Source organism: Leptospiraceae bacterium (assembly GCA_016708435.1).
In the GTDB taxonomy this organism is placed as follows: Bacteria; Spirochaetota; Leptospiria; order Leptospirales; family Leptospiraceae; genus UBA2033.
Genome location: JADJFV010000004.1, coordinates 57,672 through 173,014, shown reverse-complemented (window position 1 = coordinate 173,014; position 115,343 = coordinate 57,672). Strand labels below are relative to the sequence as shown.

At 36.2% G+C, this 115,343-nt stretch carries 112 protein-coding genes, 1 tRNA gene and 2 pseudogenes (2 of these 115 cut by a window edge); 73 read left to right on the top strand and 42 right to left on the bottom strand.

Translation table 11 applies throughout. From position 1 onward, the window contains the following. Positions 1-329: the 5' portion of a hypothetical protein gene (locus tag IPH52_09045; GenBank protein MBK7055185.1), read on the bottom strand. It extends 1,219 nt beyond the left edge of the window; only the first 329 of its 1,548 coding nucleotides appear in the window; it begins with the start codon at positions 327-329; its stop codon lies off the left edge, out of view. Between the two features lie 141 nt (positions 330-470). Then, a complete protein-coding gene (gene guaB / locus IPH52_09040; protein MBK7055184.1) occupies positions 471-1,997 on the bottom strand; it encodes an IMP dehydrogenase in 1,527 nt (508 codons plus the stop codon). A gap of 73 nt (positions 1,998-2,070) precedes the next feature. On the opposite strand from guaB, the gene IPH52_09035 reads away from it, so the two are divergent. After that, on the top strand, positions 2,071-3,225 hold the full coding sequence (locus tag IPH52_09035) for a DUF1577 domain-containing protein (GenBank protein MBK7055183.1): 1,155 nt from the start codon (positions 2,071-2,073) through the stop codon (positions 3,223-3,225). A gap of 11 nt (positions 3,226-3,236) precedes the next feature. Here the strand turns inward: IPH52_09035 and IPH52_09030 are convergent, their stop codons facing one another. Further along, complete coding sequence (locus tag IPH52_09030) at positions 3,237-3,833, bottom strand: Uma2 family endonuclease (GenBank protein MBK7055182.1); 597 nt, start codon at positions 3,831-3,833, stop codon at positions 3,237-3,239. A 97-nt stretch (positions 3,834-3,930) separates the two neighbouring features. Between IPH52_09030 and IPH52_09025 the strand changes: the two genes are divergently transcribed. Then, positions 3,931-5,439, top strand: coding sequence for an adenosine deaminase (locus IPH52_09025; protein ID MBK7055181.1), 1,509 nt, complete (start codon positions 3,931-3,933; stop codon positions 5,437-5,439). Here IPH52_09025 and IPH52_09020 read toward each other — a convergent pair. The 3 genes from IPH52_09020 to IPH52_09010 are packed head-to-tail and all read right to left on the bottom strand — an operon-like array spanning position 5,430 to position 6,509. Continuing rightward, positions 5,430-5,801, bottom strand: a complete 372-nt coding sequence (locus tag IPH52_09020; GenBank protein ID MBK7055180.1) for a hypothetical protein — start codon at positions 5,799-5,801, stop codon at positions 5,430-5,432. The two genes, IPH52_09025 and IPH52_09020, sit on opposite strands and share 10 nt — an antisense overlap. Next, positions 5,798-6,202, bottom strand: a complete 405-nt coding sequence (locus IPH52_09015) for a hypothetical protein (GenBank protein MBK7055179.1) — start codon at positions 6,200-6,202, stop codon at positions 5,798-5,800. Before IPH52_09015 ends, IPH52_09020 begins: the two co-directional genes overlap by 4 nt. Further along, entirely contained in the window at positions 6,183-6,509 is a 327-nt protein-coding gene (locus tag IPH52_09010) for a hypothetical protein (GenBank protein ID MBK7055178.1), read from the bottom strand. The genes IPH52_09015 and IPH52_09010 overlap by 20 nt, the downstream gene beginning before the upstream one ends. A 342-nt stretch (positions 6,510-6,851) precedes the next feature. Between IPH52_09010 and IPH52_09005 the strand changes: the two genes are divergently transcribed. Continuing rightward, positions 6,852-7,862: a hypothetical protein gene (locus IPH52_09005; protein MBK7055177.1), complete on the top strand. Its 1,011-nt coding sequence runs from the start codon at positions 6,852-6,854 to the stop codon at positions 7,860-7,862. A gap of 90 nt (positions 7,863-7,952) precedes the next feature. Here IPH52_09005 and IPH52_09000 read toward each other — a convergent pair. The 10 genes from IPH52_09000 to IPH52_08955 form a co-directional block, all read right to left on the bottom strand. Beyond that, positions 7,953-8,026: transfer RNA gene (locus tag IPH52_09000), tRNA-Val, on the bottom strand. Between the two features lie 57 nt (positions 8,027-8,083). Next, positions 8,084-8,818, bottom strand: coding sequence for a hypothetical protein (locus IPH52_08995; GenBank protein MBK7055176.1), 735 nt, complete (start codon positions 8,816-8,818; stop codon positions 8,084-8,086). A 78-nt stretch (positions 8,819-8,896) separates the two neighbouring features. Next, positions 8,897-9,091: a hypothetical protein gene (locus IPH52_08990; GenBank protein MBK7055175.1), complete on the bottom strand. Its 195-nt coding sequence runs from the start codon at positions 9,089-9,091 to the stop codon at positions 8,897-8,899. 172 nt (positions 9,092-9,263) lie between these two features. Continuing rightward, positions 9,264-9,674 (bottom strand): peptidoglycan DD-metalloendopeptidase family protein, encoded by a 411-nt coding sequence (locus IPH52_08985; GenBank protein ID MBK7055174.1) that lies wholly within the window; start codon positions 9,672-9,674, stop codon positions 9,264-9,266. Beyond that, complete coding sequence (locus IPH52_08980) at positions 9,671-10,504, bottom strand: hypothetical protein (protein ID MBK7055173.1); 834 nt, start codon at positions 10,502-10,504, stop codon at positions 9,671-9,673. The genes IPH52_08985 and IPH52_08980 overlap by 4 nt, the downstream gene beginning before the upstream one ends. Next, entirely contained in the window at positions 10,501-11,064 is a 564-nt protein-coding gene (locus IPH52_08975; GenBank protein MBK7055172.1) for a hypothetical protein, read from the bottom strand. Before IPH52_08975 ends, IPH52_08980 begins: the two co-directional genes overlap by 4 nt. A 155-nt stretch (positions 11,065-11,219) precedes the next feature. Continuing rightward, complete coding sequence (locus IPH52_08970) at positions 11,220-11,834, bottom strand: hypothetical protein (GenBank protein ID MBK7055171.1); 615 nt, start codon at positions 11,832-11,834, stop codon at positions 11,220-11,222. 215 nt (positions 11,835-12,049) lie between these two features. Beyond that, positions 12,050-12,487, bottom strand: coding sequence for a thermonuclease family protein (locus IPH52_08965; GenBank protein ID MBK7055170.1), 438 nt, complete (start codon positions 12,485-12,487; stop codon positions 12,050-12,052). 709 nt (positions 12,488-13,196) lie between these two features. Next, positions 13,197-13,631: a hypothetical protein gene (locus tag IPH52_08960; protein MBK7055169.1), complete on the bottom strand. Its 435-nt coding sequence runs from the start codon at positions 13,629-13,631 to the stop codon at positions 13,197-13,199. After that, a complete protein-coding gene (locus tag IPH52_08955; protein ID MBK7055168.1) occupies positions 13,628-14,263 on the bottom strand; it encodes a hypothetical protein in 636 nt (211 codons plus the stop codon). Before IPH52_08955 ends, IPH52_08960 begins: the two co-directional genes overlap by 4 nt. 149 nt (positions 14,264-14,412) lie before the next feature. Here IPH52_08955 and IPH52_08950 point away from each other — a divergent pair, with 149 nt between their 5' ends. From IPH52_08950 to IPH52_08875, 16 genes and pseudogenes are all read left to right on the top strand, one after another. After that, complete coding sequence (locus IPH52_08950; GenBank protein MBK7055167.1) at positions 14,413-14,601, top strand: hypothetical protein; 189 nt, start codon at positions 14,413-14,415, stop codon at positions 14,599-14,601. A gap of 173 nt (positions 14,602-14,774) precedes the next feature. Then, positions 14,775-16,544, top strand: a complete 1,770-nt coding sequence (locus tag IPH52_08945) for an AAA family ATPase (GenBank protein ID MBK7055166.1) — start codon at positions 14,775-14,777, stop codon at positions 16,542-16,544. A 54-nt stretch (positions 16,545-16,598) separates the two neighbouring features. After that, the gene (locus IPH52_08940; GenBank protein MBK7055165.1) at positions 16,599-18,161 is read left to right on the top strand and encodes an SAM-dependent DNA methyltransferase; all 1,563 of its coding nucleotides are present in this window, start codon (positions 16,599-16,601) and stop codon (positions 18,159-18,161) included. A gap of 59 nt (positions 18,162-18,220) precedes the next feature. Then, positions 18,221-18,505 carry a hypothetical protein gene (locus tag IPH52_08935; GenBank protein ID MBK7055164.1) on the top strand — a complete coding sequence of 95 codons (285 nt, stop codon included), beginning with the start codon at positions 18,221-18,223 and terminating at the stop codon, positions 18,503-18,505. Between the two features lie 127 nt (positions 18,506-18,632). After that, complete coding sequence (locus tag IPH52_08930; GenBank protein ID MBK7055163.1) at positions 18,633-18,905, top strand: hypothetical protein; 273 nt, start codon at positions 18,633-18,635, stop codon at positions 18,903-18,905. Then, positions 18,902-19,150, top strand: a complete 249-nt coding sequence (locus IPH52_08925) for a hypothetical protein (protein MBK7055162.1) — start codon at positions 18,902-18,904, stop codon at positions 19,148-19,150. Before IPH52_08930 ends, IPH52_08925 begins: the two co-directional genes overlap by 4 nt. Continuing rightward, positions 19,147-19,932: a DUF1828 domain-containing protein gene (locus IPH52_08920; protein MBK7055161.1), complete on the top strand. Its 786-nt coding sequence runs from the start codon at positions 19,147-19,149 to the stop codon at positions 19,930-19,932. The genes IPH52_08925 and IPH52_08920 overlap by 4 nt, the downstream gene beginning before the upstream one ends. Positions 19,933-19,942: 10 nt before the next feature. Continuing rightward, on the top strand, positions 19,943-20,200 hold the full coding sequence (locus IPH52_08915) for a hypothetical protein (GenBank protein MBK7055160.1): 258 nt from the start codon (positions 19,943-19,945) through the stop codon (positions 20,198-20,200). 35 nt (positions 20,201-20,235) lie between these two features. Next, complete coding sequence (locus tag IPH52_08910; protein ID MBK7055159.1) at positions 20,236-20,607, top strand: restriction endonuclease subunit S; 372 nt, start codon at positions 20,236-20,238, stop codon at positions 20,605-20,607. 71 nt (positions 20,608-20,678) lie between these two features. Further along, positions 20,679-21,395, top strand: a complete 717-nt coding sequence (locus tag IPH52_08905; GenBank protein ID MBK7055158.1) for a restriction endonuclease subunit S — start codon at positions 20,679-20,681, stop codon at positions 21,393-21,395. A 103-nt stretch (positions 21,396-21,498) separates the two neighbouring features. Further along, complete coding sequence (locus IPH52_08900) at positions 21,499-22,206, top strand: transposase (GenBank protein ID MBK7055157.1); 708 nt, start codon at positions 21,499-21,501, stop codon at positions 22,204-22,206. Continuing rightward, the gene (locus IPH52_08895; protein MBK7055156.1) at positions 22,196-23,212 is read left to right on the top strand and encodes a virulence RhuM family protein; all 1,017 of its coding nucleotides are present in this window, start codon (positions 22,196-22,198) and stop codon (positions 23,210-23,212) included. Before IPH52_08900 ends, IPH52_08895 begins: the two co-directional genes overlap by 11 nt. After that, a complete protein-coding gene (locus IPH52_08890) occupies positions 23,209-23,829 on the top strand; it encodes a hypothetical protein (GenBank protein ID MBK7055155.1) in 621 nt (206 codons plus the stop codon). Before IPH52_08895 ends, IPH52_08890 begins: the two co-directional genes overlap by 4 nt. A gap of 37 nt (positions 23,830-23,866) precedes the next feature. Beyond that, positions 23,867-24,952 carry a DUF4263 domain-containing protein gene (locus tag IPH52_08885; protein MBK7055154.1) on the top strand — a complete coding sequence of 362 codons (1,086 nt, stop codon included), beginning with the start codon at positions 23,867-23,869 and terminating at the stop codon, positions 24,950-24,952. A 15-nt stretch (positions 24,953-24,967) separates the two neighbouring features. After that, positions 24,968-25,617, top strand: a pseudogene (locus tag IPH52_08880) (abortive infection family protein). Further along, on the top strand, positions 25,618-28,938 hold the full coding sequence (locus IPH52_08875; GenBank protein MBK7055153.1) for a type I restriction endonuclease subunit R: 3,321 nt from the start codon (positions 25,618-25,620) through the stop codon (positions 28,936-28,938). A gap of 3 nt (positions 28,939-28,941) precedes the next feature. Here IPH52_08875 and IPH52_08870 read toward each other — a convergent pair whose 3' ends face one another. Beyond that, a complete protein-coding gene (locus IPH52_08870) occupies positions 28,942-29,106 on the bottom strand; it encodes a hypothetical protein (protein MBK7055152.1) in 165 nt (54 codons plus the stop codon). A gap of 218 nt (positions 29,107-29,324) precedes the next feature. Here IPH52_08870 and IPH52_08865 point away from each other — a divergent pair, with 218 nt between their 5' ends. From IPH52_08865 to IPH52_08820, 10 genes are all read left to right on the top strand, one after another. Further along, the gene (locus IPH52_08865; GenBank protein ID MBK7055151.1) at positions 29,325-29,774 is read left to right on the top strand and encodes a hypothetical protein; all 450 of its coding nucleotides are present in this window, start codon (positions 29,325-29,327) and stop codon (positions 29,772-29,774) included. After that, positions 29,758-30,531 carry a hypothetical protein gene (locus tag IPH52_08860; protein MBK7055150.1) on the top strand — a complete coding sequence of 258 codons (774 nt, stop codon included), beginning with the start codon at positions 29,758-29,760 and terminating at the stop codon, positions 30,529-30,531. The genes IPH52_08865 and IPH52_08860 overlap by 17 nt, the downstream gene beginning before the upstream one ends. A 232-nt stretch (positions 30,532-30,763) precedes the next feature. Further along, entirely contained in the window at positions 30,764-31,189 is a 426-nt protein-coding gene (locus tag IPH52_08855) for a hypothetical protein (protein MBK7055149.1), read from the top strand. 555 nt (positions 31,190-31,744) lie between these two features. Beyond that, a complete protein-coding gene (locus tag IPH52_08850; GenBank protein ID MBK7055148.1) occupies positions 31,745-32,548 on the top strand; it encodes an aldolase in 804 nt (267 codons plus the stop codon). A gap of 88 nt (positions 32,549-32,636) precedes the next feature. Then, complete coding sequence (locus IPH52_08845) at positions 32,637-34,199, top strand: TIGR04452 family lipoprotein (protein ID MBK7055147.1); 1,563 nt, start codon at positions 32,637-32,639, stop codon at positions 34,197-34,199. Positions 34,200-34,443: 244 nt separating this feature from the next. Beyond that, on the top strand, positions 34,444-35,886 hold the full coding sequence (locus IPH52_08840; GenBank protein MBK7055146.1) for a nucleoside:proton symporter: 1,443 nt from the start codon (positions 34,444-34,446) through the stop codon (positions 35,884-35,886). A 57-nt stretch (positions 35,887-35,943) separates the two neighbouring features. Then, positions 35,944-37,203 (top strand): hypothetical protein, encoded by a 1,260-nt coding sequence (locus tag IPH52_08835; GenBank protein MBK7055145.1) that lies wholly within the window; start codon positions 35,944-35,946, stop codon positions 37,201-37,203. A gap of 8 nt (positions 37,204-37,211) precedes the next feature. Continuing rightward, the gene (locus IPH52_08830; GenBank protein MBK7055144.1) at positions 37,212-37,703 is read left to right on the top strand and encodes a hypothetical protein; all 492 of its coding nucleotides are present in this window, start codon (positions 37,212-37,214) and stop codon (positions 37,701-37,703) included. Between the two features lie 266 nt (positions 37,704-37,969). Beyond that, a complete protein-coding gene (locus IPH52_08825; GenBank protein MBK7055143.1) occupies positions 37,970-40,201 on the top strand; it encodes a hypothetical protein in 2,232 nt (743 codons plus the stop codon). A gap of 151 nt (positions 40,202-40,352) precedes the next feature. Continuing rightward, positions 40,353-42,146 carry a methyl-accepting chemotaxis protein gene (locus IPH52_08820; protein MBK7055142.1) on the top strand — a complete coding sequence of 598 codons (1,794 nt, stop codon included), beginning with the start codon at positions 40,353-40,355 and terminating at the stop codon, positions 42,144-42,146. A 103-nt stretch (positions 42,147-42,249) separates the two neighbouring features. On the opposite strand, the gene IPH52_08815 is transcribed toward IPH52_08820, so the two are convergent. The 4 genes from IPH52_08815 to IPH52_08800 all read right to left on the bottom strand — a co-directional run bounded on the left by IPH52_08815 (position 42,250) and on the right by IPH52_08800 (position 51,868). Then, complete coding sequence (locus tag IPH52_08815) at positions 42,250-43,959, bottom strand: lipoxygenase (protein ID MBK7055141.1); 1,710 nt, start codon at positions 43,957-43,959, stop codon at positions 42,250-42,252. 28 nt (positions 43,960-43,987) lie between these two features. Then, positions 43,988-45,397, bottom strand: coding sequence for a cytochrome P450 (locus tag IPH52_08810; GenBank protein MBK7055140.1), 1,410 nt, complete (start codon positions 45,395-45,397; stop codon positions 43,988-43,990). Between the two features lie 263 nt (positions 45,398-45,660). Continuing rightward, entirely contained in the window at positions 45,661-51,279 is a 5,619-nt protein-coding gene (locus tag IPH52_08805; GenBank protein ID MBK7055139.1) for an alpha-2-macroglobulin, read from the bottom strand. A gap of 25 nt (positions 51,280-51,304) precedes the next feature. Beyond that, positions 51,305-51,868, bottom strand: coding sequence for a DUF1566 domain-containing protein (locus IPH52_08800; protein MBK7055138.1), 564 nt, complete (start codon positions 51,866-51,868; stop codon positions 51,305-51,307). A 115-nt stretch (positions 51,869-51,983) separates the two neighbouring features. On the opposite strand from IPH52_08800, the gene IPH52_08795 reads away from it, so the two are divergent. The 3 genes from IPH52_08795 (at position 51,984) to IPH52_08785 (ending at position 53,974) form a co-directional block, all read left to right on the top strand. Further along, positions 51,984-52,760 carry an IPT/TIG domain-containing protein gene (locus IPH52_08795; GenBank protein MBK7055137.1) on the top strand — a complete coding sequence of 259 codons (777 nt, stop codon included), beginning with the start codon at positions 51,984-51,986 and terminating at the stop codon, positions 52,758-52,760. Next, positions 52,760-53,350, top strand: a complete 591-nt coding sequence (locus tag IPH52_08790) for a DUF1295 domain-containing protein (GenBank protein MBK7055136.1) — start codon at positions 52,760-52,762, stop codon at positions 53,348-53,350. Before IPH52_08795 ends, IPH52_08790 begins: the two co-directional genes overlap by 1 nt. Positions 53,351-53,461: 111 nt before the next feature. After that, positions 53,462-53,974, top strand: coding sequence for a DUF1566 domain-containing protein (locus tag IPH52_08785; protein ID MBK7055135.1), 513 nt, complete (start codon positions 53,462-53,464; stop codon positions 53,972-53,974). Between the two features lie 109 nt (positions 53,975-54,083). Here IPH52_08785 and dinD read toward each other — a convergent pair. The 5 genes and pseudogenes from dinD to IPH52_08760 all read right to left on the bottom strand — a co-directional run bounded on the left by dinD (position 54,084) and on the right by IPH52_08760 (position 58,056). After that, positions 54,084-54,932: pseudogene (gene dinD / locus IPH52_08780) on the bottom strand (DNA damage-inducible protein D). Between the two features lie 106 nt (positions 54,933-55,038). After that, positions 55,039-55,191, bottom strand: a complete 153-nt coding sequence (locus IPH52_08775) for a hypothetical protein (GenBank protein MBK7055134.1) — start codon at positions 55,189-55,191, stop codon at positions 55,039-55,041. Between the two features lie 250 nt (positions 55,192-55,441). Next, positions 55,442-56,377 carry a hypothetical protein gene (locus tag IPH52_08770; protein ID MBK7055133.1) on the bottom strand — a complete coding sequence of 312 codons (936 nt, stop codon included), beginning with the start codon at positions 56,375-56,377 and terminating at the stop codon, positions 55,442-55,444. Between the two features lie 70 nt (positions 56,378-56,447). Then, positions 56,448-56,891: a PaaI family thioesterase gene (locus tag IPH52_08765; GenBank protein MBK7055132.1), complete on the bottom strand. Its 444-nt coding sequence runs from the start codon at positions 56,889-56,891 to the stop codon at positions 56,448-56,450. Further along, the gene (locus IPH52_08760; protein ID MBK7055131.1) at positions 56,884-58,056 is read right to left on the bottom strand and encodes a glycosyltransferase family 4 protein; all 1,173 of its coding nucleotides are present in this window, start codon (positions 58,054-58,056) and stop codon (positions 56,884-56,886) included. The genes IPH52_08765 and IPH52_08760 overlap by 8 nt, the downstream gene beginning before the upstream one ends. 59 nt (positions 58,057-58,115) lie before the next feature. Between IPH52_08760 and IPH52_08755 the strand changes: the two genes are divergently transcribed. From IPH52_08755 to IPH52_08745, 3 genes are all read left to right on the top strand, one after another. Beyond that, positions 58,116-59,963 carry a hypothetical protein gene (locus IPH52_08755; GenBank protein ID MBK7055130.1) on the top strand — a complete coding sequence of 616 codons (1,848 nt, stop codon included), beginning with the start codon at positions 58,116-58,118 and terminating at the stop codon, positions 59,961-59,963. A 536-nt stretch (positions 59,964-60,499) separates the two neighbouring features. After that, the gene (locus tag IPH52_08750; GenBank protein ID MBK7055129.1) at positions 60,500-61,507 is read left to right on the top strand and encodes a hypothetical protein; all 1,008 of its coding nucleotides are present in this window, start codon (positions 60,500-60,502) and stop codon (positions 61,505-61,507) included. Next, positions 61,504-62,292 carry a carbon-nitrogen family hydrolase gene (locus tag IPH52_08745; GenBank protein ID MBK7055128.1) on the top strand — a complete coding sequence of 263 codons (789 nt, stop codon included), beginning with the start codon at positions 61,504-61,506 and terminating at the stop codon, positions 62,290-62,292. Before IPH52_08750 ends, IPH52_08745 begins: the two co-directional genes overlap by 4 nt. On the opposite strand, the gene IPH52_08740 is transcribed toward IPH52_08745, so the two are convergent. Continuing rightward, positions 62,289-62,723, bottom strand: coding sequence for a tetratricopeptide repeat protein (locus IPH52_08740; GenBank protein ID MBK7055127.1), 435 nt, complete (start codon positions 62,721-62,723; stop codon positions 62,289-62,291). The genes IPH52_08745 and IPH52_08740 overlap by 4 nt on opposite strands. A 152-nt stretch (positions 62,724-62,875) precedes the next feature. On the opposite strand from IPH52_08740, the gene IPH52_08735 reads away from it, so the two are divergent. Next, positions 62,876-63,502 (top strand): hypothetical protein, encoded by a 627-nt coding sequence (locus tag IPH52_08735; GenBank protein ID MBK7055126.1) that lies wholly within the window; start codon positions 62,876-62,878, stop codon positions 63,500-63,502. 45 nt (positions 63,503-63,547) lie between these two features. Here IPH52_08735 and IPH52_08730 read toward each other — a convergent pair whose 3' ends face one another. Further along, the gene (locus IPH52_08730) at positions 63,548-64,057 is read right to left on the bottom strand and encodes a hypothetical protein (protein MBK7055125.1); all 510 of its coding nucleotides are present in this window, start codon (positions 64,055-64,057) and stop codon (positions 63,548-63,550) included. 145 nt (positions 64,058-64,202) lie between these two features. Between IPH52_08730 and IPH52_08725 the strand changes: the two genes are divergently transcribed. From IPH52_08725 to pheS, 9 genes are all read left to right on the top strand, one after another. Then, the gene (locus tag IPH52_08725; protein MBK7055124.1) at positions 64,203-64,541 is read left to right on the top strand and encodes a hypothetical protein; all 339 of its coding nucleotides are present in this window, start codon (positions 64,203-64,205) and stop codon (positions 64,539-64,541) included. A gap of 152 nt (positions 64,542-64,693) precedes the next feature. Continuing rightward, the gene (locus IPH52_08720) at positions 64,694-66,013 is read left to right on the top strand and encodes a TolC family protein (GenBank protein MBK7055123.1); all 1,320 of its coding nucleotides are present in this window, start codon (positions 64,694-64,696) and stop codon (positions 66,011-66,013) included. 12 nt (positions 66,014-66,025) lie between these two features. Then, on the top strand, positions 66,026-67,192 hold the full coding sequence (locus tag IPH52_08715; GenBank protein MBK7055122.1) for an efflux RND transporter periplasmic adaptor subunit: 1,167 nt from the start codon (positions 66,026-66,028) through the stop codon (positions 67,190-67,192). Between the two features lies 1 nt (position 67,193). Next, positions 67,194-68,036, top strand: a complete 843-nt coding sequence (locus IPH52_08710) for a hypothetical protein (GenBank protein MBK7055121.1) — start codon at positions 67,194-67,196, stop codon at positions 68,034-68,036. A 3-nt stretch (positions 68,037-68,039) separates the two neighbouring features. Then, positions 68,040-71,195 (top strand): efflux RND transporter permease subunit, encoded by a 3,156-nt coding sequence (locus IPH52_08705; protein ID MBK7055120.1) that lies wholly within the window; start codon positions 68,040-68,042, stop codon positions 71,193-71,195. 72 nt (positions 71,196-71,267) lie between these two features. Then, positions 71,268-71,717, top strand: a complete 450-nt coding sequence (locus tag IPH52_08700) for a hypothetical protein (protein MBK7055119.1) — start codon at positions 71,268-71,270, stop codon at positions 71,715-71,717. A gap of 211 nt (positions 71,718-71,928) precedes the next feature. Further along, entirely contained in the window at positions 71,929-72,528 is a 600-nt protein-coding gene (locus IPH52_08695; GenBank protein MBK7055118.1) for a hypothetical protein, read from the top strand. Position 72,529: 1 nt separating this feature from the next. Beyond that, positions 72,530-73,951, top strand: a complete 1,422-nt coding sequence (locus tag IPH52_08690; protein ID MBK7055117.1) for a UDP-N-acetylmuramate--alanine ligase — start codon at positions 72,530-72,532, stop codon at positions 73,949-73,951. 156 nt (positions 73,952-74,107) lie between these two features. Continuing rightward, the gene (gene pheS, locus IPH52_08685) at positions 74,108-75,136 is read left to right on the top strand and encodes a phenylalanine--tRNA ligase subunit alpha (GenBank protein ID MBK7055116.1); all 1,029 of its coding nucleotides are present in this window, start codon (positions 74,108-74,110) and stop codon (positions 75,134-75,136) included. A 5-nt stretch (positions 75,137-75,141) separates the two neighbouring features. On the opposite strand, the gene IPH52_08680 is transcribed toward pheS, so the two are convergent. From IPH52_08680 to IPH52_08665, 4 genes are all read right to left on the bottom strand, one after another. Then, the gene (locus IPH52_08680; protein MBK7055115.1) at positions 75,142-75,708 is read right to left on the bottom strand and encodes a hypothetical protein; all 567 of its coding nucleotides are present in this window, start codon (positions 75,706-75,708) and stop codon (positions 75,142-75,144) included. Then, positions 75,687-75,938, bottom strand: a complete 252-nt coding sequence (locus IPH52_08675; protein ID MBK7055114.1) for a hypothetical protein — start codon at positions 75,936-75,938, stop codon at positions 75,687-75,689. The genes IPH52_08680 and IPH52_08675 overlap by 22 nt, the downstream gene beginning before the upstream one ends. Positions 75,939-75,947: 9 nt before the next feature. Beyond that, entirely contained in the window at positions 75,948-76,403 is a 456-nt protein-coding gene (locus IPH52_08670; protein MBK7055113.1) for a DUF1801 domain-containing protein, read from the bottom strand. A 100-nt stretch (positions 76,404-76,503) separates the two neighbouring features. Continuing rightward, positions 76,504-76,848, bottom strand: a complete 345-nt coding sequence (locus IPH52_08665; protein MBK7055112.1) for a pathogenicity locus — start codon at positions 76,846-76,848, stop codon at positions 76,504-76,506. A gap of 195 nt (positions 76,849-77,043) precedes the next feature. Between IPH52_08665 and IPH52_08660 the strand changes: the two genes are divergently transcribed. The 4 genes from IPH52_08660 to IPH52_08645 all read left to right on the top strand — a co-directional run bounded on the left by IPH52_08660 (position 77,044) and on the right by IPH52_08645 (position 81,271). After that, positions 77,044-77,727 carry a cytidylate kinase-like family protein gene (locus IPH52_08660; GenBank protein MBK7055111.1) on the top strand — a complete coding sequence of 228 codons (684 nt, stop codon included), beginning with the start codon at positions 77,044-77,046 and terminating at the stop codon, positions 77,725-77,727. Positions 77,728-77,854: 127 nt separating this feature from the next. Further along, positions 77,855-78,298 (top strand): N-acetylmuramoyl-L-alanine amidase, encoded by a 444-nt coding sequence (locus IPH52_08655; GenBank protein ID MBK7055110.1) that lies wholly within the window; start codon positions 77,855-77,857, stop codon positions 78,296-78,298. Positions 78,299-78,318: 20 nt separating this feature from the next. After that, positions 78,319-79,080, top strand: coding sequence for an N-acetylmuramoyl-L-alanine amidase (locus IPH52_08650; protein ID MBK7055109.1), 762 nt, complete (start codon positions 78,319-78,321; stop codon positions 79,078-79,080). 16 nt (positions 79,081-79,096) lie between these two features. Next, positions 79,097-81,271, top strand: coding sequence for a PAS domain-containing protein (locus tag IPH52_08645; protein MBK7055108.1), 2,175 nt, complete (start codon positions 79,097-79,099; stop codon positions 81,269-81,271). Between the two features lie 4 nt (positions 81,272-81,275). Here IPH52_08645 and IPH52_08640 read toward each other — a convergent pair whose 3' ends face one another. From IPH52_08640 to IPH52_08625, 4 genes are read right to left on the bottom strand one after another with little or no spacing between them, the layout of a single operon-like run. Then, on the bottom strand, positions 81,276-81,683 hold the full coding sequence (locus IPH52_08640) for a hypothetical protein (GenBank protein ID MBK7055107.1): 408 nt from the start codon (positions 81,681-81,683) through the stop codon (positions 81,276-81,278). Between the two features lie 33 nt (positions 81,684-81,716). Continuing rightward, positions 81,717-82,124, bottom strand: a complete 408-nt coding sequence (locus IPH52_08635; protein MBK7055106.1) for a response regulator — start codon at positions 82,122-82,124, stop codon at positions 81,717-81,719. Further along, positions 82,121-83,491 carry a serine hydrolase gene (locus IPH52_08630; protein MBK7055105.1) on the bottom strand — a complete coding sequence of 457 codons (1,371 nt, stop codon included), beginning with the start codon at positions 83,489-83,491 and terminating at the stop codon, positions 82,121-82,123. The genes IPH52_08635 and IPH52_08630 overlap by 4 nt, the downstream gene beginning before the upstream one ends. Beyond that, positions 83,481-84,551: a beta-lactamase family protein gene (locus IPH52_08625; protein ID MBK7055104.1), complete on the bottom strand. Its 1,071-nt coding sequence runs from the start codon at positions 84,549-84,551 to the stop codon at positions 83,481-83,483. The genes IPH52_08630 and IPH52_08625 overlap by 11 nt, the downstream gene beginning before the upstream one ends. A gap of 489 nt (positions 84,552-85,040) precedes the next feature. Here IPH52_08625 and IPH52_08620 point away from each other — a divergent pair, with 489 nt between their 5' ends. Continuing rightward, positions 85,041-87,065: a DUF2723 domain-containing protein gene (locus IPH52_08620; GenBank protein MBK7055103.1), complete on the top strand. Its 2,025-nt coding sequence runs from the start codon at positions 85,041-85,043 to the stop codon at positions 87,063-87,065. A gap of 10 nt (positions 87,066-87,075) precedes the next feature. Here the strand turns inward: IPH52_08620 and aroC are convergent, their stop codons facing one another. Continuing rightward, complete coding sequence (gene aroC, locus IPH52_08615) at positions 87,076-88,200, bottom strand: chorismate synthase (protein ID MBK7055102.1); 1,125 nt, start codon at positions 88,198-88,200, stop codon at positions 87,076-87,078. Between the two features lie 187 nt (positions 88,201-88,387). Between aroC and IPH52_08610 the strand changes: the two genes are divergently transcribed. The 4 genes from IPH52_08610 to IPH52_08595 all read left to right on the top strand — a co-directional run bounded on the left by IPH52_08610 (position 88,388) and on the right by IPH52_08595 (position 94,564). Continuing rightward, on the top strand, positions 88,388-89,065 hold the full coding sequence (locus IPH52_08610; protein MBK7055101.1) for a transglutaminase family protein: 678 nt from the start codon (positions 88,388-88,390) through the stop codon (positions 89,063-89,065). A 101-nt stretch (positions 89,066-89,166) separates the two neighbouring features. Continuing rightward, positions 89,167-90,447: a TolC family protein gene (locus IPH52_08605; protein MBK7055100.1), complete on the top strand. Its 1,281-nt coding sequence runs from the start codon at positions 89,167-89,169 to the stop codon at positions 90,445-90,447. A gap of 9 nt (positions 90,448-90,456) precedes the next feature. Then, the gene (locus IPH52_08600) at positions 90,457-91,443 is read left to right on the top strand and encodes an efflux RND transporter periplasmic adaptor subunit (GenBank protein MBK7055099.1); all 987 of its coding nucleotides are present in this window, start codon (positions 90,457-90,459) and stop codon (positions 91,441-91,443) included. Next, complete coding sequence (locus tag IPH52_08595) at positions 91,433-94,564, top strand: efflux RND transporter permease subunit (protein ID MBK7055098.1); 3,132 nt, start codon at positions 91,433-91,435, stop codon at positions 94,562-94,564. The genes IPH52_08600 and IPH52_08595 overlap by 11 nt, the downstream gene beginning before the upstream one ends. Here IPH52_08595 and IPH52_08590 read toward each other — a convergent pair. Next, positions 94,501-94,794, bottom strand: a complete 294-nt coding sequence (locus IPH52_08590; GenBank protein ID MBK7055097.1) for a hypothetical protein — start codon at positions 94,792-94,794, stop codon at positions 94,501-94,503. The genes IPH52_08595 and IPH52_08590 overlap by 64 nt on opposite strands. 147 nt (positions 94,795-94,941) lie before the next feature. Here IPH52_08590 and IPH52_08585 point away from each other — a divergent pair, with 147 nt between their 5' ends. Together IPH52_08585 and rfbB are read left to right on the top strand one after the other, a co-directional pair. Then, positions 94,942-95,538, top strand: a complete 597-nt coding sequence (locus tag IPH52_08585; GenBank protein MBK7055096.1) for a hypothetical protein — start codon at positions 94,942-94,944, stop codon at positions 95,536-95,538. Between the two features lie 45 nt (positions 95,539-95,583). Then, entirely contained in the window at positions 95,584-96,585 is a 1,002-nt protein-coding gene (gene rfbB, locus IPH52_08580) for a dTDP-glucose 4,6-dehydratase (GenBank protein ID MBK7055095.1), read from the top strand. A gap of 5 nt (positions 96,586-96,590) precedes the next feature. Here the strand turns inward: rfbB and IPH52_08575 are convergent, their stop codons facing one another. From IPH52_08575 to IPH52_08560, 4 genes are all read right to left on the bottom strand, one after another. Beyond that, positions 96,591-97,901 (bottom strand): ATP-binding protein, encoded by a 1,311-nt coding sequence (locus tag IPH52_08575; GenBank protein ID MBK7055094.1) that lies wholly within the window; start codon positions 97,899-97,901, stop codon positions 96,591-96,593. A 149-nt stretch (positions 97,902-98,050) separates the two neighbouring features. Beyond that, complete coding sequence (locus IPH52_08570; protein MBK7055093.1) at positions 98,051-99,067, bottom strand: zinc-binding dehydrogenase; 1,017 nt, start codon at positions 99,065-99,067, stop codon at positions 98,051-98,053. After that, the gene (locus IPH52_08565) at positions 99,064-102,378 is read right to left on the bottom strand and encodes an MMPL family transporter (protein MBK7055092.1); all 3,315 of its coding nucleotides are present in this window, start codon (positions 102,376-102,378) and stop codon (positions 99,064-99,066) included. The genes IPH52_08570 and IPH52_08565 overlap by 4 nt, the downstream gene beginning before the upstream one ends. Before the next feature lie 2 nt (positions 102,379-102,380). Next, positions 102,381-102,929, bottom strand: coding sequence for an ABC transporter substrate-binding protein (locus tag IPH52_08560; protein MBK7055091.1), 549 nt, complete (start codon positions 102,927-102,929; stop codon positions 102,381-102,383). A gap of 195 nt (positions 102,930-103,124) precedes the next feature. Here IPH52_08560 and IPH52_08555 point away from each other — a divergent pair, with 195 nt between their 5' ends. From IPH52_08555 to IPH52_08475, 17 genes are all read left to right on the top strand, one after another. After that, complete coding sequence (locus IPH52_08555; GenBank protein ID MBK7055090.1) at positions 103,125-103,340, top strand: hypothetical protein; 216 nt, start codon at positions 103,125-103,127, stop codon at positions 103,338-103,340. A gap of 171 nt (positions 103,341-103,511) precedes the next feature. Further along, positions 103,512-103,757, top strand: coding sequence for a hypothetical protein (locus IPH52_08550; GenBank protein MBK7055089.1), 246 nt, complete (start codon positions 103,512-103,514; stop codon positions 103,755-103,757). Positions 103,758-103,927: 170 nt separating this feature from the next. Beyond that, on the top strand, positions 103,928-104,209 hold the full coding sequence (locus IPH52_08545; protein MBK7055088.1) for a type II toxin-antitoxin system RelE/ParE family toxin: 282 nt from the start codon (positions 103,928-103,930) through the stop codon (positions 104,207-104,209). Positions 104,210-104,218: 9 nt separating this feature from the next. After that, a complete protein-coding gene (locus tag IPH52_08540; protein MBK7055087.1) occupies positions 104,219-104,578 on the top strand; it encodes a HigA family addiction module antidote protein in 360 nt (119 codons plus the stop codon). 48 nt (positions 104,579-104,626) lie between these two features. Further along, entirely contained in the window at positions 104,627-104,848 is a 222-nt protein-coding gene (locus IPH52_08535; GenBank protein ID MBK7055086.1) for a hypothetical protein, read from the top strand. Then, complete coding sequence (locus IPH52_08530; protein MBK7055085.1) at positions 104,835-105,239, top strand: PIN domain-containing protein; 405 nt, start codon at positions 104,835-104,837, stop codon at positions 105,237-105,239. The genes IPH52_08535 and IPH52_08530 overlap by 14 nt, the downstream gene beginning before the upstream one ends. Positions 105,240-105,285: 46 nt before the next feature. Next, on the top strand, positions 105,286-105,897 hold the full coding sequence (locus IPH52_08525; GenBank protein ID MBK7055084.1) for a hypothetical protein: 612 nt from the start codon (positions 105,286-105,288) through the stop codon (positions 105,895-105,897). Between the two features lie 30 nt (positions 105,898-105,927). After that, the gene (locus IPH52_08520) at positions 105,928-106,467 is read left to right on the top strand and encodes a 7TM-DISM domain-containing protein (GenBank protein MBK7055083.1); all 540 of its coding nucleotides are present in this window, start codon (positions 105,928-105,930) and stop codon (positions 106,465-106,467) included. After that, positions 106,418-107,578, top strand: a complete 1,161-nt coding sequence (locus tag IPH52_08515; GenBank protein ID MBK7055082.1) for an adenylate/guanylate cyclase domain-containing protein — start codon at positions 106,418-106,420, stop codon at positions 107,576-107,578. Before IPH52_08520 ends, IPH52_08515 begins: the two co-directional genes overlap by 50 nt. A 196-nt stretch (positions 107,579-107,774) precedes the next feature. Continuing rightward, positions 107,775-108,815, top strand: a complete 1,041-nt coding sequence (locus IPH52_08510; GenBank protein ID MBK7055081.1) for a hypothetical protein — start codon at positions 107,775-107,777, stop codon at positions 108,813-108,815. Next, positions 108,787-110,181, top strand: a complete 1,395-nt coding sequence (locus IPH52_08505; GenBank protein MBK7055080.1) for a hypothetical protein — start codon at positions 108,787-108,789, stop codon at positions 110,179-110,181. Before IPH52_08510 ends, IPH52_08505 begins: the two co-directional genes overlap by 29 nt. A gap of 83 nt (positions 110,182-110,264) precedes the next feature. Further along, a complete protein-coding gene (locus tag IPH52_08500) occupies positions 110,265-111,269 on the top strand; it encodes a hypothetical protein (protein MBK7055079.1) in 1,005 nt (334 codons plus the stop codon). A gap of 38 nt (positions 111,270-111,307) precedes the next feature. Further along, the gene (locus IPH52_08495; GenBank protein MBK7055078.1) at positions 111,308-112,786 is read left to right on the top strand and encodes a serine/threonine-protein phosphatase; all 1,479 of its coding nucleotides are present in this window, start codon (positions 111,308-111,310) and stop codon (positions 112,784-112,786) included. A gap of 68 nt (positions 112,787-112,854) precedes the next feature. After that, entirely contained in the window at positions 112,855-113,958 is a 1,104-nt protein-coding gene (locus IPH52_08490; GenBank protein ID MBK7055077.1) for a quinone-dependent dihydroorotate dehydrogenase, read from the top strand. After that, on the top strand, positions 113,955-114,389 hold the full coding sequence (locus IPH52_08485; GenBank protein MBK7055076.1) for a GNAT family N-acetyltransferase: 435 nt from the start codon (positions 113,955-113,957) through the stop codon (positions 114,387-114,389). Before IPH52_08490 ends, IPH52_08485 begins: the two co-directional genes overlap by 4 nt. 81 nt (positions 114,390-114,470) lie before the next feature. Then, a complete protein-coding gene (locus IPH52_08480; protein ID MBK7055075.1) occupies positions 114,471-115,052 on the top strand; it encodes an ATP-binding protein in 582 nt (193 codons plus the stop codon). Between the two features lie 38 nt (positions 115,053-115,090). After that, on the top strand, positions 115,091-115,343 hold the beginning of the coding sequence (locus tag IPH52_08475; GenBank protein MBK7055074.1) for a type III polyketide synthase. 800 nt of this gene lie beyond the right edge of the window; the window shows 253 of its 1,053 coding nt (coding positions 1-253); it begins with the start codon at positions 115,091-115,093; its stop codon lies beyond the right edge, outside the window.

Here is a 115,343-nt window from a genome sequence, read left to right as displayed (position 1 = left end):
GACTCAAAATTGATTTCTGTTTTAACAATGAAGTCAGAACTAAACTCTTCGCAGACTCCATTTAATAGCACACTACTAGGCTTTCTATCCATCTCTTCGCCTAACTCATTGACAAACGTTTTTACTTTATCAGGATCTGAAACTTCTACAATAAAGTTTTCATTCGCATAATAGGCAATTAACTCTGAGACACCGGTAGAAAGATTGTCTTTCTTTTTTAACGCAGGTGGCTCTTCCCCTACAACGTATGCAGGCAGAAATGTAACCTCTCTTGCGAATAACGTTGTGTTTAATAATGTAATTAGAATGAATAAGATTATTTTTTTCATGTAAGGTTTTATTATATAATCACAAAGAATACTTAAAATCCGGTCACTGAGTGATTTGCGCAAGTGGTTCAAAAGAAAAACCTAAAACAGTTTAGGTTTTTCTCTCTCCAAACGACTGCGCAAATTGTATCGAAGTGACCTCTATTCCACTCTCATTGTCGGGCTTGTATAGGAATACAATCCATGAACAGAACCTTGTGCTTGTGCTGATTCAGAGCGTCTTTCAAAACGAAGATTTCCATTCTGCAATGCTGCATGTAGTTCTGGAATAGTTTTATATCCCATATCCTGAAAGGATTGACGAAGCCCTTGCACTAGATAAGGAACAAAGTTAATCACTGAGCCTTTATCAACTACTGCACCACTTACACCTTGCGCTACTTTAATTTTTTGGCTTTCGCTAAAGTATCTCTTATCCCCACCGGCTTTCATTGCTTCTAGACTTGCCATACCACGATATTTTTTTAAACGAATTCCATTTTCATAAAAATATTCACCGGGTGCTTCATTCGTTCCTGCAAACATTGATCCCATCATACAAGTAGATGCACCAATCGCAAGTGCGTTCGCAATATCACCGATGTTACTAATTCCTCCATCTGCAATTACAGGAATTCCAAATTGTGCAGCATAACTTGCAGTCATATGAACTGCAGTTGCTTGAGCGCGACCAACAGCCATTGTCTCCTGTGTAATACAAATTGAACCGGGACCCATTCCTACGCGTAATCCATCCGCACCTGCTTCAATCAGAGAGCGACTTTGTTCTTTAGTAACAACGTTACCCGCAATCACATCCAGATTTTTAAAATTTGCTTTGATGAATTTAATCATCTCAATTTGATAACTTGAATTTCCCTGCGCAGAATCAATAATAATTGCATCCACTCCAGCATCGTAAAGTGCTGCAACTCTATCTCTAGATTCAGGCAATGTAGAAACCGCTGCACCGACTAACAGGCGTTTGCTGTGATCTTTGGATGAATCTGGAAATTCTTTATTCTTTTTAAGATCGGAGCGGCTAACAAGGGCAACCAGTTTTCCTTCATTGTCAATAATAGGAAGTTTTCCAACTTTTTTGACTCTTAAAATATTGTTCGCTTCTTTTAAACTAATTCCTACTGGAGCTGTAACTAGATTTGTAGTCATCACAGTTCCAAGTTTTACAGTGCGATTTGGTTCAAAGTCAACGTCTCGGTTCGTTACGATACCAATTAACTTCCCATTGAACGATCCATCTTCTGTGATTGGAATCCCGGAGAATCCAAACTTATCTTTTATATCGTCTAAATCTTCAATTGTATTCTCAGGACCCAAAATAATTGGATCGGTGATGAAACCATTTTCGTATCTTTTAACTTTTCTTACAAAATTTACTTGCTCTGTAATAGAGTTATTATAATGTATTATGCCTAATCCACCTTGTAGGGCTAGCGCGATTGCCATTGCTGATTCTGTAACGGTATCCATCGGTGAACTGATAAGGGGACGTTTGATTGTGATATTACGGCTGACTTTTGATTCTAGATTTACATCGGAAGGATTAAAGTCTATATAGCCAGGGAGAACTAAAAAATCCCTGTATGTGAGTCCGATTTGAGCAGAGAACAATTGCTCTCCGGATAGTCCGTCTTGAACTGGTTGATTTTTAATTATTGAACTGGTCATATCCACAAATAAATCGCCTTGGATTGAATTGCAAGAGAAATTTAATATCGAATTCGATAGGAGCCAAAAGATTTTGGAGATCATTGACAGAAAAATTCGTGAAACTGTAGATATCAAAGAACCTCATAAGCGCGTTGTGATTCTGGCAAAGCATTTAAGTAAGACAGAAATGCAGATCAAGGATACAGAAACCCATGTAAGGCTTCTGGAGCACAATGCCGATGGACTCAAGATTATCATCGAAAAACTAGATCCAGGATTTATTCTAAGAAAAGGGCAGAATCTTGTTTTAACAAAGCTTCTTGGTCGCTATATTCAATTTGATTGCACAGTTCTCGGTGAAAAACCAGGCAATTTATATCTATTGCAAATCAATAAATTTCTAGTCTCGAGTAAAGAAAGAAAGAACGACCGTTTGCATCCTTCTCCCGAGCAAGTCTGGGTCACTAATATTCGAACCAGTGGCGTTACCATCGAAAATACAATGCACACAATTCCAACGTATATGAAGATTAGTTTTACTGATTATGAAAATAGATTAAAAAAAGACTTTGACTATATCAAGATAGATATTTTTAAACCTGATTTAGATGAAAGGTTTCAAGTTGTTAAAGAATCAGGCAAAACACTATTTGTCGCAAATACACAGGACAGAAAAAGTTACACCACATTAGCCGAAGATGATTTTATTAATCTAGAAGATGAGTATCACACAGAAATTCACCAGCTTGTTAATATGTATAAAACTAAAAAGATTGTATCTGAAATCATCATGCCGGTAATTTACGTCAATACACAAAACATTGCAATCCCTTTTGGTTATGTGCATATTCAAAGTCGCACAAAGCCAATCGACCATGACCAAGTAATGGAAATTAAAATTCTAACATTCGAAATGATAGATCGAATTCGGGAATCTAATTTTATTCTAAATACTGGAAAATATAAAATATTGGATTTGTCGAGAGATGGACTAAAGGTAAAAATCACAGACAGAGAGTTAAAGCAACATTTGCCCCATGTATCAGGATTCAATTGTGATATATTTTTTAAAATGCAATCAGCGATAAACGTATTATGTGAAATTCGGTATATCGGGAAAAATCAAGAGGATGATATGATATTGGGTTTGTTGATTACAGGTTTTAGAGAAGGCGATAAAGAAAAATTCTATCGAAGCTTTGCAATTTTAAAGAATACTCCTGCTAAGCCTTACCACTTGCCATAGATTAGGGTTCGTTATTTAAAAAAATCTTTTTGATTAATCTTAAAACCTTTTAGTAGGGAACTTTTTAAAACAGGAGAAGAAAGTTTATTCCATTCTTTTTTATTTTTGTTGATCCAGAGTTCTATTTTTTTTTCTTTAGGGTATACTATCCAATATTCGCTCACCCCATTTTTTAAATATCTTTGCGCTTTGACCCCTAAGTCTCTTTTCATTGATCCTGGAGAAAGAACTTCGCACACTAAATCCGGAACTCCATGAATATGAGTCTTTACGATGTGTAGATTTTCAGAAAGAATAAAACTCACATCAGGTCTAACAACGTCTTCTCCATCCGGTAAAAATACATCTATCTCGGTAACGGCTTTTCCAATTGAATACTTCTTTAAGAAAATGTTAATTTCTGTAATTAAATTTCCTTGTAACTTTCCATGATCAAACTCTCCGCTCGGTGCCAAATGTAGAACTCCTTCTATCATATCGTATTTAAACCCGTCTTCTTCTAAATCAAGATACTCCTCTCGGCTTAAGGTTAAGCCTTCATAGCGTGGCTTGTCAAAAGGTAAATCTATAGATTTTATTTTAGGACGTTTTTGAAGTAATGCAGGCATAGTATAAGAATTAACGCTGTAAGAACATTCTGTCAATAAAAAATTTTGCTATCTTAAAAGCCTAGTTTCAGACGAACTGGAACAAAGGTGATATTTGATGTTTATATTTACAAAGAGATTTCTATTTTTAATTACCATTCCATTTTTTATTTTTCAAATTTCCATTCATGCAAATGATACGGAAAAGACAAATGCTTACTTTCAAAAAATTCGTGATAACCAAGCGATGCTTACAGCATTTTTTAATGGAATGCCTAAGGGTGGAGACTTACATCATCATTTTAGTGGCTCTGTGTATGCAGAGAAATATTTTGAATTAGCAGTAAAAAAGAACTTTTATATAAATTTAGAAACAGGCGATTCATTTCAAAATATTCCTCTCAATTTAGCAAATGACCCAAATGTTCAACCGATTAATTCTTTAATTGAGGCTAAAGGTTATTTGCCAGTAAAACTCAAACTAATTTCTTTGTGGTCAATCAAAGACTTTAAAGAAACACAACAAACGCCGGATAAGCATTTTTTTGAAGCATTCAGAAAGTTTGGTCCACTTATAAAAGGGAACGAAGATGTTTTTCTAAAAGAAATCAAAGAAAGAGCAATCATAGAAAATGTTCAATACATTGAGACAATGTTCTTACGTCCTGACTATGACAAAAAGGATACTAAGCTTGCTGCATTTAGTAGCAAATACATTCCCAATTTATTAAAAATTCAAGAAGAAAGACTGGAATTGGATGGAAAAGAAAAAGCAGAGGTTAAGCTTTCCCTTCTGTTTGATGAAATGGTAAAGACATTAACCGTTGAAATGCAGTATGAAGAAGTCGCTAAACGATTCGCGGAGGCAATCAATATTATCCACCAAAAGTCAAAGCTCCCGGTTGAAGATGAACAGCGAATACTTATAAGATATCAAAATTACATTACTCGAACAGATAATCCTGCAGAAGTATTTGTTCAAATTTTTCTTTCCTTTCAATCAGATAATGTATCGAATTTAATCGTAGGAACAAATATTGTGGGACCAGAAGACAATCCAAATGCAATGAGAGATTACTGGCTGCATATGGAGATGTTTAAATATTTTCATAAAAAATTTCCTATACTAAAATATTCTCTGCACGCAGGAGAATTATCAGTTGGTATCGTTCCACCAGAAGATTTATCCTGGCATATAAACTCTGCACTCTTTGATGCCGAGGCAAATAGAATTGGTCACGGCGTTGACATTCCGTATGAAACAGATTGCTATGCTCTTTTGGAATATATGAAAGAAAAAAAGGTTCCAGTAGAAATCAATATGCTTAGCAATGAATTCATACTTGGAATAAAGAATGATTTTCATCCCCTACTACTCTATCATAATTCTGGAGTTCCAATCGTTATCACAAGTGATGATATGGGAGTTCTTAGAACTAGTTTTACGGAACAATTTGCTATATTAGCAAAACGTTATAAAGAAATTTCTTACTATGATATAAAAGGTTTTATTTATAATAGCATTCAATATAGCTTCCTAAGTAAAAAAGATAAAAAGAAATTGAAGAAGAAAGTAGATAAAGAGTTTGTGAAATTTGAAGAAAGAATTTCCCGAATTCAACGTTGATGATTATTCTTAAATACAATTTCCAAATCTTTGCATTCATAATTGTTAATACTTTTATTGAATGTGCAGATTTCAATTCCGGCTTCTTGATAAAAATAAAACTTAAAAAATGCTTCGCCGGTATTTGAGTCATTTCCCTGATAAACTCTTTCTATACCGAAGATATTATTTTTTATATGAGTCTTTTCTTCTATATCAACATAGAACCGATAGATTACGCCGGGAGTGTTGCTTGGCGTTTGAGTTAAAACTCTTCGAGTGGGATATTTAATTTCTCCGCTAGCACAATTTATCAAGAAAAGTAAAGCGGATAACGAAAGTAATACTCTACAATGATTACTAAGCTTCAAAGTAAAATTCATTGGCAATTCAATTTTTCTTCTTTGTCTACAATGCATAGCATCTTGGTAACCATAACATATTTATCGGGCGCTGGCTTGAATAATACTACTTTATGATTGTCTTCTGATTCAGGGTCTTCTAAAAAAACAATTCCTGATTCACCGGTAGAAATCGCAAAACGAACTAGCTTTAAAATGGGAGGGAATGTATAGTAATAAATATTCTTCTTCCGAGATGTGTTGATTGTTTCTGGAGTTCGAATCGTTGTGACTCTTGTGATTTCATATGTATCGACCGGCTGATTGGGATAAGCCCCTATCTTCTTAAAGTCAGTATACACATGCTTCACATAAATACTATTATCACAATTCAAAAGGAATAAAATAGAAAAAAAGTAAACACTATTTAGAATTAACTTCATCGGACATATCCTTGATTAATAATTCTTCTGTGCATTCCAACGTTGTAGAATTTTTCAAATTGCACTTCCAATAAGCTCGTTTAATTTTATTATCTGAATGCAGCTCTTGGAATTTTTCAAATGCTTCTTTGGTTTTATCTTTTGGAATATAGGCAGAACGAGCTGATAAATAAATAGTATTATCTTTTCCTAAAGTAATATCCCTAAGCGCAAAATAATTGTGATCCCTAGCCTCTTTCACTTGGTTTTTTGTATTACAAAACAAGAAGAGTATCGGAATAATAAAAAGAATCCTCTTTACAATCACTTAATTTGTTTCCTCTGAATGGACAATGATCTAAGATTAGTTTCAATTAATCAAGACTTAATTTGAGATTGTCGCGCATTCAACCTGCTCGAAAATGTAAAGTAAAGGATTTTTTAACCACGAAGGGAAGGGGTAGGATGCGCAAAGTCACCGACCTTCTATCAATTTCTGCATTTTCGAAAAATGGCTAGAAATTTAAGAGAGAAGTTTTTTTATATACCATACCAATCAATAGCATAGATATTTTGCGTATTACCAATTACCCAAAATAAACCTGCCAATTAGTAAATGAGAATTTACTTTTAGCGATTGGTATACGATAAATAGAGATAGGAGTAAATTATGTTCAAATACACAATTCTAACTGTTGCACTAGTAGTATCCCATTCAGCCCTTTTTGCCGTTGAATCATTCAATTACCGAGAAGGTAGTAGTGATAAATTTTTTGTAGAGCAAATCCGAAATGTCAACAATGGAACCTTACAAGAGAAAATTGCAGCCATCGATATTCTTAAGAAGGCAAAAACCAAAAGAGCACTTCGTCCCTTGATTTTAGCCCTCAAAGGTGTTACAACCAATGCTGAGCCAACCAAGAAACAAACCCAAGAAATTAGTCAAAAAGACAATTATACACCGATTAATTTTGATATTCCTGACAATAACAAGCCTATTGTAAAATTCTTAGCTGCACAAGCTTTAGCTGAAATCGGACACGAATTAGCTATTAAACCATTAGCAGAAGCTTATAAAATATTAGGCGAGCAAGTCACAAAAGATAAAGAACAAAGAGTCTATTATGCTGAACTAGAAAAAATGCCTGCTGTCGTAGCTGCGGGAGAGGTTTTAAAGTCTCTAGGCTATCTTCTAGAAGCAACTGATGACAAAGAATCTTTCGATATAGTTGTAAAAGCATTAGACCATGAACATTACTATATCCGCGCTGCTGCAGCAGAAGCTCTTCGTAACACAAACAAAGATGCAGGGATTGCAGCGATTGATACAGCTCTTGGAAAAGAAAAGGATGATTATGCTAAAACCGTAATGCTAGGCTCAGTAGTGGGAATCAAAAAAACCAATTCTGCACATCTTTTCAAGCTTCTAGATATGTTAAAAAACGCTTCGCCTGAAGTTAGAATTAAGACTTCTAGCATACTAGGAGAATTGGGAATAGCAAGCTCTGAAACTTATTTAAGACAAGCAATGATGATTGAAGATAATCTTCATGTGAGAGATCAACTTAGAAAAGACATCGGAATCATTACAGGATATCAAATTCCAAATGCTCCGTCTGCTAGCTATAACACCTCTGGTGATGAGAGAGATAGAAACAAGAAAAGCGACGACGTAAAATAAAAGGATTGAGTCATTCCCTTACTATTCTTGTAGGGAATCTCAACATCAACAAATCCCCGATAAAAGAATTCGGGGATGACATCTAAGTGATGGGAAATACTGGATTTGAACCAGTGGCCTCTTCCATGTCAAGGAAGCGCTCTAGCCAACTGAGCTAATTCCCCATCAATGATTTTTTTATGATTTTAAAAGCGGCGTTTTTTACAATCAAAAATAATTTTCTAGATTCCCATTACCGTATCCACCAAAATAGAATCCCCAAAGTCTTTCTTAAACTCTTCCTTAAGCTGTTCTACTCGCCTCTTCTTTCCTGTATTTCGATAGGCCTGCACCATATGAACAAATATAAAATCCGCATAGGTTGAGTCGTAATTGTTTTTAAGGAAATTCTTTGATTCTATGATGATTTGAAAGTCATTTTTTAACTGAGCAATTCTTAGAAGCTTCAATTTATTGGCGATTTTCTTGCTAGGCTTGTCTTTGAGGGCATTGTCAATAACAGATAGAGATATTGTAGAGCGATTGGCTTTATAAAGCAAGCAGGAGTAGAGATAGAGACCTTTGATATACTTAGGCTTCTTTGATTTTGCCTCTCTGCGATAGATATCACCCCATTTCACGCCAATCTCATATTGATCTGCTAGAAGGGATTTTTCCATAAGCATATAATTTAGTGTATGAAACTTAGAAGAAAGCTCATCTGTGTTTTTATAGATTTTATCTAATACAATATCTAGCTTCTGGAGATCACTTTCTGTGTGAAAGTAAAACTTAATCACCTTATCATCCTGCGAAATCTCTTCCTTGGATTGAATGTAATCGTTTGCTAGCTTTGTAATCTCTTTGTAGTCTTTACGTTTATAAAGTTCTAGAATCTTCTTTAGGGTAGGATTCTCATCAGCCGAAGCAAATAAGGAAAGGGAAAAAAAATAGATTAGAACAAAGATTAATTTCATTTTACCTCAAAGGCTCCTTGCGACAGGACGTGGCAAAACGCAACACGCCCTATTTGACTAAGCTTAACTATAATTAATTTAGATTTCAGCTACATTGGAAGATCCACACATAGGACAGATTAAGTCCTCTTCGTATGCATCCTCTTCGTCTTCTACCTCTAAAGAAATTTTCCAACGATAATCACAATCATCACATGCCATCGTAACAGTTGTGTCATCATACTCTTCTTCTTCCGCATCGTATTCATCGTCAAATTCGTCTTCGTATAACATATAACTCTTCCATTAAAACTAAGTTTTTAAACTGATTTTTAAAACATCTTTCTTAGTCAAGATTTATTTTGTTAGACTTTCCGTAAATGCATTCAGCAGGTCAACCTGCAAAAACATATAAAAAAATGGGGATGTTCTCACACCCCCGAATAAAAGTTTTCTTTCTAAAATATTATAACATAAGCACCGTTGGGTCTAGGCACTCGATTTGGAGATGGATATGAGGAATCATCTTTCGATCCTTGCTGTTATACCTTTTGGAAATATCCTGAGCGATTCCGAGTCTGTCTCCTTGCTTGACCCGTGAACCCAAAACTTTCTTATCTGGAACAAAGTAGAACATCTTTAAACTAAGAGAATCGTTTGCTAAGAGAACGCCTGTATAATCCTTATCAGTGTAGGGAAATGCCTGTCGAATTACAATTCCATCAACAGGACTAACAATGACTTGCCCAGGCTCACAGATAAAATCGATTCCATTGTGTTTTTCTTTTCCTCTCGGAGCGTTGAATAAACCAGACCCAAAATGATCCATGAGTCGAACCGATTTACCGGTAGGAGAAATAATACTAACCTGTTTCATGCTTTCCTCCCTGTCTTGGGTGTAAAAAGTTTGGTATATAAAAACAGAAATCCTTCTAAGAGTCCAGAATTGGCAAGAGCCGCAAAAAACAAAAGCAAGACAAGCGGAATCTCTGTGGGTAATCCATAAATCGGGAGGGTAACGAACGTATACCCCTCGCGGGAAAGCTCAAACTGAATGATACGAATATTTAGAGCCATTAAAGCAATTCGTAAAATATTTTTAATTGTGATGAGTTCTACAAGTCTTGTAAGAAAAGAAATGAGAACAGCGAGAAGTTTTTTTGAATCTTCTTTTTGCATATATAAAATGTCCTTTAATTTTAATTTGTATTGTTTGAGAAGAGCCAAGTGAGATGTCCCTTCTGATTGGAAAACAAAGTGCAACATTAAGATTGCCTTTGGTCTTCCTTCTTGGTTCTTGATGAGTGAATATTGAATCGACTTACAGGTATTAAGCGAAGATACAGGCAAATCATTGTAAATCTCTGCCCCTCCTTCTTCGAGTGCCTGATACCAATTAAAGAATCCACTTGCTTTGGGAATTCTCTCAGAATGTTGAAAACTAATTCCATCCCGTAAACTAAAGGCGGTAGGAATAAAATAATCTCCAATTAGCTCATAAAGAACTACTCTATCCGAACCAGATAGAACTAATAACTGAGCAAGCTTTTCAATCTTTAAAATCTTAAAGCGAATAGACTGAAAGAATCCTTGATAACTAAAATAATCATGCATGAGCTTGTTTTTAAAATAGAATAGTGCAATAAATAAAATAGCAGATACTAGCTCGTATACATTCTTTTTGATATTTACCAATAGATCAGTCATGCTGTCCGCCTGTGTGCGATTGTGTAAGTTATAATCTCCCCCGCACCATCGGGTAGATTTATTGTAGCAGAGAGTTCCTTTCTTTTGACATCGGAAACATAAACTTGCTGTATTCCTTTCGCATAGACAACACAGAGAACATAATAACTATTATCCTGTAGATTGTCTGGTTCCCATTGAAAGGTAACTTTCTTGGGAGAGGAAATAACCTGTAGCCCTATGAGTTCCTTGAATACAGTATTGGATAATACCAATTTGTCGTATTCTATAGAAACATTGTCTAGAGTTGCGGTTACAAAGGAAGAATTCAAAGAATAGAAAAGGCAGCTTTTATTGTAGGCTCCAGGTGGTAAATGATACCTGATTGCTGGTCTGAATATTTGAAAAAGCTTTCCGACTTGCGAAAATCGTTTTCGGTTGATGATTTGCTTTTCACTTTCTTTGTCTTTGTATTTAGAAGGCAAACTTCTAACGAAGGTATTACCGTTTCTCTGATAATAGACAACGTTTCCAAGTTTACCTGAAATATGGTTGTGTAATTCTTTTGATATTTTTGCCATGGTGGTTACTCAGTAGTAGGCGTTAGAATCCCCCTTGATCCCCCTTTGCGAAAGGGGGTTTTGTTCTAAGAAGTGTCTTTCTGTAAAAAGTCACTCTTCATCGAAACCCCCTTTTTTAAAGGGGGACAAAGGGGGATTAAAAAAAAGCCTCCTTGTTAAACTGTTACAACTCCTACGTATTGGGTTGCACTGGAAATCTCTGCGTTGCCTGTGAAGGCATAGACAAAGACTTGTTTGGTAGCCCAAATGCTAGGAACGGATAATGCTGCGTTACCGGTAGAACGAATGGAGGCAGTGTTGGCATAGGATTGTTTAAAAGCCGGACAATATGCAACTATAGTCACTTTATCCGTGCCATTTCCATAATTGTCATAATTCCAATTGACTGTGATGATCCTCCCAGCTATGGAGACGCCTAGAGTATCTAATACTTCTAACCTTCCTCGACTGAGCACAATCATTGAATTATCCACAACTAAAGCCCCGGCAGTGCCAGAGAGATTTGAATAATTCAACTTTCTAAAAAGATTGTAGTCAGTGACACCTTCTGCCTTTCCATCCAAACCGATTGGGATGACGTGTGCAAATGCACTGGCAAGGTTTGACATTGCCTTAAACTTTTCTCTTACAAAGAGCTGTGCAGTGGTTGGTGCTGCTTTGCTACCTTCTGACTTTGCCTTGATAACAGTCTGTCCGTTCCAACCTGAAAATGTAATGTCGCCAACTGCTCCGCCAACGTTACCTAATATTTTTTTTGTTAATTTTCCCATATAAATAAGTTCCTTTTTCTCGCCCCGATCTTTGCGGGGCTGAGTTATTTGATTTTAATTGTCGTCCTTTTTCGCATCGTGTGGCTAATGATGATTATGCCACTATACAGTCATTTCGAACCGAGCCAAAGCGAGCGTGAGAAATCTATCTGACAAAAAACGATAGTGTTAAGCAAGATAGACCTCTCACGGTGAGGCTGTTCGAGGTGACCGTTCTAAGCCACAACCATCTCTTTTGTTTTACTAAATCCTTCTTGAATCATGAGATTAGTATAATCACGATTACCCGGAAGAATAACCTCTACAAGAGCACGTCCATATTTTTCTGTGCCATGTAGTTTAACTTCTACTTCCTTATCCAGAAGAAGTTCTGAGGCTCTGTCTTTTGCCAGGATTCCTCTTACTCTTTCTGAATCTGTTTTCGGTTTGAAGATTTCCGGTGTGTCGATTCCGAACACGCGAAAATGTCTTGTTATTGTTACGTCAAATCCAAGATCTACTTCTCCTTTGAATGTATCGCCATCGATTACCTCGATGACTTTTGCTTTAAATACCAGTTTTGAAAAATAAAGTGTAACTTTTTTCGGAAAAGTGGTATTCCCAATTGCCAAAATGAGATTATCAAATATGGGATTTGAAGTTGCCTTTGGCAATTGGTATAAATTGAAAGTAATTTCATAAAAATAATTTCCTTAACTTACTACCTCTCCCCATCTTTTTATTATTTGTGGTATATGCTTGTTTTCCCCTCTTCTAAAATCCCCTATCCCCTTTGCGAAAGGGGAAAAGGAGGGAAGTGGATTATCGCTGTTATGCTCTTATAGCAAGCCTTGCTGTAGTTCAGTTAAAATAATCTTCGTGATAGGGTCTTGAAAACTAAAAAGAATAAAATAAGTAAAAAATATTTTTTTCTAATAATTACGCAGTTCGACCAATAAGTGGTTCAACTGCGTAATTAGGAGCTAGTTACACGGTCATCGCATTCGTTCTGGTAAGATTTTTTAACACAAGGAACACAAGGGTTTCACAAAGAGCACAAGGTATGAGAGGTATATTGAAATTAACCCCGTGTATACAATGCGTATAAGAAGACGTTTACTATTGTGCAATTATGATGGGGCATCAAACTCGGTTATGATACCATCTAAACTCCTGAGCCAGATGGACTTTGCACCGAGTTTAATGCGGGTTATCCACTGTCTTTGAGTTATAGTCTTCTTATCGGAAGGTAAAAGGAAGGGTAATGCTTTGTCATTCCCGCGCAGGCGGGAATCTAGAATTAGACAAAGATTTGTGTGTTAAGTATTATATGATTCAAAGTCTGGATTCCCGCCTTCGCGGGAATGACAGGGGTAATTATGATTATCCGTTTTCATGAAATGTAAACTTACTCAAATCCTTCAAGACACAACAAAGCAAAGTATGCGTTCCTTTCAAAGAAAGAAAATACCGATTATCCTCAACTTTCTTGCCATAGACCAGATTAAGACCTAACCTACATTCTTGCATGAGTTTACCAAAATCAGAGGAAGGTATATAGTGATTATTCGCTACTGGTAAAGCTTTCGAAAGTTCGAGAAGTTCTATGAAGCATGTTTTAGAAGTAGTATCTCCAACATAATTATCATGAAGCAAAACACGAAGCTCGGAGGTTTCGACTTTGAATAAAATATCATTGTCCAATTCAGAATGATGAAGAGTAAATTCGAGGACTTGGTTTTCATACTTATAAGAGAGAAAAGTAGAATCGCCACTGGTAGAAATGATTTGATTTAATGTAAGTTCTGAAATATTCATAGATTAAAATGTCGAGCGAATTCTGCCCATTGTCCCCTGTTTACAATTTTGTCTTTTAAAAATAAATGTCCATTACAATTTCTAATGGAATAGTTTAAATGAGGAAACTTAGAAGAGCCGGGTCCCTTGCCCCAGTCTCCATGATTCCAATAGACCTTATCCCCTTTCGGATTCTTCCATTCTAAAAGAATTCCTCTTTTTTTATCGTAGATATTTTCCGTATCATGCCCCAAACGATCCCGCGCCCAAATCAAGGCTTTGTTTTTATCCTTAAACAGAAAATCCGTTTTTTCACAATCCTTTCTCTTAGAAGACTGATAGATAATCCGACCACCAGAAAAAACAGTTTTAAAATCTAAATTCTCACAGTTGTCTAAATAAATTCCTCTAACAGTCTGCAAGAGTCTACAGTAGATTACCCGCTCTTCTTTGGTCAGTGCAATCTCAGAATCTATCTTGTATTCTAAATTCACCAGGGTGAATAAATCATTGCTTGGTTTCGGTGTCTCAGATAAGAAAATAGTCAAGACGAAAAATCCCACCACGAAGATAATTAAGAGTAACCCCATCGGTGGATTGGCGTTTTCTGTTGGTCGGTGTTTTGTTTTTGGCGGTGTGTTCGTGAGTTGCATCGGTGGTCTCCTTTTGTTTGGTGGTTGAGTGGTATATTATTTATAGTGAATAATTAACAATTACTAATAATAATTGTTAATAGTAAACAACAAAAATAGTTAAAAGTTAATAATTTTAGTGATTGAAAGTTAAAAATTAAGGATTTTTGATGAAAAAAGAGGCAATCATGGTAGACAAAGAAAAAACAATCTTTTCCATTCAAGTTCCTAATGAGATGAGCGAGGAGTTAGAAGAAGAAACCAAAAGAAAGTCTAGGTCTAGGAATTTTATTGTCAATCTTGCTTTGAAGACTTTTCTTGAGAAACCGGAGAAGGATAGAGATAAATTGTATCCGTGATTTAAAATAATCATTCCATATGTCTATTACTACTTTAAATTTCCAGAGCCATAAATTTAGTTTTCCAATTTTTTGAGATAGACAGAAAAATGCTAAATTCATAAAATGCTAGAGATGTCAGCATTTCGAAGGTGTTTTTTTATTTAATACATTTTGTAAAAAAGGGGCTAATAGTGGAATTAACAGAGTTTAGAATAAGCAATTACAGATCAATTAATAATAGTGAATGGATCAAAACTACAAGGATAACACCCCTAGTTGGTCGCAATGAAAGCGGCAAGACTAACATATTAAACGCACTATATAATCTCAATCCTGCTGACGGAAAAATGACGAATTTTAATAAGGTAAAAGATTTTCCAAGAGATCGGCATCTTTCTACATATCAAGATAACTTATTGGTAGTAGAAACAAAATGGAATCTTATAAAATCTGAGATGGATGAGTTTAAAAGTAAATTTTCTATTCAAAAACCCATTGGTCAAGTTTATATTGGTAGGACATACAAAGCAGCGTACATTATTAATATTGATAGGTTGGAAGAAAAAGATTTTATTCAAACTGCGGAAGATAGTTCGCAAAAAAATATTAAAACGGACATCGATAACTGGGTTCTATCCATTTTGCCAAAATTTATTTATTTAGCCGACTACCCCGATTTGAACGGTCACGCAAATATTGAACAATATATAGCAAGGAAAGCAAATGGACAGAATAATGAATTAGATAAGTATTTTGACAAACTCATGAAAGTATCAGGATTAAATCCGCAAGAATTACAAGCTTTACAGTCGCAAAGTTATGAACTTCGACAGCAACTAACTAATCGAGCTGGAGCAGTAGTAACAAAAAAAATAAAAGAACTTTGGAAAGATAGAGCTCTTAAAATTCGATTCAACCTTGATGGTGGACATTTTGATACTCTCATTTCTGATCCGAATGCAAGTTATGATGTAGAGGTAAATTTTAATGAAAGAAGCCGCGGTTTTAAATGGTTTTTCTCTTTCTACATAACTTTCGCCGCTGATACTATGGATGGTATAGCTAAAAATGCCATTTTGCTATTAGACGAACCAGGATTATATCTTCATGCTGTGGCACAAAAAGATTTACTCAACCATTTTGCAAAAGATTTTACAAATCAAATACTATTTACAACACATTCGCCGTTTATGATTCCTATAAACTCTATTGAGTCTATTCGAACGGTAAACATTGAAACAGAGAGGGGGACATATGTAAATAACGATCCACAAGGAGACGATAAGACTCTGTTTCCTTTGCAAGCAGCTACAGGCTATGATATTACACAGACTTTATTTATAGGTGACATGACCTTAATAGTAGAAGGAATAACAGATTATTGGTATATATCTACTATATCACAACTATTACAAGAGAAGGGAAAGAAATGCTTGGAACGAAAAATTGTGATAACTCCAGCAGGTGGAGCAACAAAAATTACCTATTTAGTTTCCCTATTAGTTTCACAGAATTTAAAAATAGTAACCTTATTAGATGCAGAAAAAACAGCAACAAATGCTGCAAACGAAATGCTTAAATCAAAGCTATTAAAGGAAGACAATATAATTTTCGTAAATGAAATTGATTTGAAGATATCTGAAATGGATATTGAGGATTTAATTGATAATGATGTATTTGATAAGCTTGTAAAAGAAGCATATCAAAAAGAGTTAATAGGAAAAACTTTGGCTTTAAACAATTCCATTCCAAGAATAATACATCGGTATGAGAAGGCATTTGAAAATATTGGTATAGATTTTTTTAAAACTAGAATAGCGAAACTGTTCATTCAAAAAATACCAAGTAATTATTCAAATTTGTTACCTCAGGTTTCTGAAGAAAAATTTGAGAGGCTATTTGATTCAATAAATAAGAAATTTAATAAGGTTATCGCAAAACAAAAAACTCCATTTAATTAAATAAATGCGAAATCACATCATTTGCAATACTCATAAAAATATACCGGAGCACTAATGGCAAAGCCAAAAGAGAATAAAACAGAAGAACCAATTGAAAAACAACTTTGGAAAGCGGCAGATAAGCTTAGAAAAAATATTGATGCAGCGGAATACAAGCATATTGTGCTTGGGCTCATTTTTCTAAAATATATTTCAGATGCATTTGAAGAACTTCATACAAAACTAAAGAGCGGCAAAGGGGATTATGCCGGAGCAGACCCGGAGGATAAAGACGAATACAAAGCAGAGAATGTTTTCTTTGTTCCCGAAAAAGCGCGCTGGTCATATTTACAATCTAAAGCAAAACTTCCTGTGATTGGAAAGGAAGTAGACAATGCAATGGATGCAATTGAAAAAGATAATCCTTCTTTGAAAGATGTTCTCCCAAAAGTATTTGCTCGTGGGAATTTAGATCCTACTAGTTTAGGTGGACTCATTGACCTTGTGGGTAATATCGCATTAGGCGATGCAAAGGCAAGAAGTGCTGATGTTCTTGGTCATGTGTTTGAATATTTTCTAGGAGAATTTGCATTAGCAGAGGGAAAGAAAGGCGGACAGTTCTATACTCCTAGAAGTGGAGTGGAATTACTCATTGAAATGCTTAGACCATTTAAAGGAAGAGTCTTTGATCCTTGTTGTGGCTCTGGCGGTTTATTTGTGCAATCGGAAAAGTTTGTATTAGAGCACCAAGGAAAGTTAAATGATATTTCCATTTATGGACAAGAAAGTAATTTAACAACCTGGCGATTGGCAAAGATGAATCTTGCAATTCGTGGCATTGATAGCTCTCAAGTAAAATGGAACAATGAAGGTTCTTTTTTAAATGATGCACATAAAGATTTAAAAGCAGATTATTTAGTGGCCAATCCTCCGTTCAACGATAGCGATTGGAGCGGAGACAAGCTTCGCACTGATGGACGTTGGAAATATGGTAAACCTCCAGAGGGTAATGCCAATTATGCTTGGATACAACATTTCTTGTATCATCTAAGCCCAAACGGACAAGCAGGCTTTGTTCTCGCCAAAGGATCATTAACCTCTAAGACCTCAGGCGAAGGAGATATTCGAAAAGCATTAATAGAAGCTAGACTCATTGACTGCATTGTAAATCTTCCCGCAAAACTATTTTTGAATACCCAAATTCCAGCTTGCCTTTGGTTTCTAAATCGTAATAAACCTGCTGCAAGAAGAGACGAGGTTTTATTTATAGATGCGCGTAATCTTGGTCATTTAATTAATCGAAGAACCAAAGAATTATCCAAAGAAGACATACAACAAATAGCCGCTACCTATCACAATTGGAAATTGGGAAATACAAAACCAGTAAGGGCGACTCGCGAGTCGCCCCAACATTACGAAGACATCAAAGGATTTTGTAATTCTGCTTCTGTAGATAGAATTAAAGAATTAGATTTTGTATTAACCCCCGGACGTTATGTGGGACTACCTGATGAGGAAGATGACTTTGATTTCAAAGAACGATTTACAGGATTACAAAAAGAATTTGAAGAACAATTAAAAGAAGAATCTAAACTCAATAAATTGATTCTAGAGAATTTGAAAAAGGTCAAAGTGTAGTGGATAATCTATGTAGGGAACGGTTTGAAACCGTTCCGTTCATCGATAAAGGAATATTTATGGATATAAAATCATTAGCCCAAGAGATAACAAAAATAAAAAAACAAGCGGATGAATTAGGATTATTTACTCATGATAGGGATTTGTTGGAATGCAAGTTTTGTGGTTTAATGGAAGATGTAACATTCGAAGGAATTTTGATTACCTACTTTAATAAGGAAGATATTGAATATCATAAAATGAAAGATACTGGTAAACGTTTTATTGAAACGAATGATCCAAATATTTTTATATGTCCAGAATGTGGGAATAATGCTGAGTTGCCGGAAGTGGGATTTGAGTAAGAGAATTTATAACCCGGATTTTAATCCAGTCGAATTCGACGGGTTTAGAAAACAGGCGGGAATGAACTATTATTTTAATAACCTCGAATTCGATGGAATTAAAAATTAAAGAGAGGTTTTATTGGAAATGCTATTAAAAAGCCAAGCTGATTATTTGATTCAAATCCCTAAGGTAATTATTGAGGACAATCAAAAAATGGATTATAAAAAAATAATTCCTAAAGAGCCTTTCAAAGAAAAAATTTACATGGTATCAGAAGATTATAATTCATTTATGTGGGAAATTGATGAGAGTGATAAAAAAGCTTTTAAATTTACTTTGCATTTTCAAGAAGATGATGAACACATACCTTGCTTCGGATTGATTATAATAGCAGGCATAAGAATCCTGAAAAAGTGACAGACAAAGTTCCAGAAAAGTTTCGACCGTTTACTGGACAATGGCTAGATAATTACCCCGGTCATATTCATCATTATATTGAAGGGTTTGCTTTGAAATGGGCAATTCCTTTAGAATTAGATGATTTTCCTGTGAAGGAAATTAAAACCTATGATGATATATTTTTATCTGTCGAATCTTTTAGTAGACTGATAAACGTAACGACTAAACTTAATTTAGAATTTCAAAGGAGGATGAACCTATGAATTGGATGAAAGATTTAATGGATGAATACTATACTTTTTTAAAAGAGAAAACTATTATTACACAATCAACTACGGGTTGGGTAACGATTAGCACTCCATTTCTAAATATGTTTAATGATTCTATAGAAATTTATGCAAAAAAAGACAATGGGAAAATCCTTTTATCAGATGATGGAAATACTTTAAAAAATTTAGATTATTACGGAGTATCGTTTTCTCGTTCTCCGAAAAGAAAAGAATTTTTAGAAAATATATTATTGAATTATGGTATTTCTATAAAAAATCAAGAATTGCTTGTTGAAACGAATGAATTAAATTTTCCACAGAAAAAATTGAATTTATTATCTGCCATATCAGAAGCGAATGATTTATTTTCTCTTAGCAAGCAAACTGTAAATTCTGTTTTTAAAGATGATGTAAAATCATTTTTGGATGAACAAGACTTAATCTATACATCCCATTTTATATCTAAGGGAAGTGTTGGTCTTGAATTTACTTTTGATTTCCAAATTGCATATCGTAAAACTGAAATTGTAATTAAAGCGTTTAATTCAGTGAATAAGATGAATTTGCCGCAATTTTTATTTACATGGGAAGATATTCAAAAAGTCAGAGAACGTTTAACGGGTAAAAAAGTGATTGGTCTTGCGATGATTAATGATATAGATAAAGAAGTAAGCCAAGAATACATAGAAGCTTTAGATAAAAAAAATACGTTAAGTATTCTTTGGAGTGATCGCCATAAACCACAAAGTATTCAGAAGTTAAAAGAAGCTGCTTAGGTTAAAGACAATGGATAACAAAAAAGATATCTTCCGATATACCGTTCGCGATCTAATAGAAATATTAAAAGACTTTCCGCCAGATTTACCTATTCTAACGGATGGATACGAATCAGGTTATGAAAATTTGGAACCCCCTAAAATCATCAAAGTAAAATATGAACCAGATAAAAATTATTATGATGGAGAATTCCAAGAACCATATAAAGAAGAACAGGAAGTATTTGAAGTAGTTCTGATCCAGAGAAAGATTCGTAAGATATTGTGACGGATAATGGTAAATAATCAATTGGAAATAAATAGATGAAAGATTGGAAAGAATGTAAATTAGGGGATGTGGCGGAAATCCAAACCGGACCATTTGGTAGTCAATTACATATGAGTGACTATAAATTAAAAGGAACTCCTATAATTACCGTTGAGCATTTGGGGGATAATAGAATTATCCACAATAATCTTCCTTTAGTTAGCGATGAAGATAAGGATAGATTAAAAAAATATATTTTGAAAGAAGGTGATATAGTTTTTAGTCGTGTTGGTTCTGTAGACCGTTCCGCGTATGTCCATAAAAAAGAAAACGGTTGGATGTTTTCAGGACGTTTATTAAGAGTTCGGTCAATGGATAATTTAGTGTATTCCCGTTTTTTATCTTTTTATTTTTGTCAGAATCTCTAAGAGATACAATGCATGATTGCTGTTGGGGCATTCTACAATGCCATCAATCAATTTGGTTGTAAAACCTAGAAATCCTCCTCCCCCCTCTCCCCGAACAACGCGCGATAGCCGCTATCCTATCAAGTCTTGATGATAAAATAGATTTACTCCATCGCCAAAACAAAACACTAGAAGCAATGGCGGAGACTTTGTTTAATGAACAATTTGTAATGAATAATGAACAATGGAAGATAGGAAAGTTGGGAGATGAATTTGATTTTACGATGGGTCAATCTCCTCCGGGTGAAAGTTATAATGAAGAAGGTAATGGTGTTCCAATGTTTCAAGGCAACGCAGATTTTGAATTTCGTTTTCCTTCAAATAGAATCTATACAACGAATCCTACACGATATGCAGAAAAATATGATACATTGATTAGTGTTCGTGCTCCTGTTGGCGCGCAGAATATGGCATTAGAAAAATGTTGCATTGGAAGAGGAGTTGCTGCGTTTAGATACGGAAAGGATAATACATATTATACTTATACTTATTTTAAATTAAAATCGTTAATGAAAGAAATTAAACAATTTAATGATACCGGAACTGTCTTTGGTTCTATAAGTAAGAACGATTTTGAAGAACTTAACGTTGTAATTCCTCCGCAAGACGAAATCGAGAATTTTCAAAAAGAAGTAAAACCTATTGATGATAAAGTAATTACTAATTGTATACAAATCCGCACACTAGAAAAACTCCGCGATAATCTATTACCAAAGCTAATGAGCGGCGAAGTGAGAGTAGCCGTATGAATGCTCTCCGTAGTAAGGGCACGAGGCATCGTGCCCCGACACTCGAAAAACTCCGCGACAATCTATTGCCAAAGCTAATGAGCGGTGAAGTGAGAGTAGCTGTATGACTTATAATCCTGCCATTCATCACCGACGATCTATTCGATTGAAAGGATATGATTATACGCAGGCAGGATTTTATTTTATCACAATGTGCACACAAGACCGAGAATGTTTATTTGGAAAAATTATAGATCGAAAAATGATTTTAAGTGATGCGGGGCTAATGGTGGAAACCGTATGGAATGAAATTCCCCAATATTATATTGATTTCGATATTCATGCATTCATCGTAATGCCCGATCATATCCATGGCATCATTGAAAAAAAATCCATGCAATATCCCGATGTAGGGGCAATCCCCCGTGATTGCCCAAATTCTGATCCCCGTGATTGCCCAAATGATTCGCCAAATGATTTGGATAATAATGATAATCCGCAAATTATTTTTAATAAAAATGATTACCCAAATAATATTGATAGGGCAGGCACGGGGACCTGCCCCGACGGTGTATTGATGAGCATTCCCGATATTGTGCAACGTTTTAAATCATTAACAACCAAACGATATACCGATGGCGTTAAACAAAAAAATTGGAAACCATACAATGGAAAATTATGGCAACGAAATTATTATGAACATATAATTCGAAATGATGAATCGTATATTAGAATATCTGAATATATAAAAAATAATCCGCAAAACTGGAAAGGGGATAAAATCGAAAATCGTCATTCGCAAATAGAAGGTGTTAAACAAAATGAACGATGAATTAAAACAGCAAAATTTTATCCTATACACAGACGAAAACGGAAACGTTAAGGTTGATGTGTTTATTCAGGATGAGACTGTTTGGCTGACGCAAAAAACGATGGGACAACTATTTGGAGTTGAAAGCCATACGATTACTTATCATTTAAAAGAGATATATAAAACAGGCGAATTGAATGAAGAGGCAACTACTCGAAAAGTTCGAGCAGTTCAACAGGAAGGAAAGAGAAAGGTTTCTAGAGATTTGGATTTCTACAACCTAGATGCCATCATCGCCGTTGGTTATCGAGTCAATTCCTATCAGGCTACTCAATTTAGAATCTGGGCAACAAAGACACTCAAAGAATTTATCATCAAGGGTTTTGTATTAGATGATGAACGATTAAAGCAGGGAAAGCATTTTGGGAAAGATTACTTCGATGAGCTATTGGAGCGTATCCGCGAGATTCGTGCAAGTGAGCGAAGGTTTTATCAGAAGATCACAGACATCTATGTTCTCTCTGCGGATTACGATAAGAATTCTCCTGTTACGAAAGATTTTTTCTCAATGGTTCAAAACAAATTACATTGGGCGATTACCGGAAAGACTGCTGCTGAAATTATTTATGATTCTGCTGATGCTACAAAAATTTACATGGGACTTACGAACTGGAAGCAAGCTCCCGATGGAAAGATTCTCAAGTCTGATGTTACCGTTGCAAAGAATTATTTGAACAAAGCACATATTGAAGAATTGAATAGAATTATTTCTGCCTATCTTGACTTAGCAGAGAATAGAGCCAAAAGGCAAATAGCCACAACAATGGAAGAATGGGTAAAATTTTTACATAGTTTCCTAGAACTTTCCAACTACAAAATCCTTTCAGACAAAGGAAAAGTTTCTATGTTGGAAGCAAAACTAAAAGCTGAAAAAGAATTTGAAACTTATAGAATCACACAAGATGAAAATTATATATCAGACTTCGACAAAGAAATTAAGCGGATAATGGGGGAAGACAAAGAATGAATAAAAAGAAAGATTTATTTAGATACAATTTTCCTAAAGAAGGTGTCGATGGGTTCGATGGATACACATATACAAAAATATTTGGAGGCGATTCATTAGATGAAGCATATGATAAATTAAAAGAATTTTTAGAGAATAATGGCTATGCTGACATCCCAGTTCCGAACGATACGGATGAATTGTATTTGTTGTTTGGATCAGATGAAGAAGAAAGTTATAAGCATAATCCAATTTCTATTAGTTTCTCACCCTACAATAAAACCGAAATATGGTTAACACTGCATAATGAAGAGTTTCCGAATCATCTGCTGATGTTTCATGAACAATACGATCCAGACAAAATGAACGATTTAAAAAATGTTCGGGCAACTCGTGCAATTGAATTTATAGAAGAAAAAAGTAAAGGAAAAACAATAAACGTTAAATGTATTTCTATTTCGGAACTATATGCTATTAAAGATAGTTTGTTGAAATTGAACCTAGATAAAACTACTATCGTCGCTTCTTTATTACAAGATGCTTTTTCTTCTAACCTAGTAACTGAGGATGAAATCAAAAAAGAATTTGGGAAAGATGTTTTAATGAAAGTAATTCAATATAGTAAATCTATTTTTTGAAAAGTGCTATGAATAACTTACCATATAGAGAAAAGCAATGAGCGAGATTATATCAACTAAAAGTATTGGTCGTGGTTTTGTAGATATAAAAGAAGATTTTATTCTTATTGAAGAACCGATGTCTCGTATTGTATTCCAAGCGCAAATTCATTCAAAGGGAATACGTGGGCATGTAATACGTCAACGAAGAGAATCAAATGATGATATTTGGATTTCGGATAAAGCTATCGACATTCGAACATTAGGAAAAAATGAATCCATTCATCTGGAGCTACGAACAGAAGCCACCAAAAATCTATATATTGCTCTTACTCAATTAATAAGCATTCTAACTGAGCGAGGAATTGAATACGGGTCAAATACATACGCTGTTGTAGATCCCAATAAGGTCATTATAACTGATGATAATAAAATTGAATATATAAAAAAGATTTTAGATGCAGGCTATAATGAAGAATTATTGAATTCGTTAGTTGAGGCTAATCCCCCGTTACTTACAAAAATGTCTTATGCTAAAATAATCTCAGATAGAAAAATAGTATTAGAACAATTTGAAACGTATTTAAATGAAACAAGAACAGAACAGGAATGGCAAAAATTCTTTAAGGATAATCAATGGATATTTGGATATGGACTTAATTATCAGTTTCTTAATTTAATTACAGACCAACCTACATATGCAGGAGCAGATTATACTGGAAGTGGAGAACAGCGTGGTGATTATCTAATGAATACAGAAGCTAACAATAAATTTACTGTTTTAGTAGAAATTAAAAAACCTCAATCTCTATTAGTGCTAAACGAAGAATACCGAAATGGAGCTTGGAAGTTAAATAATGAATTAATGTGGGCAGTTTCCCAAGTGCAAATAAATTGTAGCTCTTGGTTTAGAGATGGTTCAAGAAGAGATGCAGCTAGAGATGATTTGGAAGGAGAGGATATTTATACTTATGATCCAAAAGGTATCTTGGTTATGGGATTGACTAGGCAATTGGATAATAGAAAGAAAATACAAACATTTGAGGCATACAGACGAAACCTCCATAATCCTGAGATCATTACTTTCGATGAATTATATGAGCGAGCAAAATTTATTGTAGAGCATAACGAGAATGCTCCCTAACCTAACGCATAATCTATGGATAAACTAAAAAATCTCATAAGCCAATATAGACGATGGGCTCCTTTGGAATTATATACAGAAAGAATCGAAACGTATATAAATTCTGATTTTAGTCAAGCACTTGAGAATGTAAAAGCATTATTAGAATCGATAGGTAAAGAAATATGTTCATCCAAAGGAATTGAACTCGACAGTGCATCTAGCATAAATGGAGTTTTAAAGAAGGCATTTTCATCTATTGGTTACAATGGTGATAGCATGGTTACTCAAATTTCAGGCTCGTTAGCAAATATAGGTCAACAAATTGGAGACCTTCGTAATGAAATCGGAGCTACTGCACATGGTCGTTCCTTGAAAGACTTACAGGAAAGAAATGATAGAGTAGATGAATTCACGAGAGAATTTTTAATTGATTCGACTACAATAGTTGCGTGCTTTTGATACGAGCATTTGAAAATGAAAACCCAGGTATTAGTGAAACGGAAGAAATAAAGCTAGTTTATCTAGAGAATGAAGAGTTTAATAATAATTGGGATGACCTGTATGGAGAGTTTGAGATGGGAGAATACTCATATACCGCCAGTGAAATTCTGTATAATGTGGATTATCCTGCGTATGCTACTGAGCAAAAAGCTTTCTTGGAAGCTGATAAGGAAACAAATTAAATGAATAAAATCACCGAATCTGCAATTGAAAAATTCACTATCGAACTCTTAGAGAAACAAGGTTATGAGTATATCTATGGACCGACCATTGCGCCTGATAGTGATTTGCCGGAGAGACAATCCTTCGAAGATGTATTACTCTTAGAACGAGTGAAGAAGGCAATGGATAGAATCAATCCAACGATTCCAAGTGATGCATTGGAAGATGCTTTAAAACAAATTCAACGACTTAGTTCCTCTGAACTCATTTCTAATAATGAAGCGTTTCATCGAATGTTGACAGAAGGAATAAAAGTTAACTATCAGAAGGACGGAAATAGTCGAGGAGATTTAGTTTGGTTAATTGATTTTAATGAGCCTGAAAATAATGATTTTGTTGTATTGAATCAGTATACGGTGATTGATAGTCGCCATCTATCACATTCATCTAATTCTAATAAACGCCCCGATGTTATTTTATTTATAAATGGATTGCCGTTAGTCGTAATTGAATTAAAAAATCCAGTAGATCAAAACGCCACGATTAGTTCTGCGTTTAAACAATTAGAAACATATAAAGCAATGATTCCATCTTTATTTACTTATAATGCATTGCTTATTATTTCAGACGGTTTAGAAGCAAAGACTGGTTCAATTTCTTCTGCCTTTAGTAGATTCATGGCTTGGAAAACTATGGATGGTAAACAAGAAGCTTCTCATTTGATTGGACAATTAGAAATTTTAATCAAAGGAATGCTTGGTAAAGAAACCCTGTTAGACCTTATCCGCCATTTTATAGTATTCGAAACTTCGAGGAAGGAAGATAAAGCTGGCATTACAGTAATTGAGACAGTAAAAAAAATTGCAGCGTATCATCAGTATTATGCGGTCAATCGAGCTGTAGAGTCTACACTTCGAGCTTCTGGGTTTATAACTAAATCGCAAAAATTAAATGATAGTCTTACTGTGCATTCTCCAGAAATGCATGGATTAAAAAGTTCACAGACGCAAAAGATCGGAGATAAAAAAGGCGGAGTGATTTGGCACACACAAGGAAGTGGGAAATCTCTTTCCATGGTTTTTTATACTGGTAAGATTGTCTTAGCAATGGACAATCCAACTGTTCTAATCATTACAGATAGAAATGATTTAGACGATCAACTCTTCGATACCTTTGCTTCTGCAAAACAACTATTAAGACAAGAGCCAAAACAAGTTGATAATAGAGAACAGCTAAAAGAATTATTAAGAGTAGCCTCCGGTGGCGTAATTTTTACTACGATTCAAAAATTCCAACCAGAAGAAGGTAACGTTTACGAAACATTATCCGAGCGTAAAAATATTATCGTCATAGCAGACGAAGCACATAGAACTCAATACGGCTTTAAAGCAAAGACAATAGACGATAAAGATGAGAAAGGAAATATCATTGGTAAAAAAATCGTTTATGGATTTGCCAAGTATATGCGAGATGCACTACCGAATGCAACCTATCTTGGATTTACTGGCACACCTATAGAAAATACAGATGTGAATACTCCCGCAGTTTTTGGAAATTATGTGGATATTTACGATATTGCGCAATCCATCCATGATGGAGCAACTGTTAAAATATTCTATGAAAGTCGTTTAGCCAAAATTAGCCTCACAGAAGAAGGCAAGCGATTGGTTCAGGAACTGGAAGAAGAACTTGTTGAAGATAATGGGGCTGATGACTCTACCGATGTAAGGAACGGTTTGAAACCGTTCCCTACAACAGATGAACCGTCCCGGCATAATGTATTATCCCAACAGGCTAAGACTAAATGGACTCAACTAGAAGCTTTGATTGGAAGTCCTAATCGAATTAAACAAGTTGCAAAAGACTTGATTACTCATTTTGAACAAAGACAAGGAGTAATCGAAGGAAAGGCAATGATTGTCACCATGTCTCGCCGCATTGCAGCAGAGCTTTATAAAGAAATCATTTCCTTGAAACCAGAATGGCACAATGATGATTTGTCTAAAGGAAAGATTAAAGTGGTTATGACTTCCGCCTCTTCCGACGGACCAACGATTGCAAAACATCATACTACGAAAGAAGAACGAAGAAAATTAGCTGAAAGAATGAAAAATTCAGATGATGAATTAAAATTAGTCATCGTTCGTGATATGTGGTTAACTGGATTTGATGTTCCTTCTTTGCATACGCTATATATTGATAAGCCTATGAAAGGTCACAATCTTATGCAAGCTATCGCCCGTGTAAATCGGGTTTATAAAGATAAAACAGGCGGACTCATTGTAGACTACTTAGGAATAGCCTCTGATTTAAAAAAGGCACTTTCTTTTTATGCAGACTCAGGAGGTAAAGGCGATCCACTAGTCCAGCAAGAACAAGCAGTAGTATTGATGCAAGAAAAATTAGAAGTAGTTTCTCAAATGTTTACTGGCTTTTCTTACGAAGAGTATTTCACAGCAGAAACGGGAAGAAAACTCTATTTGATATTAGCCGCAGAGGAACATATTCTTGGTATCGAAAATGGAAAGAAACGTTTTATAGATGAAGTAACTGCATTATCAAAAGCTTTCTCCATTGCAATTCCACATGACAAAGCAATGGACGCAAAAGATGAAGTAGCCTTCTTTCAAGCAATCAAAGCAAGGTTAGTAAAATTTGAAAGCACAGTATCAGGACGAACCAGTGAAGAAATGGAAAGTGCAATTCGCCAAGTCATCGACAAAGCGTTAGTAACTGACAAAGTAATCGATGTGTTTGATGCAGCAGGTATTAAGAAGCCTGATATATCGATTCTATCAGATGAATTTCTCATGGAAGTAAAAAATATGGAGCATAAGAATCTTGCTCTTGAAGTATTAAAAAAATTACTCAATGACGAAATCAATTCCCGCACAAAAAAGAATTTAATTCAAAGTCGCACGTTAATAGAAATGCTTGAGGCTTCCATTAAAAAATATCATAATAAAATACTCACTGCCGCAGAGGTTATCGAAGAACTCATTAAATTATCGAAAGAAATTCAAAACATGGATAAAGAGCCAAAAGAAATGGGCTTATCCGATTATGAATATGCATTCTATACTGCTATAGCAAATAATGACAGCGCGAGAGAAGTCATGGAAAAAGATAAACTACGTGAACTTGCTGTCATCCTATTTCAAAAGGTAAAAGAGAATGCATCTATCGACTGGACAATAAAAGAAAGTGTAAAAGCAAAACTTAAAGTAATTGTTAAAAGAGTCTTACGTCAATTTGGTTATCCGCCCGATATGCAGATGCTTGCAACGGAAACCGTTTTGAAACAAGCGGAATTGATAGCAGAAGAGTTATTGAATGGATGACGCCTAATCCCTCTTACCCTCTCCCCTCAACTCTCTATACAAATCCCCGGACTTGATAGAGTCAGCAAAGTCTTTAGCACTTTTTTCAATGAATGCTTTATCGACGAGTGGGGATATAGCTTCTTGCTCTTCGTTCTTTCCAACACAAAGGAGATGAATAGTATACATGAAATGGGATACGGATGTGAAGTATATTTTAAAAAATTCGAACCAATACTAAAGCTTATCCCTATCTCTACATATGCGTATCATTTATACGGTTACCCTCATAAAATTTTCCGCTTCCCATTCTTTTACTCTTGACTTTATAAGCTAAATACGGATAATATTAGTTAGGTGCCATTTTTACACACCGTTTTGTATTTAAATTTAAAAGGAGATTATTAATGATAAACAATTTTGAAAAAATTAAAGAACAACTGAAAGAGCTATCTGAAGTGGTTAATTTGTTTAAATCTGAAGCCGTCCAGTTGCGAATTGTAGAACTTGTGTTTGATAGTGAACAAGCAAAAGAAGAGGCAGTTGGAAACGTTCAATCTAATCCTAGAAAAAAGGGGAAAGGTAAAGAAAAAAAATCAACTCAGTCCAATCTGAAAGAAAAGAAGACAAAGCCGGTGTCTGTAGGAAACGGACCAGTGGCGACACTATCAGAGTTAGCGAATTCAGATTTCTTTAAAAAGCCTAGAACCATTAATGATATTATAGAGCATTGCGACCGGAATTTAGCGCGTCGTTTCAAAACAAATGAAATTTCAAGCAAACTTGCTAGAATGGTTAGAAATAAAGAATTAGAGCGAACAAAAAATTCAGATAATCAGTATGAATACAAAAAATAATAAAACTTTAGAGGAAGCACTGAAAAATTTACCTCAGGGCTTTAAATCTAAATTAATAAAAGAATATACAGATTTCAAAAGAAATTGTTCAGAAGCAAGATTTGAATCTGCTGGATTATCAGCAGGAAAATTCTGTGAAATAATTTTAAGATTATTACAAGAAAAAGTCTTTGGTAAATTTACACCGTTCGGAGAGCAGATTGGAACATTTGCTGATGAATGTCGTAAAATAATAACAGCCCCAGCTTCAAAGGCGGTAGAATCAGAAAAAACTGTTATTCCACGAGCAATAGTTTTACTTTATACTATTCGTAACAAACGCGGCATAGGACATGTTGGCGGTGATGTAGACGCAAATTCTATAGATATATATTTAATGAAATCCATAGCGGATTGGATAGTCTGTGAGTTAATAAGGATTTACCACAATTTATCATTAGAAGAAGCCCAAAGCATTATTGAAAGCATTGCGATTAAGGAACTTCCATCTATCTGGGAAGTAGGAGGAAAAAAAAGAGTTTTAAAAGAAGGTCTTTCTAAAACAGATGAAACTCTTTTGCTCCTTTATTCTTCTATGGAAACAGGCATTCTAATTGAAGATATTTTTAGTTGGACTGAATACTCAAATATGAATGTCTTTAAAGAAAAAGTAATAAAAAAACTTCACTCTAATCGGTTAATAGAGTATGATAAAGATACAGAATCAGTCTATCTTTCGCCGAAGGGAGCAAGATATGTGGAAGAAAAAATATTATAGAATGTAAAAACGGCACCTAACTGCGAGTATCCACTGCGGTAACGGACTATATCGGAAGCTGTCCGTCACCTCGCTCCAAGCCAGCTTAGTTGTATTAGCCTCACTTTGTATTTTATTTGTCAAACGCAAGCAACTCCATTCATTCAGTTACTAAAAAATCCGGCGATGTAAGTTTTTATTCTCTATAAAAAAAGAATTTTACAAAATTTTCCAGACGTATTATTCTGAATAAATGAAACAAATTTTTATTTCTCTCTTAATGTTTATTTTCTTTTCTTTGGCAGGAACAAATTTATCTGCGCAAACAATTGAGAACTCGTCTCATAGCACAGTAGGATATATTAAAATGGATGGGACAATCGAAAATGCCTTTCATTCGACATCTGGATATATCAAAAATGATGGAACAATAGAAAACTCATCTCATTCAACAATCGGTTATATTCGTAATGACGGTACGATTGAAAACTCTTCCCATTCAACGGTAGGTTATGTGAAAGCTGATGGAACAATCGAAAATTCTTCTCACTCGACGATTGGATATGTGAAAGCGAATGGCACAGTTGAAAATTCTTCTCATTCAACAATTGGGTATGCCCCCCCAGGCGTAAGACGTGAATGGGTAGCAGTGGTATTTTTCTTTTTTAAATTTAATTAAAAATAAGAAAAGATTGGAAGTGATAGAAAAAGAATAAATCCTATTTTTTCGTCATCGTCCTAGATATTAAATAAAGAAGGTAACAAAGAGTAGCCAGAAAGCAAAAAAACATAAAACAAATGCCGTATAACGCAATCTCTTTTTCCTTCTCAAATTATATATTGAGAATAACGCCTCTTTGCCTTACTTTTTCCTGAATAGAATTAGAGTATAGACTCAGTTACTTTTGTAAAGCAAAAACAAAGAACCCCACAAGAGTCTTAATGGAGCATTGGCGAAGTGTTAAAAAGAAAAAGCCTGAGCTGCGGGTTTTTTCTTTTTTTTGCTTACTTTTTTTCTTTTTTCCCATAAAAAAGAAAAAAAAGTAAGAATTAGTCACCCACGCTGGGAAGCGGTATAAAAAAGAATCCCCCCGCTGGGAAAGCGGTATAGAGAGAGAATCCCACTCTGGAAAGAGAAAGAAAAGAGAATCTCAAAAGTGTAACTTTTGAAAAAAAGAAAGTCTCAAGAGCGTAGCTATTGAAGGAAAACTCGAATTATGTCGATAAAATATTTATGAATAAATCTGTTGAAACCTCCCTTTTTAATCTCAAAAAAGATCTCGGCGTGTATGTAAAAGATTATTGCTTCACTGGTTTGAAAGGTGGAACAGAAACAGAGGATATGGACTATGATGAGTTAAAGCTTTTATCTCTTCTAGGGAGAGATTTATTGCCTGTTGTCGTAAAGATTGGGGGACCGGAGGCAAGAACAGATATTCGCTTTTGCAAATCAAACGGAATAGACGGAATTTCTGCTCCTATGATTGAATCTCAATACGCACTCAAGAATTTCATTTCCACTTTGAAAAATCTAATCCCACCAGTTCAATATGAAAGCCTTTATAAATCAATGAACCTTGAAACGATCACAGGTTATCGAAATATTCTAGAAATTGCAGACTCTAAAGCGTTTGAGGAACTAAACAATGTAACTGCTGCACGCTCTGACTTGTCTGCGTCTATGGATTTAAGTCCAGATGATCCAGAAGTAATGCGAGTAACGACTCAGATTATTAAAATTTCTAGAGAGCGTGGAAAGCAAACCTGTGTTGGTGGCACAATTACTAAATCAAATTTCTTCATGATTGCAGAAACAGCAAAGCCAGACCAAATCAATTCCCGTCACGTTATGGTTAGCGTCAAAGATGTATTAGATAAAAAAATAGACGACGTTGCTGAAGGAATGCTTTCTTTCGAAATGGATTTATTTGATGTTCTAGGTCAACTAAAGCCAGAAAAAGCATATTACTATAACAACCGAATCGAGTTAAACCGCGAACGAATCGGTAAACGCAAAGTGCTTTATTCTATTCGATAAAGTTCACAGATAAAAAAAACAAAAACATGAGTGCAATTTACTGTAAATTTATTTGACATTCTTTATTGCACTCTCTAGTTTTGGTAGGATGAAAACAATCACTCTTTCCTTACTCATCCTATTTTCCCTTTCGTTTTGTAGTTTAATTCCCGGTATTGATACAATGGATGGATATACTGCAAAAAAGAAACTCCTAAATGCGGCGAATAGCATAGATCGAATTTCTGTTGGAATCGTTACTGGTTCGGCAGCTTCCTCTACTATCGTGAATATGATAAACACCATAGTTCTTCCCGCAATTATCAGTATTAATGCTAATAAATACTATGATAAAGCATCTGTGCAAGATTGCGTATCTAAGATCAATTCCATTACAGGACTTATCTTAGGCGGAGCCACTACATTGCCGCTTTGCGATATCAAGGAAGCCAGCTTTATTGATATAGGTCCTATTAATTTAATCAACGGAAAAGAAGCCGAAGTAAATAACACTCTTGCCTTTCTTTTACTCTTTGGAGGTGGCTCCGATGCAGGAACGGCAACAGGCACTGGCACTGGAACCTCAACTGGGACAGGAACTGGAACGTCTACTGGAACGGGAACCGGCACATCGACAGGAACAGGAACGGGAACATCTTCTACACCTGCGGCTTGCACGACTTCCGGAGCGACTGATGGAACAATTCAACAACTTTCTTTTTCTGTCGTTGATGCAGAGTATGATTTGGTTAATAATAGAATTGTATTGGTAGACTCTGCTAACAAATTCCATTATTACAATCCATCTACGAATGCAGACTCTACTTTAACCTTAAATTTTGCTCCCTTAAATGTAACAGTTAGTCCTGATGGGACAAAAGCAGCAGTCGGTCATGACGCAAACGCCACACTCATCAATCTACCTGGAACTACTTTAGCAAGAGAGGTTGCCACTGCAATCAAAGCAAATGATATTGCGATGAACAATGTCTATATTTATATTAGTAATAGCCTTAGCACTTGGGGACCTATTAAGAGCGTTACCTTCGCGGATGGGGCAGTCACCAATCATTCAGGAACTACTGTATACCCTACACACTTAACCCTTAACTCTGCTGGAAACTCATTGTATTTGATTGATACAGCATCGTCACCTGTTGATATTCGAAGAATGAGCACAGCGGTAAATCCTCCCACTTACTCCTATGACTCGATTTATCATGGGGATCATAGTATGTGCGGACCTATATGGCTTGCGAAAGATAACAGCAAAACATTCAACTCCTGTCTCACTGCATTTACCGTTTCTGCTACACAAGGAAGTGATATACAATACGCAGGAAAATTAGATTCAACAACCTTTCTAAGAATCCAGCATTTGAATACGGACTCTTCGCAAATTTTTTTCATTCCAACCAACTTGTATTTTTCTAACTCTACGTTCTCCGATGGAACCAAAGTATCCAATGAATACGTTTATCGCCATGGCTTATCGAATTTAGGCTTTCTCTCCAAGAAGACTCTACCCTGTTTTACATCCGCTGGAAGATCTTACAAAACAGAAGGCAAATTCGTATTCGTCAACAGTTCTAGCACAGAATACTATGTAATCGTTAAACCAGACGCTAACTCAGGAAATGTAAACGACCAAATTATAAAATTTCCTTATTAATCGTTAATAAGAACCGCAGAAACGATAATACTTTGTTTAGATTATGATAAAAAAAAGCATTTTCTTATCATAATCTAGTAAATTTATTATTGACAAGATAAAAAAAGTCAAAACTGAATCAAATGTCTCTCCTATAATGCAAAAAAATGCGAATATTGTCATTAAATTCATTCCAAGGATTTCTCTTGACGATAATTAAGAATGTAAAATTGCTAACAATGAAAAAGCAAAATCGGGAAATTGTATGCTAGATATTAAACTGAATATTATCTCTTTAGTGGGGATGTATATGCTTTGCATTGTTGCATGGCTATCATCGGAAAATAGAAAATTAATTCCTTGGAATACAATCAAGTGGGGCATTGGGATTCAATTTGTAATGGGATTCCTTATTTTTGTGTTCCCGATTACACGTATGGGCGTTGAAGTATTTGGAAATGCAATCAATTTCCTTTTAGAAGCTTCCGAGGCAGGAGCAAGATTCTTATTCAGTGGATTAATCGTTCCACCAGTGGATAAGGTAATGGTAAAACCAACTGATTTAATCAACCCACAAACCGGGATTGTAGACTACTCTTACATTGTAAATCCAAAGACTGGATTTTTTGAAAGAAGTAGATTAGAATTAGGATTCATTTTTGCCTTTCGCTCTCTACCACAGGTAATCTTCTTCTCTGCTATCATAACTCTTCTTTATAGAATGAATGCAATTCAACCAGTCGTAAACTTTTTCGCAAAGATATTTCAAAAAACACTCGGAACAAGTGGAGCCGAATCTCTTTCGGGAGCAGCCAATATCTTCGTAGGCATTGAGTCTGTTGTAGCTGTAAAGCCATTTCTACTCAATATGACTCGAAGTGAACTCTGTGCGATTCTAGCGAGTTGCTTTGGATCTATTTCCTCAACAGTGCTTGGTATGTATGCAGGATTCTTACGACCGACCTTTCCGACGATTACAGGTCACTTAATGGCAGCGTCCTTTTTGACAATTCCTGCTTGCTTCGTTATCTCTAAAATCATGATCCCTGAGACAGGAATGCCAGAAACAATGGGCGGAGTTCCAGCAGACGTAGAGGATCCAAATGAAAAGAAACCTAGTTACATGGACGCCTTGATTTTAGGTGCGCTAGACGGTGTAAAGATGGCTGTCGGTATTGCTGCCGTGATCATTGCGATTCTAGGTTGCGTTGCCTTGGTCAATATGCTTTTTGCAGGACTTGCCTCTTTGCAAAATCATGAAAATTTCATACTTCAATTTATTGGAAGAATCTTTAAAGTAGTTTCTCTTGATAATATCTTTGGACTTTTGTTTCTCCCTCTTACTTTTTTTACCGGTGTTTCGTTAGATATGAATGAAATCTGGCAGTCTTCTGTTCTAATTGGTCAGAGACTTTTACAAACATCCATTCCTCCCTATGTCAAGCTCGGAGAGCTTTCTCGTGCAGGAGAAATTTCTGACAGAGCAATGCTTATAGTCAGCTATGTTCTATGCGGTTTTGCTCATATACCTTCGATAGGAATCTTCGTTGGTGGACTTTCTAATCTTGTTCCTTCTAGAAGCAGTGAGATTAGTTCCATTGCCTGGAAAGCTATGTGGGCTGCAACGCTTGCTACTCTTATGACTGGTTGTGTTGCTGGTATATTTGATTTTGGAAGTCCTGATGTAATTGGTATCAAACCAAAATAAAAAAAGCTTGCTAAAGATGAATCATAAATGTTCTTCATACAGAATACCAATTCTTGTATGAAAAACATTCTCTTAATTCTATACCTATTTTTATCCGTCTCCTATTGTAAAAAGGAGCCAGATAAAGTCGTGATCGAAAAACAATATCTGTATACCGATTCTTTAAGTGGAACAAGTATATACGAGACCCCTGAAACAACTAGCTCAATCCTTGAATCTATCCCTCATGCTACTAAGGTAGAAATCATTCCTGAAAACCCTGCCTATACGATACAGCCGGATACAACAATCAAATGGAGAAAGATTTCCTTCAACGGTAAGACTGGTTGGGTCATTGATTCGTTTCTAAGTGCAAAAGTAGAAAAACATTATTTCAGCGTTGTAACGACTGCTGGAATTCTTCTTCGAGAAAAACCAGACGCAAAATCGACAGTAATCTCAACGATTCCATTTGGCTACATCGGGGAGTTTTACAATCAATCGAAAGGCAATGTCATTTTAGAAAAACAACCTGGCTATTGGATAGAGACGACTTACAATGGAAAAAAAGGTTGGATATTTTCTGGCTCTGTGGATATTTCTAAAAACTTCCAAACCTTAGAAGAACGAAATGGAGAATTCGGCAATGAAGGATGGTTCTATCGTTTCTACAGCAACTTGGAAGAATCTAAATTAGAAGAAATTGATTTTGATTTAAGCACTGTTGAAAAGACAGCTAAGATTATAAAATACGAAAATCATCCCTATACGATTTACCAAATCCAAAGACAAATTGCAGAAGATGATTGCACAGGCAAAGAAAGTCAGGTTATTTTTAAAAACAATATCACAGGAAAAAGCTTTGGAAATAGAGAAATCTTCTCAGAGACAGTGGTAGAGCAAAATTATCCTCTCGTAAGATCAGTTTATACAACTTCTGTTCCTCAGAAATGTGGATGCTTGATCCAAGACTCTACGATTTATTTTCTACTTGATGATAGAGTCCTCGCGACAACTTTTAATAATAAAAACACAAAAGCCTATTGTGAATATGGAACAGTTTCGAATGTAGAGGTAGAAAGAGAAAACCGATATGATCTAGCGCATAATACCGTTTACATGTATCTAAAACTACCGGAGTGTCAACCAGATGAAAAGATAATTCTATTCGGTGGAAGGATTACGGACATTAAAAAATTTAGGACAGATATGTTTGTTTCTCTCAAGCTAACCAACAAAGAAGTCATAGTAGAAAAGTTTTATCAAAAAGCCATACCTGAACAATTTCTATCTGCTTGGGAAAATGCAAGTAAAGAGCCAACACCCGCGAAGGAATAATCAACATTATGCGAATAGGGATTGATATTGGAGGAGTCATCATTGCACAAGATACGGATGAGCCTGATTTATTTTTCACAGATAATTTTTTAAGAGCAAAGTCTTTCCCTAATTGCTTTGAGACAATCAAACAACTCGTTACAGCATACGGAAAAGAAAATGTATTCATTATTTCTAAATGCGGAATTGTAGTCCAAAAGAAATCCATGGAGTGGTTAGAAAGCCAATCCTTCTTTTCAGTCACTGGCTTTGATAAAGAAAATATTCACTTCTGCTTTGCCCGTCACGAAAAAGCAAGCATCGCAAATCATCTAGATTTGAATGTCTTTATTGATGACCGTTATACAGTTTTAAAATACATGCTCACCTCAGAACAACCGGAAAGGCTAATTCTATTTTGCCCCACAAAACCAGAACAGGAATTAAACACAGCCCATCCCAATAACAAAATCCTACAAGTCGAGTCCTGGGATGAAATTGAAAAGCTATTGAAAGTATGAATAGAACAAGTCATTACTCAAAAGGCTGCACAATAGTCGATATATGATAGACCTATTTTTAAAAAAATAACCGAGCAATGGGTGCGTTATGCGCCATTGAAATCAGTTGATGTGGGATTAAGATTTTTCCTATGGAGAAGGATTTAGGGGAATTGTATTTTTGAGGTTACTTCCTATCGCCTGTCGGCTAGTTGTGGGGTGTAATATAAATTACTCCTTGACATCCATTATTTTTAAAATTTTAATAAAAGTCAGGCATAAGCAAAATGAAACTTCTCATCGTATTCTTTATTTCTCTTCTTGTTTCTTGCGGGAAATTTTCAAATGTAAGCGGGGACGACAATTCTATCTTCCAAAATTTTACCCTGACGCTTTTTCGAAACAACAAGCTCACTATCGGTGGCACTGCACTCAAGGGAATTGTAAAGAATGCAACCGTTACTATTAGTCCCTTAAATGCGGACGGAACGTGTAATAATACAAACGTCTTAGCTTCAGGAAATACTGACAATAATGGGGATTATTCTCTGACTTACAATCGAACAGGATCAGCAGTTTGTCTCACAGTTTCGGGCGATCCAAGTGGAAACACAAAGATGTTTGATGAGAAAGAAAGTGCAGACTTAGCTCTTACTTCTAATTCTAATTTTAAGCAGACAAGCATTATCGTCGAGAGTAAACTTACAGGCAATACCTCCAAAAGACAATTGATCTCTCCTTTTTCAAACCTGCTTGCGAAAAGGCTACAGTATTTGACTAAACAATCTGGATCAAACACAAATCTTGCTACTCTACATACAAAAGCGAGCAAGGAAGTTGTAATTCGATTTGGGCTCTCTACTCTTTCTTCTGCATCGGGAAGAGCTACTACATCTTCCATCAATGAAAATGATTATCCAGAGCTAGATGATATTACCTTAAATTTGAAAAATCCGACTGATCTTCTCTCTTCCAAAAGTCTCTCTGTGTTAGCCGGCATTTCTTATCTTGCCAATAAGATAAAGACTGGATCGAAGACAACTCCAAACGATATCAACACTGTCATCGAAGCCCTGGCTACAGATTTTGAAGATGGGCTATTTGATGGAAAAGGAAGTGATGGAAAGCCAATCACCATCGGAGCAGGTGCAAATATTATTTCATTCTCAAGTGCTCCGTTGACTACAATTCTTTTTCCTGCCATTGTAAGCTATGTGCAGGAAGGAGGAATACTCACTGCGGGAATATCGGGAACCTCTCCCATTACAATTTCTACGGCACAGATTACTAGTCAGACTCAATTTGTAGACAATGCCATTATTCTATCAGGAGCAGTAACACCAACAGCGACAGGAACAGGAACACCAACAGGAACTAGCACGGGGACAGGCACGGGAACAGGTTCGGGCGCAAGTCCAATTAGTCTCAGTTACACAGGAAGTCCTTATTTCTTTCCTATGAACATTCCGATAACACCGATAACTCCAAATGGAGGAGGAACTTTTACAAGCTGCACTGTAAGTCCTAGTTTACTTGCCGGGTTGAGTCTAAACAATACAACCTGTGCTGTTAGTGGAACTCCAACTTCCTTACAGAGTGCTGTCAATTACACGATTACGGCAACCAGTTCCTCTGGAAGTGCATCAGCAACGATTAGCATATCCGTTACCTCGGATGGTTCGGCATGGACAGCTAGAACCCTGCCTCTTTCACAACAATGGTATTCAGTCGCATATGGAAGCGGTGTCTTTGTCGCAGTGGCATGGTTAAGTGCAACTGCAGCAAGCTCACCAGACGGAATCACATGGACATCTAGAACAATGCCTAGTTCTTCTGCTTGGAAGTCCGTTACGTATGGAAATGGCACTTTTGTTGCGATCGCACAAAGTAGCACCATTGCCGCAACTTCGCCCGATGGGATTAATTGGACATCTCGAACTCTACCCAACAATGTTCAATGGATATCAGTAACTTATGGAAACGGAGTGTTTGTTGTAGTATCACAGGGAAGCTCAACTGCTGCAACTTCACCCGATGGGATTAATTGGACATCCCAAACACTGCCTAGTCCTGCTCAATGGATGTCAGTCGCCTACGGAAATGGTGTTTTTGTTGCAGTGGCAGGCGCTCCAAGCACAACTGCTGCGAGTTCCCCAGATGGAGTCACTTGGACGGCAAGAACTCTACCAAGTTTCTCTCAATGGATGTCGATCACGTATGGAAATGGAGTTTTTGTTGCAGTGACAGTTGGACCAAGCACGGCTGCCGCAACTTCACCCGATGGAATCAATTGGACAGCTAGGACCCTACCCAGTTCTGCTAGCTGGTATTCCGTTTCCTATGGAAGCGGTATTTTTTCAGCAGTAACAAATAGCACGGTGGCGGCAACTTCACCCGATGGAATTAATTGGACAAACAGAACTTTACCAATTTCTGCTAACTGGTATTCTGTTACCTATGGAAATGGTATATTCGTAGGAGTTGCTCATACCAGCACCTCCGCTATAACTTCTCCGTAACGAACTTTATCGCAAAGTCAAATTGCTCCCCACGCAATTAAATTCGGTGGTGTGGAATATATAGTTTTTACATTTGCGATTTACAACCTTATTTTATATAAATTACTTGCATTAATACCTTATAATTTCCATAATTTCCAAAGGGTATCTAATGGAAAATCTTATAAAAAAAGAAATACGAGATTTGAATCTTCGAATGGAATTTGTAAACTACATAGGTGGTGTTCCACTTGCTGTTTTCTTTTTGGTTTTATCCCAAAAAATGTATTATGAAAAATTCTACCAGGTTCTTTTGGGTTTCCTCGCTGCAGTCACAATCACCCTTGTTATTTTTCCCTATTTACGAACCAAAATGTTTTACGCAATGTTTCGACCCGTTTTAGAAGGAAGTAACCCTAGGGATTTGAGCTTATCAAAAGAGCAATTACTCAAATTTCCAGCCTATTGCGGTATACTTGTCCAACTACAATGGATTTTAGGGGATATCACAACATTATCCGTTTACTACTCTTTCGTTCCTGTCAGCTTATATGGATTAACCACATTCTTTCTATTAGTTGTATTTCTTGCCCCTATCAACTATATGATTCACTCAACACAGGCGGATTTATTTTTATCTAAAATTTTAACGTTACCGGCTATTCGAAATATACCTGTGAACAAAGAACATATTCGCGCTGTGACAATATTTCAGAGAGTGAGTATCGCAAGTTTTTCCATTTTGTTTTTACCAGTAGGCGTATTAATCGCATTGTATTTCTTTGGTAGCTTGACCGATCCAGATGATCCTTTTCGCAACTATTTGGTAGGACTCATCGGACTACAATCCCTTGCGATAAGTTATATCTGCTCCAATTTACTCGCAAAGATTCTTAGCAAAAACACAGAAAATGTAAAGGAAGCATTGTCGGAATTAAAGAACGGAAACTTGGCTTATACTTTGCCATTAGTTGATAGCGAAGAATTAGGTTTTGTTTTAGCACTTAACTTTAATGAACTGCGAGATAAGATTCTAGAAGTTGTCTCTCACCTAAAATCTACATCAAATAAATTGAACGAACTATCTCACACACTAGAAAGTAATGCGACGCAAGTTGCAGGAGAAGCTGAAAATCAATCCACCTTTGCAGAAGAGCTTTCAGCTAGTATGGAAGAATTTCAAACCGCAATCATTCAAACAGAAAAAAATACCGAAGTTCAAAAAGAACTTACAGAAGTTTGCGTAAACGCACTTTTTGATTTGGACAAGGAAATGCAAAGTAGTCTTACGCAAGCAGGCGAATCCGCTAACCTTTCTAAAAAGGCAAATCAATTTGCTGAAGTCGGATCGGGATTAGGCTTAAGCACAGAAAATGCAATTTCTGAAATCCAAGAAGAATCTAAGGCTATTATTGATTATGCGCAATTGATTTCAGAAATTTCTGATCAAGTAGGGTTACTCTCATTAAATGCCTCTATCGAATCGGCTCGTGCAGGAGAATCAGGTAAGGGATTTCAAGTAGTTGCAAGAGAAATTTCCAAACTCGGAGAAAATACAAATGAAAACTCTGCAATGATTTCTAAAAAATTAAAACACCTCAGTTTAAAAATAAAACATGGATACGAACAAATAAAGGAAGTGTCTGAGAGATTTCGAGAAATTCAAGATGCGTCTTTAAAATCAGACCAATCTATAAAACTAATTTCCGAAAATCTAGGAAGACAATTTAAGCTCCACGCTACAGTCAAAACATTCATCTTGCAACTAAAAGACCAAGCAATAGCAATTCGTGAATCCACAAAAGAACAAAAATCCACAATCGAAGAATCAAATGATGAACTCGAAAAACTCTCCAGTGGTTCAGAACAACTCGCACAGTCTGCAAAGAATCTCCAGAATGTATCTCTAGAGTTGAAAGACGATGCAGCATTGCTAATGAAACAAATTGAATTTTTCAAAGTATGAGGCTGTGCCCTGTTAGTCCAATTGCTTCATACGTTAATTGATTGCGTTAGACGAGATGGAAGCATAAACATATACGGATAACGAGTCTTATTCTTTGAGTTTATTATTTGTTCCACTTTTTCAAATCTTCTTGGTATACGTCTAGCATTTTCTCTTCTACCGAGCCTTTAAACCAAAACATTGGATATTCTCCTAATTTTGTAAAGTGGATTGCTCCGAGCACATAACCAATATTTAACTGTAAAGATGCAATATCTAAAGAAGGTAACATCTTAATCCAATCTTCTTCCGTATACTTTTTATTCGAAGAGGGTGCTTCATCATAAAGTGCAAGCGGAACTTGTGGGGCATACAGCATTAATTCTTTTTGTGGAAAATTTACAGAGGAATGCCCAGCACTCGCAGTAAAAATAATTTGTGTAGCAGTTAATACTAAATACTCAAAGGTTTCTAGTTTGCCATTCCCATCCTCCCCAAAGTCTTTCACTCTTCCACCTGTAACGGAAGAAATTTCTTTCGCCCAGAGTTGTAATTCAAAATCTTCCAAAATCTCTTCTTTCGTCTTGTAGAATTTTTTTAAATAAGATCGAACCCAGTTTTCAATCGCGTTCCAAACAAGCAATCCATCATCTCTGTATGGATAGTATTCTAAGGAGCTAATATCCATTACATTCCTTTTTTTCAAGGAGGCAGGAAAAAAGGATTCATTAAATTTCAGATCTAATACAGATTGAATTGCTACACCTGCATCTGACTCAATGGTCCCAGAAAGCAAATAATCCACTCCACCACCGGGAGCTATTAGTTTTGCTTTGGCTAGATAGTTTATAAAAATCGTTCCTTTAAAATGAGGGACTAAAAGACGATACAAAGGATGTAGAGCGGATAACTGTCTGTATGTTGCTACAACAAACGGTTCTAAGTAAAGATGAGTCCTCGACAAATGAGTAACTAGTTCATGGTGATTTCCGTCAGCAGAATTTACAACGGTCTTTGCCATTTTCCAAGACCATTCAGATGATTTAGGGGTAAAGATTGGATATTCCCTCGGATCCTGACCACACTGAATCGCAATAGGCATTAATTTTTTTTCCTTTTTATCCACTGCGAAAAGTGCGATTGGCGCATAACAATACTTTTCCCCGTTTGGCTGGTATCCATTTTCAAGACTTGCCAGTGCTTTATAGTCAGCAATATACAGTCTCTTTTCTTTAATAGCGAGCGCTAAGGAATCATCCTTAAATCCCGGTATAGCTTTAAAGAGTTTATCTGTGAAAGGAATATTTTTAGGTAATTCTCCTACTCCTTCAATAACGGCTGGATTCCAACCGGCAACTCGCATGATGGCAAAATTTTCATCTGTTTGAAAATCCAAGTCTTGTTTTGGAATCGGAATACTTGCGAACAAATCATTGTATTCTTGGAGGTCAATTCCTTCGCCTGGTTTTAAAAATTTGACAACATAAGTTCCGCCGGCGACAAAGAAATTTGTTGGATCTCCTGAGAAAAGTAAGCCGAGTAAACGAATGAGCATTTTAATTCTAAACACTTCAGGCAAAAAATACTTTTTAAAATTCCAAGCAGTCCTCTCGCGAGCGGCTAATGCATTTTTAACCAAAGCCACAGCAACTTGTAAAAGTTTAAACACCCAAACAAGAGAAGGAATTTCTTTATTGGGTAGACCATCCACAATACCTAAAGGTGCAATGATGTTATGATTAAATCTGTATTGATTTCTTTTGTTTTCTAATTTCTCATTTCTACACTGTAAATTTTTATCATATTGAGGAAGACAAATTTTTGTTAGCCACATATTTTTTCCCTTTATTAAAAATTTCCTTTTAGTTTGGGTCTAAGACCACTTTGCCCTTCAAACCTTTGGGCATCATCACACCGAAGAAAAATGCTTGTTCGTATTTACCTTCATTCGATGGTTCAAATCTCGCCTTTGCGTAAAAGGAAGCGATCGCGGTTCGTAAAAAGATAAGAGCGTAAGGCATACCCATACAACTTCGCGGTCCTCTCCCAAAAGGGAAAAAGTAATCACTGCCATAAGGATTATTTTTTATTACTTCGGCAGTCCATCTCTCAGGATTAAAGTCTAAAGCATCTTTCCAGTGCTCTTCAGTTCTATGTAAAAAATAATTGGAGAGGATAATCGGGGTATTCGTCGGAATTTTGTATTCCTTATTTTTAACCTTATCCTTTAAGAATACAACCTGAGTCTCAGAGCTATTTCTACTATAAAAAGGAACCGGCGGCAAGAGTCGCATTGCCTCTCGAATTACCTTATCTAAAAATTCCATCTTTTCTAAATCAGCATTGGAAAAAACTTGCTTGTTTTTTAAAACAGACTTCACTTCTCTCTTTAATTTTTCTTCATATTTTTTGTTTTCCGGCTGACTCAAAAACCAAACCACGGTCGCAAAATTACTAGTAACCGAGTATACGCCACCGTAAAAAACATTCGCCGTATTAGCGATCAGGGAAACATCTGAAATCGTTGCCCCTTTTTGAGAAGTCCACTGAATTAAGTCCGTTGCAAGCGCATTAGGTGCATTTTCCGCAGTAGTGATTAATTTTTCAAAGTATCCAAGCCAGAATTTTCGTTTCAAATAGAAAAAAGGATTTAAAACGAACGACAATATAAACGGATTGACAAGTCTTTTAGATCCAGTCTTTCCAAGAGAAACAAAAAGTTTATAAGCATAATCCGGTAAATACTTTCCTGCAACTGATAAAGAAAAAGAATCAAATGAAACTCTTTGTAAATCTTTCGTTAAATCAATATTTTGCGCTAATGATTTAGTAGCCAATTCTGATACTGTTATTTGCATTCCTGCACTTATAATTTCAGGTTGTTTCTTAAGCCAATCTTCAAACCAAGGAGCGCTAAATGGATTGTTTGTGCGCATATTTTTCCATTGTGGTTGATTCGCTAGGAAGGGTGTATATTTAGTTATGACTGGAGTTAATTGTTTCAAAGGAGAATCCTTATGATAATCCTGCCATTTAGTATCTAAGATTTCTCGAAAAAAATCAGGCGAATTTACAACCAACTGCGGAGTGGATCCAAACCACAAAACATAGATATTGCCATAATTGTGCGCTAATCCAGAAGTAGCCTCCCAAGGATTTTGTCCAAGAAGTAAGTCTAAATTACCAAGCGGAAATTTTGGAGTCGGTCCAGGGTAGGAAGCGAACTTACTAATTTTATTTCTATTAAAAAATGCGAACAATTTCTTTAACAAACTCATTTCACCTCATTTATAAAAAAATACTATTTAGAGAATCTATATTATAGTCAATTAATAAAGAAAGACAATAGACTCTTTGTTTCGAAAGAGGATTGTTACTGCATGACTAGGTTTTAAAAATTTAGAAAAAGGAACTCCTACTAGTATCAAGCCTTACTACATTCTATCCCACAAATTAAAGCGAGATTTCGGCGGTGACAGGGGTAATGTTCTAATCCATATCCCCTATCACCCATCCGTGCCTCGGTGGCAAATCCTTACTTCTCAATCTCCACGACCGCGTTCGGAAACTCGCCATACATATCAGGAGAATACATAGCTTCTACGCGTGTTGCGGGTAAGCTGAATTTGCCGTCTTGGTTTAAGCGAATGGTGTATTCGATTGTCATCTCTCCTTCCGGCAAATACTCGTAATACGCTCGGTAGGATTCAAAGGATCTCTCTTCGAAAGTAGGATAAGACCAGCCCGATTTCTTTTCGCCCATAGTAGCACTGGCAGAATCCCGTAAGCCGCCACCACCTAAGATTGAAGCACCTGTAGGTATTGGATCATTGACAACTACCCAGGTCATGTCTGCGTCTGCTTTTATTTTTAACGTTACGCGCACTAAGTCACCGCGTTTAATTCCACCGCCAAATCCTAATATGCCTCTCTTTTCTAAAGGAGTGATTGTTTTTTCGATTGTATAACCATTGGAAACAGGAGACTTAAGAGCAACAGCAGCAGTGCTTTGGATAGTTGCCCAGGGCTTACCTGTTCCTTTGTGGCTGAGTTTTAATTCTTTTGCTGTATCACTCCACGCAAAACCAAGAGTAGCCCCTTTTGGATTTGTCTTCCAGTCAGTAGACTTTGTTTCTTCGTTTAGCACTCCAAAGCTTTCTCCTGCTACAGGCTCTTTCTCGTATTCCTTAGAGAATTTATCAAATGCAATAAATCCCCAGGCGTTTGCAGTGGTTATATCCCAGGTTCCTTTTCTCTGTCTAGAGATTGCTCCTCTTACAATTCGAGGAACATCTTCTTTCCATTTTTTTAAGTTGACGAGGTTCAGTAAAAGTCTTACTGCATTTTGATCGGAAGATACCATTAGCCACCAGAGAGAATCATTATCCTCTGTTGTGAATTTCATGGTAGTTCCCTGCAAGTTGAGTCTACTCCTGAGTATCTGCTCTACCTGTGTAATATGCTCATTTCGTTTTGGAATGCTTTGTAGTTTATACAAAATACCCCACCAATCAAGCACAGCCGATGTAGGAAGTAAGTTTGGCTGAATGGAAAGAGTTGTTAGATGTTCGGGCTTTGCTTTTCCGTAACGGGCAAGTGCTTCGATTGCATTTAACTTTCGAATCGTTAAATCAGGAGTAGGCAGAGAACTTTCTCGATAGAGTGTTCCTTCTACAAAACTGTTGAGTCCGGTAAGCATAAAGTCTTTACTCTCAGCGGGAATTTCTAGTCCTGCTTCATTGGAGATAGCAAGTAGATAAGCGGTTAATGTTGGATTGCCGTATAAACTACTTGGAAAGAATTTTGCAAGTCCATCACTATCCAAGTAAGATGGCAATGCATTCATTAAATTTTGCCAGCCCTGCTTGTCTCTAGATACAATCAATTTTGAAGTTTGTTGTTCGAGGCAGGTGTAAGGATATTTTTTCATATAGTCTTGGATTCCTGTTAGACTTTCCAAGAGACTCTTCGAATACACTACATTAACCCCACCTCTACCGGGAAGTGCCTCGGATGGTTTCTCTACTGTCATTGCATATTCATTTTCTAGTTGTAGTAGAGTTCCCTGTTGCACTCGAACAGGAATTGCTTGCACAATCTTCTGCGTGAATTTCACTTTGTCCATTGTGCCGCTTTCTGATTTAGCAGAAAATTCATAGACAAGCTTCTCTACCCCAAATGGAATTTTAATCGACCAGGAAACTTCTTTTGCTTCGCCTGCTTCTAATGAAATGGACTTTGCTTCTATTTTTTCAGGTAACCCAATTACAGTTCCGGCAACTTCTACTTTCATTGCTTTCTCAGTAGCATTGCGCACTGTAAAGGAAGGATTAAACAAATCTCCTTCACGGGCTAATTGCGGTAAGCCGGGGAGTAACATCAAGTCCTGTGTTGTTCGAATCGATGTGCTTCCTGTTCCAAAGTATTTTTCTCCACCTGTTGCAATGGCTATAATCTTAAATCTTGTAAGGGAATCATTTAAAGGAACTTGCACTTCTGCTTGTCCGGAGGCATTTAATTTTACACTCCCTTTCCAAAGAAGAAGTGTGTCGAATAATTCTCTGCTAGAATCTTTTCCTCCACCGCCTCCGGGGGGTAATGCTTTTAAGCCGTAATGTCGTCTACCCACGACTTGCATTTGCGCAGTAGAGGTATTTACTTCAAGACCGCGCTCATTCATCATAGCACGTAAAAGCTCCCATGTATTGTTTGGCATTAGCTCTAAGAGTCCTTCATCTACAGCCACTAGCGCAACATCACTGTTAACCGGTAATGGACTTCCATCCGCAGGTTTAACGTTAATCGTAACGGTTGCCTTTTCTCTGATTTTAAACATAGGTCTATCTGTCTTCACACTTACTTTTAGTTCATGAGACTTCCAACCTACTTTAATAGCAGCAATTCCAAAACGGTAAGATGGTCTACCCAAATCTACCATCGCAGTTGGTTTAATTTCCCCAACTCTTCCGCGCACAGCGAGGACTGAGACAAATACATTTGGCGCATAATTTGCCTTAACCGGAACTTCGATAGTAGGATTAGAAGAGCTGATTTGTTTGATATAATAATCAATCACGCCTTCTCTATCTACACTGACGAGTGCCGTCGCATTTTTAAATGGCATACGAATTTGAAACTTTGCAGTCTCACCGGATTCATAGACTTTCTTTTCAGGAATAATATCCATTCTATCGTGATCGGAAACATTAAACCAGGAATCTTTCCCTGTTACATATACTTCCCTGTAAGCAAACACATCATTACCCGCACTGTCTTCAATGGAGGCTTGAAAGATTACTTCTCCTGTAATGGGAGATTCTTTTTTACAGACCAATAGACCTTTTGCGTCAGTCTTACCTTTACAGAAAGTTGTATGTTTTGTAACTTCTTCTACTGAATCGTAGGAATAAAATCCACCTACGAGTCTTTTTCTATGAGTGATTGTTTTACGTCCTAGTAAATCAATCGATACATCTACACCAGCTTTTGGCTTACCAGTATTATCCACAACAGCGGCAAATATCTTTACTCCGTCTTTTGTTGCAGCCCAGCCTTCCGATTTTAAACCAACTAAATATCTTCCCGGGTAGATTGGAATTGTGGTTGAAACAGTTTGAATTTCACCGACTGGATCTCTGTATTCTAATTCTGTCACTACTTCCTGTGGGCTATCCTTTTGCGGTATATCTTTAATATCCGCTTTAGCTGCCCCTAATTTATCTAAAGACAAATCCTGTGACTTAATGCTTGGATTTCCTGCATTCGCATTTCCTTCCTGGTCTTCGTATTCATCGTCTGAATAATTGCGAGTAGACGCTAATTTGCGAGTTCCCTCTTTGAGTCTTCCATTGGCAAATACATAATCTTCAAATCCTTCGAACTCACGAATGCTTGTATCCCTAAACCAGGATTTTACTTTTACAGCCATTCCTCCAGCAGGACCGCCGGATAGATAATTTACAATTAAATCTACAGAAAAAGACTTTGGTCTGACCAATACTTCAGAAGGACCTTTTACAATTGCTTTCATTAGAGGAACACGGAATTCTTCTACTTTAAATTCTCCGGTGTAATATGCCTTATCCCCTTTGAAGAGGGTAATGGTATACGTTCCGAGTTTAGCTTGCTTTGGAATCTTCCATTCTGACTCAGAGAATCCTCCGTTCCATTTTAGATTCAGACTGTATTCTTGATTTGTTCCAACATGAGTGATTTTCATTTTACTTGGTAGTATTGGTGCGACAGGATAAGACAATCCCTTCATGCTGTGGCTACGCAGAATATGCTTCATATGAACTGTCTCACCTGCACGAAGAAGTGTGCGGTCTAACACAGTATGCGCAATTGTATTTCCTTCATAAGAAGAGCCGGAGAGATTGAATCTCCAATTTTCAATTCCATTGTCCCAGCCAGAATGCACAAAGGATAAATCTTTATCTTTTTCCGCAATCACAAGAAGTCCATTGTCGTAGGAATTATAAGAACAATTCGGAACTTTACTCTGAGCGATTCCGCCTAATTTCCATATACCACTCGCGTCTGTTTGTCCTTCTGCTAAGACTGCATTTTTACAATCTCGAATGGAAATTTTCGCACCGTTTACTGGCTCTCCTTTATCTAAAGAAGTTACCCAGACAACTGAACTCTCTGCACCCCATTTAAAATGCACAGCCATATTTGTTACAAGTGCAGAAGTTGGAACATACATCTTTCCTTTTTTTTCTAAAAGAGAATTACCAAGCTTTTCACTTTCAATCTCTACCACAAAAAATCCAGGCTCTTTTAAAGGAATACCAACAACTTCGAATGCCTTTTCTCCATTTGGTTTCGGAATGGTAAAGTTATTAGTATTGACTTCACCGGCAAATATAGATTTTTCCCTCTCTGCCTTGTGAACTTTTCGTAGCCATATTAGAATATTCTCGGGGGTAATCTTGATTTTCTTCCCGAATAGATTGCTAAAGAATCCTCCGCCTTCACCAGTCATTTTAATTACTTTTGCTTTTACTTCTTTATCTAGATTTCGAAGGGTAACGGGTAACAGTGGTTCTGCCTCTAATTCAATGATTCCAAAGCTTCCTGAGAATTTGGCTAGTGGAGGATATTTATCTGATTTGATTTCGAGTGGATATTTATTTGCATTTGTCAGTTTTCTTCCTGCATCGTCTTTTAAAGAATCAGGAATATTAATTTTAAACTTTGTCTCTTCAGGAAAAGGTCCTTCAAAATAAATTCCGTAGGTGGTTCCCTCTTCCGAATCTTCTTCTGTGCTACCGCTAATTTTAGCTTTCCATTTTTTACCGCCTGACTCTAAAGTTATTTTTTTAGAATCAGATTTTTGAATAGGACTAGTGAAGTTTATATAAAAATTAGAAATAGGAATACAACCAGCATTTTTGTTTTCTCTATCGCAAGAAAAATCAGCAGTAAATGCAGTGCGTGTAGAATAAGAAAGAATTCTATCTTCGTCTGTTTTAACGCCTGACTTCGACTCAATTCCTTTTGCCCAAATTAAACTTACCTTTGCTTTATTTGGAAGACGGAGCTTGGATTTAACAAGGAGTAACTTCTCAGTCTTATATTTTTCACCAAACTCTGCTTTTAAAATATCCTGTGCATCAGAGGGCTTAACAACAATAGCGGCTACTCGCTCTTTAATCCCTTCTATTTCAAATGCCAATTTATTTTCAAGACTGCTTTCTTTGATTTCTGTATCTAATTTTAAAATAAAGATCTGGTCTTCGTCAACAGATCCACCTTCATATGGATTAGTAAATAATACAGCAGGTCCACCTGTAGAAAAGCTAAATGCTTTTTTCCCAGTAATCTCTTTGCCGGCTAACGTCTTTATATCTGCTTTTAATTGAAACTTACATACAATACCCGCTTCCAGATTATTTGGAAACTCATAAACATAAGTCTTTTCATCTATCCATCTTGCTTTTCCTTCTACAGGACAATTGATTTCAAATTGATCTGTCTTCACTCTTGGATTTCCAAAAGGAACCATCTGAGCGGAAAAGTTTACCTTTACCTGCTTGATAACTTTAACAGTTCCTTCCGGCGAAAAACTAGAAATTGTAATTTTCTCTTGAGCGAATAATGAGAAATTACCCACTAGAACGAATAGCAATATAGATAGAAATTTTTTCATTGGAGTCCTTTTTAATTCTTAAAGATTATTTTTTTGGTTCTACTGTCGATGGTGGTGTATCCATTTTGGCTGGTGCTTGTTTTGCCTCTGTCTTTACACAACGCACATTAAACTCTCTAGTGAGAGAACCATGATTGTGATGTCCGTTATCAAAACTCACAAACCATATATTAGACCGATCGCTCGCAACTCTATTGCCAGATAAATAATAACCACCGGGAGTTCTAAATTCTGGATACTTAGAATGATACGCATCAATCAATTCATCACGAGTAGGAAGACGAAGTCCATCTTTTTCGCAATCTGCTTTGGCAACTATGTATGCTTTTTTAGTAATATTATCCGCTTGCCACTTGACATTGTTTAACACGAAGAAGCCTCCATCTTTTTGTAAAGGGGGAAGCTCTTTCTTTGCAGGAGCCTTAGCTTCCGCGGGTTTTGCTTCTGTAGATTTTGCCTCTGTAGTTTTTGATTCAGGAGATTTGGCTGGCGTCTTTGCTTCTGTTTTTGCAGGAGTAACTGGTGCCGAAGTCTGCGCTGAAAGACTAAAATATGTAATTAGAAAAAATAAAACTAGTAGTTGTTTCATATATACCCTCTATCCTTAATGCATACGTGACTTGAGATTAAGTCAAGTCAGAAAAAGTTTAACAAATGCAAGGAAAATGTCTTGCAATTTAGGATTTCCAATTAGAATAAAGGGAATGTTAGCTCGAATTTTATTTTTACTCTTACTCAGCTCGTTTTTAACCTGCAAAAATGACACGACAAAAACAAATCCCTATGCAGCATTCCTAGTTGGTGGAAGAACACCTTATAGCCCAACCATTTACAGCATAGATCCCAAACGAGGAAATCCAGCCTTCGCAACGCCTAGTGCGCCAGGCTTTATCGGAAATAATTATCTTCCTACTGTCGTAACAATCAAAGGTAAAAATTTCATTCCATCCACCACAGGCAATACCGTTTTATTCAATGGCACACAAGCAACTGTAGATTATGCGACAGACCAAGAAATAAGAATGAAAGTGCCAGACGGAGCCATCAGTGGAGTCTTATCTGTTTCCAATAATGGCGGTGTATGCAATAGTTCCGATAAAAAATCAGGAACGAATTGTGAAGGACAGGACTTCTTTGTTGATTGTTATGGCGCATTCAATAATTTATATGGTGCAGAAACGGCAATTGCATCAGGAACAAGTCAAACTATACCCTATGAAGGAATTACTACCAAAGCATTCCGTTCTGATTTACTCTATACGAATCCTTATACAAATGATATAGCTGGCAATAAAATCAGCATCCGATGTGTAACCATTACTCGTGTATTATTATTTTCGCAATCCTGTGTTCCGACTGAATACACAGTAAATGGAAGCAACTTAGTTTTAAATCCAGTCATTTCAGTGAACTCAAAATTCTATACAATCCAATACTTATTGACTGCAACAAAAGGCGATTGCACAATTCGTGTAAATTAATGGAAGATATAAAACTAAGCCAAATTCTTTTTTTTTCGGTGTGGATAATAACGATTGTGTTTCGTCTCTTTGAATTGAAACTCGCAAATAAAAATCTAGCCAAACGAAAATCACAACCGAATTTACAAATCGCGAAAGAACCTTTTTTCTTTTTATTTGTATTGCTCCATAGTTCTTTTTTAGTAATTGTTCCGCTTGAAATTTTCATCCTTAAAAGAAGCTTTGATTTATCTTTAGGATTAGTTTGCCTTATAGTCTATGCAGTGTGTATTGCAATGAGAGTAAGTGTTCTGACAACTCTCAAAGAAAATTGGAACGTAAAAGTAGTCTTTGATCCCAATTCAAAAGATAGCATTGCAAAAACGGGACTCTACCAATATATACGCCACCCAAACTATTTGATTGTAATCTTAGAAATTGCGGCAATTTCTCTTTTGCATAGTGCATTCTTTTCCTTCTTATTCTTTAGTTTTTGCAACTTTTGCATTCTCTATTTTAGAATAAAACAAGAGGAGACTGCCCTTATGCAAAATCCATATTATGCGCAGCATTTTTTAAATAAGAAGCGATTTATACCATACGTCTTTTAGCCCTAGACGAGACTAGATTTTCCTTGTTGAGAAATTCTAATTTTCTTCAAGGTATTTACCAGAAAATAGAAAAAACATTTACAAAACTTTGCCTTTAAGCAATTTAAAGATATGAATACTAAATTAATAATATTTAAGGTAATGATCGTGGCTGTTTTCGTTCTTGCTTCACTCGAATCAGCTGCTCAATCGAAAGACTTTGACAACACTGTCATTCTAAAGAATGGAACAGAAATAAATGATGTTAAAGTAGAGGAAAACTATATAGTCACCAGTTCCGACGGAAAATCAACTGTCTACAAAAAAGACGAAGTAGCTTCCGTTAAGAAAAATGAAGGTCCTTCGGTCGGTTCCGAAAATTGGAGCGCCAATCTAGGATATATGAACTGGGAAGACGCAAAAGCTAAATGTGCTAGCCAAAAGATGCGTTTACCAACACTGGAAGAATTAAAAGCTGCTCAAACAGGTAAAGTAACAGATTCCTGGAAAAAGCAAGGCTATTTATATTGGTCAACTACACAAACTCCAAACTTACTAGCTGATCCATATCTTCTATACGCCTTCAACGGCGAAGTATACAGTCTTAGCAAATTTGCTAATTCTTACGTTCGCTGCATCAAATAATTTTTTCACTAAATGCTTCCTAGTTTCTCTGGGAAGCACTGCTTACTGGTTAATTGCGATTTACCACTACACTGACTCCACACTCTTCCCATTCAATTTTAATTTCATATTACTTTTTCTTTTTCTTTATTTTTTTAACTTCTTTCAGAACGCTTTTTTCATCGCTATCTAGTTTGCGTTGGATTTTTTTGATATCCTCTGCTCGTGGTAGGTTTTCAGGCTTTATCCCGCGCTCCAAAAGCATTTTTCTCACAGCAGTGTTGTTTTCTACATGTTCTTTTTCAATTGGATTATGACCTTTTAAATCCTTCGTCTACACATTGAGTCCAGTCATCTCTGCTGCGAGATCTTTTGCTTTGATGCTGATAGTAGGAAGGAAATCGGCAACCGGTCTTTTTTCAGGAACGCCTAATTTTGTTTTCAATTGATTTGTGGCTAATCGAAATAAGGCTTTGTCTCCTTTAGAACGAATGATCGCAAAACCTTGGTTATCCACTCCGCGCTCAAACAAAATTCCTGAAAGTTGTTTTTCTGTCTGACTGAGTTTTTCGCGTGCGTTGACTCTTTCATATTCCAGTAATCTTTGTTCTATGATTTCAGCTCTACGTGTCTGAACAGCAAAATAGTTTTGTGCAAATGCAATTTCTAATTTTCGACTATCTCCATTTTGTGCTACAAGATAACAAGCATAACGTGTAAGAGCAATATCATCAATTTCATGAATTGCACCCTTTCCAGCTTCGATCACCTTCCTGACGTCAGGAAAGTGATGGATAACTTTTTCTCCTGCATTTTCACAAGCATCCTTTGCCTTTTGAATTACCTTTTCAAAGTTCTCCCATTTGCTGTATCCCAAAAGAAATTGTAATTCTCTTGCGCTCCAACATTCTACTCCTTCAATTTCAGAAGCAGCGGATTCAAAGTCTTTAAATAATTGTTTAATTTCTTCTGTTTTCATTTATTTAATCTATCCTATCTGAACTTATATATTGTTTCCCTTCCCTTGGTTCTAATTTCAACTGGTGACAATTTGTCATCACTTCACTTCCCTCTTCTCTAAGACATTAGGAAAGCTTATTCCAAAACTTTCTAGCAGTTAGATCGTCCTTAGATTCCGTCAATACTCCCACAACATCCACAACAGAAAAATACAATTCTTCGTCATACCAAATCCGGCGAATGCTTTTACTTTCAAAGACTAGGATTTTATTTTGCATACTATCCTCCATTCTCAGTCGTCCGCTTTTTTCGGACAACTTCATTTTTGAATTTTATTCTAACGATAGGACAAATTGGGAATTGTTAAAAAAAAGGATTCTTTGTATTAATCCTGAAAAAGTAAGAAAACTATTAGTAAAATTAGCGGAAATTTCAACAGATATAGATATTGGATGTATAATAATGAAATATTAAGTGATCTAAGAAACAGGAAGGACGAATAATCGAAGTAAATTTTTGTGAATATTTTTACTTCCTCTTCACCACCGGCAAATATCGAATATCCTGTCCACACAAAGTATCAAGGCATTTACAAAGATCAGAAGTGTGAAGACTGAGAACAGAATTATAATCATCACTACGATAGCCGCCAAAAAGGCTCAAGGCTAATGGAATAGGCTTGCCCATTTTTTTTGATACACGCTTAATCATATGATAAACCAATTCAGAGCATTTCAACCACTCATCAGTAGTGCATTGAAAACCTAGATCGTCCCATTCATGCGAATCGGCACCATGACAGAATACCACATAATCAATCTTACCCGCTAGTAGGTCATTAGCAAGACGCGTCAAATCTCGAACTAGATTTTCCAAATAAACATCGTGAGCACCATAAGGATTTATATTGTAGGGAATAATTTCCTTCAATCCTTTGATGAATCCTTTTGAATCTTCGATGGAGTTTCCGAAATGTCCGTCTAGGTCGATATAAGCTCCTTTTAGCCTGTATTGATTCCATATTTTTACAGAAGCAATGACTTGACCCGAGAAAGAACAAAATGCAGACCCACTATTTGGATTTGCATGATGAAATCCAGAAGTAGGAGAAAACTGAATCACTTCTGGATACAAAATGCTTTGCTCTATCGCTTGATATAGAGATGCATTAGTATAACGAACCGAGTCAGCGAATTGGGGATTCCAGTTTAATCCATTTGATGAGGCTAATGGTTCTTTACCGGCAAAGAAAGAATCCACATACTTCTTCGTATGAGCAAGGTAAAAGTCTTCTGCGGTAAACGCTTCCCATTCTTCAAATAGATTAAAATGAATATTTAACTTATTTCGGGTAAGAAAATCCAATAGATATTCAGGCTTATTCGGACTTTTAGAAGAGCCTACTTTTAATTCAGAAACCATTTCCTTTCTATAAATTAGATTGATTTTGTTGTTATACATCATCACACCTCGATAAATAAGTATGAATTCAGTATAACAAACTACTCGGACAAATTAGAATGAATTGATTTTTTTATTTCGTAAACAGCACCCCATTTGCTGTAGAACAGATATCGCCTTTTTCGTTTTCTACCCAGGAGTCAGAATAGACAAGATTCCTTTTTACTTCTTTGACTCTTGCGTAGGCAAATACTGAGTTTGCGAAGAGAGGTTTTTTTAGATGAATATTGATTCGAGAAGTAGCGGAAAAGGAGTATTGATTGCCTTTTACTAAGTAGGCAGTCATTCCCAAAGCCAAATCAAACAGATAAGAGATTACTCCTCCGTTCACCGCAGCAGCACCAACTCCTCCGTGATGAACGGGAGTAACATTTGGTATCTTGACGAGTAAATGGTCTTCTGACTTAAATTCTATTTCACAGCCATAGTATTTTAGTTGAATGCTGGTATTGTAAAACTCTTCTACATCTTTGTGCGGGCTATTGAATTTTACTTTTAGACTGGATAAATCATGCATTTTTGTTTCCTACTAATTCAACTAAATTGAATAATTTCTTTTTCACAATCTCTCGTGTATAATTCTTTTCGACATAATGCTTACCATTGACTCCCATTTTAACTCGTTTCTCAGGATGGGCGAGGAGATAATCCATAGTAGCCGAAAAGCTATCCTGGTCTGAATAATAAAGACCTGCATTGCTTCGATTGCAATGAGCACGTAGAATCTCAGATTCACTGTTTACCAATACAGGAACTTCTAAGAGCCAGGATTCCATAACTACAATAGAAAAACTTTCTAGATGAGATGGATTTACTAAAAAAAGTGCATGTTTTAAATAATTTATCTTTTCTTCTTCGGAAATGTATCCAGTAAATAAAACATCTTCTTTCGGTGCGTCTTCATGCTCACCTCCACCGACTAATATTAATTTAACGCTAGAATTGGTTTTATTTTTCCATGCTGTAAATTGTTCGATAAGGGTAAATACGCCTTTGCCTGCATCAATTCTACCAATATAGACTATATAATCAAATTCCGGCTTCGGCAAAGATGGAATTACCGGTGGATCAATATGTAAACCAATGACAGAATAATTCGTAGGCTCATAGGAATAGATTTTTTTAAATAGGTCTCTTTCTTCGGGAGTATTAAACGAATAGGTGATTTCATCTGTTAGTGTTTTTTTAAACGCAGGAAAATAAGCAGGCGGCTCGTCATGCAAAGTAGTTACACAAATAGATTTGTGTTTAATCTTTTCGATTCCGTAAATCGTTGGATAATAGAGATAAGTCATAAAAATAAATACCTCGTAGGATTTTTCATTTTTATTTATAAACTCGACTAGGGCAGGACAATAAGGTCCTTGCATTTTTAACCAGGAGGACATTTCGTTATCACTGATATTGGGAAGCTTGTTGATTAGCTTGGCATGAAATCGGTTGAATGATTTTATATTACGAGTTTGTTTAACAGGAAATCTTCGAACTAGACATCTACCATATTTTTCTTGTGATTCTGGAATTACATTTTTCCATGTAATATAATCTAGGGCTTGTGTCGTTACTATCTCTAACTCATATTCATCAGATAAAAGCTCTGCAAAGTTCAAGGCGTGCTTCTCTGCTCCACCTGATATGGCAGGCGAAAATATGGGAGACACAAGTGCGATCTTTTTCTTCATGCTAAATCAAGATTGACTACAATCATTTTAAAATAAAGATAAATATCAAAGGGGAAATCTTGTATTCCAAAAAATATTCAGTCAGTTTAAATTCCAAAATTACTTCTCTCTATCTAAGTATAGGGATTGGAATCTTTGCTATTTACAAAGCATTTATACAACATTGGGTATGCGATGATGCATTCATATCGTTTCGGTATGCAAAGAATCTAAACGATGGACTCGGACTTGTATATAATGCAGGAGAATATGTAGAAGGATTCACGAACTTTCTCTGGACAATTCTACTCTCCATTGGAATGCTATTTAAACTCGATCCAATTCATATTTCCTCTGCACTCGGAATTCTTTTTTATTTCCTCACTCTTGTCGTCCTTTACAAAACAGGCACAACGATTTACCAGATCAAAGCGGGTAATCAATATAAGTCTTTCTATTTTCCGATTGCATTTGCGGGCTTTGCACTTCATTCACATGGTCAAATCTTTGCAACCGGTGGACTCGAGACTTCCCTTTTTACTTTTTTAATTTTAACAGGAAATGTATTTTTACTTTTAAGCGATAGAGGCTTACATTTATTAACCGGTTTTTTTCTATTGGTTCTTTCTATTATGACTAGACCGGATGGGGCACTTTTTTATTCGTTTGCCGTTCTCTATGTTGTATTATTCAAATACAGACACACTGATTACAAAACCTATTTCACAAATCAATTTGCATTGCAATTACCTTTTATCTTTGTATTTTTGCCTTATTGGTTTTGGAGATATAGTTATTATGGTTGGTTTTTTCCAAATACATTCTATGCAAAATCAGGAATGGATACCTATTTGGAGCAAGGATTTAGATATACGCTTCTTTATTTTAATTCTTACTTTGTTTTATACATTCCCTTTCTTTTGATTCTTCTCTGGTTCTTGCGGCTATTTAAGATTAGCTCGAAAGCGCGATATGTATTTCTTTTTTTATTTTCCTCTCGTTATAAAGCGAGAAGAAGAAAACTCCGTTTAAAGCATCGTAGTCTATATCGACTAGAGCCATCTTTTTCTCTTAAGAAAATCATTTCAGGACAAAGTAAAGTAGACAATTTCTATGTGAGAATCTTTTTACTTTTCTTTCTACCTTCTTTTTTATACATACTTTATCTCACTAAGATTGGCGGTGATTTTATGTTTGCCCGTCTACTCATTCCAATTACTCCAATGCTTTATTTGACTACAGAGCTTTTTTTATTTAGAATGAAATTTAAGCAGGTAAGAAATGTTCTAAGTCTACTCGTGATTATCTGCACAGTCTTCTATAACAATCCTTACAAAGGAACAAAGCATCCTATCGTGGACAATATCACAAATGAAAGTGATGTCTATAAACTAAAAAGCGTGTATCAACTAAAGCTCGCTCTTCTTCCGTTTGCGAAGTATTTTCAAGACGAAGAAATTAATATCGCCTACGGTGGCTCACAGGCAATGCTTGCTTATTACTTAAATCCGAAAGTAGCCATCGAATCCGTAACTGGTCTAACAGATGAATTCATCGCGCACCAAAAGATAAGCATACGAAGCAAAGTAGGACATGAGAAACCTGCACCAATTTCTTATCTATTTAAACGAAATGTTCATATTCATTTTTTTCCTACAAACGATACTCCTAAAACAAAATACAATTCCATTCGACTAAAAGGCATTCCGGGGGAATTTAGGATTATCCGCTATGACTCGATTGCTTTTGCTGAATTAAAGAAAACAGGGTTATTCGAATTTCAAATCTTTGAAGACTATTTGGATCAATACATTGCAGACATTAATAATAAAAGCACAAAGCAAATAAGCAAAGACTATGAAGAATTTAGAAAGTATTATTTTGAATTAAATGGAGACGATAGGCGAGAGAGAGTTTTCTTGGAATAGTCGAGTAGCATTGCACTACGCGACTATTCAAGTGAAACTATTTAGTAGAAAAATCTGTCAAACTTCTGTCTTCTACTAACTTGCCTTTTCCATCGCAGGCAGATAGACTAACACTTGCTAGAGAAAGGGCAATGATGCAAACTGTGAAAAAATTCTTAATCAAATAACACTCCTTCCATTATAAATTATCTAGTTAATTTTCACTGTTGACCATATCTTTGCTCGGTTGTTGTCTTATGACAGGCCTGAAATCTCGTTCCCTTGGAACTCTTGCTTCAGATTCAACCTCTTTGATTTCGTCTTCAGTATCTACATGTATACATCAGTTTTAAAAAAATAGCAATACTTTTTTTTATTAAAAGAAACTTTTTTAAAAAAAAGTGAAAGAACGATTTCTCACAGAGTTCACTAAGAGGTTTATTTTTACTTACGCTTCTCTGTGTTCTCCTTGCACTCTGTGAGAAACTCATGGTCTCGCAGAGTCAGTGATTCTTTATTTTCTTTTACAAAAATTCTATCTTTTAAACTATGATTTTATGCTAAGACTAAAAATATTTTTCGTATTCTTTGTTGCTCTCTTTTCCCAATTGGGATCAGAAGAATTAAATCTAAAAATTTCTTTAAAGAACGGAACGAGTGGTGGAATCGGAAGAGCGGATACTATCAAGTTAATCGCTCTAGAAGGTGGAATGACTCCCATTGGTGAATTCAAAGACAAGCAAGGAGACTTTGTATTAGAAAAAGTGAATGCTCCAGACGGAGCTCCTGTATTGATTCAAGTGAATTACAAAGGGGCTAATTACAATAAGATGGTTCCCCCTGCTCCGATGTTTAGAACTAAAGTGCAAGAAATTACTGTCTACGAAGTTACTCCTGAGTTTAAGAATATGGACGTAAAGAGTTTAATGCAAATTCTGAGAGAAGAGAACACAGTTCGAGTGTATAAAATCTTTCTAATCGAAAATCAAACAAACCCACCGATGTCATTTTACAATAAACAAGCCCTCCTCGAAGTCTATGTTCCCAAAGAGGCAACAGAGATTTTCGGTCAATTAAAACAAGGGGATTCCAAGATGGCAATTCCATTGACTCTAACAGATGGGGTAAAAGGCAAACTAATTGACAGACCAATACTACCCGGAGCATCTGAATTACAAATTTCGTATGCGTTACCCGCAAAGTCTTTAGCTGACGTTTCCTTTAAAGACGAAAATAGCTTTGAAGATAAAAAGTCTCCTCGCGTTATATTCTTTAAACCGAAAGACATGAAGTTAGATTTTAAAGGAGCCATTTCAAAAGAAGAGATTAAGGACAATATACCACAAGGACTCGGAGCGGTGCGCGTAAAGTATCCAGACACTACATCAATAGATATTTCTGTTGTAGGTGGTAGCTTTGAACCAGAGGAAGATACTCACGCAGCAGAGACGCGAAAAGTAAGAAATGGAACTCTATTTACTACTTGGGACAAATCGTTATTAGGCGTGATTGGATTTTTGGGATTATTGTTTACTCTCTCGTTTGTGTTTATCTATAGAAAATGAATCGATTCTTAAATATCATTGGTGTCCAATTAGACATTGTCTGGGAAGATAAAGAAGCAAATTTTCAAAAGATAAGAGATACTCTATCAAAGCTTGACTCTAAGCCAGACCTAATCGTTCTACCCGAAACATTCGCAACAGGATTTACAATGAAGAGTCAGGAATTTTCTGAGCCTTTAATGGGTATAACAGAAAAGTTTCTAATCGAGATGTCACGAAAGACTGGCTCAGCAATAGGCGGTAGCTGGATAGAAGCGAATCCAGAAGGAATGCCCTTTAACACATTTTCAATTGCAAGACCTTCGGGGATAATCACGAATAGATACCACAAGATTCACCCTTTCTCTTTTGCAGAAGAAGATAAATTTTTTACTGCTGGCGATAGAACAGAAACATTTGAACTAAATGGATTTCATATTAGTTTACTCATCTGCTATGACCTTCGTTTCCCGGAAGTATTTCGTAAAACGGCAGGAACCACTGACCTCTATCTCGTAGTTGGGAACTGGCCTGAGGCTAGGATTGATCATTGGGTAACTCTCCTAAAAGCGCGCGCGATAGAAAACCAAGCCTATGTATTTGGAGTCAACCGAGTTGGATATGCAGGCAGAAAGAATCAGCTGTATCATACTGGGCATTCTGCTTTTTTTGATGCGACAGGAAAGGGAGAAGTGCTTGAAACTAAAAAGGAGGACATCCTGAGAGCCAGAATATCCTCCAAAGAGGTAAAGGATTTAAGAGATAGATTCCCTTTTTTAAAGGATCGGAGAAATATACTGGGTTAGTTTTGAGAAACTAGATTTGCACAAGCAGATTTGAATTCTTTTAAGCCTTCTGCTTCGGCTACACTTGCATCATCCACCATTCCTAAGTAATTGTAAATGCTGATTACTTTTTTAACATTCTCAGCAGCTTTACAAGAATCACCAAGCTTGTGCTCAACAATCGAAGTTAAGAATAAAATAGTTGCATAACCTTGTGTTTTGTCTAAGCCAATTGCTTTACGGATTTGAAGAGATTTTTTGTAGTTAATGAGTGCATTTGCATAATCACCTTTGATTTGGTGAGTGCTTCCAAGAGCACTGTAATTTGCAGCGATGTTTGGGAGATCAGCAGGTCTACTGTTTTTAACGATATGGTCAACTGTTGCAAGTTCACTATCTGCTAAAAGAACTGTTGTTAGGCTAAAAAGGATAAGGGTTAGAATTTTTTTCATTGTGATTGATCTCCTGCTGCTGATACTACCAATGCAAAATCGGTGCCATATTTTCTAAGAGTTCCCGATACTGTAATTATATCGCAAAAAATGCTTAGTTTTTACTCGAATCATTGAATTTCGCTTAGAATAAACTAAAAATAGGGACAGAAATGGCAAACAAATGCATTAAAAAAGCGTTCAAAGGAATTATAACTCATGCAGGACTGTTTTTCGTTATTCTGCATATTGCTACATTTTTAAGCATATCGTCAGATACGCATTCAAAAAGAGCAAGATATAAAAGAAATTTGACTCGCGTTGAAGAATTTAAACGCAATATGTCTCAACAGGAGATTGAATACTATTTACCAAGGAAGCGTTTTATAGACAAGCAGTCAGTAAAGCCTTCCGATGAGCAGTTCTATCAAATTGACATCATCTTGCGAGGAACAGCCTTCCGAGAAAAGAGCAAGCGAAACCTAGCCGAAATTCGTAAGCTAGAACAATTTCTAATGAAGGCAGACGACTTTCAATTGCATAGATACTTTGGGCTCAATGAAGAATTATATCTAGGAATGAATGCCAAAAAAGCCATTGCAAGTATCAAAAGAGAAGCTAAACAAGACGAAAACTGGCGAAAGAAAAATGATCCCGTCTTCATCGATTACCTAAAACACCAGGCAACAAAAGAAGAAAAGCGATTCTATAAACGCAACAAAGCTCTCTTCTTTAAAACAGAAACCGGCGCCGCCCTTATCAAATTCCTACAAACGGAAGCTAAGGCAGCTAGACAATGAATGCGTTATAGGTAAGCATATCGAAAGCATATACGAAACCAATCCTCACTTCTTCCCTTTGGGTTTATCACCTAAGAAAGGGAAACTACTTTTGGGAGTGGAGTCTGGTGGAGTGTGAAGAACTCGGATTACGAATTCTCTTCGAAAAACTACAACGATTTCTTTATCGGGATCATGCTCTGCGCTGTAGCGGGTCAATGGCTTACGGTAGAAGAAAAATTCTTGTCCACTTCCATCTTGTGTTCTTTCATCTGGTTCACCTAAGGAAGTTATGACGCCTAATTTTGATTTGCCCATCATTCTATCTTTGAAGTTATCTCTAATTTCAAGACCTGCCATTTGCTCTTCTGTGAGTTTATTTTTCTTGGCTTCGTTCTCTTTTTCTCTGTCTTCGCTTTTTTTCACCAGGGCTTCGCATTTTTCTTTTTCCTTGATTGTCTCCATGCAATCTTTAAAAAAATTTTCATCCACCTGGACTTTCTTTTGGTCTGTAGAACAATATCCAATTTGGGACAAAGAAATTGCCACGAGTAGAATTATAAAATTTACTTTCATAGAAAAAACTCCCTCATCCTTGCTAGAAGGATTGAATCTAAACAAACTATAGAGAAACCCTCGTCTGTCATCCCCGAAAAATTTAATTTTGAAAGAGTTTGACAATACAATGAATTCTTAAACTTTGTTCAAAGGTCAGTCGAGTATGAAAATCAAACTTCTTAAAAGCGTTTTTTCTTTTAACTTTTTGATTACTGCTTTTTTAACTATCAGCCTGATTCCTCTTAATCTAACTACACCTGAAGACTATTTTTCACAAGACACTACCGAATACCAAGATGTGATTTCTGATTACAGTCTTTATTCTACCATGCGCGCTCATAGTAGAGCGGGTGACATAAACGATCAATACTTCTCAAAGAATTTTGCCCTTGAATGCTTTCAGCAATTCAATTTTGATTCTATTGTTTTATTTTCTGTAAAATTTGTAACTTCAAAACTTTTATCCTATCGCTTAATCAGTCTCCCTCCCCCTACTTGTTAGGGATTTTGTAGAAAGAGATTTGATTGGGGATGATTCCCTGAAAATGCTTTTCTCTGTGCCTCCGTGACTCTGCGGCTAATTCTGCTAATCCCATATCATTTCATTTCCATGCAATTCATTTGCAACAAGCGCTAAAGGAGATATATGTATTCATGTGGATATTAAATACAATTCAAAATAAGAAACAGTTTCTATTTCTTTGCCTATTCATTTATGCAATGGCAACTACACTAGTCGGGCAAGAGACTACTAAATATTATTCTCTTACTTTGAAAGAAGCAGAAGAAACTTTTTTAAAGAATAACCTTCGTTTGCTAGCTGCTAAATTCGAAATTGATGTAAAGAAAGCCGGAATTATCCAAGCAAAACTTTACGCCAATCCAAATATCTCTTTCGACCAAGGTATATTCAACGATCGAACAGAGCGCTATTTTGATACGACTAGAAACGGACAAACAGCTATTCAAATCCAACAATTGTTTTTACTCGGCGGAAAAATTGAAAAAAGAACAAAGGTTGCAGAGCTAAACAAAGCTATTAGCGAGCAACAATTCTACGATTTACTCCGTGGATTAAAATTTGAACTCAGAAGTAGTTTCTTTGCAATTCATTTCTTACGTCAGTCGATTCAGTTTTACGACGGTAGTATTGCCGCTCTTAGAAAAACAGTAACCTCTCTCGAAAAAGCCTACGAAAAAAGAGCTGTTTTACAGGCGGAAATGCTTCGTCTAAAAGCTCTTTTGTTTTTTCTAGAAAATGAAAGAACAGAAGCAGTCGTTCAGATTAGACAAAGAGAAGCCTCGCTGCGGATACTCTTAAATAACCCATCAATGGCTGATGCGAGTTTTGTTCCTAAGATTGACGCAAAAGTTTTAGATGATGTGAAACTCACTGATTTAAAATTAAACAAAGTCCTAGACGATGCATTTGAAAATAGACCTGATTTAAAAATTGCCATCCAAGCTCTTAAATTGGAAGAAGCAAACCTTGCTCTCCAACAAGCAAATGCAATTCCCGATCTTTCCTTCGGTCCTTATTACAATAGAAATGGAACGGCGTATCCAAACTATTGGGGGATAACAGCGCAACTCTCCGTTCCTATCTTTGATAGAAATCAGGGTAATATTGAAGCAGCGGAAAAAAACATTCTGACAAGAAGATCCGAATTGCAAAATCAAAAATTGCAAGCAGAGAATGAGGTGAATATTGTATTTAACCGCGTCCTCGAAAAAGATAGACTCTATCAAAGCTTTAAAAACAAATTCACTGAGGATTATACGAATTTGGCGCAGTTAATGATTTCGAATTACGAAAAACGTTATCTTACCATTATAGAGTTTGCCGACTTTTTTGAGACTTATCGAAGCAGTATTCAACAAATGCTCAAACTTCAAATCGACCGAGTAGAATCCATTGAAAATCTAAATTACTCCGTCGGTAAAAATATTTTAAACATTCAACCACTTGAATAAAGGAAAACTAAAATGAATAATATTAAAAATATAAAAGCTTTATACCGGTCACCTCGAACCTCTATAGTAGGAAGTAGCGAAGCAACGTTAACATCCAGAGTGAGAGGTCTATCCTCCTTAATGCAAATAGTTCTAAGACAAATAGATTTCTCACAAACACAAAAGAGTAAATTTACACATTCGTTTTCACAATTCCTTTTCTTTCGTAAGTTCGAAATGACAGGAGTTGCCTTACCCATTTTACTGATACTATCCAATTCTTTTTTTGTATCCTGCAAAAAAGCCCACGTAGAGCCGCCCAAGAATTATCGCCCTGTGATTACAGAAGAAGGAGTCCGAATTAAGTTTGATCCGGAAAGTCCTGGACTCACTCAAATCAAAGTATCCAAATTTGGAGAAGGCGAAGGCTTTATATCCATAGCCGCTCCATCACGGGTAATAGCAAGTATCTCCACTTCGGTATCGGGGGGACGAATCGTTCTATTTGAATCTCCAGACATCAACGGAATCTATGCATCTTACCAAGTGAGCAAAACCTCTCTTATCCGCTCAACTAAGAACTTAAATCGTGTGCAGGATATGTTTAAAAATCAAGTAGCAACCCAAAAAGATATTATAGAAGCAGAGGCGGCAGTCAACAGTGCTCAGGCAGAAACTTCTGAGTTTGAAGGAAAGCTTCGCGCACTTGGTTTTAATCCGAGCGAATTACAGTTCGTAAACTCGAACCTAGTCTGGCTTATTTGTGATATTCCTGAAACCAATATGAGCGTTGTTAAAAAAGGAAAAGATGTTAAAGTTCACTTTGCGTCTTTTCCTGAACTTACTCTCAAAGGAAAAGCAGATGCAATCGGGGATAACGTAGATCCACTCACAAGAACTGTAAAGGTGAGAGTCTCTATTCCTAATAAAGAAGGCAAATTTAAGCCCGGTATGTTCGCCAAAGTAGAGTTTGGTGATGAAGTGAAGGATATCGCTGTTATCCCCTTTACCTCAGTCATTACAGTAGAAGGTCATGCTTATGTATTTGTTCAAACCACTCCCGGAGAATTTGTCCGTCGTCCTGTTGTTCTTGGAAACTCCGGCTCAGACAATGTAAGTATCGTGCAAGGACTCATTCCCGGCGAAGAAGTAGTAACCGGTGGCGCGATGCTTCTAAAAGGACTCAGCTTCGGGTATTAATATGAATAAAAAACTTTTCAAGAATACCACCGATAAATCCCCCCTACCCCCCTTTCCGAAAGGGGGGCAAGGGGGGATTGGTTTAATATTATTTTTCTTAACGATATCTATCTTCTCGCAAGCTACTGAGCCTGCGAAAGAAGAGAAAAAAGAAAAATCGAATATTGAAATCATGCAAGAGAATGAAGCGAAGATTGAAAAAGATAGAGCCGCTAGAGAAAAAGAGCCATTAACCGGTTACGATGCGGAGACTAACAGTAAAAAATCCATAAAAGACAACAACGACAAGTATAGTAATTTCTGGGTATTGGGTGGGACTGTTGGTTCACCGGCAAGCGGCAACGTCACTGTAGGTTATTACTTTACTAATTTTGTTTTGCGTGCATCTGGAATGCGTTATTCGTCACACTGGAATGGAATTCAAGGAGATATTGGTTATTCTTTTTGGAAGACTTCTGTTGTTGCACATAGCTTTTCTCTCGTATTCGGGCAATACAATGTTCGTCCCTTTAACCCTCCAGTCAATGGAGGAGATGCAGGTCAAAATAAGTATGATCGAGATGGAATACCAGGTTACAACCATTATCCACAAACATTCACAGATACCTTAATTCGTGCGTATATTGCAAACCAGGATCCAACTCTTGCAACGCTTCTTGAATACCAATACAGACCAAGGCAATATGCGAACTTTCATCAGCAATATGTTGGGCTTACTTATGACTTGCTCCTCGGTGGTTTTTTCATTCAACTTGGCGCGGGATATGGACAGGGCAGTTACCGTAATCCGCAATTGATTTTTCAAATTGGATATTTATTTGATTTTGGAAGGAAGGAATACTAAATTATGATAATCAGATTAATTGGTATCGCAATTCAACATCGCATTCCTACTATACTCCTCGGAGTAATGACAGTAATCATGGGAATTTGGGCATGGACGGATCTTCGTAAAGAGGCTTATTCCGATATTGCGGACACGCAAGTGAGATTAGTAGCCAAGTTTCCCGGACGTGCTGCGGGTGAAGTAGAAGAGCGCGTAACGCTTCCTATAGAACGTATTTTAAATGCAATCCCAAGAGTAATTGTTCGACGTTCTCGCACAATCAACGGACTCGTAGTATTTCAATTCGTATTTGAAGATGGAACCGATGATTACTTTGCAAGAACAAGGCTACTCGAAAAAGTAAAAGAAGCAGATCTTCCGCCTGACGTAGTTCCACAACTTGCTCCAATGAGTTCTCCGGTAGGGGAAATTTACCGTTATGTGCTAGAGTCAACAGAGAATCACACTCCAATGGAGCTTAGAACGATTCAAGATTGGATTGTAATGCCTAAGCTTTTACAGATTCCGGGTATTGCGGATGTCGTTACATTTGGTGGACTTTTAAAACAATACCATGTCGTAACAAATCCAGATAAATTAATTCGCTATAAGTTAGAAGTCGCCGATGTAATTAAATCTATTGAGGATAATAACCTAAACACCGGTGGGAATATTCTTAGACAGGGGGGACAAGGTTTTGCGATTCGTTCCCTTGGTGCAATTCGAGAAATCAAAGACATAGAAAGCATTGTAGTCAAAGAAATAAACGGTGTTCCTGTGTTCGTGCGAGATATTGCATCAGTCGAAGTATTTCCTTCCCTTCCAAGCGGTGTATTGGGTTATGTATTTCAAAACCAAGACGATGGGTCGCCTCGCATTGAAGTAGAGTCCAGTGTTCAGGGGCTAATAGCAATGAGACGCTGGGGTGATTCAAATGAAATGGGAGTAAAGATTCGCGACAAAGTGAAAGAGATTAACGAGAATTATCTGCCTAAGGGAGTTCGAATTCGAAATACCTACGATAGAAGTGATCTGGTTAAGTATACAATTAGCACGATTACAAAAACTTTGATCGAAGGGGTAAGTATTGTTACCCTCGTCTTGATTTTCTTTATTGGTAGTATTAGAGCTTCTCTTGTTGTGGTAACTACGATTCCTGTGTCTATGCTATTTGCATTCATCATGATGGACTTAACAGGAATTCCTGCCAGCTTACTTTCTCTCGGTGCGATTGACTTTGGGATTATTGTAGATGGTGCAGTGGTGATGGTGGAAAATATCATGCGGCGCTATCGAGATGCAGAGAAAGAAGAAAAGGTAATTGGTATAAATGTATTTACCACAAGTGCCGCTGCCGAAGTGGGCTCAGAGATTTTCTTTTCTATTATGATTATCGTATTGGCTTATTTACCAATCTTTTCTTTTGAGAGGATTGAAGGACGTTTATTTAAACCAATGGCGTTTACTATCGCTTATGCGATCTTGGGATCCATGATATTCTCCCTCACAGTAATTCCTGTTATGATGACTATGATGTATAAAAAATACTTTGAGTCAGCAAACCCGGGACCGATTGAGTGGCATAACCCTATTTACAACTGGTTAGAAAAGAAGTATTCAGTTTTGATCGTAGAGTTGATTAGACGCTCCAAGCAAACTGTTGCTGCTGCATCAGTAATCGTAGTCTTAGTTATGGCTCTCGGAGTTTGGAAGATAGGGAGTGAATTCTTGCCAGAGTTAGATGAAGGCGGATTCAATATTCGCGCTTATTTCCCTGTCGGTATCCATTTGCAAGAAGCAAGAAAAGTAATTCCTAGAATGCGAGAAGTGATTTCTAAGAATGAACAGGTTAATGTCATTTTGACGCAAATGGGTAGAAATGATGATGGAACGGATCCACTTCCTTCCAATCGTCTAGAGATATTAATTGGATTAAAGGATTATTCTTCGTGGAATGAAAAGATAAGTAAGCAGGAACTCTTAATTCGAATGAAGAATGATTTGGAAATTAATTGCCCTGGAGTGCGATTTAGTTTCTCGCAGCCAATTATGGATAACCTCTCCGAGGCTATTACAGGAACGATTGCCGATTTAGCGATCTTCGTTTCCGGCGCTGATTTAGACGTCATGCGAAAGACTGCAGTTGAGATTCTCGATATTGTAAAAGAAATGCAGGGTGCCAGTGAGTATGGTATTGAGCAAGAAGGAAATTCTACTCAGTTGTCAGTGAAGATAAACAGAGAAGTCGCAGCGCGATATGGAATTAATGTAAGCAAAATCCAGCAAGTCATTGAAGCAGCCATTGGCGCACAACGCATCAGCACATTATACGAAGGACCCTGGCGATTTGGAATTGTAGTTCGTTATTCCTCTGAATATAGGTCTACAGTAAAAGCTGTCGAAAACGTTCCCATCATTTCTCCCTCGGGAGAGAGGATTCCACTTTCTCAATTAGCGGAAGTAAAATTAATTGATGGACCAACCATGATTTTCCGCCAAGAAGGTCGCAGAAACGTTTCTGTGAGAACTAACGTTCGTGGACGTGACCAAGGTGGATTTGTAATTGAATTACAAAAGAAAGTAAAAGAGAAAATAAAAGTTCCAGATGGATATAAAATTTCTTATGGGGGACAATACGAAAACTTAAATCGTGTAGGTGCAAAGCTTGCAAAAGTAATTCCGATTACAGTTGCTATTATTTTCGGAGTTCTATTTATCATGTATAGAAATTTACGATATGTATCCGTTGCACTCGCTTGTATTCCTCTCTCTGTTATCGGAGGTGTGATTGCAATGCTTCTACGCGGATATTATTTTAACGTATCAGCGGGTGTGGGTTTCATTTCTCTCTTTGGGATTGCTACTATGGCAGGAGTGTTATTCGTTTCGCGGACAAATCATATTATGCGCGATAACTCTAACATAACAATCGAAGAAGCTGTTGGAAGGGCAGCAGTCATTCAGCTAAGACCAATGCTAATGACAATGCTACTTGCGTTACTCGGACTTATCCCTGCCACTCTAGCATCGGGTGTAGGGTCTGACGTCCAAAGACCACTCGCAACTGTAATCGTCGGCGGATTAACATCTGCTATGATTTTAATTTTAACAGTTCTTCCGTCTTTGTATTTAATCTTAGTAAAAAAAGATGAAGCGGATATTGTTGATTTGACGTAAGGATTCATAAACTATGTGTTTTTTTGACTTGTCAGATTTTAAAGGAAGAATTAAAATGCAACAGGATTTGATATGAGTATATTTAGAGTAAACCTATACAATACGTTTGAAAATATTATTAAACGCAAAGCATTCTCTGCACCGAGTTCAACTCATAGCGTTTATGGTGAACTCAGTGAACTATCTAAATGGGAAAATATTGAAAAGATAAAGAAAGGAAATTTGATTCTACTTTGCCGAGGAATTCGATTTGTGTGGGCAGTCGCCTATGCAAGCGATGATTGTAGGATAGTAGACATCGATTCCTTTCGTCCTGCTATGAGGTTCGAAGAAAATGGATTTCGGTTTGTATCGCTTGATATTTACAAGGAATACACAAGTCCACTCGATGGTAAGAAATTCTTTAACAATCTAGTTTACGAAAACCCATTCGAAGACCCCCATTTCTGTGTCGAGATTAAGCCCGCTCCCGAATTAGAGACTGATTTCAAAAAGGCTATCAACAAATTATTAGAAGACTAAACTATATTCGATTGAAAAATTGGGATAGAAGAAAATTCTGGAATTAAAATAACAGTTTGTTGTAGAATAGTATAATAATTATACCTGTGATTCCAGTTGTCATTCCCGAGTTTCCACCCGCTGACGCCACGACCGCCAAGCGATATCGGGAATCTCAAATTCTACAGATCCCCGACAGAAAATTTCGGGGATGACATATAAAATTTACCCAATGACCTTAGAAGCTACAGATAAACAAGAGATTAAATTACTCGCAAATGTATTTGCTTCGCCGAAGGATGCATTCGAGGACTATATAAAGAGTCAGAGTTTCTCTCGTGGAAATCTACTTCGAATTCACTTTTTCTTATTTCTATTTGCACCCATATTTAAAATACTGCACAATCTTTTTTTTACTTTTGTTGGCTCTGTTTACTTTGGGTTCGAAGCTCCCCCCAAATTAACAGAAGGATTAACAACGTCTACTGCCATTTATCCTCTAGTGTTGTTCTTAGTTTATCATTTCGATATATTGCTACTGAGATTGAGAGGTGGGGAAGCTTCGGAGAATGCAATCGAAGAAAGAGATTTACTACTAATAGCATTTTTACCTTTTAGTGCCTCTAGTCTATTTTGGATTTTTCCTAAACCGTTTAATTTCTTTTTAATACTAGCATCGCTCGCCTATAGCTTTCATCTCAGCCATCTAGCTCTTCGCGCATTATGTGGATTTACCACTAAACAATTTATAGTCTTCGTTTCCTATGCTTTGATTCTTTGCATGACGTTATCCGCTTTAGGTCTTACAATTTTTAATTTGGTAAGGAGATAGTATGAACATTTACATGATTGGAATTGGCGGAATCGCCATGGGAAATCTTGCCTTTATGTTAAAACAAGCCGGGCATAATGTAAGTGGTTCCGATCACAAACTCTATCCGCCCATGTCAGACAAATTAAAAGAATGGGGACTTCACACTTACGAAGGCTTTGATGGGGCTAATCTTGGTAATCCCGATTTGGTAATTATTGGCAATGCTATTTCTCGTGGGAATCCAGAAGTAGAAGAAGTTCTCAATCGTGGGCTGGATTATATGAGTATGCCGCAAGCAATCGGAAATTTCTTTTTAAAACACAAAAAAGTAATCGTGATTGCAGGAACCCACGGAAAGACTACGACTACTTTTCTTACCCATCATATTCTAAAAGAAGCAGGATGGAAGCCCGGATTATTTGCAGGTGGAATTCGAAAAGATGGAAGTCCTGGATTTGAACTCGGTGAAGGGGAATACTTTGTGATCGAAGGCGACGAATACGATTCTGCTTTCTTTGATAAGTCTTCTAAGTTTTTACATTACCGTCCTCATTTTCTTGCATTGACTTCTCTTGACTTTGACCATGCAGATATTTTTGAAAACCTAGATGCCATCAAGGTAATGTTTAAGCGGCTACTCAGCCTAGTCCCCTCAAAAGGAAAAGTATTTTACTGGGCAGGCTCTAAGAACCTAAGAGAGTTATGTGAGAACTTTAAACATGCTCCTGTTGCTCCCTATGAAATTGGCGAAGAATATTCGATGCTTCGGCTTAGCTCTGAAAGCGGTATACGAAAAGCATATTCAGTAGAGACAGGCAAAGAATTAAACAGTCCTTTGATTGGGATGCATAATTTTAGAAATACAGAAGTAGCAGTAAATGTATGTAAGGCGGCAGGTCTTTCAGAAGAAGCCATATTCAAAGGTATCGAAAGTTTCCCCGGCGTAAAGAGAAGACAGGATATTCTTTTTCAATCGGTGAATGCAGTTGTGATGGAAGACTTTGCTCATCACCCTGTTGCAATTGAAGAAACTGTTAAAGCGGTTAAGAAGGCTTATCCGGAATACAAAATCATCAGCCTATTTGAACCAAGAAGTGCAACGTCACATCGAAATGTTTTTCAAAAGGAATTTGCAGAGAGCTTTCGTAAATCTGATCTCGCCATCATAACAGAAGTATTTAACCTAGATAAAGTAGACAAAAAGAATCGACTCGATGTAAAGAAATTAGTCAAAGAAATTCCTAAACGGTCAAAGATCGAAAGGGCACTCTATGCAAAGAATACTCAGGATTTGCTCCTAAAACTTTCCGAAGAGCTAAAAGCATTCTCAAAAGAAAAAATAGTAGTGCTCGCCATGTCCAACGGCGCCTTCGGTGGAATCTATCCTGAATTAATAGAAATGGTGAAAATTTTAAAGATTACCACGGATGAACACGGATGAACACGGATTGGAATTCGGTCATTTCGATGAACCTTCAGATTCATTGGTTATTACAATTTTAATTGAGAGTTGCGAAATTATTTTAAGCAAATACAATGATTACTCAGTAGACCTCTGTGCCTCTGTGGCAAAACGCCTGAGTAATAAGGAAGAGTTATGAATTTATTGAACGAACTAAACGCAATATTAAACGAAGCAAAAGAGGTATTACCCACTTCTAAGTCCGAAGCTGATTTGGATACAAATAAGAATTTATTTGTAGGAAAGAAAGGAAAGCTCACTGGTGTAATGAAAGGTCTTGGAGCACTCAGTCCAGAAGAAAAAAAGACGATAGGCGCACGAGCAAATGAGGTCTCCAAAGAAATAGAAGAAATCGTTACTTCCTTAAAGCAAAAAATCAAATTAGACTTCTATGACAATGAACTCAAGAACGAAGAGTTTGACCTGCTTCGCCCTTTGCATGACAAAGACACCGGCAGCCTACACCCGCTTAGCCGCATTCAGTATGAAGTGGAAGATATTTTTACTTCGATGGGTTTTCAAATTATGGACGGACCAGAAGTAGAGACCGACTATAACAACTTTGAAGCTTTAAATTTTACTGCCGATCATCCAGCCCGCGATATGCAAGATACATTTTATACTAAGGATGGAAATCTTCTTCGCACTCATACTTCGGCGATTCAAGTGCGTGCTCTGCGTAATCTCAAGCCTCCCTTTCGCATCATAGCACCCGGTCGTGTGTTTCGTTATGAAGAAGTAGATGCTTCCCACGAAAATACATTTTACCAAATCGAAGGAATGGTAATTGATAAAGATGTATCAACGGCTAATCTCATTTATACGATGAATGTCCTCTTAACCGAAATTTTCAAACGAGAAGTAAAAGTCAGGCTTCGTCCCGGTTACTTCCCATTTGTCGAGCCCGGTTTTGAATTAGATATTTCCTGCATGGTTTGTGGTGGAAGCGGTTGCTCTGTATGTAAACATTCCGGCTGGGTTGAACTTCTACCTTGTGGTCTTGTGCATCCTAACGTAATTCAATTTGCGGGTCTTGATCCGAAGGTATGGAAGGGATTTGCGTTTGGTCTAGGACTTGACAGACTTGTGATGATGCGTTATGCGATCAACGATATACGATATATCCATTCTGGGAATTTGAGATTTTTGAAACAGTTTGTGTGAGAGGATTACAACTCCTCTCTTTCTTCTTGAAGGCGCTTGTATAAATCTGATAGATTTAATTTTCTAATCCACTCTTCTATATAAGAAAAGTCTAATATTTCATATTGAACTTCGAATACATTGAGTGCGTCTTTGAATTGCTTCTCACTTCCGTTGCTTAGTTTGCACCACCTTAGTTTAGAAATAATAGTATCTTCAACAGATGTAATCCAAACTTTCAATCCATTTATATCCTCAGGAATTTTTCTACTAAATCTCACTGATTCATATTCATTATCAGGCAATGGGTAGAAGTCAATTTTATCACCCGTTTCAGTATTTAAAAGTTTAAACATTTTCTTAGACTTGATTCCGTCTAAAACCATATCTTTATCAATGTAGTAAGTTGGAGATGGAAACGCGAGCAATAATAAATCAATTTTTTCTTTGTCTAACTGAATCATCATGTCAATATCATGTGTAGATCTAGGTTCTCCTTGAAAGCTTGATACTATTGATCCTGTAAGCATATATGAAGTATCCGCTTGATTCAAAAACGTAATGACTTCTTTTAGTAGTTTGAATTGTGACATCTTTCCAATCTTTTTAAGAATAATACATGAAGTTCTTGTTCTGATTTATTCGGGAATCTTTTCTTGAGTCCTTGTTTAAACAAGGAGCGGGTAAGTTCATTTAGCTCCATTACTTTATTGAACTTTTCTGATGGTGACATTTTACGAAGAGTTTGCAAGTATATATTATGCTCTTTTTTAGATTCTCTTGGGATAGAATCATAAAGGGAACTATCTTCTTCTATGTTCATAATAACACTTTATCTCTTCACTTCTTTTTCGTAAATTGTAATCCAGTCTTTGACTGTCATTTTTTTGACTAGCTCTTCTATGAGCTTGTAGGGTATCTGATCAATTTTCTTGAAACGAATACAGCTTTTGCCCATATCGAGTTTTGCTTTAGTGTGTTTGGGATACTCGGTAGTAAACCACTGCAACAACTTTTTGTCTGCATACATTCCCATATGATATAAGGCAATGAAGTTCTTTTGAGAGGCGAGGCTTATAAATGGCAAAGGCAGTTCCGGATTACAATGATAACCCGCAGGATATAATTTATGCGGAACAACATAGCCTAGCATTCCGTAACTCATTGCTTCCTGGAATCCCTTTGGAGCATTCTTTAAAATAATTTTTCGTAATTGGGTGATTGCTTCTTTTCTATCTTCTGGAAGTGAGTTTACATATTGATCGGGAGAAATTTCTTTTGCTTGCATAGTATTTCCTTTTAAATTAACGTTAGCTCGATGTCATAGGATTATATCATTTAACATTGTATTAAGGTATCATTCCCTTATGTCGAACTCACGTGAGTTATTACTTTGTCTTTTTCCCTTTTCGCAACCATTGTTTTATTTGAAAATCTTTTTCTTCACTGGATATCTTTTCTTTATCCATCCAATTCCACCATTTCAGTTTTTCTAACTCTTGTTTAGTTTGTGGGGTTTCAGCAAAATACACAGCACACCTAAATGTATATAGCATACAGATATCTTGGACGGAACCTTTGATTTCATTGTGATGGATATACATTTCCTCTGGATTTTGACCTTTTAAATCAGAGATCGATTGAAAGCCAAGATTCAAAAGATCTTGGGCAATAACTTTTCCAACTCCGGGAATTTTACGCAGTTCTTTTATTGATGTTTCTTTGCTTTTCATTGCTTACCTTCCTTTGGTTCTTTTCTAGTGTTTTGACACAATATATAGAATGCCAATGCTCTCAATGCTAGCTCAAAACAGAAAGGAACCACTGTATATGAGAATTGTCACTTCAAGACATCTTAAAAATAATTGCAAATAAAACAAGTTTTCCTTTTACTGATAGATGAAAGGTTTTTTGAGGAAAGGTTTAACATGGCTAGAAATTCAATACTAGATTATATCAAAGAGAAAATAAATTCTGACAATGCACTCAATGCGTTAAGTGTGCCCCGCGTGATTACCATATCACGTGAATACGGATGTCCCGGCATCCCGATTGCAAATGCGGTTTCTAATGCGTTAACCGCTACTAATAAAACAGAATGGTCTGTAATTGATAAACAGATTATCAATCAAGCTGCTGAAGAGTTTGATATTCCTGCTAGACTCATAGATCAAATTGCAAAATCAAATCCTAAAGGTATCTTTGAAGAATTATTCTTAGCGTTTTCAGACATTCACTTACCAAGTGATATTAAAATTAAAAAAACAATCGCTCGTATAATTAGAACAGTTGCCCTGCATGGAAACGTTGTTATCCTCGGACGCGGTGGTGCAGTCATTGCACGTGATTTAGAAAAATCTTTACACGTCCATTTACATGCCTCCGTCAAATGGAGAATGCCAAGAGTAAAGAACTTAGAAAAAATAACATCGGACGCTGAAGCAGTAGGAAGAATTAATCTTGTGGATAATGAGCGTATATTCCTAAAAAATTACTTTGCGGGAGAAAATCTTGGAGCCAATGTTTTTGATGTTAGCTTCAATTGTGAGTATTTAACAGAAGATCAAATTGTTCAATCTATTTTAAAACTTGCACAATTAAAGGGAATTTAACAGTATCCGATTGACTCACGAGCGCAAGATGTCACAGAGTAGAGTTTTTTTTGCATTTTTGCTTTTGTTGACCTGCGTTTGTGAGACTAGACTTACTAAAACAAATTCTTACCAACTTGATTTGCCTGTGACCTCCTTTCGGGAATTAATTTCGGAAGAAGAGGTTGTTAATAAAATCAAAAGCACTCCGCGGACTAATCCCATTAGTTCGCTCCTACTTCATCATACAGATTCCAAATCAAAAGAGGAATACTTGCGAGACTCAATTGCTTCTGGATACGCCGTGCATTTTATTGTCGGAAAAGATGCAAAATACTACGGTTGGAGTAGCAGTCTCAATTTAACAGTAAAAGCCGTTCCTAAGATGGATGATTTTAGTTTACATATTTCAATCGAAGGCAAAGAAGATTCTATTTTACAAAATAAAAAACAACTTGAGGCTACAGGCAAACTTTTAAAAAAACTTTCTACTGACCTAGATATTCCTTTCTCTAATCAAAATATCAATTCGAATTCCGGCATCTTCACTCATATCCAAGCAAAAAGAAATACGGAAATTTTGTTGATCTAAGTGAATGCGGAAGCGAGAAAATACTAAAAGAAATTCTTCGTAGTTTTGAAGGAAAGTATTTTTCAGAAGAAAACTGGGAAGGTAGATTTGAGCGAGACTGGATTCTAAGAAGAGAAAAGAAGAACAAAGAAATTCCGGAGCCAGATTTTGATCGAGGCAGAGGACTCACAACGCAAACTAAAATTGAATTAAAAGAACTGGAGAGAGATGAACAAGGATTTACCCCTGAGAATTTTAGATTAAAATATGTATTCAAACAAAAGATTAAACCTGAATGCATTGTTTTACACTTTACTGCAATTTCAAGTTTCTTAGTTTCGCAGGATACTTTGGAAAGACGAAAATTAGCCGCATCTATCATGGTTGACAAAGACGCTAAAGCTTATCAGTTGCTAGACTCTCTAGATGACATGGCGCAAGCAGCTACAGGCACAAATCAAAATTGTATCCAGATAGAAATTGTAGGAAAGAATATGGACGAGTTACTTTCCAATGACAAGCAAACACAAAAAGTTTCAAGGCTTGTTTTAGAACTTGCGGATAAGTATAATGTTCCGCTGAACAACGAAAAGATTGAAGAACTCAAAGGAATCTATTCTCATACACAAGCAAAAAAGAAATATGGTGGATCTATTGCACTTTACGGAAAGGATTTCGATCCGGGTGAACCTTATATGAAAAAGATTATAGAATCCATCGGCGGTAAGTATTATTCTGAAAAAGAATGGTTTAATCGTTTCAGTGATGATTGGATTATGCTAGACGCTGAATTTCAACCTTAGAAAATACGGGAATACAATGATTAACCACAATAGTTCAGAAAAAAAAACAATTCTTCTTGTAGATGATGAAATCATCTTTGCAAATGCAACCTCTAGAAAATTACAATTGCTTGGGTATGATACAATCTTAGTCAACTCAGGCAAAGAAGCAATTGAGGTTATTAGACAAAGAAATAACATCCACCTCATCCTTATGGAGCTTGACCTAGTTTCTGGAATAAATGGAATTGAGGCAGCAAAGCAAATTCTTTTGATTAGAAATATTCCAATTGTTTTTCATACATCTCACTTAGATAAAGAGAATATTGAAAAGATAAAAAGCGTTAGTCGCTATGGATTTGTAATAAAGAACTCTGATGATTATGTTTTACAATCTTCCCTCGAAATAGCATTTGAATTATTTTATGCAAATCAAGATTTGCTGGAATGGAAGATTCAAAATGATTCTCTAAGACAATCCCAACATCAAATCAGTAGTTTACTGGATAGCATTTCTGATAGTGTTGTATCCTTCGACAAGGACTGGCGTTATACATATGCAAATGAGTCCGCCTTAGCCAATTTTCAGATGACTACCGATCAGTTAATTGGAAAGGTTTTTTGGGAGGTATTTCCTGAGGTCATTGGAACAATATTTTTGGAGAAGCCGAAAGAGGCGATGCAAAAAGAAACTCCAATTGAGTTTGAAGGCTATTATGAAAAATATAACGTTTGGATAGCTATTCATTGTTATCCATTTAAGAATGGATTAACAATGATTTATCAGAATGTTACCAAGAAAAAGGAAACTGAAAAGAAGGCGAGAGATGCATTTAATTTTTTGAATTCAATCATTGAAAACATTCCTAATATGATATTCATGAAACATGCAAAAGATCTACGATTTGCCTTATTCAATCGGGCTGGTGAAAACTTACTAGGCTTTAACCGAAAAGATTTAATTGGAAAGAATGATTATGATTTTTTCCCAAAAGAGCAAGCAGATTTTTTTACTAAAAAAGATAGAAATGTTTTAGGACAAACAGAGTTATTCGATATTCCCGAAGAAACTATAAACACACCGAAAGGTTCTCGGATTCTCCACACGATGAAATTAACTCTCTTTGATGAAAAAGGGGAACCTGAATATCTATTAGGAATTTCGGAAGATATTACAGAAAAGAAAGAAGCCGAGAAAAAAATTCGTGAAAATATCGAGAGATATGATCGGCTAACAATGACTGTCCCCGGAGTGCTCTATGATTATATTATGCACAAAGATGGTTCTAGCCAGATGATTTTCATGAGTTCAAAATGCTTAGAAGTCTTTGAAGTTCCTGCAGAGGAAGTCATGAAAGATATGAGTGTAATTTGGAAAATGGTTCACCCTGATGATCTAGAAAGATTTCTAAGAGAAAATGAAGAGACTGTCCGATCAGGAAATCGCTTCAACACAGAAATCAGAATCATTCCCTCTTCCGGACAAGAAAAATGGCTTCAAATTACTTCCAGACCAAATCCAACAAATAACCCTGATGAACCCGTCGTATGGAGTGGCTTTGTTATCGATATTACCTATCGCAAAATAGTCGAAGAAAAAATAAAAACCTTACTGCACGAAAAAGAATTACTTCTAAGAGAAGTTCATCATCGTATCAAGAATAACATGCTAACGATTACGAGCCTTCTCTTTTTACAAACAGAGAGTCTAAAAGATCCAGCGGCTATATCAGCATTAAACGACGCTATTAGTAGAATTCAAAGTATGGTTTTATTATATGACAAACTATACAGATCATCCAATTTTAATGAGTTGTCAGTTTTGGATTATCTTTCGCCACTTGTAGATGAAATTATAAATAACTTTCCAAATTATCATATCGTAACAATTGAGAAGGCAATAGAGAATTTTTTATTACCTACATCAATGCTCTTTCCAATTGGTATAATGATTAATGAATTATTAACCAATGCAATGAAATATGCTTTCGTTGGCAGACAGAACGGATTATTAATAGTATCCGCTACAAAGGTAGAAAACCGAATTTCTTTTTCTATAAAAGACGATGGAGTCGGAATTACGGATACAGAAGAAACATCGAACGGATTTGGTTTACAATTAGTCAATATGCTAGCAAAGCAAATCCGAGGGAAAGTGAGTATCAAAAACGAAAACGGCACAACCTTTACCCTTGAGTTTGAGATGAAATAAAATTTCACTCAATTATCGTTCTTGAAAATAAAACTGAAAATGGTAAGAGGCACATAGCTGTTAGCCAGTAGTAAAATCCAATCCCCAAACCAATGACAGGAGTTCCGCTTCCTTCATTGAAATACCATTGCGTTACTCGAAATCCATCTAGCGCAAATAGAATAGCAAGAACAGAAAGAGCAAGTGCTACATTTTTATTTCCAAGCAAAGAAAAAGTAATACTAACTCCATACAACCAATTCGCTATCCAGCCGGGGTTACCGGTTATAAACCCCCACCAACCCCAACCTAATACATGAAGTCCCTTTATAGGTTTTGCGGACTGAAAAAAGAATACAGGACTCCCCAAAGAGAAAAGGAAAAATCCCAAACTAGCAACTGTGAGGATAATATGAGTTATTTTTATAATCATGAATTTAATCTTTCTTCCATTTCCAATTCCTAATTAGGCATTCAACATTACTTCAAACTCCACTCCCTTCTTTAAGTTCGTGGGGATAAATACGACTTCGCCTCTCTTGAGAGGGACTTTGGGAACCATCCAACCCACTCCACCAAATGCGGGTAATAGATATTTACTTACAAACATTACTCCGGGTGCATCAAATCCTGTTGTGGCTATTATGATATTACCCTTAAATCCTGACTTGTAAATTTTGCGAATTAAAAAAAGACCAGAGGTTTGTGTCTCCATTGTAATATCACTTATAACAGTATGAAAATTTTCTTTTTGAAATATTTCCCAGCCCTCTCTAGCGTCTAACGCTCTTACTGTTTCGATATTCTTTTTGTCAAAAAAAGCTTTCAGATTATTCGCATAGCGATCATTATCATCAACAATTAAAATCTTCATTCATAAATCCTTTCGTAAAATCCAGCGTAATTTGATACGCCTAAAATTGCTTGTGTTAAGGGATGCCATGTAAACTCATAAGAGCCAGGACCACCGGGACCACCAAATACACTTATCGTGCTTGGAGGCAAATAGATTTGTCCTCCACCTTCCGGTTGAAAGTAAAGCTTTGCGTCTTTATAAAACACAGTCGCTTTTTTTTGTGTGAGCGGATTTTTATAATTACCCTCATACTTCTTATATACTTCTTCGGAGGGATTTGTCTCGCCCGTTTTATGAACTGGCTTTTCAGCACCTACAATGGCGGAAGCTAAATCGCCTAACTTCCATTGCATGATTACAAGTTGAGTCATTAGATTGTCATCGTATTCAGGGGGATTGGATAAATAAAAAACAGCTACATCATACTTGGGAAACATTTGAACCCAGGCAGCAACATAGTTTGCACCACCAATATGAAAGAATGTGGTTACTCCCTCTTCATCGCTCTCTGTTCTCCAGGCAAGCCCACAATATTTTTTGGTTCTAGCAAAACTAGGAACAGGAGTCTGTAAACGAATCATTTTATTAACTGTTTCAGGCTTTAAAACTTGCACACCATTTACCGACTTACCTTCATTTAACCACATAGACGCATAAGGTCCCATATCAATAAGGTTGGTTTGAATTCCACCGGCTCCTTGCACCATAGGACTTGCAAAAGAATTATCCATGCCAATCTTTGCAAAGATTTCTTCTTCTATGATTTGCTTGAGAGGTTTATTATAAACTTTCTCTAACACTACACCTAAAGTCATAAATCCATAATTAGAATAACGATAATGATAACCGGCAGGGTAAATCTGACCCGTAATATTAAAAGGCAAACCGGTAGTAGCCGTTGGAATCACTTCTGGATTTTGATAATAACGAAGATCCGGCATACCGGAAGTATGAGACAATAGATGACGAATTGTGACAGGCTTTGATTTGAGTTCTGCTTTTTCTAATTTTAATCCAGGAATGTATTTGCTAACAGGAGCGTCTAATTCGATTAAGCCTTTCTCTACTGCCTGCATTACCATTGTGCCGGTAAATGTTTTTGTAATAGAGCCTAATCCGTAGTTTGTCCTGTCTGTAGTTCCTAGTTTATAACTGTATACAAGCTCATTTCCTTTTACAACACCTACAGCAATAGATGGAAATACTTTACTTGAATAATTATAATTCAGCCATCCTTCTAGACTGTGTTTGATTTGAGCAACTTTAACTTCATCTACAGTCCCCTTCTTTTTTAAAAAAGAGGACTGGTATTTTTCGATAGCTGTATCGGTCTTACATAAATTGATTATGAGGAATAGTAAGAGTAGCCTAAACCTAATCGGCATCGGGGAATAAGTCTTCTTGCTCTTCAAAAAAACTAACACTAGCCAATTCTGTTTCTGGTTGCGTTGGTAATTTTTCTAATAATTCTAGATAACGAATTGCTAATGATTGCATTTGTCCATGATAAGATGTAAACCCAGCCGATTTATAAGAAGGGGGATTGCACAACTGGATAATGAAGGATTGATTCTGTGGCATGATTCTAAGATCAGCAAAAATTCCATTCCATAGACCAGTATGATAAAACATCTTCACTAAATTGTTTTCTCTTGTTACTCTCCAGCCAAGACCGTAATATTCCATGTTAGAACTTTTCGGAATATAATCCGGCGCTTTGAAAATCTTTTTTATTTTGGAAGAATGAATAATAGATTGATCTCTATACTTTCCTTCTTTTAAAAAAACATTCGCAAAGTTTGCAAGGTTACGTGCGGATACCGCAATTCCAGAAGCTCCATCAGCATTTGAGCTAACCATAGAGTCATCCATATCCAAAGGAAAGAAAATATTTTCTTTTACATACGTAGCATAACTCTGTCCGGAAACTTTTTCAATGATACTTGCAAGCAATCTGTAATTGTAATTAGAATACATAAACTTCGTGCCAGCCGCATAAATCTGACGAGTCCCAATGTAGGGTATGCCAGAAGAATGGCTTAGTAAATGTCGAATCGTAATTTCTTTTCCTTCGATAGGAGGAAATTGCTTTGCGTACTCAGGAATATATTTCCCAATCGGATCATTTAGTTTTAAAAGTCCTGAATCAGCGAGTTGCATAATTGCCATGCTTGTAAAAGGCTTTGTGACAGATGCCAAAGACACAGGAGTAGAGTTCTTAAAAACTTCATTTACTTCAAAAACTAAGTTTTGCTTATAATAAATGGCAACGGAAGAACCAAGGATATAGTTATGGCTGATAGCATTTTGTGCAATCGCAGTCATGGATTTCTCTATTCTAGCGAGTTCTTTTCTGATTTCTCGCTCAGATGCGTCTATCTCAGCTTTCTTTTCTGCATTCTTTTTTGCTACGAGTTCAGAAGGCGTCCTTTCATCTTCTGGCATTATGTGTACCAGATTGGGAGATAGTATGATTATATAAATTAGTAGTAATTGTATGATTTTGCGTTTATTCAAGGTAGAATCTGCCTATTTCAGTAGATTATAGATATTTGCGGGCTTTAAGTCTGATTTCTATTCGATATATCATACGATTAATATCGGCTACGGAAATTAGTCAATATATTTTCAATTGCAAATTGCATAAAAAAAACCTCTTAAGCCTAAGAGCTATGGCGACATAATACTAGAAACGTCTAATTCATCCCGTTCACAATGAAAATGGCTTCCGATAAGTTCTCTTTTACTCTTGTGCGGTTCAGCTACGCTTTCTTGTCCGGTGGTTGTGCGGTTTAAATTGCCCAAGGAAGCCCATTTTGAACCGAAGAAGAAGCCGGTGCTGAACCGCAGGAGAGTAAACGGAATCTAAAAGAAACTGTATCCCACGTTGAATTCTGCTGTTTATTTTTAAGGAGTATTTTTATGTAAAAGTAAATGTCAAAATTAAAATCCAGACTTAACGAATTCTTCTTAGCGAATTACATATCTTATCCACTCATCTTTGGTATTAGTTTTTTATTCTATTTGTATTGCGTTTGTCCGGGAATCGGCTTTGGTGATACGGCAATCTTGATAGACAATATTAAACGAGGTATCCTAAACACCGAAGTCAATACGCATCCACTTACAATTCTTATTGGGAAATTATTTCTGAGTTTGCCAGGAGATAATATCGCCTATCAAGCAAATTTATTATCTGCCTTTTCCGGGGCGTTAGCACTTGGTATTTTTTTAAATGCAGTGCAAGAATATCATGAAAATCTTTTCGTATCCTTTCTTTCAACTATCGCTCTTGCTGTATCCTATTCTTTTTTCTGGCACAGCACTATTGTCGAAAATTACAATATTAGTTCAATCATCACAGCATTATCGCTATTATTCTACGTGAGAATAGAAAAGAGAAAAGAGGAAAAATGGTTTTATCCTCTCTTTGCTCTTTTCGGTATAGGAATCTTTAATCATATGCAGATGGGATTTCTTGGAATGGGAATCGGGGTTCAATTTCTTTTGCATTTTTTTAAAGTTAAAAACAGACTTTCCTTTTTCTTGAAATGCTCTGCTGGATTTATCATTGGACTTATTCCTTGGACGACCCTACTGATCAACGACATTTCGCATAACGGTGACTTTACTTTAGTTATTAAAAATGCATTCATGGGTTCGTTCGGTGGCGTTTTCTTCAATCAAACTTGGATTGTTGCGCTTCAAGAATTTATAATTATCTATTTATTTCAATTCCCGAATTTATTTTTTATTTTCCCCCTCATTGGCTTGGTATTCGTTGTAAAAAACAAAAGTTCCCTACTCGCATTCTCCGGAAGTCTAATTCATTTCTTTACAAATACTTATTTCTTTGCCTTTTATGGGACATGGGATAAATTTGCTTTTCTACTTCAATCGTTCATCCTATTTGTATTCTATGGAAGTTTTTTCTTACAATCCTTTCAGAGCCGAAAAAGGATAATCGTTATTATCCTAAATGTCTCCATCTTGGTCTCAGTATTCTGGGGAACTCAATTTTATGAGGCAGTTGAATTGTCTGCTCAAAATCCTTCCGGTTTCTGGTATCCAAGGTATAATAACAATTATTCGCTAAACCTATATAACCAGGCAAGGTATGTTATCGTTCCAAACAAGAGAGATTACAAAGAAGTTGAGAATTACTGTGAGTTGCTCTTTGCGAAATTACCAGAAGGCTCTACGATGTTAGAAGATGATTCCAGAACCTATTATCCATTAGCCGATTATTTTCAAAAATACTACAACCGAAGAAAAGACATTCATTTCTTGCTTATGAATTCATGGGGAATTGCAGGTTGGGGTTTAAGCTCGGAGCAAGTAGCAAAGGAAATTAAAATGTCCGTAGAAAAAGGAATTCCTTTCTTTCTACCTAGTCTTTCTGTTCCCTACGGTCCAATCATAGACTCTATTTCAAAGGATAATACAATGTTTATTGAAAAATATCCTCTGTCAGATACGCAATGGATTTATCAGGTTAAAACTCGCAGCGTAGTTATAAATGAAACTAAAAATGAGAAAAATCTCTGGGATTTAAAAATAGAAAACATTACGGCTAAGAGCACTAACGTTCTATTAGAAAGACAACTAATGTATAATTTTATTCCTGATACATGGGACTCTTCGGATCAAATCTTTGCATCAGGAGAAGTAGGTTCCTATGTAGAGTTTAATTTGAAGTATCCTCAGATAGAAACAAAGCTTCTTCAATTTAATTTTACAACCGCTCCTGATTTTGGCTTAATCAATGTTCGATGGAATAATAAGAGCATCTTCGAAGGACTTGATTTATATTCACCAAGCGTTCGTAGATTGAGCAAAACTATTTCGGATGTAAATATTCAAAAAGAAAATATTCTACGAATTGAAATTGCCGGAAAGAATAAAAACTCTTCCGGCTTTAAGTTTGGAATTGATTCTCTAAAAGCAAACGACAAATAGCCGGTTACGATTATTTATTATTTCCTTTCTTCCATTTTACTAGCCATTCCGGTTGCAAAGCTCTCTGATAAAAATAAGCATCGACTAACACTAGATTAATCGCTGCCTCAACGATTGGAACAGCTCTTGGAAGAACACATGGATCGTGTCTACCACCTGCTTTCATCACAACATCTTCGGGAGTATCATTGACTGTGTTCTGAAATTTTGCGATAGTCGCCGTAGGCTTAAATGCAGCACGAATTAAGATTTCTTCTCCATTGGAAATTCCACCTTGCATTCCACCGGAACGATTTGTGCGAGTCCGAACTCTGCCCGTTTCTGGCTCAACATAAAACTCATCATTATGCGTAGAGCCTGTGTATTTAGTTCCCTCGAATCCAGAACCAATTTCAAATCCTTTGCAAGCGGGTATTGATAATATGGCGCGACCTAGATCACCGTCCAATTTATCGTAAACAGGATTTCCCAATCCCGGTGGAACGTTACGCACCACAGCACGAATAGTTCCACCAACGGAATCGCCGATTTTACGAACTTCTTTTATCTTTTCGATCATCTTTTCTGCAAATTCAGGATGAGGACATCGCACATCATTCCCATCAACTTCTGCTTGCGACTTAGGGAGATTATCCGTTATATTGGCAAATACATCTCCGATGGAATCTACCCATGCGATGGTTTGAATTCCTAATTCGTCTTCTAATATGCATCGAGCAAAAGCGCCTGCGGCTACTCGTCCGATAGTCTCACGCACAGAGGAACGCGCACCTCCTACATGAGAACGATGCCCATACTTCGCATGATAGGTGTAATCCGCATGAGAAGGTCTGTAGATATGACGAAGATTTTCATAGTCCTTCGAAAGATGATTCTTATTGTCTACGATCAGTGTAATGGGGCTACCGATTGTTTTCCCCTCAAAGACTCCCGACACTACACGCACTTCATCGTCTTCTTTGCGCGGTGTAGTCAAAAGGTTTTGTCCCGGTCTACGCCTGGTTAAATCTTTTTGGATTTCTTCTAGGTTAAAGTTTAACCCTCCTGGAACTCCGTCGATTACAACTCCCACTGAATCTCCATGAGATTCTCCAAATGTGCTTACTCTAAATATTTTTCCCCAAGATGATGGCATGTCTCCACATTCTAAAAAGTCTGTTATTTTTAAATCTAATTTGTGATAGAAACAAAGGGTTTTTTACAGAAAGTATTTGAGTATTTTGCAACAGAGTCACAGAGCTTTCTTAGATTCCTGTAAGTTTATTCCAATAACCTAACTAAGAATCACTTGCCAAAATCCTCTTTCCAAATAAAATCTAATTATGCAAAACAATGTTAATCTTAATTCCACGTTTTTCTTAGATTCAGATTCAGAGGCAGTAAAAGAATTTGTTAAAAAATTAAATTTAGAAAATCTATCTGAAATTGACAGGGCAATAAAAGTCTATCTAGCTGTTCGCGATGAGATTCGATATGATCCGTATAATATTATTTTGACTCCCGAGGAAGTAAGAGCAAGTTCTGTAATTAAGCGAGGTTATGGATTTTGTGTAGAAAAAGCTGTCGCCTTGGCAGCCTGTGCGAGAGCGGCAGGAATACCGGCTAAGATTGGTTTTGCGAATGTTAAGAATCATCTAAACTCAAAACGACTTCAAAATCTAATGCAATCAGATGTATTTGTATTTCATGGATATACGGAACTTTTACTAGAAGGAAAATGGGTAAAAGCAACTCCAGCGTTTAACACATCATTATGCGAACGAGCCAAAATTTTACCGCTTGAGTTCAATGGAAAAGAAGATTCAATTTTCCATGCATTCGATGTTTCAGGAAAAAAACATATGGAGTATTTAGTCGACCACGGTAGTTTTTCTGAGTTGCCTTTTGATAGAATGATGGACGAATACGATAAATTTTATTCGCATTTGCATGTAAAAGAGAGCAAAAGCTTTGGTGCAAGAATAAAAGCCAAGTTTGAAGAAGAAGTAAGTTCAATGTAATAAATTAGAATGAATAGACAGAAATTTTCGTGGGTGAGAAACTCTAATTCTGCTTGTAAATTTATTGCCAATGATGAGAATATGTAAATGCATTCCATTCTATGAAACGTTTCTTACTCCTCTCATTATTTTTTCTATTGTCTAATGTGCTAGCCGACGAAACTGTCAGAGGGATTACTCTCAAAGAATCTCTTGCATTGGCGAAAAAGAATAACCCGTTTTATTTAGCAGAGCAATACAATTTGGCTGTGGCAAAGGGTGACGTAACTACTGCCAAGCTTTTACCGAACCCAATCTTTAACAATCAGATGATTGCAAAGCAAAATGGTTTTAATGATTTTAATATATTAAATCCATTACAAAAAAATCCAGGTGGCAGTGCTTGGAATGCAGGAAATCGTCAAGATTGGTTGCAGCTAACAATGAAAATCCCCGTAGCAGGACAAAGAAAATATTCCATCGAACTTGCGATAAAGAACTTACAACTTTCCGAAAAAAATCTTGCTGAGTATGAACGAAATCTGCTTTATCTAGTTGCCAATAAATGGATTGATGTGTGGTTTATAAAAGAGAGGCTAAATATAATTACGCGCTCAAAGCAATATTCAGATGAGCTTTTGAAAATAAATGAAATTCGTTTACGCAATCAAGTAATTACGCAAGCTGAGTTTTTTAGAACCCAAAATATTGGAGAGCAATATGAAGCAAACCTTGCTGCCGTCGAACAGATTTATAAAAATGAAACTCGCAATTTAGAATTTCTAATAGGCTCAGAAAATCCAATCCAGATTGCAATTGAAGATACAAGCATTTCATACAATTCTAAACAAGAATCTTTCGATACCTTGTATAAATATGCTGAGTCAAATCGATCTGATATTATTGCAAACAAAGTTTCACAAGAAGCAGCACTTACCAATGCAAAATTGCAAGAAGCCTATGCTTACCCGCAACCAGAATTAGGTGTTATTTATAATCCGCAGAATACACAACCCTATATGGGAACGTTTGTGACGATTCCAATTCCTATCAATAATCGAAATCAAGGTGAGATTCAAAAATCACAAGCGCAGGTAAAGCAAATCAAGAGCATTCAAGATGCTCTCGAAAAAAAGCTAAAAGCAGAGATTCAAAATGCGTTAGGTGAATACGATGTTGCAAAAATTAATTTTGAAAAATACAAAAAGATTTTTCATACCACTGAAAAAGTTTTGGAAACAGTAAAGTATAGTTATCTAAAAGGTGGAACGACAATTATCGATTATCTGGATGCACAAAGAAGTTGGTTTGACGCCCAAAATTTATACTATGAATCTATTTTTAATTTGAGAAAAACATTTATTCAACTTGAATTTGTAACTGGTAAAATTCAAACTTACTAAAGGAAATACATGTTAGCCTTAAAAATAATATTCATTTTCACAGCATTCCTCTTTTTTTTAGAAGGATGTAAATGCGGAAAGCAAAATAAAGAAGTTCGAAAAGATGTTCCAGTCCAAGGATCCGGAGCATTGGTAAAAGAAGGCGGGAAAATTATTGAATTCCCCTTCAACGCTCCTCAAATCAATCTATTTCAAACTCAAAAAGTAGTCTTTCTCTCTTATGATTTGAATATCCATGCGCCTGCCACTGTAATCGGGAGAATTAAAAAATCAGATGTTCCGGGGTTACCATCCATTATTCTCTTCGCTTCTCCAGATTTGACAAGCTCTTATGCAGCCTACTTACAAAATCTTTCTTTGATTCATATTGCACAAACTAATTTTAATCGAATGAAGGATTTGACTGACCATGGAGCGGCTACAGGCAAAGAGTTGAGTGATGCCACCGCTGAGCTTTATAATAAACAGGCATCTCTTGCGGAAAATGAATCAAAACTCAGAAGGGAAGGCTTTAATCCAAAATCTTTGGGCAAAGCACCGCGTGGAACAGTTTGGCTTATTTCGGATGTCCCTGAATCTGAACTAAATATTTTAATTGAAGGAATTAAATGCGATTTAGTTTTTCCAAGTTTTCCTTCCGAGACATTCGAGGGAAAAATTGACGCTATAGCAGAAGTATTAAACTCAGAAACAAGAAAAGCAAGGATACGCATTGTTATGCGCGACCCGCAAGATAAAATTCGACCTGGGATGTATGGAAAAGTCCAATTTAAAATGCCTGAGAGTGGTCTTATCATTCCCAAGAAAGCTCTCATTAGTGCGAATGCTCGTTATTATGTTTTCGTCAAGACGGGAGTAAACTTATTCGAAAGGAAGGAAGTAACCCTTTCGACTGAAACAGAAGAATTTATAGAAATTGCAAGTGGGTTAGTAGCCGGGGAAGAGGTTGTTGTAGTAAATGTATTTTTATTAAAGGGGCTTTCTTTTGGGATTTGAAAGACTAATAGAATACACTGTAACTAGGAGAATATTCACATTATCCGCTTTTGCTTTTTTTTGTATCCTAGGAGTATTTGCCTGGAATAGGTTAGAAATTGAAGCCTACCCTGATATTAGTGATATTGAGGTGAGCGTAATTACTCAAGTCAATGGACTCCCAGCAGAAGAAGTAGAACTACAAGTTACACTTCCAATGGAAAGAGCCTTAAACACAGTGCCGGGTGTAATATCTAAACGATCGCGCACAATATTCGGGCTATCCATAGTTAGACTCACCTTTCATGACAATATAAGTATCTTCTTAGCACGCCAATTAGTAGAAGAGAAATTTAAAGATGCAGATATTCCGCCTAACGCAAAGCCTAAACTAGGTCCAATGACTCCTTCTATTGGAGAAGTTTTTCGTTATGTAATCGAAGCGCCGGATAATATGTCTTTGACTGATCTTAGAGAATTACAAGACTATGTAATTCGTCCTAGAATTTTGCAAGCAGAGGGAGTAATTGATGTTGTGAATTTTGGCGGATTAGTAAAACAATACCAAGTAATCGTAAATCCAATCCAGCTAGAAAAGTACAATCTAAGCATTCTTTCCATCGCCGATGCGATTCATGCGAATAATGAAAATACAGGTGGTAATTATATTATCGTCGGTGCTTCACAAATGAACATTCGTGGAATTGGTCGAATCACAAAATTAGAAGACATAGGAAATATCGTCGTAGATAATCGACATGGTGTTCCTATTTTAATTAAAGATATTGCTAGTGTAGAAATTGGTGTTTATCCCCCAAATGGTGTTCTTGGTTATATTGATAAGACGCGAAATAGAGAAGATGATTCTGGAATCGAAGGAATAGTTCTTTTACGCAAATTCGAAAATCCAAGCAATACAATCAAAAATATCCGAGCAAAGATTGAAGAGTTAAATGCTGATTTGCTACAAGATGGAATTAGAGTAGAGCCATTTTATGATAGAACTGAACTTGTATCTCTTACGATTCAAACAGTGAAGAAAACACTACTAGAAGGAACGATTGTTGTTTTTACTCTCCTCAGTTTACTCTTAGGAAGCTTTCGTGCTGCCGCCATATCATCGTTAGCCATACCTTTTTCTCTTCTATTTGCATTTGTTTGCATGGATATTACTGATACTCCCGTGAACCTTTTGTCATTGGGTGCGATAGATTTTGGAATCATAGTGGATGCTGCAATTGTAATGGTGGAAGGAATCTTTAGACACATCACAAAAAGAGATGTGGGTAATAAGAATTTACCTCAAATTGTAATTTTCTCTGCTACAGAGGTGCAAAAACAAATTATTTTTTCTGTCGGAATCATCATACTAGCAATGCTTCCCATTTTAACCTTACAAAGAGTTGAAGGAAGAATGTTTGCCCCTATGGCATGGACACTCTCTTTTGCAATTTTAGGATCTATGTTATATGCGATTTTAATTGTTCCTGTGCTTTCAAGCATATTATTTCAATATTCGAGCGCAAAAAATGAAAACAGGATATGGATGAAAATTCAAAATTCTTATCGAGATACTTTGAAAAAAATGATTGCAATTCCAAGATTAATACTTGGTGTTTCTTTTGGATTTGTTTTTTTTGTTTTCAGTATTAGTCCCGGACTTGGAACAGAATTTCTTCCAGAACTCGATGAAGGTTGCGTGTGGATAAGAGTGTTTTTGCCCTCTGGAATTTCTTTGGAAGCTGCTAAGACTTATCCAGATATGATACGACGTGAAATAGGAAAATACGAAGAAGTTCGAGGAGTTCTCACACAGTTAGGGCGAAATGATGAAGGCACTGATCCATTTGGTCAAAACAGGATTGAAGTTTTAGTTCAACTAAAGCAACCTTATTCAAATTGGAAATCGAATAGGAGCAAACAAGAATTAGTCCTTGAAATGAAAAAATCTTTAGAGTTAAATCTTCCGGGTGCAGCATTTAGCATAACGCAACCCATCATTGATACTACCACAGAAAATTCAACAGGAGCCTCTGCTGACCTAGCAATTTTTATTACAGGAAAAAATCTAGATGAGCTAAGACAAACTGCAATTCAAATTCTAGGAATTGTGCAGGACACAGATGGAAATTCAGAAGCATCGATCGAACAGGAAGGCAAGCAAACTCAGGTAGTTATCAGAATCAATAAGGAAGAGGCAGCTCGGTTTGGAATCAACGTTGAAGATGTAAATGGAATTCTAAAGACGGCTATTGCTGGTTTGCCGGTGAGTTCCCTTTATGAAGATGAAAAAAAGTTTGATATAGTATTGCGGTTTACAGTTGAAAGTCGCAACACTCCCCATTCACTAGAAAGAATATTAATTCCGACAAAGTCAGGTCTAAGAATTCCGCTTGCGAGAGTTGCGCATGTTGGATTAGAAGAGGGAAATACAATCATTTGCCGTGAAGATGGAAAGCGACAAATTACCGTAAAAACAAATATTAGAGGAAGAGATCAGGGAAGTTTTGCCTCTGAGATTAAAAATAGAATTGAAACGAATGTCGTTTTTCCTCCTCAAATAAAATTTCATATAGGCGGTCAGTTTGAAAATCTACAGCGTTCTCAAGCAAGGCTAATGTATATTGTCCCCTTAACATTGGTTCTTATTTATTTAACTCTTTTAGTATTCTTTCAAAACAATTACATGCACGCTCTCATAGTGACGGCTAATATTCCTTTTGCGGTAATTGGGGGAATACTAGGCTTATATATTAGAGGAATGCATTTTAGTATTTCTGCGGGTGTAGGATTTGTATCGTTATTCGGGATTTCTGTTATGTCAGGCGTATTGCTGCTAAGTTATTTAAACCAATTAAAAATTGACTCAAAACTTCCATTATTTGATTTAATTATAGAAGGCTCTGTTACACAATTCCGACCCAGGTTTTTAGTAATGACAATTGCTATTATCGGTCTATTGCCAGCAGCCTTCAATACAGGAATCGGGTCTGACGTGCAACGACCATTAGCCACTGTTATTGTAGGTGGACTTTTATCTTCTTTAGTATTAACACTTTTTGTTTCTCCTTTGATTTATTATTTACATGAGAGAAGTGTTTTTTTTTTTTTTTTTTTTTTAAAATTTGAAAAAAAAAAATAAAACCAAAAAAAAATTTTTAAGTAAAAAAAAAAATAAATTTTCCCTTCTTTTTTTTTTTTTTTTTTTTTTTTCTCCCTAAATAACCTTTCCTTTTTTTTCCCCCCTCCCTCCCTTCCCCCAAATTTTTTTTTTTCTAATAAAAAAAATTTTTTCCCTAAGCTTGGGGGGGGGAGCGCCCCCCCCCCACCTCCCTCTCCGTCTTCCCCGCCCCCGGAAAAATTTTTTTTCAACTTTTTTAAAAGACCCCCCTCGTTGTTCCTTTTGGTGGTGGTGGGGTAATTTAAGAACAACAAGGAAAGAAACCCCCCCCCTTGGGGAGAAATTTTTTTTGAATTTGGAATTTAGGGAATTTTTTTTAGAAAGAATTTAATCAAATTATGAAAGAATTAAATATTCCAGAAATAGAGAGTGCGAAGTTTCTGGAACGGATAATCGGATGTTACTCCGAATCGCATCGAGACTATCACAACTTGCGTCATATTCGTGAAATGCTCGAATGTCTAAATCTATATAAAACGGCTATTAGTGATTACCCGATACTTTATGTATCTTGTCTTTACCATGACATAGTCTATGACACACACGCTCAGGACAACGAAGAAAAAAGTGCAGAGTATTTGGAGAAAGACTTTCATGACTATCTATCGAAAGAAGAGATTACAAAATGTAAGGATTTAATCTTAGGAACAAAGAAGCACCAATTTCTGCAAAATAATTTTGATCATAAAATCTTTTTGGATTCTGATTTACTTATTCTAGGAAGGGAGCGAAATCGTTATATAGAATACATGGATAGCATTCGTAAAGAATATGAATGGGTAGAGCGCGAATTCTACAAACAAGAAAGAGCAAAGGTATTACAGAAATTCCTAGAGCGTGAGAGAATTTATTTTACTGATGAAGTGTTCCATGCATACGAGAAGCAGGCAAGGGAAAATATCAAATTTGAAATAGAAATGTATTTTCAAAAATAGGTGAGTATTCAAGATAGCAAAGAAAAACAAAAATAGGAATCATTTATGGCAAGAGCATTAAAAAATATTTTAGTAACCGGTGGTGCAGGATTTATCGGGGCAAACTTCATTCACTACTTAGCAAAGATTGGATTTAAAGGACATGTATTAAATCTAGACTCGCTGACTTATGCAGGTGATTTAAACAATTTAGTTGGTATTGAAGATAAACTAAATTATGAATTCATGCGAGGCGATATTCGCGATAAAGATTATTTGAATTTTGTTTTTACCAAAAATGAAATTGATACAGTAGTTCACTTTGCAGCAGAAAGCCATGTTGATAATTCAATATCAGGACCTAGAATTTTTGCAGAAACTAACGTCATGGGAACATTCGAACTATTAACCGCTGCTCGCACTTATTGGCAAAAAGACGGTAAATACAAAGAAGGCGTTCACTTTCATCATATATCAACAGATGAGGTATACGGCTCATTAGGCGAAACTGGATTTTTTACAGAGACTACTCCCTATGATCCATCGTCTCCCTATTCTGCTTCTAAAGCAGCATCCGATCATTTTGTAAATGCATTTCATAGAACCTTTGGAATGCCAATTACAATGTCGAATTGTTCTAACAATTACGGTCCTTTTCAAAACAGAGAAAAACTCATTCCCTTAATGATTACAAATGCGATTAACGGGCGTAACCTTCCTGTTTATGGTGACGGAAAGAATGTGCGAGATTGGTTGTATGTAGAAGACCATTGCGATGCGATTTGGACTATATTACAAAAGGGCGAAAACGGTCGTTCTTACAATGTAGGGGGTAATAACGAGTGGGCGAATATCAACATCGTAAAGAAAATCTGCGAAGTTTTAGGCAAACTCACTCCAAAACCCGTAACCGAATACGAAAAGTTAATCAACTATGTAACAGACCGTCCGGGTCATGATAGACGTTATGCGATTGATGCTACCCGTATTCAAAAAGAGCTAGGTTGGTTTCCTAAAGAGACTTTCGAAACAGGAATCGAAAAGACTGTTCAGTTTTATTTAGGCTAATAGTTTTAAATACTACGATTACGCAGAATTAACCGCTTAGTCAGTAGTCTTGCAAGAAAGACTCCGTAGTATGGATACTTCTTTACCATATCAATAAAACCACTTCTTGATATGGGAAGAAGTTGCGCTTTAGTAAGAGCTTTTACTGTGCCTGTGCGTTTGTTGTGATGGAGAAAAGACATTTCTCCAACGAACATATCTTCGGGGGTAAGAACGGCTATACGGTGATTGTCTTTTATGTATACTCCCATTTTGCCCGTAAGTATATAATAGAAGTAATCACTCTCAGAGCCAGCTTCAAATAAAACATCGTCTGGATTTAAAAAAACAATTTCACCCGTAGTGAATTGCATCAAATGACTTGCTCTACGTTTGATTTCGTTGTTGTTATAGAAAATAAGACGAACCATATTTCCTTTGTCATTGTATTGCATTTCATCGGCAAAGTTTTTAGTCATTAAGATACCACGACCGTGAACGGCAAAAATATTTTCTTCACTTCTTGGACTAGGAATAGAGTTTATTTCAAAACCAAGTCCTTCATCACGAACTGTAAATGTCGCCTGATCGTTGTTAATCTCATAGCAAATAGTAACACGCTTGTCTTTGTTTTCAGGAAGAGCAGCTCGCTCATCGATTGCGGCATACATATCCATGCTATCGACTAGAATCTTTGATTTCATTTCAAAGCCTACACCACAGTTGCCGTGCTCGATTGCATTCGTAATCATCTCGTGAAGAGAAAGAGAAATTCGAGAGAAAGCTTCATAATTTCTAAAACCGGCAGCATAGCAGATACTCATAATTAGGTTCGCTACTTTCGGAACTACACGCAAATTGTTTTTGATTTTAATCTTACCTTTTTTGCGTGTAATATTTTCCAAAAGGAATTGCTCTGATTCAAACAATTCTAAGTTAGAAGTTACAATTTTCAGAATAGTCGGAACCTTCACTCTAATTTCGTTGGTTGTCATAAAATCAATTACACCAATGTTTAAGAGTTTTAAAATTTCTGCCTCTGTGAGTTTATCAGCAATCACTACGATAACAGTTCCATGTAGCCAGGGATCATTGTGAATTTGCGCCACTATCTTACATAGTAATTCAAAGTCATTCGTATATTCAATTACAAAGAGGCGTGATGTGATTTGTCCATAGGTTAAATAGTCTAACGCATTGTTAAATTCGTAAAAAACCTTTGGATGAAACGAACGGATGTTATCCTCTGCTTGATTCGATGCGGATACTATTTCGTCAATTGTCTCCGGCGTGCTTGCAAAAACGCTAAAGGATATTTTTTCTTTTTTAGTATTCATTGGTTTCGTAATTAATCTAAGACCTATTGTAGCACCCTCAAAATTTTCTTTCGAGTGACTCTACGTTATTGAGATTCCCGACAGAAAATTTCGGGAATGACAAGTATGTTCCCTAATTAATTTCATTGAATTGGAAGTTCTAAAAAATGTCAAGTAAGCAAAATTACTTTGCCGACTGATTTGCCTGATTTGAAATAATGGAGTGCGTCAAGCGCATTAGCAAAGGGAAATGTTTTTCCAATGAGCGGTGGACTTAGTTGCATTTCTAGAATCTTTTCTAGCATGAGACTTAATTCTTCTATTTTGTCCCATAACCAGATTAGATTAAAAGCAAGCAATGATTTATTACTCGAAATCATAGAGAGTGGATCAATCTTAGGGCGAGTTAAATATTGATAACCAAGCTTAAAGATATTTGGAGAATCTGATTCAGGAGCAAAGTTTGCAGAGCCATAAACTACAATTCTTCCTGCAGGCGCAAGAGACTTGAAACTATCTTCGAATATTTTTCCGCCAATGCATTCTAATACTAGATTTAAAATTCTACCTTTTAGTTTGTCCTGCAAGTTTTTGTAAAAATTTTTATCGCGGACAATATAATCATCATAGCCTTCTTTCTGCAAAGTCTCAATTTTATTAGCATTCCCAATACTGCCAATCGTGTAGGCTTTGTATTTCTTTGCGATTCTATTTGCATAAATTCCTACTCCTCCAGCGGCACTGTGAATAAGAACTGTATTCCCCTCTTGTAAATTTCCTAGAGGGAAAAGCGCATAATAGGCAGTAAGCGATTGAGCAATAAATCCCGCTCCTTCTGCATAAGACCAGGTAGAAGGAAGATTGTAAATATAAGCAGAGCCGATATTTAAATGAGTTGCATATCCTCCAAAGCGGGTTACACCCATTATCTTGTCGCCAATATTAAAACGAGTAACATTTTTCCCAAGCTTTACTACATTGCCCGAAAATTCCAATCCGGGAACAAAGCTTCCTTTTGGAGTTGCGCTGTATAAACCAACGAGAGCAAATACATCGGCAAAGTTTAATCCAACTGCTTTTACTTCTATAGTTACTTCGTCGTCTTTTGGATCAGGCAGGTCTTCCGTGATTAATTTTAAATCATCGAGAGAGCCTGCCTTGTGCGTTCTATGAACAAGCCTGTTCATTTTTTCTTTTTAGAAGCGGGTTTCTTTTTTGCTACTGGCTTTTCTTCTGTAGTTGCTTTTTGCGTCAAATCAGAATTAGCCTTCTTCTTAGTGGTAGGCTTTTTCTTTGGTGACTTTTTCTTAGCTGCAGTTTCTTCTAGCTTAGCTTTTAAGTCTTCTTTTAGATTTAAATCTATTTTCACTGGAGTTGCTACATCGGAAGCATCATCATCTAATTCTTTGTCCAAATCTATTGGCGCATCTTTCATAGTTTCCAGCTTTTCTTTCATTTCTTCTTTGACATGCAAATCTACATTCGTAGGTAATTCCACTGGAGTATCATCGTCAGATACAGTATCCAAATCAATCGGAGCATCCTTCACGATTTCCAATTTATCTTTTACATCTTCTTTGTAGTTTGTATCTACGTCTTGAACCTTACTGTCTATTGCTTCAATCGGAGAATCAGTAGTAGCCGCATCAAGATCAATTGTATCTTCTTCCGGCTCTTCCTCTACAGCTTTTTCCTCAGTGGATGTATCGATGTTTAATCCAACACTAACCTCTTGAGTCTCTTCCTCTTTCTTAGGAGCATAAACTAGTGCCAGCATAGAAGGTAATAGAGTAAGTGCAACTAAAAGAGAAGATCCAATTCCTATACTAGCAGTAACGCCAACTGAGTGTAATCCTCTATGCTCGGCAATCAACAATACACCCCAACCTACTAATGTAGTTAGAGTGGATGCAATAATTGCAGGTCCGACTCTTGAGATAGTTTTTCCTACGTTGCGCTCTTCCATAAAGCGATAGTAGATATAGATTCCATTTTGAATTCCGTATCCAATTACAATCGGGAATACTAGAACGTTAAAGAAGTTAATCTTCGATCCAAATATTCCCATGATGCCAAGCATTACCGCAAGACCAACAACGAGAGGGAATAAAGAGAGGATAGCAGGAATTAGCCCACGATAGAATGTAACTAAAATCACAAGCACGATTAAAAGAGTAAACCCGACAGCAGGATAGGCTTCCCCTCTCACAATCATCGCAAGCTTAGCGAATAATATCACACTACCCGCTGTATAGGCAGTTTCTTTAAAGCTTCTCATCTGCACAATAGATTCGAACGGACGTTTTTCTACGAGCAACTGAGCGGTTAATGGCAATATATTCATCTTCATCAACTCTTCTTTGGAAGCGGAGTTTACAATTTTTAGAATTGTTGCCTCTTCTTCGGAAGTGTATTTACCAATTACATGGTCTTCGCTATTTTTATCTAAATCAATATCAGTTGAATAGAGAATAGCGTTTAATGTGCGTTTACTAATTAAAGGATAATCAAACTTAGCCACATTGTTATAAAAGCTTTCCAAATCCTTACCATGCCAGAGAGCAACCTTTGGATAAATAAAAAGCATATGTCCTTTGATTTTACTCGTTGGCACTTCGGTAAATTGCTTTGTGAATAGATCAGGAACATCTGCATAAGAAAAATCTTTTACACCTAAGTATTTATCAACTGTAGGCAAATGCTTCTTATGCTCTTCTTTTAGCATACTCGGCTTCATATACTTGAGGTCATTTTTGATTTGTCTTAATATATGTAGATTTTCTCTTTGTTGATTTTCGGGAGGGATGATATTCCAAATAGAAACAACTTGGTCTACTGAGTTCGCCATCTCTTCTGGGACAGGAGTGAAGAAATCAAATACAGCCTCACTCTTTTCCAATGTATCTGTTACAATCGCTTGCGGATCAGAGCTAACGTCAAACCTATCTCCAATCTCATCGTAAATCAAAAGCGATTCCTGATTTTCTAAAAGTAAGTCACGCCCACTGTAATTGAATTTAACAGTAGGGGCAAATGCTGATATACCCAAAATAATTACTGCACTTACAATGAGAACGCGTTTAGGTTTTACAAAAAATCTATGAGCGAAGTTTGATTCTTCACTCTCTCTTTGATTCATGTAAAAATATCTTTTGAGAGAAGGTGCAAGTCGAAAGATAATCGCAATCTGTAGGGCTGTAACAAAATACATAGAGATTGCAATGATGATAATTCCATAACAAGCAATTAAGCCAAACTCGCTAAATCCTTTGAAGTCAGAGAACATCAAAACGATAAAAGCAGAAGTCGTCGTGAGTGCTGAAATTAGAGAAGCAATTCCTGTGTGGTAAATCGTTTCTGTAACAGATGTCATGAAGTCATCACGAAGTGTAAACTCTTCCCTGAAACGATACAAGAATTGAATACCATAATCAATCCCTAGTCCCATGAGCACTGCCGCCATGATGGTAGTGACAGTGTTTAGCCGCCCGATGACAAGACCCGTAACTCCAAATGTAATTGTAATACCGGTTAACAGCGATATAACCAGGACAAATATAAATAGTGGATTTCGAAAGAAAACAAAAAGTAAAATAGTAATACCAACAAGAGAAGCAATTGAAATTGGTTTTAATGCATCTACTAAACTATCATAATCATCCAAGTTGAGCTTGTAAGATCCACTATAGGCAACATGAATTCCCTTTTCTTCAAGCTTCATATCAGCGACTACTTTTTTAATTTTCACTTCCAAGTTACGCGTAAAGTTCAAATCTAAGAAAGAGCCTTCCGGTTTCACAAGCAGAAGCAACATCCCCTTATCCGGTGCGATGTTATAAGCATCAAATACATCTCGCTTAGCAAGTCGTTGGTATTTAGCAAGAATATCATCAAAGGTCGGATTGTATTCTTCACCAGTTAAGTTAATGTAAAACGGATTTAATTTTTCTATCTCTTCATCAATCTTACGTTTGATACGACTGCGGGCTTCGCGCATATCGTGTGATTTGATATACATAGGAAGCCGGTCTTTTAAAAAAGTAGTATCGTATTTATAAGAAATATAACGAATGTCTTTATCTTTTAATAACTCCGCAGTGAGCTTGTCCGCATAACGCTTGATTTTGCGCTCATTCTTAGTGTAGTATTCAAGATTGTCTTGCTTGATCTTATCTGCTTCTGCCATTTCAGAGGCAAAGAGTTCCATATTGCCTTTTTTCTTGGCGTCTACGGCGGATAATATCTTTTTGTCTCTACCTTTTTCATCTTTGATTTTCATGGCAACGATATAAAAACCGTTTCCACCAATCATCTCGATGACCTCTTTGGTTTTAACAACTTCAATACCATTTGAAGGAAGTAGATCAATCTGATTGCTATTGATACTAAGTTTAAAGGACTGATGAACTGAAAGCCCAATGATAATTGCTAAAGCAAACAACGTAAAAAACGGACGCAATAAAAAAATATGAGAGAGAATTGAGATTATATTTTTCATTTTTATTTAGAAGCTTTTTTTATCAAAGCGATCAATTCCTTCATTCCCTTTTTTTCATAGGTTGGCTCTATTTGTTTTACACGGTTTACTTCAGAAGCAAGCTTTCCTTCTGCGAGTAGGAAATCACTAACCAAAAACTTTCCATTTGTTTCTGTAAATATCCAGGAGAAGGTAATTTTTTCTGAACCTTTGTAAAGAATGGAAGCGGGTAATTCTGCTTCTTTGCTTTTTACTTTTGCTTTTTCGTAATTGATATCAATCTTGTCGAAGTATTGAAGCGCGATAGGAAAGGATTTATGCTTGATATATTCTTTCATGGCTTCTTCGAATTCCAATTGGTCTTTGGGATCAATTTTATCCCAGTGATTTAAAAGAAGATTTTTAGAAAAAGTCTTCGTGTCAATGAGTGCTATTGCTTGATCGTTCTTTTTGAAGCGTATAAAGCCAACTAATTTCTTAGCAGTAGGAAGAATGGTGCTTTCATCTGCAAATAAGACAGAAGAAGTAAGAAAACAAAACAGAAGGGAAAGGGAAAAAAGCTTTTTAGACATAAATTACCTCGGTTAAAAGATAGACTTATCGAATAACATGTAAGGTCAATCTTGTTTTTTTAGGAAAAAATGGATTGCTATACACCAAATTGCAGTCCCTATTGCGGTTCATATAGCGGTCTATCTATAGTCTCAAAAATTTCAGACTATATTTGAACTGCAACTTGAACCGCAAGATGAACTGCAAGGAGGTGTATGGTTAGTTTATTGGAGGAAAAAAAAATTGACATGCATATGCATTTAGATGCAGGATATAGAATCATGAGAACTACAATCGAGATACCTGATCTTCTGCGAAAAGAATTAATTTTGGAAGCTGCCGAGAATAACCAAAAAGGATTTTCAGAAATTGTAGTCTATGCACTCGATGAATACTTCAAGAAAGAAGATTTCGGGGCTAACAGTAATTAAGCCTTACAAGAAATAAGCAATCCTACCTGCCTAACGCATTTTTTGAAAATTGAAACTTAGTATTACTTTTGACGCTAAGTATAATCCTTTAACCTATGCAGATTTTTTAATGAAAGGTCTTGACATTTTCCTAAATCGAAAAAAATACAATAGAGAAAAGAGGGTAAAAAAATGAGTGCACAGAAAAAAACAGATTCTAGTGAGGGAAAGTTTAAATATATACTAGGAGCTATATTATTTATTGGAGGCGGATTATTTACAACTATTTTACAGGTTACAGAATTATATCATAGACTAGATCCGATTGGAATATCTCCTTTCAAATTAACTCCTCCTGTTTGGTTCATGGTAGTCGGTGGTATAATGCTTGTGGGACTAACGTTAGTCAAGATGTGGAATACATTTAGAGGGAAATAATAAATCAATTTGTAGAGATGCGATCATAGAGTCCTTCCCAAAATTAGAGTATACCTTAATACTGAGAAATGCATATTGTAGAATATGCAATCAATTTTTAGCATAAAAATTTACTTTTCTGGTTAAATTTTTTATCTTTACAAATCTTATCCAATTGATAAGATTGTTTTGTGATTTTATCATTCAACGATAAAGACAGTGAAAAAATCTGGAACTCAGAATTTACAAAAAGATTTCCAATTGAAATACAAAAGAAAGCAAAGATGAAATTAGAGCTTCTTAATGCCGCAAAAAAAGTAGAAGAATTAAGAATACCGCCTTCTAATCGCTTGCATGTATTGCTTGGAGATAGAAAGGGACAGCAAAGTATTTCTGTAAACGACCAATTTAGAATTTGCTTTACTTGGGAAAACGGAAACGCATATAATGTTGAAGTCGTTGATTATCACTAGGTTGCTATTATGAAAAAGAAATTAAATCCAGAATTAAACATTCATCCAGGAGAAATTCTAAAAAAAGAATTCTTAGAAGAATTAAATATTTCTGCGAGAACTTTATGTTTAGAAACGGGAATTCCTGAATCGAATCTGAGTCAGATTTTGAAAGGCAAACGCGATGTTACCGCTCATATATCTTTGTTACTGGGGAAATTTTTCGGATTAAACGATGTCTTTTTTCTTACGATACAAAATCATTATGATATCACAAAGGAAAAAATGATTCATGATGTAAGACTCTCTAAAATTCGTCCTTATCATAAATTGGTTCGTTTCTTTGGTTCGAATAAAAAGGCAAGTGTTGCGGCAAGAAAAAGGACTTGAAAGGAAAATGCTAAGCTTTTAAAGTAGACGTAAAGGAAGAATAAGACTATGGTTCGACAAATATTAACGCCTTGGAGTAATGTGGTTACTCTTAATTTACCCGATAGCTTTATTGGAAAGACAATTGAAATTTTAGCTTTCGATATTTACGAGAAAGAAAATTCTTCTACTCAAGATTTAAAAAAGGAAATAGAAATTTTTTATAACTCGATTAAAATTAATATGAAAGGATTCAAATTTAATCGGGAAGAGATCAATGAGCGAGAATAAAATTTTCATTGATTCAAATGTATTCCTCTATTCACTGTGCGATGACTCTTTTAAAAAATCCTTAGCTTTAAGTTATCTTAAGAAAAGCTATATTACAAGCATTCAAGTTGTAAATGAAAACATCAATGTATGCTTAAAAAAACTTAAATTGCCTAAAGACATTTCCTTTCAGCATGGTCAAAATATTTTACAAAGTTGCGATGTAAAATTAATCACTAAATCCTCAATAGAGTTAGCCTGTAAAATTTCTTTAGAATATAATTATTCTTATTGGGATAGTTTGATTATTGCAGTAGCTTTAGAAAATGACTGCAATTACTTATATTCAGAAGATATGCAAGATGGGCAAATTATAAGTAGTCAACTCACAATACAGAATCCTTTTAAATGAAATTTTCCTCTTGACATCGGATTGATTTTTTGAAGAATTTCGGGGCATGTTTGGAATAAATAGAATATTTGGCAATCACCGTGGTCGTCGTAGGGAATGGTCGCGACCGTTCCCTACGATATCGTTATATATAATTGTCCTTCTCCTCGCATCATTGCCATTAGCCGCACTCGACACAATCGACATCAATTCCTGTAATCCAAATTGTGTAATTGGAAAGAATTTGGAAATATTAGAGGATAAGACCAATTTGCTTACGATTGAGGATATACATGGGATGGACACAGCGCATAACGATTGTTATGATATGACCCAAAAAAACGCAAACGGTATAGACACACGTAAAGACGCGATTAATCGCGTCTCTACAATGACGAAAACGGATTCAATGAACGACACAACCAATCCCTGTTGGAAAAAAAGCGAATCAGACAAACCAAACTTTGGATTTTCCTCATCTGCGTATTGGGTAAGATTCAAAGTTGAGAATAAGAAGGATAAGCCGGTAAAGTATTTTTTGGAATTGGATTATGTGCTAATGGATTATGCTTATTTATTTTTTGAAGAAGGTGGAGAGATAAAAGAAACTATTTTAGGAGATATGATTCCATTTTCAAAAAGCGAACAATTTCAAATAGAAATCCAATCTTTGAAATAAAAATATCCTTCTGAGCAAATAAATTTTTATATGAAATTTTCATCACAAGGGACAATATTATTTCCATTAAGTATTTGGGAACAACGACCTTTTTACCAGAATGATCATAATATTCAAATGTATTATGGTTTGTATTTTGGAATTTTCATCGTTATGATTTTATATAATTTATTTCTATATATTTCTATCAGAGATACAGCTTACATTTATTATGTTATTTATTTAGTCGGTGGCTTTTATTCTATGATGTCAATTAATGGATTTGTTCTAGAATATTTATTTCCAAACTCACCAAAATTCGTAAATTCATCCATGTTATTCGGAATAGGTTTTGCTTTAATTGGAGCTATTCTTTTTAGTCAAACTTTCTTAATGACAAAAATTAATTTACCAACAATAGATAAATTCCTGAAATTAATGCTGATAACGTATTTGCTGACCATCATTGGGTCATTTCTTTTTCCATTCCGAATTATGGTCAAAATTGAAATGTTTGACATTATTTCATTCAATTTTTTAAATGCTATATACAGGAGTAATATCTTTATTCAAAGGGTTAAGGTCAGCTAGATTTTATTTATTAGGATGGACATTTGCTTTGCTTGGAGTGTTTATTTTTAGTGCCAAAACTTTCGGATTTCTTCCAAATAATTTTTGGACTGTTCATGGTTTCGAATTTGGTGGGGCACTTGAAATAATTTTATTCTCCCTCGCCCTAGCCGACCGCATCAATATTCTCAAAAAAGAAAAAGAAGAATCTCAAAAAGCGCTAATAGCCGAACAAGAAGAATCCATTGCAACACAGAAAGAGTTAATTCACTCTTATGCCCGCTTCGTCCCAGAACAACTCTTAACCTTCCTCGGAAAAGACATTATTACAAAAGTAGGACTTGGTGATTCTGTGCAGAAGGATATGACGATTTTGTTTTCCGACATACGGGCATTTACCTCTATTTCGGAAACTTTGAGTCCGAGTGAGAACTTTGGATTTATCAATTCGTATTTGGAGACGATGGGACCGATCATTCGTAAGCACAATGGGTTTATAGATAAATACATTGGAGACGCAATCATGGCTTTGTTTCCGCAGAAGCCATCGGACGCGATTGATGCTTCGATTGAAATGCTAGAAGAATTGTATAAACTAAACGTTAAGCGTAAGACTAAAGGCTTTGCTTCTATTTCGATTGGAATTGGAATTCATACCGGAAGTCAGATGCTTGGAATCATTGGCGAGAAAGAGCGCATGGAAGGAACTGTCATTTCCGATGTTGTAAATACTGCGTCCCGATTGGAAGGGTTAACCAAGGCTTACTCTACTGCACTTCTTATTAGCGAGGATGTATTAGCCGGAGTAGCGGATAAGAGCAAATACGAATATCGTTTTCTAGATACCGTCAAAGTAAAAGGCAAGAACAAAGCAGTTCGCATTTTAGAAATTCTAAACGGGGTTTCTCCTCGTATCCGCGAATTGAAATTACAAACCAAGCCTGATTTTGAAGCGGGAATTGATTTGTATAATCACAAGAAATTTAAAGACTCTATTAAAAAAATGAAATCTGTTCTAAAAAAAGATTCGAAGGACAAAGCCGCCGAGCTTTACATCGAGCGATGTAATTTTTATTTGAAGAATGGAATTGATCCCAACTGGGATGGAATTGAGAAGTTAGATTTTAAGTGACTACCCTGTCACCTCGAACAGCTTTATCGTGAGAGGTCTATAAAGCTTAAAACTATCGTTTTATTGCCAGATAGATTTCTCACATTCGTTCGAAATGACAGTCGTAGGGGCTGTTCGAGGTGACAGTAAAAAACATTTTTTTTGATTGCCTACAATCTTTCTTTCGAAATTCTAACAAGAGGAAAATAAAAACCAAATGCTATTTCGATTTAAAAAAATCTTCCTTTGCTTATTCATTCTAATTCCAGATATCATTTTCTCGGACGAACTCTTAGAAAGAAGAGAGGCTTATATCTTAACAAAGTCTTCCTGGTTAGAAGTAAAAGCGCAAGAAAAAAAAGCATTGCAAGAATCTAAAAATGAAAAGCGCAAAATTATAAAAGAAACATCTCGCAAAATTAAATCCTCCGGATTTATTTCCGTTAGACATGTAGCGCCTAACGGTGAAATATTTGTAAATGGACTTTACAATCTTATTATCTCCAATGAATTCAAAGGTAAAACAGTTTATCAAATAGACGATGAACCAGAGCAAATTCTTTCCGAGAACTCTTTTCTTTTGCGAGAAGGTAATCATACAATTACTTACAAACTATTTGATGAAAATGGAGTTCTTAAAGACCAAAAGAAAGAGAATGTCTACTTAGACTTAACCGCACCGGATGTAATCGCACAATTAGAAGGCATTTACTTTGAGAGAAATTCTTTTTATTATTATAAACCCGGTGTCAAACTTTTCTTACAGGTAAAAGACAAAGACTCAGGTGTTGACGAAATATTCTTGAGCTTAAATAAAAAAGGCTATCTTCCAATGGCTAAGATGGATAAGCCAGTAGATAGCCCCGGTCCCAAAGAAATCAAGATATTAGCAACGGATAAGGTATCCAATTTATCCCAAGAGGTATATCTCCGTTATACAGTTGACTCAGAACCTCCTAGTGTGGATGTAGAACTAAATTCTATTCCAGAACTTCAATCCGAAAAAGGACTTCTCTGTGATAGAGAAATATCTATTCGCCTGAATGCATTTGATCTAGGCTCTGGTGTATCTAAGATTGAATTTAGAAAGCGAGGTCAAAAAGAATGGAGAACTTACAGAGATTATCCGCTTGTTCCTAGATACAAAAAAAAAGTCTCTCTTGAATATAGAGCCATTGACAATCTAGGAAATGAATCTCCCATCAAATATTTTAAGTGTAAGGTAAAAAATGAACCCACACCTATTCCTGAAGAATAATATTCTACTGATATTAGTTTCCCTTTTCATTCTGCTGGCTAATTCTAATTTTGCGGTAGAACAAAAGAATCCAATTGGGTTTCCTACCTTTGCAATTTACACAAATAAGATTCCTGTCTATGCAACTCTGTCGGGTAGCTTTACACTTCATCCAGAAAGGGAAACGAATAAAGCAGAGACCTATTTTAAAGACTTGAAACAATCCAAGAATATTGGCTCAGGCACTTCTTATCTCACTGTCAAATTTGAAGATAAAGTATTCAAATTTCATGAATTGACAAATATTAAATCAGAGTGGAATATAGAAGATAGCTCCATTATCATCTCCGGACAAATACCATTAGCCGACGTTGAAATTTTTATGGTATTAAAAAATAAAAAGAATCGGGATGGCTCTTTTTTTGTTACCTACGGTGCTATCAATAGAACCAATCGAATTGTTGATATTGGCTTTAGAAGTCTAATTGATGTTGGCACTGAGGCTAATGATGGAATACCGCTAAAGGTTTGCACCGACAACACGAACGAAAAGGAGATTTATTCCAATGAATTCAAGTTCACTCCCTTCAATAGCGGTTACTGGGAAACATACGAATCAGACACTGATTCTAGCATTGGCATTCGAAATCACTTAATCGGACAGGGCAATACTCCACCCGATCAAATTGCATTTGTAAATTGGGAAAGAGCTTTTGCCACTGACTGGAAATACTTTACCAATAAGCATGTTATTACTTCTTCTGACTCGGCAGTTCTCCTCTGGTGGAATCCACAACCAGTCAAGCAAGGAGAGCGCAGAGAAGTATCCACTGAATACGAGATTAAAAGAAAAAAGGATAGAATTTCTTTTGACTTAATAGAGCCGGAAACAGGCAGTGGAAGACTTCATTTGAAAGCTACGAATAATACCAATTCCCCCAAAGAAGTATCTTATCAATTAGATGCCGGCAATAACGCATTTCTTTCGTTAAATTACGATAATCCGTTCACCTTTCTTTTAGATAAGAACTCTTCCTTAGACAAAATCATTCCAATCACTTTGCATGGAAAAGGAAGTGTCAATCTTATCGTTAAAGAAAAAAATGGTAAGCTTGAGACTAATCACAATTTACCAGTAAATCTTGCCAAAGAAAACAGAGACCAAAGTCCGAAATTTTGGAAATCCTCTAAATATCCTATCATATACAATTCCGATAAAGACGGACTCAAATTAAAAGGCGTTCTTCGCGCCAAAGACTCCGGCAAAAAACTAGGAGAGACTGATCTTATATCAGTTAAATCTATTCAAAATAGTTTCGTTTATTTGGGTGAGGTAGACCTAAAGGAATTCAGTGGTGAAGTATTAGTTGAAATATTCAAGCAATAGCTATCATTGCATTATGGAGTAAATAAATTTCTTTTTCAAAAAAAATTGCTTGAATTAATAAAAATAATGCCCATGCTATCACGATGCTTTTTTCAAAATACTTACTCTTCGTATTCTTAATTATTCAAATTCAACTGAGCGCATTTCCAATTTCCATTCGAGAAAATTGGTTTGTAAAGGAAGGTAAGGATTTGCAATATCAGAAAGACCCTTCCTCCTGGCAGAATTTTAAAGATATACCGGTAAAATCTACTGAAGTAAAAAATCTCAGCGATAGTAAAGTTCTAGTCTTAAGCTTTTTCAAAGAAGTAAATGTAACTGATGCGGATTACGCGCAATTAACCGAAAGTGTTTCTATCTGGATACCCTATCTTGCAAATGGATACGAAATTTTTTTCAATGGAGAGAAAATTGCCGAGGAAGGTTTATTTGATTCCGAGAAAGTAATTCGCCATGGGTCTCATCGACATTTAATCACAAAAATTCCAACTCCTTTAATTAAAAAAGGAACAAATGAAATTTACATCGTTGTGAAAGGTGTGCAAGGAGAAGAAATTGCCGTTTATGGAGATTCGAATCCTTCTATTGATTTTCTTTCTAATCATATAGCCAAGAATTCAGAGCGCGTAACTCTCATGTTATTATTTCTTTATGCGTTCATTGGATTCTATCATATGCTATTGTTTGTAAAGAGAACAAAAGAAAAATACAATTTCTACTTTGCTTCTTTTTGCACAGCCCTTGCTATTTATATTTATACACGTAGCAACGCAATCTACGAACTTGGCTTAGATCCGATGTTTATTACTCGTTTCGAATATATTTTCCTTTTCTACATCACTTCATTTTCAATGGCTTTCTTCGAATGCTTTCTGAAAGGTAAAAACGGATTAGCCACTAAGTTTACATTTGGATTCATTACACTATTAGCATTCCCAATGTTCTTTGTCGAAATTGTGATTGCTTACAAGCTGCTTCTCATTTGGCAATTGTTTACACTCGTTACCTTTGTATATAGTATTTATTTGATGATATGGGCAATGGTTAAAAGCATCAAGACTCAAAGAGATTATTTTTCGGATTTATAATTTTAGTTTCGACAGGAATTTGGGACATCTTAGGCTCAATGGGGATAAGCAAGAGTATCCAGAACCACGCATTACTTCAATATGGATTCTTTACTTTTGTAATTGGAATTGCATTTGTCCTCGCCAATCGTTTTTTAAGAGTTCACAATGAAGTAGAAGAATTAAACGCAAACCTTGAATTAAAAGTAGAAGAGAGAACTCGCGAATTACAAAAAACTCTCACTCAAGTCCAAACTCTAAAACTACAACAAGATGGAGATTATTTCTTAACGACTCTTCTCATAAAACCTCTCATGGTCAATGAAGCTATTAGCAATCATATCAAAATTGATTTTTTTATTAAGCAGAAAAAAACCTTCGAATTCAAAAATAAAACGTATGATATTGGGGGTGATATGTGTATTGCCAACAACATTAAGCTCCGCGGAAAAAACTATTGCGTATTCATCAATGGAGATGCAATGGGCAAATCCATCCAAGGAGCCGGCGGTGCATTAGTTCTAGGCGTTGTATTTCGTTCCATCATTGAAAGAACAAAAATATTTAAACCTAATATGGAATTATTCCCCGAACAATGGCTCAAGATTTGCTTTATCGAATTACAAAACGTATTCACATCCTTCGATGGAAGTATGCTTGTATCTATCGTCATGGGGCTAATCGAAGAAAACACAGGGGGACTTTTCTTCTTAAATGCAGAGCATCCCTGGACAGTTTTATATCGAGATGGAAAAGCAGAATTCTTAGAGCATCAATTGTATTTACATAAAGTGGGAATGCTTGGACTCGATGGAAGTCTTACTATTCAAACTTTCCAAATGCATCCGGGAGATTCAATAATCATCGGTTCTGATGGTCGGGATGATATTATGCTGGGAATGGACACAGAGGGAATTCGAAATATCAATGAAGATGGGGATCAATTCCTAAAACATGTAGAAGCAGGAAAGGGAGAATTAAAAGGAATCACAGATTCCATCTTAAAGATGGGAGAGTTTACTGATGATTATACGCTGATTAAATTAGCCTATATAGATCACGATTTGCCGCTTGTAGAAACTCATCCTGATTTTTATACTTTTGTGGATAATGGTGATTTGCTATTAAACAAAAAAGATCAAAGTCATGCAATCGAATCTTATAAAAAAGCATTAAATATTAAGAAGGATAAAGAAGTTTTTCATAAGCTACTGGATATTTATTATACACAAAAGGATTATAAAAATTTTATCCCTCTTTGCGAAGAATACCTATCCTTTAACCCAATGGATTCCGATTACTTTTTCAAAATTTCTTATGCTTACAAATTCATTGGCAATCTATCTCTTGCAATGGATTATGGGGAATGCTTAAAACTAAGAGATCCAAGAAATATCAATAATCTATTAAACCTCTCTGACTTGAACCGCAAAGCAGGGAACTTAGCTCGCGCCAACAAGCTTTTGTCTGATGTCTTATATCTAGAACCAGGAAACGCAAAAGCACAGGAATTACAAAGAATGCTTGAAGAAAAATAAGTTTCCAAGAATCTCTTGGATAGAATTGTAGATAAAAAAACCTTTATCTACGATCGGTGGAGTAAACAATGCTTAACCCCAGAGAATTAATATATGAAACTACTCTCAAACAATTTTTCTTTCGTTTAAATCCAGAAAATGCACATGAGCTATCCAAGAACTTATTACAATTCGCGAATTCTCTCCCCTTTGTTTTTCCTATTCTAGAAAAACTAACAACCTTCGAAAGTTCTCGCCTTCAAATAAACGTAGCTGGGATTAATTTCAAGAATCCTCTCGGAATGGGAGCGGGTTTTGATAAGACAGGAGAGTTGTATCCCTTCCTGGCTAAACTTGGATTCGGACATGTAGAGATCGGCACTATCACAGGCGAAGAACAACCCGGTAATCCTAAGCCAAGAATCTTTCGCTATGAAAAAGATTCTGCTCTAGTGAATCGAATGGGATTTAATAACCCCGGCTCAGACAAAGCATACGATACGATTCAAAAACAAATAAAAACAATTCCAAGAGGAATCAACGCCGGCAAAACGAAATTAGTCCCTATTGAGAATGCAGTAGACGATTATATCAGAACATTTAAAAAGCTATCCAGTTTAGGTGACTACGGTGTAATCAATATTAGCTCCCCGAATACACCGGGGCTGAGAAGTTTTCAAGAAAAAGATGCATTTATAAATTTGATACAGGGAATCAAAAAAGGACTCGGAGGAGATTTTTTAATTCCTACCTTTATTAAGCTTGCCCCTGATTTAGATGACCATGCGATTGAGGAGTTACTAGATATTATCCTTGATTTCAAGCTAGCTGGCGTTATCCTCACAAATACAACGATTGACAAAAAATCACTTTCTAGTTATAATTCTGTCGAAGACGGAGGAATATCAGGAGCACCGGTAAGAAAGCGGTCTACAGATATAATTCGACTTGCCTTTAAAAAACTAAAAGGTAGAATTCCAATCATTGGTGTCGGAGGAATTGATTCAGGAGAAGCCGCACTCGAAAAAATCCAAGCGGGTGCTAGTCTGTTTCAAATCTATACAGGTTATATTTACAAAGGTCCCCTTCTACCCTACTCAATTTTGGAATACCTCGATAAGTTCATGAAAAGACAGGGCGTTGTTCATATTTCCGAATTAATTGGCTCTGAAGCAAAGTTTGTAAAAACATGATACATATAAAAGAAATCGATACACCAGAAGAACTTGCTATTGCCTTTTCGATTCGACGCGAAGTATTCATTCTAGAACAAAATGTTCCAATTGAAGAGGAATATGATGAGTTTGAAGCAACCTCTCGTCATTTCCTGGCAGTTCTCGATGAGATTCCCGCGGGAACTGCACGAATGCGCTCTACTCCAAAAGGTATTAAACTGGAAAGATTTTCAGTGTTAAGTGATTATCGGGGGAAAAAACTAGGAACCGAGTTAGTAAAAAATTTATTGACTAAATGTAAGAATGAATTAGATTCAAAAGTCTATTTGTATGCTCAAATTGCAGCTCAAAAGTTTTATGAAAGACTTGGCTTTGAAGCCAGAGGAGAGATTTTCCTAGACGCCGGTATCAAACACATAGAAATGCATTACAAAGAAAAAAGGTCTTGAAAAAAAAATTATATTGCTTATATACATGACTAAGATATTTTTATGAAAGATTCGGCGAACATGAGAGTTAACCAATAAATTATGTCAGAAAAAGATTTATTCATTCAGATGGCAGACAACTCCTATGTCATGTTTTTACCTCCTGACATGGAATCAGTTCGTCAGTTCAGAAAACAACTAAGAGTAAGTTTAGCTCAGAATGGGTTTGGCGAGGATGATATTTCGCAAATTGTTCTTGCAGCTGATGAAGCTCTTACAAATTCCATTACAGCTAACGTATCCAATCATAGTGAGGAAACCATTATTTGCCGATGGCGGATTGTAGATGCCAAATTTACTCTACTCATTTTAGATTATGGACGCGGTTTGAAAATCAGCGAGTCAGTCAGTGATGACTATGAGCCTTCTCCTCGAAACCTCGATAACTATCTTGGCGATATAAAACAGCATCAATCTAGCAGTGCAGGTAAACTTCCCTTTGGCGGAATAGACAAACCACACAAAAACATGGGCAAAGGTCTTAAAATTATTCGCAGTCTCATGGATACCGTAAAAATTCTTTACCATAACAACGAGACTATCACGGATAATCCCTTGGACAATAAAATCAACGGATCTATCGTCGAATTAGAATTTAACGCTGAGACAAAACACAAAAACTAATTTTCAATTTTTGAATTCTATTTTTCCATGTAATTCATATGAGTTACATCCAATCCGTCGCAAGAGAAACTCCCTCCACCACTGTTAAACAAGATGAAGTTAGAGAATTTGCGAAAGCAATTTTCAAAAACTCAAGCTTAGACATAGAAAGATACTTACCAGTATTCGAGCATTCCAAAATAAAATCAAGACCTGTATTAAAAGATATTTCTTGGTATGGGGAAACAAAATCCTTCAAAGACAAGAATGAACTGTTTGTCATCCATGCAACGGAGATGGCAGAAAAATCGG

What these genes read in the sequence shown, in the direction of transcription:
- guaB (MBK7055184.1), bottom strand. Translation starts at nt 1,997, where the DNA reads ATGACCAGTTCAATAATTAAAAATCAACCAGTTCAAGACGGACTATCC.
- IPH52_09030 (MBK7055182.1), bottom strand. Translation starts at nt 3,833, where the DNA reads ATGCCTGCATTACTTCAAAAACGTCCTAAAATAAAATCTATAGATTTA.
- IPH52_09025 (MBK7055181.1), top strand. Translation starts at nt 3,931, where the DNA reads ATGTTTATATTTACAAAGAGATTTCTATTTTTAATTACCATTCCATTT.
- IPH52_09020 (MBK7055180.1), bottom strand. Translation starts at nt 5,801, where the DNA reads ATGAATTTTACTTTGAAGCTTAGTAATCATTGTAGAGTATTACTTTCG.
- IPH52_09015 (MBK7055179.1), bottom strand. Translation starts at nt 6,202, where the DNA reads ATGAAGTTAATTCTAAATAGTGTTTACTTTTTTTCTATTTTATTCCTT.
- IPH52_09005 (MBK7055177.1), top strand. Translation starts at nt 6,852, where the DNA reads ATGTTCAAATACACAATTCTAACTGTTGCACTAGTAGTATCCCATTCA.
- IPH52_08995 (MBK7055176.1), bottom strand. Translation starts at nt 8,818, where the DNA reads ATGAAATTAATCTTTGTTCTAATCTATTTTTTTTCCCTTTCCTTATTT.
- IPH52_08990 (MBK7055175.1), bottom strand. Translation starts at nt 9,091, where the DNA reads ATGTTATACGAAGACGAATTTGACGATGAATACGATGCGGAAGAAGAA.
- IPH52_08985 (MBK7055174.1), bottom strand. Translation starts at nt 9,674, where the DNA reads ATGAAACAGGTTAGTATTATTTCTCCTACCGGTAAATCGGTTCGACTC.
- IPH52_08980 (MBK7055173.1), bottom strand. Translation starts at nt 10,504, where the DNA reads ATGACTGATCTATTGGTAAATATCAAAAAGAATGTATACGAGCTAGTA.
- IPH52_08975 (MBK7055172.1), bottom strand. Translation starts at nt 11,064, where the DNA reads ATGGCAAAAATATCAAAAGAATTACACAACCATATTTCAGGTAAACTT.
- IPH52_08970 (MBK7055171.1), bottom strand. Translation starts at nt 11,834, where the DNA reads ATGGGAAAATTAACAAAAAAAATATTAGGTAACGTTGGCGGAGCAGTT.
- IPH52_08960 (MBK7055169.1), bottom strand. Translation starts at nt 13,631, where the DNA reads ATGAATATTTCAGAACTTACATTAAATCAAATCATTTCTACCAGTGGC.
- IPH52_08955 (MBK7055168.1), bottom strand. Translation starts at nt 14,263, where the DNA reads ATGCAACTCACGAACACACCGCCAAAAACAAAACACCGACCAACAGAA.
- IPH52_08950 (MBK7055167.1), top strand. Translation starts at nt 14,413, where the DNA reads ATGAAAAAAGAGGCAATCATGGTAGACAAAGAAAAAACAATCTTTTCC.
- IPH52_08940 (MBK7055165.1), top strand. Translation starts at nt 16,599, where the DNA reads ATGGCAAAGCCAAAAGAGAATAAAACAGAAGAACCAATTGAAAAACAA.
- IPH52_08935 (MBK7055164.1), top strand. Translation starts at nt 18,221, where the DNA reads ATGGATATAAAATCATTAGCCCAAGAGATAACAAAAATAAAAAAACAA.
- IPH52_08930 (MBK7055163.1), top strand. Translation starts at nt 18,633, where the DNA reads ATGCTATTAAAAAGCCAAGCTGATTATTTGATTCAAATCCCTAAGGTA.
- IPH52_08920 (MBK7055161.1), top strand. Translation starts at nt 19,147, where the DNA reads ATGAATTGGATGAAAGATTTAATGGATGAATACTATACTTTTTTAAAA.
- IPH52_08915 (MBK7055160.1), top strand. Translation starts at nt 19,943, where the DNA reads ATGGATAACAAAAAAGATATCTTCCGATATACCGTTCGCGATCTAATA.
- IPH52_08910 (MBK7055159.1), top strand. Translation starts at nt 20,236, where the DNA reads ATGAAAGATTGGAAAGAATGTAAATTAGGGGATGTGGCGGAAATCCAA.
- IPH52_08900 (MBK7055157.1), top strand. Translation starts at nt 21,499, where the DNA reads ATGACTTATAATCCTGCCATTCATCACCGACGATCTATTCGATTGAAA.
- IPH52_08895 (MBK7055156.1), top strand. Translation starts at nt 22,196, where the DNA reads ATGAACGATGAATTAAAACAGCAAAATTTTATCCTATACACAGACGAA.
- IPH52_08890 (MBK7055155.1), top strand. Translation starts at nt 23,209, where the DNA reads ATGAATAAAAAGAAAGATTTATTTAGATACAATTTTCCTAAAGAAGGT.
- IPH52_08885 (MBK7055154.1), top strand. Translation starts at nt 23,867, where the DNA reads ATGAGCGAGATTATATCAACTAAAAGTATTGGTCGTGGTTTTGTAGAT.
- IPH52_08875 (MBK7055153.1), top strand. Translation starts at nt 25,618, where the DNA reads ATGAATAAAATCACCGAATCTGCAATTGAAAAATTCACTATCGAACTC.
- IPH52_08870 (MBK7055152.1), bottom strand. Translation starts at nt 29,106, where the DNA reads ATGTATACTATTCATCTCCTTTGTGTTGGAAAGAACGAAGAGCAAGAA.
- IPH52_08865 (MBK7055151.1), top strand. Translation starts at nt 29,325, where the DNA reads ATGATAAACAATTTTGAAAAAATTAAAGAACAACTGAAAGAGCTATCT.
- IPH52_08860 (MBK7055150.1), top strand. Translation starts at nt 29,758, where the DNA reads ATGAATACAAAAAATAATAAAACTTTAGAGGAAGCACTGAAAAATTTA.
- IPH52_08855 (MBK7055149.1), top strand. Translation starts at nt 30,764, where the DNA reads ATGAAACAAATTTTTATTTCTCTCTTAATGTTTATTTTCTTTTCTTTG.
- IPH52_08850 (MBK7055148.1), top strand. Translation starts at nt 31,745, where the DNA reads ATGAATAAATCTGTTGAAACCTCCCTTTTTAATCTCAAAAAAGATCTC.
- IPH52_08845 (MBK7055147.1), top strand. Translation starts at nt 32,637, where the DNA reads ATGAAAACAATCACTCTTTCCTTACTCATCCTATTTTCCCTTTCGTTT.
- IPH52_08840 (MBK7055146.1), top strand. Translation starts at nt 34,444, where the DNA reads ATGCTAGATATTAAACTGAATATTATCTCTTTAGTGGGGATGTATATG.
- IPH52_08835 (MBK7055145.1), top strand. Translation starts at nt 35,944, where the DNA reads ATGAAAAACATTCTCTTAATTCTATACCTATTTTTATCCGTCTCCTAT.
- IPH52_08830 (MBK7055144.1), top strand. Translation starts at nt 37,212, where the DNA reads ATGCGAATAGGGATTGATATTGGAGGAGTCATCATTGCACAAGATACG.
- IPH52_08825 (MBK7055143.1), top strand. Translation starts at nt 37,970, where the DNA reads ATGAAACTTCTCATCGTATTCTTTATTTCTCTTCTTGTTTCTTGCGGG.
- IPH52_08820 (MBK7055142.1), top strand. Translation starts at nt 40,353, where the DNA reads ATGGAAAATCTTATAAAAAAAGAAATACGAGATTTGAATCTTCGAATG.
- IPH52_08815 (MBK7055141.1), bottom strand. Translation starts at nt 43,959, where the DNA reads ATGTGGCTAACAAAAATTTGTCTTCCTCAATATGATAAAAATTTACAG.
- IPH52_08805 (MBK7055139.1), bottom strand. Translation starts at nt 51,279, where the DNA reads ATGAAAAAATTTCTATCTATATTGCTATTCGTTCTAGTGGGTAATTTC.
- IPH52_08800 (MBK7055138.1), bottom strand. Translation starts at nt 51,868, where the DNA reads ATGAAACAACTACTAGTTTTATTTTTTCTAATTACATATTTTAGTCTT.
- IPH52_08795 (MBK7055137.1), top strand. Translation starts at nt 51,984, where the DNA reads ATGTTAGCTCGAATTTTATTTTTACTCTTACTCAGCTCGTTTTTAACC.
- IPH52_08790 (MBK7055136.1), top strand. Translation starts at nt 52,760, where the DNA reads ATGGAAGATATAAAACTAAGCCAAATTCTTTTTTTTTCGGTGTGGATA.
- IPH52_08785 (MBK7055135.1), top strand. Translation starts at nt 53,462, where the DNA reads ATGAATACTAAATTAATAATATTTAAGGTAATGATCGTGGCTGTTTTC.
- IPH52_08775 (MBK7055134.1), bottom strand. Translation starts at nt 55,191, where the DNA reads ATGCAAAATAAAATCCTAGTCTTTGAAAGTAAAAGCATTCGCCGGATT.
- IPH52_08770 (MBK7055133.1), bottom strand. Translation starts at nt 56,377, where the DNA reads ATGATGTATAACAACAAAATCAATCTAATTTATAGAAAGGAAATGGTT.
- IPH52_08765 (MBK7055132.1), bottom strand. Translation starts at nt 56,891, where the DNA reads ATGCATGATTTATCCAGTCTAAAAGTAAAATTCAATAGCCCGCACAAA.
- IPH52_08760 (MBK7055131.1), bottom strand. Translation starts at nt 58,056, where the DNA reads ATGAAGAAAAAGATCGCACTTGTGTCTCCCATATTTTCGCCTGCCATA.
- IPH52_08750 (MBK7055129.1), top strand. Translation starts at nt 60,500, where the DNA reads ATGCTAAGACTAAAAATATTTTTCGTATTCTTTGTTGCTCTCTTTTCC.
- IPH52_08745 (MBK7055128.1), top strand. Translation starts at nt 61,504, where the DNA reads ATGAATCGATTCTTAAATATCATTGGTGTCCAATTAGACATTGTCTGG.
- IPH52_08740 (MBK7055127.1), bottom strand. Translation starts at nt 62,723, where the DNA reads ATGAAAAAAATTCTAACCCTTATCCTTTTTAGCCTAACAACAGTTCTT.
- IPH52_08735 (MBK7055126.1), top strand. Translation starts at nt 62,876, where the DNA reads ATGGCAAACAAATGCATTAAAAAAGCGTTCAAAGGAATTATAACTCAT.
- IPH52_08730 (MBK7055125.1), bottom strand. Translation starts at nt 64,057, where the DNA reads ATGAAAGTAAATTTTATAATTCTACTCGTGGCAATTTCTTTGTCCCAA.
- IPH52_08725 (MBK7055124.1), top strand. Translation starts at nt 64,203, where the DNA reads ATGAAAATCAAACTTCTTAAAAGCGTTTTTTCTTTTAACTTTTTGATT.
- IPH52_08720 (MBK7055123.1), top strand. Translation starts at nt 64,694, where the DNA reads ATGTGGATATTAAATACAATTCAAAATAAGAAACAGTTTCTATTTCTT.
- IPH52_08715 (MBK7055122.1), top strand. Translation starts at nt 66,026, where the DNA reads ATGAATAATATTAAAAATATAAAAGCTTTATACCGGTCACCTCGAACC.
- IPH52_08710 (MBK7055121.1), top strand. Translation starts at nt 67,194, where the DNA reads ATGAATAAAAAACTTTTCAAGAATACCACCGATAAATCCCCCCTACCC.
- IPH52_08705 (MBK7055120.1), top strand. Translation starts at nt 68,040, where the DNA reads ATGATAATCAGATTAATTGGTATCGCAATTCAACATCGCATTCCTACT.
- IPH52_08700 (MBK7055119.1), top strand. Translation starts at nt 71,268, where the DNA reads ATGAGTATATTTAGAGTAAACCTATACAATACGTTTGAAAATATTATT.
- IPH52_08695 (MBK7055118.1), top strand. Translation starts at nt 71,929, where the DNA reads ATGACCTTAGAAGCTACAGATAAACAAGAGATTAAATTACTCGCAAAT.
- IPH52_08690 (MBK7055117.1), top strand. Translation starts at nt 72,530, where the DNA reads ATGAACATTTACATGATTGGAATTGGCGGAATCGCCATGGGAAATCTT.
- pheS (MBK7055116.1), top strand. Translation starts at nt 74,108, where the DNA reads ATGAATTTATTGAACGAACTAAACGCAATATTAAACGAAGCAAAAGAG.
- IPH52_08680 (MBK7055115.1), bottom strand. Translation starts at nt 75,708, where the DNA reads ATGTCACAATTCAAACTACTAAAAGAAGTCATTACGTTTTTGAATCAA.
- IPH52_08675 (MBK7055114.1), bottom strand. Translation starts at nt 75,938, where the DNA reads ATGAACATAGAAGAAGATAGTTCCCTTTATGATTCTATCCCAAGAGAA.
- IPH52_08670 (MBK7055113.1), bottom strand. Translation starts at nt 76,403, where the DNA reads ATGCAAGCAAAAGAAATTTCTCCCGATCAATATGTAAACTCACTTCCA.
- IPH52_08665 (MBK7055112.1), bottom strand. Translation starts at nt 76,848, where the DNA reads ATGAAAAGCAAAGAAACATCAATAAAAGAACTGCGTAAAATTCCCGGA.
- IPH52_08660 (MBK7055111.1), top strand. Translation starts at nt 77,044, where the DNA reads ATGGCTAGAAATTCAATACTAGATTATATCAAAGAGAAAATAAATTCT.
- IPH52_08645 (MBK7055108.1), top strand. Translation starts at nt 79,097, where the DNA reads ATGATTAACCACAATAGTTCAGAAAAAAAAACAATTCTTCTTGTAGAT.
- IPH52_08640 (MBK7055107.1), bottom strand. Translation starts at nt 81,683, where the DNA reads ATGATTATAAAAATAACTCATATTATCCTCACAGTTGCTAGTTTGGGA.
- IPH52_08635 (MBK7055106.1), bottom strand. Translation starts at nt 82,124, where the DNA reads ATGAAGATTTTAATTGTTGATGATAATGATCGCTATGCGAATAATCTG.
- IPH52_08630 (MBK7055105.1), bottom strand. Translation starts at nt 83,491, where the DNA reads ATGCCGATTAGGTTTAGGCTACTCTTACTATTCCTCATAATCAATTTA.
- IPH52_08625 (MBK7055104.1), bottom strand. Translation starts at nt 84,551, where the DNA reads ATGCCAGAAGATGAAAGGACGCCTTCTGAACTCGTAGCAAAAAAGAAT.
- IPH52_08620 (MBK7055103.1), top strand. Translation starts at nt 85,041, where the DNA reads ATGTCAAAATTAAAATCCAGACTTAACGAATTCTTCTTAGCGAATTAC.
- aroC (MBK7055102.1), bottom strand. Translation starts at nt 88,200, where the DNA reads ATGCCATCATCTTGGGGAAAAATATTTAGAGTAAGCACATTTGGAGAA.
- IPH52_08610 (MBK7055101.1), top strand. Translation starts at nt 88,388, where the DNA reads ATGCAAAACAATGTTAATCTTAATTCCACGTTTTTCTTAGATTCAGAT.
- IPH52_08605 (MBK7055100.1), top strand. Translation starts at nt 89,167, where the DNA reads ATGAAACGTTTCTTACTCCTCTCATTATTTTTTCTATTGTCTAATGTG.
- IPH52_08600 (MBK7055099.1), top strand. Translation starts at nt 90,457, where the DNA reads ATGTTAGCCTTAAAAATAATATTCATTTTCACAGCATTCCTCTTTTTT.
- IPH52_08585 (MBK7055096.1), top strand. Translation starts at nt 94,942, where the DNA reads ATGAAAGAATTAAATATTCCAGAAATAGAGAGTGCGAAGTTTCTGGAA.
- rfbB (MBK7055095.1), top strand. Translation starts at nt 95,584, where the DNA reads ATGGCAAGAGCATTAAAAAATATTTTAGTAACCGGTGGTGCAGGATTT.
- IPH52_08575 (MBK7055094.1), bottom strand. Translation starts at nt 97,901, where the DNA reads ATGAATACTAAAAAAGAAAAAATATCCTTTAGCGTTTTTGCAAGCACG.
- IPH52_08570 (MBK7055093.1), bottom strand. Translation starts at nt 99,067, where the DNA reads ATGAACAGGCTTGTTCATAGAACGCACAAGGCAGGCTCTCTCGATGAT.
- IPH52_08565 (MBK7055092.1), bottom strand. Translation starts at nt 102,378, where the DNA reads ATGAAAAATATAATCTCAATTCTCTCTCATATTTTTTTATTGCGTCCG.
- IPH52_08560 (MBK7055091.1), bottom strand. Translation starts at nt 102,929, where the DNA reads ATGTCTAAAAAGCTTTTTTCCCTTTCCCTTCTGTTTTGTTTTCTTACT.
- IPH52_08555 (MBK7055090.1), top strand. Translation starts at nt 103,125, where the DNA reads ATGGTTAGTTTATTGGAGGAAAAAAAAATTGACATGCATATGCATTTA.
- IPH52_08550 (MBK7055089.1), top strand. Translation starts at nt 103,512, where the DNA reads ATGAGTGCACAGAAAAAAACAGATTCTAGTGAGGGAAAGTTTAAATAT.
- IPH52_08540 (MBK7055087.1), top strand. Translation starts at nt 104,219, where the DNA reads ATGAAAAAGAAATTAAATCCAGAATTAAACATTCATCCAGGAGAAATT.
- IPH52_08535 (MBK7055086.1), top strand. Translation starts at nt 104,627, where the DNA reads ATGGTTCGACAAATATTAACGCCTTGGAGTAATGTGGTTACTCTTAAT.
- IPH52_08530 (MBK7055085.1), top strand. Translation starts at nt 104,835, where the DNA reads ATGAGCGAGAATAAAATTTTCATTGATTCAAATGTATTCCTCTATTCA.
- IPH52_08525 (MBK7055084.1), top strand. Translation starts at nt 105,286, where the DNA reads ATGTTTGGAATAAATAGAATATTTGGCAATCACCGTGGTCGTCGTAGG.
- IPH52_08520 (MBK7055083.1), top strand. Translation starts at nt 105,928, where the DNA reads ATGAAATTTTCATCACAAGGGACAATATTATTTCCATTAAGTATTTGG.
- IPH52_08515 (MBK7055082.1), top strand. Translation starts at nt 106,418, where the DNA reads ATGCTATATACAGGAGTAATATCTTTATTCAAAGGGTTAAGGTCAGCT.
- IPH52_08510 (MBK7055081.1), top strand. Translation starts at nt 107,775, where the DNA reads ATGCTATTTCGATTTAAAAAAATCTTCCTTTGCTTATTCATTCTAATT.
- IPH52_08505 (MBK7055080.1), top strand. Translation starts at nt 108,787, where the DNA reads ATGAACCCACACCTATTCCTGAAGAATAATATTCTACTGATATTAGTT.
- IPH52_08500 (MBK7055079.1), top strand. Translation starts at nt 110,265, where the DNA reads ATGCTTTTTTCAAAATACTTACTCTTCGTATTCTTAATTATTCAAATT.
- IPH52_08495 (MBK7055078.1), top strand. Translation starts at nt 111,308, where the DNA reads ATGGGGATAAGCAAGAGTATCCAGAACCACGCATTACTTCAATATGGA.
- IPH52_08490 (MBK7055077.1), top strand. Translation starts at nt 112,855, where the DNA reads ATGCTTAACCCCAGAGAATTAATATATGAAACTACTCTCAAACAATTT.
- IPH52_08485 (MBK7055076.1), top strand. Translation starts at nt 113,955, where the DNA reads ATGATACATATAAAAGAAATCGATACACCAGAAGAACTTGCTATTGCC.
- IPH52_08480 (MBK7055075.1), top strand. Translation starts at nt 114,471, where the DNA reads ATGTCAGAAAAAGATTTATTCATTCAGATGGCAGACAACTCCTATGTC.